General features: G+C 44.2%; 97 protein-coding genes and 3 pseudogenes. 52 read left to right on the top strand and 48 right to left on the bottom strand.

Annotated features, from left to right (window positions below; all coding sequences use genetic code 11):
- Positions 1-92 precede the first annotated feature (92 nt).
- From AB4507_RS06510 to yegD, 4 genes are all read right to left on the bottom strand, one after another.
- A complete protein-coding gene (locus AB4507_RS06510) occupies positions 93-725 on the bottom strand; it encodes a LysE family translocator (RefSeq protein WP_017068640.1) in 633 nt (210 codons plus the stop codon).
- Positions 726-875: 150 nt separating this feature from the next.
- A complete protein-coding gene (locus tag AB4507_RS06505) occupies positions 876-1,508 on the bottom strand; it encodes a fumarylacetoacetate hydrolase family protein (protein WP_017061760.1) in 633 nt (210 codons plus the stop codon).
- 289 nt (positions 1,509-1,797) lie between these two features.
- Positions 1,798-2,835: a porin gene (locus tag AB4507_RS06500; protein ID WP_017061761.1), complete on the bottom strand. Its 1,038-nt coding sequence runs from the start codon at positions 2,833-2,835 to the stop codon at positions 1,798-1,800.
- A 491-nt stretch (positions 2,836-3,326) separates the two neighbouring features.
- Entirely contained in the window at positions 3,327-4,679 is a 1,353-nt protein-coding gene (yegD, locus tag AB4507_RS06495; RefSeq protein WP_372182425.1) for a molecular chaperone, read from the bottom strand.
- A 159-nt stretch (positions 4,680-4,838) separates the two neighbouring features.
- On the opposite strand from yegD, the gene AB4507_RS06490 reads away from it, so the two are divergent.
- A complete protein-coding gene (locus AB4507_RS06490; RefSeq protein ID WP_080582242.1) occupies positions 4,839-5,147 on the top strand; it encodes a DUF1289 domain-containing protein in 309 nt (102 codons plus the stop codon).
- A gap of 134 nt (positions 5,148-5,281) precedes the next feature.
- On the opposite strand, the gene AB4507_RS06485 is transcribed toward AB4507_RS06490, so the two are convergent.
- Positions 5,282-5,632 carry a HopJ type III effector protein gene (locus tag AB4507_RS06485; protein WP_372182423.1) on the bottom strand — a complete coding sequence of 117 codons (351 nt, stop codon included), beginning with the start codon at positions 5,630-5,632 and terminating at the stop codon, positions 5,282-5,284.
- Between the two features lie 194 nt (positions 5,633-5,826).
- Here AB4507_RS06485 and AB4507_RS06480 point away from each other — a divergent pair, with 194 nt between their 5' ends.
- Positions 5,827-6,486, top strand: coding sequence for a PilZ domain-containing protein (locus AB4507_RS06480; RefSeq protein ID WP_017066093.1), 660 nt, complete (start codon positions 5,827-5,829; stop codon positions 6,484-6,486).
- A gap of 59 nt (positions 6,487-6,545) precedes the next feature.
- On the opposite strand, the gene luxQ is transcribed toward AB4507_RS06480, so the two are convergent.
- From luxQ to AB4507_RS06455, 5 genes are all read right to left on the bottom strand, one after another.
- Positions 6,546-9,119, bottom strand: a complete 2,574-nt coding sequence (luxQ, locus tag AB4507_RS06475) for a quorum-sensing autoinducer 2 sensor kinase/phosphatase LuxQ (protein WP_372182422.1) — start codon at positions 9,117-9,119, stop codon at positions 6,546-6,548.
- Positions 9,119-10,213 (bottom strand): autoinducer 2-binding periplasmic protein LuxP, encoded by a 1,095-nt coding sequence (locus AB4507_RS06470; RefSeq protein WP_017064849.1) that lies wholly within the window; start codon positions 10,211-10,213, stop codon positions 9,119-9,121. The genes luxQ and AB4507_RS06470 overlap by 1 nt, the downstream gene beginning before the upstream one ends.
- Before the next feature lie 308 nt (positions 10,214-10,521).
- A complete protein-coding gene (locus AB4507_RS06465; RefSeq protein WP_017061768.1) occupies positions 10,522-10,836 on the bottom strand; it encodes a GIY-YIG nuclease family protein in 315 nt (104 codons plus the stop codon).
- Positions 10,837-11,493 (bottom strand): YceH family protein, encoded by a 657-nt coding sequence (locus AB4507_RS06460; RefSeq protein ID WP_017061769.1) that lies wholly within the window; start codon positions 11,491-11,493, stop codon positions 10,837-10,839.
- Between the two features lie 56 nt (positions 11,494-11,549).
- Positions 11,550-11,750, bottom strand: coding sequence for a hypothetical protein (locus tag AB4507_RS06455; protein WP_017068647.1), 201 nt, complete (start codon positions 11,748-11,750; stop codon positions 11,550-11,552).
- Positions 11,751-11,945: 195 nt separating this feature from the next.
- Between AB4507_RS06455 and AB4507_RS06450 the strand changes: the two genes are divergently transcribed.
- From AB4507_RS06450 to AB4507_RS06440, 3 genes are all read left to right on the top strand, one after another.
- Positions 11,946-12,260 (top strand): DUF496 family protein, encoded by a 315-nt coding sequence (locus AB4507_RS06450; protein ID WP_004730049.1) that lies wholly within the window; start codon positions 11,946-11,948, stop codon positions 12,258-12,260.
- A 170-nt stretch (positions 12,261-12,430) separates the two neighbouring features.
- Positions 12,431-13,057 carry a D-Ala-D-Ala carboxypeptidase family metallohydrolase gene (locus AB4507_RS06445; protein WP_372154994.1) on the top strand — a complete coding sequence of 209 codons (627 nt, stop codon included), beginning with the start codon at positions 12,431-12,433 and terminating at the stop codon, positions 13,055-13,057.
- A gap of 166 nt (positions 13,058-13,223) precedes the next feature.
- Positions 13,224-13,460 (top strand): hypothetical protein, encoded by a 237-nt coding sequence (locus AB4507_RS06440; RefSeq protein ID WP_017061772.1) that lies wholly within the window; start codon positions 13,224-13,226, stop codon positions 13,458-13,460.
- A gap of 31 nt (positions 13,461-13,491) precedes the next feature.
- Here the strand turns inward: AB4507_RS06440 and AB4507_RS06435 are convergent, their stop codons facing one another.
- A complete protein-coding gene (locus AB4507_RS06435; protein ID WP_372111666.1) occupies positions 13,492-16,056 on the bottom strand; it encodes an ATP-binding protein in 2,565 nt (854 codons plus the stop codon).
- Positions 16,057-17,022: 966 nt separating this feature from the next.
- Here AB4507_RS06435 and AB4507_RS06430 point away from each other — a divergent pair.
- A complete protein-coding gene (locus AB4507_RS06430) occupies positions 17,023-18,459 on the top strand; it encodes a glyceraldehyde-3-phosphate dehydrogenase (RefSeq protein ID WP_017061774.1) in 1,437 nt (478 codons plus the stop codon).
- A gap of 239 nt (positions 18,460-18,698) precedes the next feature.
- On the opposite strand, the gene AB4507_RS06425 is transcribed toward AB4507_RS06430, so the two are convergent.
- Positions 18,699-19,760, bottom strand: coding sequence for a hybrid-cluster NAD(P)-dependent oxidoreductase (locus AB4507_RS06425; RefSeq protein ID WP_136982710.1), 1,062 nt, complete (start codon positions 19,758-19,760; stop codon positions 18,699-18,701).
- A gap of 101 nt (positions 19,761-19,861) precedes the next feature.
- Entirely contained in the window at positions 19,862-21,523 is a 1,662-nt protein-coding gene (gene hcp, locus AB4507_RS06420; RefSeq protein WP_372182421.1) for a hydroxylamine reductase, read from the bottom strand.
- A 273-nt stretch (positions 21,524-21,796) separates the two neighbouring features.
- Here hcp and AB4507_RS06415 point away from each other — a divergent pair, with 273 nt between their 5' ends.
- Positions 21,797-22,027 (top strand): hypothetical protein, encoded by a 231-nt coding sequence (locus tag AB4507_RS06415; protein ID WP_017061777.1) that lies wholly within the window; start codon positions 21,797-21,799, stop codon positions 22,025-22,027.
- A 53-nt stretch (positions 22,028-22,080) separates the two neighbouring features.
- A complete protein-coding gene (locus AB4507_RS06410; protein ID WP_372182420.1) occupies positions 22,081-23,244 on the top strand; it encodes an alpha/beta hydrolase in 1,164 nt (387 codons plus the stop codon).
- A 391-nt stretch (positions 23,245-23,635) separates the two neighbouring features.
- On the opposite strand, the gene AB4507_RS06405 is transcribed toward AB4507_RS06410, so the two are convergent.
- The 3 genes from AB4507_RS06405 to AB4507_RS06395 all read right to left on the bottom strand — a co-directional run bounded on the left by AB4507_RS06405 (position 23,636) and on the right by AB4507_RS06395 (position 25,753).
- A complete protein-coding gene (locus tag AB4507_RS06405; protein WP_017061779.1) occupies positions 23,636-24,250 on the bottom strand; it encodes a LysE family translocator in 615 nt (204 codons plus the stop codon).
- A gap of 127 nt (positions 24,251-24,377) precedes the next feature.
- Positions 24,378-25,298: a LysR family transcriptional regulator gene (locus tag AB4507_RS06400; RefSeq protein WP_372182419.1), complete on the bottom strand. Its 921-nt coding sequence runs from the start codon at positions 25,296-25,298 to the stop codon at positions 24,378-24,380.
- A complete protein-coding gene (locus AB4507_RS06395; protein ID WP_017061781.1) occupies positions 25,292-25,753 on the bottom strand; it encodes an Lrp/AsnC family transcriptional regulator in 462 nt (153 codons plus the stop codon). Before AB4507_RS06395 ends, AB4507_RS06400 begins: the two co-directional genes overlap by 7 nt.
- Positions 25,754-26,007: 254 nt before the next feature.
- On the opposite strand from AB4507_RS06395, the gene yjeH reads away from it, so the two are divergent.
- A complete protein-coding gene (yjeH, locus tag AB4507_RS06390) occupies positions 26,008-27,273 on the top strand; it encodes an L-methionine/branched-chain amino acid transporter (protein ID WP_372182418.1) in 1,266 nt (421 codons plus the stop codon).
- 16 nt (positions 27,274-27,289) lie between these two features.
- Here yjeH and AB4507_RS06385 read toward each other — a convergent pair whose 3' ends face one another.
- Complete coding sequence (locus AB4507_RS06385; protein WP_372182417.1) at positions 27,290-28,747, bottom strand: PLP-dependent aminotransferase family protein; 1,458 nt, start codon at positions 28,745-28,747, stop codon at positions 27,290-27,292.
- Between the two features lie 90 nt (positions 28,748-28,837).
- Between AB4507_RS06385 and AB4507_RS06380 the strand changes: the two genes are divergently transcribed.
- Both AB4507_RS06380 and AB4507_RS06375 read left to right on the top strand, forming a co-directional pair.
- On the top strand, positions 28,838-29,497 hold the full coding sequence (locus tag AB4507_RS06380; protein ID WP_017061784.1) for a pyridoxamine 5'-phosphate oxidase family protein: 660 nt from the start codon (positions 28,838-28,840) through the stop codon (positions 29,495-29,497).
- Between the two features lie 82 nt (positions 29,498-29,579).
- Positions 29,580-30,512, top strand: a complete 933-nt coding sequence (locus AB4507_RS06375; RefSeq protein WP_017064860.1) for an urea transporter — start codon at positions 29,580-29,582, stop codon at positions 30,510-30,512.
- A 10-nt stretch (positions 30,513-30,522) separates the two neighbouring features.
- Here the strand turns inward: AB4507_RS06375 and AB4507_RS06370 are convergent, their stop codons facing one another.
- Positions 30,523-31,530 carry an AraC family transcriptional regulator ligand-binding domain-containing protein gene (locus AB4507_RS06370; RefSeq protein WP_372182416.1) on the bottom strand — a complete coding sequence of 336 codons (1,008 nt, stop codon included), beginning with the start codon at positions 31,528-31,530 and terminating at the stop codon, positions 30,523-30,525.
- A gap of 133 nt (positions 31,531-31,663) precedes the next feature.
- Between AB4507_RS06370 and AB4507_RS06365 the strand changes: the two genes are divergently transcribed.
- The 6 genes from AB4507_RS06365 (at position 31,664) to AB4507_RS06340 (ending at position 38,483) form a co-directional block, all read left to right on the top strand.
- On the top strand, positions 31,664-32,014 hold the full coding sequence (locus AB4507_RS06365) for an MFS transporter (RefSeq protein WP_017066493.1): 351 nt from the start codon (positions 31,664-31,666) through the stop codon (positions 32,012-32,014).
- Complete coding sequence (locus AB4507_RS06360) at positions 32,008-33,231, top strand: HlyD family secretion protein (RefSeq protein WP_372182415.1); 1,224 nt, start codon at positions 32,008-32,010, stop codon at positions 33,229-33,231. Before AB4507_RS06365 ends, AB4507_RS06360 begins: the two co-directional genes overlap by 7 nt.
- Positions 33,232-33,911: 680 nt before the next feature.
- Complete coding sequence (codB, locus tag AB4507_RS06355; RefSeq protein ID WP_032545811.1) at positions 33,912-35,150, top strand: cytosine permease; 1,239 nt, start codon at positions 33,912-33,914, stop codon at positions 35,148-35,150.
- A 9-nt stretch (positions 35,151-35,159) separates the two neighbouring features.
- The gene (locus tag AB4507_RS06350) at positions 35,160-36,437 is read left to right on the top strand and encodes a cytosine deaminase (protein WP_017068656.1); all 1,278 of its coding nucleotides are present in this window, start codon (positions 35,160-35,162) and stop codon (positions 36,435-36,437) included.
- A gap of 358 nt (positions 36,438-36,795) precedes the next feature.
- The gene (locus AB4507_RS06345) at positions 36,796-37,008 is read left to right on the top strand and encodes a cold-shock protein (protein WP_004740083.1); all 213 of its coding nucleotides are present in this window, start codon (positions 36,796-36,798) and stop codon (positions 37,006-37,008) included.
- 458 nt (positions 37,009-37,466) lie between these two features.
- Positions 37,467-38,483, top strand: coding sequence for a GGDEF domain-containing protein (locus tag AB4507_RS06340; RefSeq protein WP_017060611.1), 1,017 nt, complete (start codon positions 37,467-37,469; stop codon positions 38,481-38,483).
- Positions 38,484-38,610: 127 nt separating this feature from the next.
- Here AB4507_RS06340 and AB4507_RS06335 read toward each other — a convergent pair whose 3' ends face one another.
- Positions 38,611-39,207 (bottom strand): malate synthase, encoded by a 597-nt coding sequence (locus tag AB4507_RS06335; RefSeq protein WP_017060610.1) that lies wholly within the window; start codon positions 39,205-39,207, stop codon positions 38,611-38,613.
- 169 nt (positions 39,208-39,376) lie between these two features.
- Between AB4507_RS06335 and AB4507_RS06330 the strand changes: the two genes are divergently transcribed.
- Positions 39,377-40,906 carry a DUF3612 domain-containing protein gene (locus AB4507_RS06330; RefSeq protein ID WP_081090203.1) on the top strand — a complete coding sequence of 510 codons (1,530 nt, stop codon included), beginning with the start codon at positions 39,377-39,379 and terminating at the stop codon, positions 40,904-40,906.
- A gap of 567 nt (positions 40,907-41,473) precedes the next feature.
- Here the strand turns inward: AB4507_RS06330 and AB4507_RS06325 are convergent.
- On the bottom strand, positions 41,474-43,123 hold the full coding sequence (locus tag AB4507_RS06325) for a DEAD/DEAH box helicase (protein WP_017060608.1): 1,650 nt from the start codon (positions 43,121-43,123) through the stop codon (positions 41,474-41,476).
- Positions 43,124-43,286: 163 nt separating this feature from the next.
- Positions 43,287-44,642, bottom strand: coding sequence for a diguanylate cyclase (locus tag AB4507_RS06320; RefSeq protein ID WP_372182414.1), 1,356 nt, complete (start codon positions 44,640-44,642; stop codon positions 43,287-43,289).
- A 283-nt stretch (positions 44,643-44,925) separates the two neighbouring features.
- Here AB4507_RS06320 and AB4507_RS06315 point away from each other — a divergent pair, with 283 nt between their 5' ends.
- On the top strand, positions 44,926-46,068 hold the full coding sequence (locus AB4507_RS06315) for a DUF3541 domain-containing protein (protein WP_372182412.1): 1,143 nt from the start codon (positions 44,926-44,928) through the stop codon (positions 46,066-46,068).
- A gap of 119 nt (positions 46,069-46,187) precedes the next feature.
- Here the strand turns inward: AB4507_RS06315 and AB4507_RS06310 are convergent, their stop codons facing one another.
- The 9 genes from AB4507_RS06310 to AB4507_RS06270 all read right to left on the bottom strand — a co-directional run bounded on the left by AB4507_RS06310 (position 46,188) and on the right by AB4507_RS06270 (position 57,746).
- Positions 46,188-46,799: a class I SAM-dependent methyltransferase gene (locus AB4507_RS06310; RefSeq protein WP_372182411.1), complete on the bottom strand. Its 612-nt coding sequence runs from the start codon at positions 46,797-46,799 to the stop codon at positions 46,188-46,190.
- A complete protein-coding gene (locus AB4507_RS06305) occupies positions 46,799-48,052 on the bottom strand; it encodes a sensor histidine kinase (protein ID WP_372182410.1) in 1,254 nt (417 codons plus the stop codon). Before AB4507_RS06305 ends, AB4507_RS06310 begins: the two co-directional genes overlap by 1 nt.
- Positions 48,049-48,759, bottom strand: coding sequence for a response regulator transcription factor (locus AB4507_RS06300; RefSeq protein WP_372182408.1), 711 nt, complete (start codon positions 48,757-48,759; stop codon positions 48,049-48,051). The genes AB4507_RS06305 and AB4507_RS06300 overlap by 4 nt, the downstream gene beginning before the upstream one ends.
- A 135-nt stretch (positions 48,760-48,894) precedes the next feature.
- Entirely contained in the window at positions 48,895-52,083 is a 3,189-nt protein-coding gene (locus AB4507_RS06295) for an efflux RND transporter permease subunit (RefSeq protein WP_372182407.1), read from the bottom strand.
- A 2-nt stretch (positions 52,084-52,085) separates the two neighbouring features.
- On the bottom strand, positions 52,086-53,315 hold the full coding sequence (locus AB4507_RS06290) for an efflux RND transporter periplasmic adaptor subunit (protein ID WP_372182405.1): 1,230 nt from the start codon (positions 53,313-53,315) through the stop codon (positions 52,086-52,088).
- On the bottom strand, positions 53,312-54,745 hold the full coding sequence (locus AB4507_RS06285) for a TolC family protein (RefSeq protein ID WP_102320598.1): 1,434 nt from the start codon (positions 54,743-54,745) through the stop codon (positions 53,312-53,314). Before AB4507_RS06285 ends, AB4507_RS06290 begins: the two co-directional genes overlap by 4 nt.
- Before the next feature lie 114 nt (positions 54,746-54,859).
- Positions 54,860-55,129: a hypothetical protein gene (locus AB4507_RS06280; protein WP_372182404.1), complete on the bottom strand. Its 270-nt coding sequence runs from the start codon at positions 55,127-55,129 to the stop codon at positions 54,860-54,862.
- A 341-nt stretch (positions 55,130-55,470) separates the two neighbouring features.
- Positions 55,471-56,679 (bottom strand): NupC/NupG family nucleoside CNT transporter, encoded by a 1,209-nt coding sequence (locus AB4507_RS06275; RefSeq protein WP_102320600.1) that lies wholly within the window; start codon positions 56,677-56,679, stop codon positions 55,471-55,473.
- Positions 56,680-57,125: 446 nt separating this feature from the next.
- The gene (locus tag AB4507_RS06270; RefSeq protein WP_372182400.1) at positions 57,126-57,746 is read right to left on the bottom strand and encodes a hypothetical protein; all 621 of its coding nucleotides are present in this window, start codon (positions 57,744-57,746) and stop codon (positions 57,126-57,128) included.
- Between the two features lie 187 nt (positions 57,747-57,933).
- Here AB4507_RS06270 and AB4507_RS06265 point away from each other — a divergent pair.
- Positions 57,934-58,257, top strand: a pseudogene (locus AB4507_RS06265) (PTS sugar transporter subunit IIA); the annotation flags it as partial.
- Positions 58,258-58,392: 135 nt separating this feature from the next.
- On the opposite strand, the gene AB4507_RS06260 reads toward AB4507_RS06265, so the two are convergent.
- A complete protein-coding gene (locus tag AB4507_RS06260) occupies positions 58,393-59,658 on the bottom strand; it encodes an HD-GYP domain-containing protein (RefSeq protein ID WP_050644072.1) in 1,266 nt (421 codons plus the stop codon).
- Positions 59,659-59,884: 226 nt separating this feature from the next.
- Between AB4507_RS06260 and AB4507_RS06255 the strand changes: the two genes are divergently transcribed.
- Positions 59,885-60,421, top strand: a complete 537-nt coding sequence (locus AB4507_RS06255; protein ID WP_102394164.1) for a GNAT family N-acetyltransferase — start codon at positions 59,885-59,887, stop codon at positions 60,419-60,421.
- Between the two features lie 130 nt (positions 60,422-60,551).
- Here the strand turns inward: AB4507_RS06255 and AB4507_RS06250 are convergent, their stop codons facing one another.
- The gene (locus tag AB4507_RS06250; RefSeq protein WP_372182399.1) at positions 60,552-61,901 is read right to left on the bottom strand and encodes a sensor histidine kinase; all 1,350 of its coding nucleotides are present in this window, start codon (positions 61,899-61,901) and stop codon (positions 60,552-60,554) included.
- Entirely contained in the window at positions 61,894-62,583 is a 690-nt protein-coding gene (locus AB4507_RS06245) for a response regulator transcription factor (RefSeq protein ID WP_102394166.1), read from the bottom strand. The genes AB4507_RS06250 and AB4507_RS06245 overlap by 8 nt, the downstream gene beginning before the upstream one ends.
- Before the next feature lie 182 nt (positions 62,584-62,765).
- On the opposite strand from AB4507_RS06245, the pseudogene AB4507_RS06240 reads away from it, so the two are divergent.
- From AB4507_RS06240 to AB4507_RS06200, 9 genes and pseudogenes are all read left to right on the top strand, one after another.
- Positions 62,766-64,154 (top strand): annotated as a pseudogene (locus AB4507_RS06240) (putative bifunctional diguanylate cyclase/phosphodiesterase); the annotation flags it as partial.
- Positions 64,155-64,404: 250 nt separating this feature from the next.
- Positions 64,405-64,884, top strand: coding sequence for a type II secretion system protein (locus tag AB4507_RS06235; RefSeq protein ID WP_372182398.1), 480 nt, complete (start codon positions 64,405-64,407; stop codon positions 64,882-64,884).
- Positions 64,885-65,719: 835 nt separating this feature from the next.
- Positions 65,720-67,453 (top strand): EAL domain-containing protein, encoded by a 1,734-nt coding sequence (locus AB4507_RS06230; protein WP_372182396.1) that lies wholly within the window; start codon positions 65,720-65,722, stop codon positions 67,451-67,453.
- Positions 67,454-67,676: 223 nt separating this feature from the next.
- A complete protein-coding gene (locus AB4507_RS06225; protein WP_017060587.1) occupies positions 67,677-68,048 on the top strand; it encodes a GntR family transcriptional regulator in 372 nt (123 codons plus the stop codon).
- Positions 68,045-68,899: an ABC transporter ATP-binding protein gene (locus tag AB4507_RS06220; protein ID WP_050621756.1), complete on the top strand. Its 855-nt coding sequence runs from the start codon at positions 68,045-68,047 to the stop codon at positions 68,897-68,899. The genes AB4507_RS06225 and AB4507_RS06220 overlap by 4 nt, the downstream gene beginning before the upstream one ends.
- Positions 68,899-69,756, top strand: coding sequence for a hypothetical protein (locus AB4507_RS06215; RefSeq protein WP_372182395.1), 858 nt, complete (start codon positions 68,899-68,901; stop codon positions 69,754-69,756). Before AB4507_RS06220 ends, AB4507_RS06215 begins: the two co-directional genes overlap by 1 nt.
- A gap of 929 nt (positions 69,757-70,685) precedes the next feature.
- Positions 70,686-70,973, top strand: a complete 288-nt coding sequence (locus tag AB4507_RS06210; protein ID WP_372182394.1) for a putative quinol monooxygenase — start codon at positions 70,686-70,688, stop codon at positions 70,971-70,973.
- Entirely contained in the window at positions 70,973-71,527 is a 555-nt protein-coding gene (locus AB4507_RS06205; RefSeq protein WP_372182393.1) for a nucleotidyltransferase family protein, read from the top strand. Before AB4507_RS06210 ends, AB4507_RS06205 begins: the two co-directional genes overlap by 1 nt.
- Before the next feature lie 219 nt (positions 71,528-71,746).
- On the top strand, positions 71,747-72,184 hold the full coding sequence (locus AB4507_RS06200) for a bifunctional diaminohydroxyphosphoribosylaminopyrimidine deaminase/5-amino-6-(5-phosphoribosylamino)uracil reductase RibD (RefSeq protein WP_372182392.1): 438 nt from the start codon (positions 71,747-71,749) through the stop codon (positions 72,182-72,184).
- A 17-nt stretch (positions 72,185-72,201) separates the two neighbouring features.
- On the opposite strand, the gene AB4507_RS06195 is transcribed toward AB4507_RS06200, so the two are convergent.
- Positions 72,202-72,654, bottom strand: a complete 453-nt coding sequence (locus AB4507_RS06195) for an NUDIX pyrophosphatase (protein WP_372182391.1) — start codon at positions 72,652-72,654, stop codon at positions 72,202-72,204.
- Positions 72,655-72,945: 291 nt separating this feature from the next.
- On the opposite strand from AB4507_RS06195, the gene AB4507_RS06190 reads away from it, so the two are divergent.
- The 5 genes from AB4507_RS06190 to AB4507_RS06170 all read left to right on the top strand — a co-directional run bounded on the left by AB4507_RS06190 (position 72,946) and on the right by AB4507_RS06170 (position 79,125).
- Positions 72,946-74,658 (top strand): pseudouridine synthase, encoded by a 1,713-nt coding sequence (locus tag AB4507_RS06190; RefSeq protein ID WP_372182390.1) that lies wholly within the window; start codon positions 72,946-72,948, stop codon positions 74,656-74,658.
- A 153-nt stretch (positions 74,659-74,811) separates the two neighbouring features.
- Entirely contained in the window at positions 74,812-75,192 is a 381-nt protein-coding gene (locus tag AB4507_RS06185) for a hypothetical protein (protein ID WP_372182388.1), read from the top strand.
- Positions 75,193-75,413: 221 nt separating this feature from the next.
- Complete coding sequence (locus tag AB4507_RS06180) at positions 75,414-76,271, top strand: ABC transporter substrate-binding protein (protein WP_017066686.1); 858 nt, start codon at positions 75,414-75,416, stop codon at positions 76,269-76,271.
- Positions 76,261-77,754, top strand: a complete 1,494-nt coding sequence (locus tag AB4507_RS06175; protein WP_372182387.1) for a methyl-accepting chemotaxis protein — start codon at positions 76,261-76,263, stop codon at positions 77,752-77,754. The genes AB4507_RS06180 and AB4507_RS06175 overlap by 11 nt, the downstream gene beginning before the upstream one ends.
- A gap of 210 nt (positions 77,755-77,964) precedes the next feature.
- Positions 77,965-79,125, top strand: coding sequence for a multidrug effflux MFS transporter (locus tag AB4507_RS06170; protein WP_372182426.1), 1,161 nt, complete (start codon positions 77,965-77,967; stop codon positions 79,123-79,125).
- Positions 79,126-79,189: 64 nt separating this feature from the next.
- On the opposite strand, the pseudogene AB4507_RS06165 reads toward AB4507_RS06170, so the two are convergent.
- Positions 79,190-80,145 (bottom strand): annotated as a pseudogene (locus tag AB4507_RS06165) (GlxA family transcriptional regulator).
- Positions 80,146-80,234: 89 nt separating this feature from the next.
- Between AB4507_RS06165 and AB4507_RS06160 the strand changes: the two are divergent.
- A complete protein-coding gene (locus AB4507_RS06160; RefSeq protein WP_372182386.1) occupies positions 80,235-80,795 on the top strand; it encodes a cysteine hydrolase family protein in 561 nt (186 codons plus the stop codon).
- 143 nt (positions 80,796-80,938) lie between these two features.
- Here AB4507_RS06160 and AB4507_RS06155 read toward each other — a convergent pair whose 3' ends face one another.
- The 4 genes from AB4507_RS06155 to AB4507_RS06140 form a co-directional block, all read right to left on the bottom strand.
- Entirely contained in the window at positions 80,939-82,297 is a 1,359-nt protein-coding gene (locus AB4507_RS06155) for a Na+/H+ antiporter NhaC family protein (RefSeq protein WP_372182385.1), read from the bottom strand.
- Between the two features lie 189 nt (positions 82,298-82,486).
- Positions 82,487-83,251 (bottom strand): hydratase, encoded by a 765-nt coding sequence (locus AB4507_RS06150; RefSeq protein WP_017069213.1) that lies wholly within the window; start codon positions 83,249-83,251, stop codon positions 82,487-82,489.
- A 206-nt stretch (positions 83,252-83,457) separates the two neighbouring features.
- Positions 83,458-83,763, bottom strand: a complete 306-nt coding sequence (locus AB4507_RS06145) for a DUF3861 domain-containing protein (RefSeq protein WP_017069212.1) — start codon at positions 83,761-83,763, stop codon at positions 83,458-83,460.
- Between the two features lie 33 nt (positions 83,764-83,796).
- Entirely contained in the window at positions 83,797-84,288 is a 492-nt protein-coding gene (locus AB4507_RS06140) for a DUF2798 domain-containing protein (RefSeq protein ID WP_017069211.1), read from the bottom strand.
- A 97-nt stretch (positions 84,289-84,385) separates the two neighbouring features.
- Here AB4507_RS06140 and AB4507_RS06135 point away from each other — a divergent pair, with 97 nt between their 5' ends.
- Entirely contained in the window at positions 84,386-84,811 is a 426-nt protein-coding gene (locus AB4507_RS06135; RefSeq protein WP_017060573.1) for a MarR family winged helix-turn-helix transcriptional regulator, read from the top strand.
- 111 nt (positions 84,812-84,922) lie between these two features.
- Here the strand turns inward: AB4507_RS06135 and AB4507_RS06130 are convergent, their stop codons facing one another.
- Together AB4507_RS06130 and AB4507_RS06125 are read right to left on the bottom strand one after the other, a co-directional pair.
- Positions 84,923-85,984 (bottom strand): MBL fold metallo-hydrolase, encoded by a 1,062-nt coding sequence (locus tag AB4507_RS06130; RefSeq protein WP_372182383.1) that lies wholly within the window; start codon positions 85,982-85,984, stop codon positions 84,923-84,925.
- A gap of 187 nt (positions 85,985-86,171) precedes the next feature.
- Complete coding sequence (locus AB4507_RS06125; protein WP_372182382.1) at positions 86,172-87,956, bottom strand: SgrR family transcriptional regulator; 1,785 nt, start codon at positions 87,954-87,956, stop codon at positions 86,172-86,174.
- A gap of 602 nt (positions 87,957-88,558) precedes the next feature.
- Between AB4507_RS06125 and rimK the strand changes: the two genes are divergently transcribed.
- Together rimK and AB4507_RS06115 are read left to right on the top strand one after the other, a co-directional pair.
- Positions 88,559-89,464 carry a 30S ribosomal protein S6--L-glutamate ligase gene (gene rimK / locus AB4507_RS06120; protein WP_004740040.1) on the top strand — a complete coding sequence of 302 codons (906 nt, stop codon included), beginning with the start codon at positions 88,559-88,561 and terminating at the stop codon, positions 89,462-89,464.
- A gap of 32 nt (positions 89,465-89,496) precedes the next feature.
- Positions 89,497-89,925 carry a RimK/LysX family protein gene (locus tag AB4507_RS06115; RefSeq protein ID WP_004740039.1) on the top strand — a complete coding sequence of 143 codons (429 nt, stop codon included), beginning with the start codon at positions 89,497-89,499 and terminating at the stop codon, positions 89,923-89,925.
- Between the two features lie 146 nt (positions 89,926-90,071).
- Here the strand turns inward: AB4507_RS06115 and AB4507_RS06110 are convergent, their stop codons facing one another.
- Positions 90,072-90,860, bottom strand: coding sequence for an MBL fold metallo-hydrolase (locus AB4507_RS06110; RefSeq protein ID WP_372182381.1), 789 nt, complete (start codon positions 90,858-90,860; stop codon positions 90,072-90,074).
- A 369-nt stretch (positions 90,861-91,229) separates the two neighbouring features.
- Here AB4507_RS06110 and AB4507_RS06105 point away from each other — a divergent pair, with 369 nt between their 5' ends.
- The 7 genes from AB4507_RS06105 (at position 91,230) to AB4507_RS06075 (ending at position 98,409) form a co-directional block, all read left to right on the top strand.
- Positions 91,230-91,832: a 2OG-Fe(II) oxygenase gene (locus tag AB4507_RS06105; RefSeq protein ID WP_017071587.1), complete on the top strand. Its 603-nt coding sequence runs from the start codon at positions 91,230-91,232 to the stop codon at positions 91,830-91,832.
- Between the two features lie 305 nt (positions 91,833-92,137).
- A complete protein-coding gene (locus AB4507_RS06100) occupies positions 92,138-93,430 on the top strand; it encodes an extracellular solute-binding protein (RefSeq protein ID WP_017064900.1) in 1,293 nt (430 codons plus the stop codon).
- Between the two features lie 242 nt (positions 93,431-93,672).
- On the top strand, positions 93,673-94,554 hold the full coding sequence (locus AB4507_RS06095; protein ID WP_372182380.1) for an ABC transporter permease subunit: 882 nt from the start codon (positions 93,673-93,675) through the stop codon (positions 94,552-94,554).
- 38 nt (positions 94,555-94,592) lie between these two features.
- The gene (gene ugpE / locus AB4507_RS06090; protein WP_017067274.1) at positions 94,593-95,435 is read left to right on the top strand and encodes a sn-glycerol-3-phosphate ABC transporter permease UgpE; all 843 of its coding nucleotides are present in this window, start codon (positions 94,593-94,595) and stop codon (positions 95,433-95,435) included.
- Positions 95,425-96,735, top strand: coding sequence for a sn-glycerol-3-phosphate ABC transporter ATP-binding protein UgpC (gene ugpC / locus AB4507_RS06085; RefSeq protein WP_017071584.1), 1,311 nt, complete (start codon positions 95,425-95,427; stop codon positions 96,733-96,735). Before ugpE ends, ugpC begins: the two co-directional genes overlap by 11 nt.
- A gap of 56 nt (positions 96,736-96,791) precedes the next feature.
- Positions 96,792-97,511, top strand: a complete 720-nt coding sequence (locus AB4507_RS06080; RefSeq protein WP_102398602.1) for a glycerophosphodiester phosphodiesterase family protein — start codon at positions 96,792-96,794, stop codon at positions 97,509-97,511.
- Between the two features lie 160 nt (positions 97,512-97,671).
- Positions 97,672-98,409, top strand: a complete 738-nt coding sequence (locus AB4507_RS06075; protein ID WP_372182378.1) for a sulfite exporter TauE/SafE family protein — start codon at positions 97,672-97,674, stop codon at positions 98,407-98,409.
- Between the two features lie 104 nt (positions 98,410-98,513).
- On the opposite strand, the gene AB4507_RS06070 is transcribed toward AB4507_RS06075, so the two are convergent.
- Together AB4507_RS06070 and AB4507_RS06065 are read right to left on the bottom strand one after the other, a co-directional pair.
- Entirely contained in the window at positions 98,514-99,287 is a 774-nt protein-coding gene (locus tag AB4507_RS06070) for a murein L,D-transpeptidase family protein (RefSeq protein ID WP_017064906.1), read from the bottom strand.
- A 2-nt stretch (positions 99,288-99,289) separates the two neighbouring features.
- Positions 99,290-99,772 (bottom strand): GNAT family N-acetyltransferase, encoded by a 483-nt coding sequence (locus AB4507_RS06065; RefSeq protein ID WP_065584882.1) that lies wholly within the window; start codon positions 99,770-99,772, stop codon positions 99,290-99,292.
- 219 nt (positions 99,773-99,991) lie between these two features.
- Between AB4507_RS06065 and AB4507_RS06060 the strand changes: the two genes are divergently transcribed.
- The 3 genes from AB4507_RS06060 to grxB all read left to right on the top strand — a co-directional run bounded on the left by AB4507_RS06060 (position 99,992) and on the right by grxB (position 102,275).
- A complete protein-coding gene (locus AB4507_RS06060) occupies positions 99,992-100,972 on the top strand; it encodes a Gfo/Idh/MocA family protein (RefSeq protein WP_017060561.1) in 981 nt (326 codons plus the stop codon).
- A 164-nt stretch (positions 100,973-101,136) separates the two neighbouring features.
- A complete protein-coding gene (locus tag AB4507_RS06055) occupies positions 101,137-101,295 on the top strand; it encodes a hypothetical protein (protein ID WP_004733064.1) in 159 nt (52 codons plus the stop codon).
- A gap of 347 nt (positions 101,296-101,642) precedes the next feature.
- A complete protein-coding gene (gene grxB, locus AB4507_RS06050) occupies positions 101,643-102,275 on the top strand; it encodes a glutaredoxin 2 (protein WP_372182376.1) in 633 nt (210 codons plus the stop codon).
- Between the two features lie 140 nt (positions 102,276-102,415).
- Here grxB and AB4507_RS06045 read toward each other — a convergent pair whose 3' ends face one another.
- Positions 102,416-103,249, bottom strand: a complete 834-nt coding sequence (locus AB4507_RS06045; RefSeq protein WP_017060559.1) for a pyruvate, water dikinase regulatory protein — start codon at positions 103,247-103,249, stop codon at positions 102,416-102,418.
- A gap of 178 nt (positions 103,250-103,427) precedes the next feature.
- On the opposite strand from AB4507_RS06045, the gene ppsA reads away from it, so the two are divergent.
- Entirely contained in the window at positions 103,428-105,800 is a 2,373-nt protein-coding gene (gene ppsA / locus AB4507_RS06040) for a phosphoenolpyruvate synthase (RefSeq protein WP_372182375.1), read from the top strand.
- A gap of 103 nt (positions 105,801-105,903) precedes the next feature.
- Here ppsA and AB4507_RS06035 read toward each other — a convergent pair whose 3' ends face one another.
- Both AB4507_RS06035 and AB4507_RS06030 read right to left on the bottom strand, forming a co-directional pair.
- Positions 105,904-106,695 (bottom strand): hypothetical protein, encoded by a 792-nt coding sequence (locus tag AB4507_RS06035; protein WP_065584879.1) that lies wholly within the window; start codon positions 106,693-106,695, stop codon positions 105,904-105,906.
- Positions 106,696-106,761: 66 nt separating this feature from the next.
- Positions 106,762-108,117: a serine hydrolase gene (locus AB4507_RS06030; protein ID WP_017060556.1), complete on the bottom strand. Its 1,356-nt coding sequence runs from the start codon at positions 108,115-108,117 to the stop codon at positions 106,762-106,764.
- 92 nt (positions 108,118-108,209) lie between these two features.
- On the opposite strand from AB4507_RS06030, the gene AB4507_RS06025 reads away from it, so the two are divergent.
- Together AB4507_RS06025 and AB4507_RS06020 are read left to right on the top strand one after the other, a co-directional pair.
- The gene (locus tag AB4507_RS06025) at positions 108,210-109,184 is read left to right on the top strand and encodes an AraC family transcriptional regulator (protein WP_102321070.1); all 975 of its coding nucleotides are present in this window, start codon (positions 108,210-108,212) and stop codon (positions 109,182-109,184) included.
- Between the two features lie 262 nt (positions 109,185-109,446).
- Positions 109,447-110,781: an MATE family efflux transporter gene (locus AB4507_RS06020; protein WP_372182374.1), complete on the top strand. Its 1,335-nt coding sequence runs from the start codon at positions 109,447-109,449 to the stop codon at positions 110,779-110,781.
- 108 nt (positions 110,782-110,889) lie between these two features.
- Here AB4507_RS06020 and AB4507_RS06015 read toward each other — a convergent pair whose 3' ends face one another.
- The gene (locus tag AB4507_RS06015) at positions 110,890-111,123 is read right to left on the bottom strand and encodes a hypothetical protein (protein WP_017071577.1); all 234 of its coding nucleotides are present in this window, start codon (positions 111,121-111,123) and stop codon (positions 110,890-110,892) included.
- Between the last annotated feature and the right edge of the window lie 172 nt (positions 111,124-111,295).

The raw sequence follows: 111,295 nt of genomic DNA, 5'->3' as shown, positions 1-111,295 counted from the left end.
CCATGCTCGGCGCACAATATAAAAAATGGACGCTCGTAGCGTCCATTTTTGTCTCAGCGGCTAACCACGAGAAGATGTCTGATTTGATTCGTCTACGAAGTAAAGAAAGAAGACAACATCCAGATAGCTAACACGATGAAAACTCCGCCCATGACTTTCTGTTGATAGGTACGAAACTTCGCGTTTTCTACGAGAGATTTACCAATCGTACCCACTAACGCCACCAGCAAAAAGTTAAACGTTAAGCCGAGAACATTCAGTAATAAACCCAGAACAAGCATCTGCTGACCGGAAGTCGCTTCAATATTCGTCGACACAAACTGAGGCAGAAACATCACAAAGAAAACCAACGCTTTAGGATTAAGCAGGTTACTGATTAGCGCTCTTTGATAGTAGGCTTTTGCTGCAAAGTTATCGCTTAACTCAGGCGCGTTACCCTGCTCTGTTCGCAGGCAGTCCCATCCCATCTTCAACAAGTACGCGCCGCCTAACAAATGGAGAGCTTTAAGCGCTATTGGGCTCATTGCGATCAACGCTGATACACCCATGGCCGCTAATACTGTCAGAATGATTCCAGAAGTCGCATTACCTAGGCTTGCAAACACGCCGACCTTACGGCCATAGCTCATGCTTGAACTCGCAATCAGTAACATATCAGGGCCAGGTAAAAGAAGAAGTGCAACAACGGCAGTCAGGTAGACAGGTAAAATGGTTAAGTCGATCATGAGGGTCAGCATTGATAAAAACGGAGGCGGATTTTATATCAATTACCAACACCCTTCCAGATGCAATCAGTTGCTCGACGTTTATTTAATCGAATTAAAAACCAACATTAAACGACAAAGCCAATTTATTAACTAAATAGAAAAGACTAATTAACTTGCTACCCATTCGATCTCAATCAATGTCGTATCGCCACACTTTAGGCGACCAAGGAAGATATCGCCTCGATGTACGGCCCCAACACCTTTTGGCGTACCTGTCATCACAACATCGCCGTCTAGTAAGGTGGTATAAGAAGACAGCTCTTCTAGGATAGTTTTTGGAGAGTAAAGCATCTGCTCAACATGTCCTTTCTGAACACGAACACAGTTAATAAACAACTCTAGGTTTAAGTCTGCAAGGTCTAAGTTATCAATTGGAACAAAGCGACTCAAGACAGCGGAACCATCAAACGCCTTGGCGCGCTCCCAAGGTAGGCCTTTCGCTTTTAAGCTACTTTGTAATTCACGTTTGGTGAGATCTAGTCCTAAACCCACAGCGGAGTACTGGCCATTTTCAACAATAAAACAGATTTCTGCTTCGTAGTGCAGCGCTTCTTGATGAAAAGAAGACAGGGATGACGTAACGCTGGTACTTGGTTTATTGAAAACCACCATAGAGTCTGGGATTGCGTTATTGAGTTCTTCGATGTGATCGACATAGTTACGCCCAACACACAGCACCTTAGTTGGGGTTGCTGTTCGTCTCGAATTCATCAGCTGTTCCTGATCGACAACACTGCTCATAGTTTATCCCTGAACTATTTTTTTGAGTGGAGAGTTTAACGCATCATAAAATGAGAGTCTTCGACAAGATGGTTACCAATATCTAAATTCTGATCTTTAGCTCAATTCGATGATTTGAAAGCGTTTATACGAAGGTCGCAATAGTGCGAAATCACCATTCAAGACAAAAGCCCAAAACGAAAAAAGCCCTCTCTAACCAAAAGGTTTGAGAGGGCTTAGCATGGTGTCTAGGACAGTATCCTAAAAGGTAAACCTAAGGAGTAAACACTATGCTAAATCAGTCTGCGACTTATAGGTAGTAACGAGCACCAAGTAGCCATTGGTCGTCAGCTTTCTCTTTGTACTCACCAGAACCTTGTAGGTCGAATTGGTAACCAGCGAAGCCTACGAACTGAGATGTGAAGTTGTATTCAGCTTGTAGAGCTGTTGTAGAGAATACTGTTTCGCTCTTCTTATCGTCTTCTACCGCTTCGTAGTTAACGCTTAGGTTAAGGCTGTTAGAAAGCGCGTAAGATGCAAGCAATTCAACTGCAACTGACTCTTCAAGAATCTGGCCGTTACCTGAGTTCATGTAGTTGTTCATTGCGTATACACCAGCAAGGTATAAACCTTCAGCGCCGTATGAACCGTAAGTTGCACTTACTACATGTGAATCAGCAGTTTGTGAACCAGCAAGAGCGTAAGTTACGTCACCTGTGTTGTATGCGTAGTTTGCAGTGAAATCAGCGATCGCGTAGTTCAACGCGATTTGAGCACGGTTGCCGTATTCGTTCGCACCATCAGCTTTGCGACCTTGCCATGCAACAGCTGCGTTTAGAGAACCAGCGTTACCGAAGTCGATAGCGTTGCCGTAGCTAACCATCTCTTCGCCACGACCAGTACCTAGATTACCGTGATCTTCGTAGATGAAGTCATTCGCAAATGCGATTGGCATATCTGCTACACCAGCAACGTTGTAGTAAGGTGCCCATTGAGTACCTACTGCTGCACGACCGTAATCATCGTGAGAAAGGCCAACGTAACCAAGACGAGTTGTGAATGACTGATCACCACCGTCTAGCATGTTTAGCGCCCATTCACCTTTAGCATCAGCAGTAAAGCCGTTACCAAGTTCATGAGTTGCACCGAAGTTGATACGTGGAGAAACAGTTTCTACACCGATGTCGTCGCTGTTAAGGCGGTCATCGCTGTTTACATCACCAACTGCAACTGAAACGTGGCCGCCAACAGAGAATGTTGTGCCGTCTTCGTTGTAAAGTTCTACTGCAACTGCCTGTGTACCAAATACTGCACCAGAAATTGCTAGCGCTAAAAGTTTCTTATTCATTGTCATATCCATTATGTAACTGGGTGAGTTATTCACTAACAACCTCGTGCTTACGGAGAAGTTGTTACCTGCATTTAACAAGTAGGCAAACCCTAATATACGAATGACAAGAAAGTTGCATTAAAATATATAAAATAAAAAAAATCGCACTATAAAAAACAAAAATACCTTTTAAAACAGTTGATTAACACGACAATTGCTGGGATCTCCTTTCATTCTTTGAGATAAATACTTTGATTATTTTTGATTTTATAATCACTAAAAAAGCATTAAACATCTAAACCCAAGGTAACTCATCAGACCATCGAGAGGCTCGCCTTTGCCTTTGAAACATTTTGTAACACGTAGAGCTCAGCTGAAATATTTAGCTTTGTGAAACAAATCCCAATATGAGCTAGGAAAAATCGTTCAATAGAAAGTTCATTAGAGAAAAACAAAAAAAGGGCAACCAATCAGCGACTGGTTGCCCTTCATAACTCATCATTGAACTCTTATTTGAAGCAAACCTCAGCCCAACGAGCTAAACCTGCAGTTACTGAACCGAAGTAATTACCACTCACAATCGGTACATTCGGCACAGCTTGTTGTACGGCTTCACGAAGTATCGGTGAACGAGCGGAACCACCCGTCATGTAGATTACGTCTGGCTTTTTCTGGCCTTGTTGAATCGCTTCTTTAACCAACTCAATCATCTTAGACTTTGGTGTTTCAATCGCTTCAACCATCTGTTCGACTGAGATATCTACCTCGACCAGTTCAGAGGCAACATTAATCGCAGCACGATATTGAGGGGATTCTGCCAGCGCAATCTTGGCCTCTTCCGCTCTACGCACAATACCGTAACCCAAAGTGTCGTGATAAACCTTCATCAAACGTTCTAGCTTTTGAGGCTCTGACGCTTCTTTACGAAGTAATTTTAATGCCGCTAGGTTTTCTCTTGAATAGAAGTTCTTTTGAGCTTCAACATTATTAATCGCAATTGGGTTCCAGAATTGAGTCAGTGGCATATCAATACCCGAAATGCCTTTGCTGCCCATACCAAAAGGTGACATCAGTTGTTTGAATGCAAGATAGATATCGAGGTCATTCCCCCCTACCCTTTGCCCACTGTGTGCCAACAAGCTCTGGGTACGATCCGCTTTACCAGACCACGTTGGTCCCATTTCTAATAATGAGCAATCGGTGGTACCACCGCCAATATCAACAACCAATACTGTTTGGTTTTCAGTTAATGTGCTTTCGTAATCAAGGCCTGCGGCTACGGGCTCAAATTGAAAAGCGATATCAAGGAAACCGGCACGCTTAGCTGCGCGAGACAGTATGTCTTCAGCTTGTCTGTTCGCCTCTTCACCACCTCGACCGTGGAAGTTAATTGGTCGGCCGATAACAGCTTGCTTGATCTGCTCTTGAGTCGTGAGTTCGGCTTGATTCTTGATATTTGCCATCATGGCGCACACTAAATCTTCGAAAAAGCTCACCTGCACATCATGCAGTCCACTCGCGCCAAGGAAAGATTTAGGGGACTTAACATAATAAACATCGCGAGGGTCTTCTAAATATAAGTCCAACGCAGCCTGACCAAATGCCATGTCTTCTGGCACTAAGTCGATACTCTCTTCTCTGTTCAGCGCAATCGCACGTCGTAGTACTTGCTCACCGATCTCATCACTCGGCTTGATATTCAAGTGGCGGAATAGATGTTCAGAAACACTCTCACGAGTAGGCGCAAACACGGTTGAGGGAATATAGTGGTTGTTACCTTCTAGCGGTAACAGGCTTGGATCTCCATTAACCATCGCCGCGACAGAACAGTTCGCTGTTCCATAATCAAATCCAATAAACATAATATCCCCCACTCAACAAAAGGGGCGAAATGCTACATGAAAAGCCTAAAAATTACGAGGTCATTTCCAAATTTAACTGAGTAATTTCTTAGCCTAACGGCTCTTAATAGGCAAACAAATATGCTACATTTCAGCCCAAATGAATCACAGGTTAGATAAATGAAAACACCTTGCCGAGCGGCTTGTAAAAATAATGGCGGAATGTGTAGTGGCTGCTTTCGAACAATGGATGAAATTATAGGTTGGAAAGGCTTATCTGAAGAAGAGCAAACGTCGGTTATGGATAATCTTAGTGGCGCGAGTTCGACTCACCAATGTCCACAGTGTAATGAGCCAGCTCAATGCGATATCAGTGCGGGCAAAGAGACGTGTTGGTGTTTTGAGTTAGAAAAACGAGATACTAGCGATATTCCAAAGGCTGGAGTTTGTATGTGTCGTAAGTGCTTGTCTGCCCTGCCCGTTCAGTAGTTTAGAGCCCATTTAGTAAGTTACTGGATAGCAAGTTACTAGCCAGTTCAACATAGACAAAAAAAGCGAGAGGTTGTTTTCTCGCTTCAAAATACTGAGATTAAATTTCGACCTAATCGTTACCTGGTTAGTGTCTACTTCACTTTTGCAACCAGCGCAGGCTGAGAAAACTGGATACCATTCCAGCCATGAACCATAAAGTTACGAATATTTTGATGGTCGCTGTTCTCAGGAAAACCTAGCACGTCGTTACGATAAAATTGACCAAAACAAGCAAGTGTTTGCTCTGCTGATAGGCCTTGCTCTAAACCAAAAGCAAAAATCTTACACGAACCATTATTCTGCCCTGCAGCGTTCACTACCTCACCATTGCGAAATTCGCGCTCAGAAAAATTATAGTGAGCTTCGATCACTTGCATTGTATCTTCAAATTGCACGGCCTCTGGGGTTTCAGCCAGAGTATTCAATAAGGTTTCCAGTTCCATTTACTATTTCTCCATCAAGTATATATCTGTCAGCAGTGTATCTTGTTTTACGACAAGAGTAAGCCGTTGTTTACTTGAGATAGCGATTCACTTTTTTGTTGTACGCTGCTAATTACTTCAATGAAACTAATGACATAGTTTTATCAGGGCGTTATATTATTTTATCAAACGATTAACATTGTTCAGTAACGAATATGCATAAAGATAAAAACTTAGAACTGTTCAGATACCTAAAGCCAGGTACAAAAACAGCAGGTGTATTGGAATTTGGCCCAGACGACTCAATCCAGATCAGTACACTTTATATCGGACACAAAGAAGATCAGTACCTCATCCTAGAGCTTACGCAAAAAGCGACAGAAGCACTGACGCTGAGAAAGCTCACAAACGTTGATATTATTGTTCGTGCGATTACCGACACCGAACTTGGGCACATTGTCGCGTTCAAAACCAATGTACTTGCTCATATCACCTCTCCAGCACATCTAATCTTCCTTCGCCCACCCTCAAACTTTGCAACCAAGCCTATTCGTGAACACGAAAGGTATAAAGTACGTCTCAGCTGTGAAGTCACTTTTGATACCTTGTCGCTGGATGCCACACTAGTCGACTTTTCAGCGTCAGGGTGCGGTATCTATCTTACCCAGCAATCAGATATTGATGTCGGCTGGAAGATAAAAGTTAATTCTGACTTAAATGAGTACTTAGATGACGATCTTGTCTACAAGGTGGTAAGTAAGAAAAGGCAAAGACAAGGCTGGCTGCTAGGTATCCAATTCCCTGAACACCTAGATATGAGTGATGAGTTGAAAACGCTGCTATTGGAACAAGCCTTTGTCGCTGGCTCGATATAAAGGCAGAAAATTAGTTACTTCTCTTCAACAGACTCCATTAAAGAGCACTAAGTTAAAGCCTAGTGCTCTGTGTCATTCCAGTATGAGTTTTTGAAATGAACAAACGCTTGGTGGAGCGACTCTTCTTTAATCGGCTTTACAATCACGTAATTCGCCCCTGCGGCCATAAAGCTGTCTCTAGTTGACTCTTGAGCATCAGCGGTACACGCATAAATAGGGGCTGACACACCAATCTCACCTCTTAGCTGCTGAGTGGTTTCAACACCACCGAGATTAGGGAGTTGGTTATCCATCAAGATCAAGTCATAGGTAATCGTCTTAGCCATCTCAATCGCTTCTAAGCCATCTTTTACCCAGGTGACGACCATGCCATATTTCTTACAGAAAGCCTGAGCAATAAAGGCGTTGGTGTGATTGTCTTCCACCAGCAACACATTCAAAGGTCGACTAAACAACGCCTCTGGCTCAACCTCAGCTTGTTGCTTAGCATCGACTAATAGCGGCTTGGCGTGTACGACTACAGGAATTTCTATCGTGAACTCTGAGCCTTGACCTATCACGCTGCGGACTTGAATGTCCCCTTCCAGCATATCGACCAGATTTTTTACAATTGTAAGTCCTAAACCAGTGCCACCATATTCACGAGTGGTGGTCTCTTCGGCTTGAACAAAGGGTTCAAAAACAGCATCAATTTTGCTTTCATCAATACCAATGCCAGAATCTTTCACTCGAACGATCAAGCTGGCGTGATCGGAGTTAAAGATACTCTCGAGCTCAAAGCTGACGGAGATACCGCCTTGATGAGTGAATTTAAAAGCATTACTCAACAGATTAAACATGATCTGATTGAGGCGTACTTGGTCGGTATTGATTTCAATGTCATCAACCAAGTGATTCACAATGGTAAATTCGACGGATTTATCTTCACACAGCGGTCGATAGATGCTGTCTAAGGTATTAACTAACTCCCCTAAACGGAAGTCTTTCTTTTGAATATTAAAATGCCCTTGCTCAATCTTTGAGAAGTCCAAGATATCGTTAAGTACCGCCAGTAAATGTTCCGCACTATTACACAGTACATCCACCTGCTCGCGATTATCTTCATTGTGCATAGAGCGCTTGAGCAGCTGAGACACACCGAGAATACCGTTGAGCGGCGTGCGAATCTCATGACTCATCTTAGCTAAGAAGTCTGCTCGCACATTCGCAAGATGCTCAGCTTCTTCTCTTGCTCGATCAGCCTGTCTTTCCGCCTCGATAAGCTTAGTAATATCTTGCCCTTGTACCACCACTCCTGTGATGCCGTGTTCCACGCGAATAGCAGACATGTTCCAACGAAACACCTTTTCACCAATGGGTACGTTAATACCCGTCAGTTTAGAACCCTTAACCACCATTTGAATATTAGGCAGCATTCGCTGCTCAAACTCTTGGGCAATTGGACCATAATTGTCATCAGCATCGAACAACGCCATGCGAGCGGCGGGGTTCATCTGAATCAAATCGCCTTTTTCAGACCAAACTAAGATAGGCGAATGAGCAAAGTTAAAGAGATCTTGGAATTTTTGATTCTGTTCAGATAAGCGCTCAAAGGTGTCTTCAAGAGTACAACCAATATGATGAAATTCGAAAATGTTAGAGCCATCGAACTTGTTGTACTCTTCGCTAGCACTTGCCGAACGAGTAAAGTCCATTAGCTTATCAAGCTCGGCTGAGACTCTCTTTTGAATCCAAGTTCGAGCAAAAAAAGACATCAATATGATCACCACAATCACCACGATGATCGCACGCTGATAATTCTCTTCTAACGCAATGAAATTATTATTTTTTTGAACAGCTCGAATGATTAAAGGAGTTTCAACAGCACTAATCTTAATGGTTGCGATGGTAACGAAATGACGCGGCAACTGTTCGTACATTTGGTAATTGAGGATGTCAGTAATGGTGTAGCTTTCATCACCACTGAATGTCGATGTCACCGGTGTACCGTGCGCTTCAATCACGATATTTTCGCTATTACTGCCCTGTTGGATTGACTCAGCCAAAGAGAAGTTATTGTCAAGCACAATGGCGATATAGAGTTGACCAAGGACTTCCCCAGTAGCGTTATCAACAATAGGGGTACGGCGAGCCAACAAGTGACGCTTACCTATATCTGTCCTCAGTTTAATAAAATGCCAATTACTGCTGAACGAAACCTCATCAGAAATATGCTTTAAGTTGGACTCATCCAAACCATAAAATTGACTGTTGCCGTCTTCCCAAGCCAAACCATCGTGGGTTGAGACAAAGCGTAAATCTGGTGCATGATCCGGTTCACGTTGGTCAACACCAAAGAAAAAGTAGCTCAGAGTCTCGTCATTACCCGTATCAAAGTGCTCTCTGAGAGTTTCACTGTGTGAGCTACTGTCTTGATGGATTTGCAGCACCGACAAACGATAATCAAACATGTTTTGGATCAGGCTTGAGGTTTGCTGTACCGTTCGATTCGTCTCTTGCTGTACGATATTACTGCTGGTTTCATAATTATGAATAAGCACGCCAAGTGCCATCACGCCTATCACCAAAATAACGATACGCGTAATGAGTCTAGCTAAAGTGTTTCTAGGTGTACTGGCGTAACTTTTCTTCATTAGTGACCTGAGTACCTAAATGCTCGCTGTTTAAGTTCTGAAATACGTTCTGGGGAATCTTCCTTGGTGACAATTTCAAATTCACCAGAGTAAACGGTAGGCACTTCCAAACCGGCTAGATCCCACTTGATCGCCTCTGCCATTGCAATGCCTGTATCGTCGTTCATACGCATGACAGTAACATCTAGGTCGCCCCTTGCAATGGCTTCAAGTTCAGCAGAGCCGCCTCCCCAACCATTCACTAAGATGTCTTGGCCCGATTCACGAATCGCTTCCATTGCACCGAGAGCGACATCCGTTGAACATGCATAGATAAAGTCTAGATCCTTATCGTTCTCTATGCTGATTTTAGCCGCTTGGTAGCCACTGTCTTTGTTTGATTTTGTGTAAAACGAAGACTTAAGGGTAAAGTTGGTATCCGTATTCACTTCATGGATAAAAGTATCTCCACGCGCATCACTGATATAGCCTTGTGAGTAATACAAAACAGAATACTTACTGTCTGGCGGACTTACTTGTTTAAAATAGTCCGCCAGTTTTAAACTGCCTGTCGCATGGTCAAAACCCACATACATAAATGGCTGTCTATCTGCCCAAGCTCGCACTGGCGTCGTGATATTTTGAAGAATCAGTTTGGTGTCTGTAGAGGTCAACACGTGCTCGATAAACTTGCGGTGGCGCGTGGTATCTAGCGTGAAAATCAAATAATCCGTCTTGTTTTCAATCGCTTCTTGCAACGAAATACTCTGCTGCGCGAGATCGGCATTAATACGGGTAAATACTTGATTTATTTGGTAGCGGATCTTCAGCCTATCGAGACGCTTCTCAAAAGCTTGAATATTACGAACCCAGTAATCCGAGATCTGTTGGCCCGGATACACAACCGAGATCGTGATAGGTCGATCTTGAGGTCGCCTCAATGGCACAGGATGGTTTTGCACTGCTTCGACCATTTTATCGGTCAATATTTTTTGTTCTGGAAACTTGGAAAGATAATCTTGGTATTCCCAGTACCCATTGAGGACATGAGTACCATGGGAGAGAGCGGACGCAGAAAATACGGCAAGTCCAAACAACATCAGTAAACGTTTCATATTTTTCTCGTTTTATATGAGCTACTTTGGCTCATTTTTTAACCTAGCATGACACCATCTCTTTGTATGGCTAATGGATATTATGTAGGACAACGATGATAAATGATAGCGTCTAACACTAATTAGAACGACATTCTAAATGAGCAATATGTTAATTTGGAATGGAGATTAAGAACATCGAGTTAAATTATGATTTCAGCCCATTCACGGTAAGAGTAATTACCATTTAAATTCATAAGCTTAGCTAGAGCTATTATAGCCCCTTACACTATTAAGATTTAATCAATAACAAACATTTTAGCTATGAATTATGAGACTTCGATATATTGAATTTTGTCTTTTTGCCACTCAATAATCAGTTTGAGTGATACCAGTTTTTCTTTGCGGGATTTGGGCAACTGCTTGATCGCGTATTCGGTTTTCAACGCCTCACTTTTTGAGCCAACACCAAAGCTCCAAACCAGCTTAAGTGGGCCTTTACCTTTTAAAGCTTTGGCGCCTTTACCGGTTTGATGTTGTTCAAATCGACGTTCTAGATTGTTCGTCACGCCACAATAAAGGGCATTGTGACGATTGCGGATCAAGTACACGACCCAATCCGCATTTTTATCAGCATCTGACATTTAAAGCAGTGATTCAACCAGAGCCTTAAGCTCTGCCACTTCTGCTCGTAGGCTTGCAACTTCAGACTCAAGCTCTTCAAACTTTTCACTCGTTGCAGAGGGGGCAGCCGCGCTTACTGATGCCATCGCAAACGCTTCAACGTCCACTTCACCGCTCAACAAATGCTGGTAGCGTGATTCACGTTTACCCGCTTCGCGTGGCAGCTTCACAACCAAGGCACCTGCTTCTCTTGCAGCGAGTTTGTCTAATGTTGCTTCTACTTCTTTCACATCACTAAAGTTTGCAAGGCGACCCGTTCGAGTACGAAGTTCACCGGGTGTTTGCGCACCGCGCAGTAACATACAGCAGATGATTGCACGCTCTTGCTCTGTAAATTGCAGATCGCCGAACTCAGTGTTGCAGAAACGATGCTGATACTTATTAACACGGCTATTGAAGCTGCTCTCATCACTCACCATGCGACGTCCGATTAAACCATCAACTGCATCTAAAACATCTGACTCAGAAAGAGAGAGAACAGGTTCACGGTTACTCTTTTGATTGCATGCCGTGGTTAAACTGTTCAGTGTCAGTGGGTAATGATCGGGAGTAGTGACTTCTTTCTCGATCAAACAACCAATAATTCTCGCTTCAATTGGGGAAAGTACTGTGTTCATCGTTTTTCCTTTTTATTATTTTGATAATTCCATCTCAACACCTAACAATGCAGTAACTAGTGTTCAGACAAAATTGGTACTCGTTTCTTTCTGCCCTGTTCATCAATCATTATGATCTTAGAACGGTTTAGCTCTATTTCCACGACTTCCAAATAAGTACGCTCTTGTACATACGCATCACGAAGCTTGTTTTGTTCTGCTGAAGATTCAGTGACATTGTCGTCCAATTCTTCGTTTTCCAATTGTTGTTGATTCATTTCACATTTCGTATCAATGCAGTATCTACATGGGATACTAACTTGAACGGTAAGATAAAAACAATCACACATCAGCGAGAGTGACGAATAATTAAACAACCTTACTTTTGCTTTGATCTAAAGACTGTTACATCATCAATTGATGTGCTTTAATCAGAAGCAGACAACGTATTTGACGAATAGGAAAAGGAATCTATGAGCAGCGTATTTGAAATTGTTAACCAAGCACGACGTAAGAACAAACTTAAGCGTGAACTTTTAGACAACGAAAAGAAAGTTCGTGACAACCGTAAGCGTGTCGACCTTCTTGATAACCTACTTGATTACATCAAGCCAGAAATGACTCATGACGAAATCTTAGGCATTATCAAAAACATGAAAGCAGACTACGAAGACCGTGTTGATGACCACATCATTAAGAGCGCAGAGATTTCTAAAGCGCGTCGCGATATCAGCCGTCGTATTCGTGAACTAACAGAAGAAGACAAGCAAACCCAAGGTAAGAAGTAATCTAACCGAGTAAATTGACTTGCAATAATGTTAGCAACCCACTCTTTGTAGTGGGTTTTTTTGTACGTAAATTCTATCGTCTATACTTAATTGAACGTAAATGATTTGGTGACAGCAAGTTATCAAGTGAAGGTAAGTTACTAAGTAAACGCAAGCAATGGAGTGACCCTATGTACGCAAGTATTCTGATTACCTTAGCGCTATCATCAACTCAGCCCTACCCCGAAGAATTTGAGAGACTTTACACTGAAGAGACAGAAATCACTTACGACGACCTCGTAGTAGATGTTCATGGTTACAAGGTTCCGACTCGATCGGCATTTCGAGGTTGGATGCTTCTTAATCATGCAGAAGATAAAGTAAAGGAAGTTGGGCAACAGCTCAAAGATGCTGGTGTGACCAAAAGTATGCCATTGCATTTAGTGCTACTTCAAGGAACAGACTGGGCAATGAGTAACACCACTTTGTTTACCCTTCCCAATAAGAAAAACGTGCCTAACATGATCAATACCTTGAAATACATACAACAATATATTGAGCCTGAAATCGGTGTTGTTATACCAGTATCTGGAGAGCGAACCGATATCTACAATCAACAAGCTGGTGGTGCACTGCGAAGTAAGCACTTAGAGTTTTGTGCCTTAGACCTAGTGCCTGCAAATGACATTACTCGCGAAGATCTACACGTGAAACTTAAAAATATTCATTCGGAATTCGGGCAAAAAAATAATGTTGGGCTTGGTTTATATTCAGGTGTTCGATTCCACATCGATACTTGTGGGTTTAGACAATGGTAAAGAAACACGATTAAGTCATAAAGACCTGTAATTCGCACGTGTCACTTAGACTCTAAAAACAAGCGAAATTACATAAGATTATGATTTTAAATGTAAATTAAAACTGGAACGCTAATTGATATTAATAACAAGTATCATAATTATTAATAGCAATTAGGAATTCAATATGAAGACGATGACTCAACGCTTTCAAACTCTGCTTTCTGTTTCAAACTTCAGTCTAGCTATCACAACCTTGCTTATGCTTCTCAGTATTATTGTTGCTTATCCAATGGCCGATCACTTCTCACTGCCAATTCAAATCGTCGCCCACATCAGCACCATCTTAGTCGCAGCCTTGCTGAACATCAGCTATGTCGGTCGTTGCCTTGCACAATACAACCTTGGATTGGAAGTTCGTTAAGTAGCGCCGCGCTAGCCTTGATACGGGAGCCCTAGACAATATCAAGGCTACTGAAAAGATCGTACAGCTGGTGAGATTTATAGGGTTTAGGTAAGTAGGCGTTCATACCGGCTTCAAAACAATCTTTGATGTCTTCTTCTAGAACACTGGCGGTTAAAGCTATGATGGGTAATGGTGTGACTTGTTGATCGGCTTCCCACTGACGTATCGCACGAGTCGCCGTTATGCCATCCATAACAGGCATCATGCAGTCCATTAAGACTGCATCAAACTGAGCACCCTGGGTGATGACATCCACCGCTTCTTGGCCATTACTGGCAATCAAATATTCATAACCCGCTTGCTCAAGGAAGAAGCTCGCTATTTTTTGATTCATCAGATTGTCTTCAACGATCAAAATGCGTCGATTCAGAGAGCGAACTTCTTCATCTTTTGCTTCCACTTGAGGCGTTTGCTCTTCGCCCACATCGAGAGATTGTAAGCTGGTTAAGAAACGTCGGCCCAAGAATGGCAAGGTATGAGTCGAGTGGACCGTTTCTCTGATTAGGTTGGTTTTAAATAGGTGATGCTGACAAACGATGACGCGAGCAAGAGGATATATCACCTTCAACGTCGCAAGATCTTTTTCCATAGAGTGGTGCAAGGTATGACAATAAAGTATGAAGTCACTTTCTTTTACACTTTCACTAAGGGCAGCAATGGATGACACCACATTGGCTCGAACATTCAAACGCTCACACTCTTTAACGAGCTGATCGAGGTAATTGAAAGAGTTCGAGATGATGGTCGCTCGGCTCAGGTTATCGAAAGTTTGAACAGGCGCTTCTACAACATCGACATACAAACAAAAAGTGAATGTAGAGCCCTCTCCTTTCACTGAACGCGCGGTAATGTAACCACCCATCAAATCAACAAGCTGTCGACAAATCGCAAGCCCTAACCCCGTACCGCCAAATTGACGGGTAATGCTGCCATCTTCTTGAGTGAAAGGTTCAAATATGGACTCTAACTTCTCGGGCTCAATCCCAATCCCGGTATCAGACACGCTGCATTCAAGCTTGCCCCTGCCCATAGACATAGGTGTATAAGCAATGTCAGTTGTAATTGTGCCCTTAGACGTAAATTTGATGGCATTAGAAAGCAGATTGGTCAGCACCTGTCTCACGCGGTACTCATCGAAAAACAGTTGTGACGGCGTTTGATAATCGATATTGATGTCGAGCTCAATATCCTTACTTATCGCTTTCGACTGAATCACACTCACAGAGTCATAAACCGCTTCTCGCAAATCAGCATTGTGTGGTGACAACATCAAGTTACCCGACTCGATTTTAGACAGGTCGAGTATGTCATTCAGCAGCACCAGTAAAGAGTGAGAGGACGATTCGATATCCCCCAGTACTTCTTGTTGATTTGGGCTCAGTTGGCTTTGAGATAAGATCTCAGCCATGCCAATGATCCCGTTAAGTGGCGTGCGTATTTCATGTGACATATTTGCTAAGAATGCGCTTTTGGCTTTGTTAGCCGAAATCGCGTCTTCTTTTGCTGTTATCAACTCTTTGTTGTGCAGATAGTTGCGTTCCATCACTCGATTTAGGGTTTCAGTGAACTCGGCAAGCTCATCGTTCCCTTGGATACGAATCACCTTTGGCTGGCCGTAGCTATCAGCGCATTCCGACACACCTTTCAAAATAATCGACAGGTTTTTGTTTAAGCGCAGAGATGTCGCAACCCCAAGCCACATCAAAACACCAGAAGCGATGAGTATAAGCAACGTCATGACCAAGGTTTGCCTTTTCTGCAACGCGATATTCTTGGTCAGTTCAAACTGTATTTGATTGGTGTAAGCGCCAATCGCGTTTGAAATAGCCCGTTTTTTAACCTCTAAGCTTTTCAAGTGTTGATATATTTCGGGTGATGAAAAGTCCCCTTTGAGGATTCGAGATGTAAATTTGTCTTGGAATTCATCTTTGGCGACAGCGTTTAGCAACTGTCTAATGTTTGGAGAACGCGTATCCGAACGGAAAAATGTATCTAATAGCTGTTGCTGCCTCTCTAGAGCAGAGACATAGCTAAGCAAGTATTGGTTTTTAAACTCTGGGGAGCGATTCAAACTGAAGCTTAACCACGCTTCTCTCTGAGTCCAAAACACATAATGCGTAAGATTGATAAACATCGCTTCAGCTTGACCGATATTTTCATCGACTAAGGCCATACGATATTCAGACAGCTCCATCAGCACGTCTTTTAACAAGTCGAAAGCACGCTCTGTCAATTGTCTGCTGTCTCTGGTTTCAGATGTACTAGCTAGGGTCATCAACAGCTTTTTCAATTCAGCTAACTGAGGATCAATACTCCAATTGCTGTCGAACTGTTGAAGTCGCGTTCCATACTGAGTCAGTCTATCCAGTTCTGATTGCAGTGTTAAAAGCAACTGACCTTTCTCAGGGGAGTCATTAGACAGCACCAACCATCGATAAGCATCACTTGAAACCGTATTAAAAGATTGAAGCGCTTCGACCTTAATACGCGTTGTTTCAAGGTGATTCATCTTCTCATCGTTCTTAAGCACTTCATTCACTGTAAACCCGAACATAATGAGTACAGAAACCGTGGAAAGAAAAATAAGACGCCATCTAATTGACATATTTATCATTTTTATAACGACTCCCTTCCCGAAAGTAATTTACCTAGCCCAAATTAAGAATAGGACATTAACAGGGGGTTATTGATCAAATTGGATATGAACAAATGATACTCTGAGCCCAGAACGAAAAATTAGAATCAACAGGCATCCAAAACAGGGCTTTAAAGCGGAGGAGTCTGCTTTACTAAGTGAGATTGAGACAAGCCGATTTTAGACAAGTGAACGTTACGTGAGAGAGGTCTACTCGAGGAGGTTTCTACAAATGAGATGTAAGCAAGCGAGGTTTTAGTGAGCAAAATGTAAACAAAAGACGTTTTCTCCAGTTATTATCACCGGCATAACAAGTACACATCCACATTCTGCGGCTCAACTAGACTGTGAATAATGACTCTGCGTGCTAACAAAGTGGATAGTTAGGTTAAAATTGTGACATCCAATCGTTTGCGTGATGCACTTTTCACACTCAAGCTAGGCTTATTCAAAGGTCAAACATCAATACTCGTTAATTCCCTTATTTATCGTTTACTGTTTACGTGTAACTTGAGTTAGCGATCACACCTTTAATGTTCAATATGACCTGTATTACATATTATCCTTTGAATTGAGTATTTTTTGACGAAAAATAAGTGCTACAGATTATTAAAGTCAATAGTCTTTATCGACGTTCAAATCTTGATTTATGGCTAATATAAAGCCAATTTACAGATATTTTGTCTGCATTTATTTTTCCTAGCAGAATAACCCGTCGTACCTTACAATCCTGCCACATAAAAATTACAAGTTACACACAAGGTATATCAGCACATTTAAGTGGCAATAAAGACCACAGACTGATGCCTCAAATCCCCTATGCTGATTGGCTTCCCTACAACCGCCATGAATGCAGAAACTTAACGTGAAAGGTCCCGAGTAAAGATGAGTCCCGAAAAGCACCTCCTAGATTGGCAAACTAGTCAAACCATTGCTGAATCCATCGCTCCAACTTTAGGTCAGTTATACCGTCAAAAAGGCGTAGAAGTTATCCTCTTTGGTAAGACCTTAGTTAACGCGACAACTATCGACATCATCAAAGCTCACCGCATCGCAAAACGTTACACTGGTTCTCCTCTTACAGCAGAACAGACTCAACCTATTATTCAACACCTTCTCTCTATGGACTTATCTCCATGTCGTATTGATGTTGGTCGCCTTGCGCATTCATTCTGGCAAGATCGCGAACACACACATGGGTTGGATGATTTCCTACAAACTGCACTTATCGAATCGCTTGAAGGCGATGCAATGACAGAACCTCGTGACGTTGTATTGTACGGTTTTGGTCGTATTGGCCGACTGCTAACTCGTCTGTTGATCGAGAAAAGTGGCCCGGGGTACCCACTGCGTTTACGTGCAATCGTTGTACGCGGCGGCAAAGATGGCGACCTAGAAAAACGTGCAAGCCTGCTTCGTCGTGACTCTGTACACGGCCAATTCAACGGCAGCATTGTTGTAGACCAAGAACGCAAAGCGATCATCGTTAACGGTAACTTCATCCAAGTTATCTACGCAAACAAACCAGAAGAAGTGGATTACACGGCTTACGGTGTTGAAAATGCACTTGTGGTTGATAACACAGGCGTATGGCGTGACGCGGAAGGCCTGAGCCAACACGTTGCGTGTAACGGTGCGAAGAAAGTGCTACTGACTGCACCTGGTAAAGGCGACATCAAGAACGTGGTATTTGGTGTGAATGAAAATGTTATTCAGCCAGAAGACACCATCATCTCTGCAGCAAGCTGTACTACTAACGCAATCACGCCAGTATTGAAAGCGGTTCACGACAAGTTTGGCGTGCTGTCTGGTCACATCGAAACGGTGCACTCATTTACCAATGATCAAAACCTAATCGATAACTTCCACTCGGGTGATCGTCGTGGTCGTGCTGCATCATTGAACATGGTACTGACATCGACTGGCGCTGCTAAAGCAGTATCAAAAGCGATGCCGGAAATGGAAGGTAAGCTAACAGGTAATGCGATTCGCGTTCCTACGCCAAACGTTTCAATGGCAGTTGCGAACCTAAACCTTGAGAAAGGCACAAACAAAGAAGAGTTGAACGAGTACCTGCGTGAAATGGCGCTGTCTTCTGCTTTGTCTGCACAAATTGATTACACAGACTCGACTGAGATTGTATCTACCGACTTGGTTGGCTCTCGTCACCCAGGTGTGGTTGACGGTGTGGCGACTATCGCACAAGACAACCGTGCCGTGCTGTACATTTGGTACGATAACGAGTTTGGCTACAGCTGCCAAGTTGTTCACTGTATGGAACAGATGATGGGTGTACGCTACAAGACATACCCAGAAGTTTAATTAACTTCGCTCTTGTAGATACGTCCATCGCAACAAGCTCCACAACATAATAACTATATCTGCGAAGTCTGTATGGACTTCGCAACCCCTTTTGTTTTACTCCCCCGTATAAACAAGAGGGTTGCCACTTAGATCTGCTCTCTCTAACTGATCTAGGTGGCCTTTTTACATCTAGCGCCCTAACTTTTATCGCTATAATAAGATCTTGTCTTCATCACTCTTGCACAGCTTTACGTCTGTTATAACTCAACCTCAACATCTGACTGAATCGAGCTTGAACATGCAAGCACGTAGCCCTGTTCAATCTGCTCTGGCGTCAATGTTTCTTGGCTGCTTGATTCCACAGATCCTTTGGTCACTTTGCATTTACACGAACCACAAATCCCACTACGACAAGCGATAATAATTGGAACGCCTGCTTTTTCTAATGAATCCGCCAATGGTGTGCCAGTTTCCGCTTCAACTTCAGCGCCGAACGCAGGCACAAATACCTTAACAGCACTATTCGTATCGTCAGCAATTTCGGCGTTTGACGCTTCTGATTGAGCATCCTGAGTAGCAGGAGTAAAGCTTTCTTGATAGAAGTTATCCATGTTGAACTCAAGCTCTTTCAGATAACTCTCAATATCTTGCATGAAGCCGACAGGCCCACACAGGTAAACCGTTCTATCTAAGATATCTGGGCTCAGTTTCACCAACCAGTTTTTATCTAAACGACCTTGAGGGGCGGTTGTTCCTTCGTTGTCTTTTAACAGCAGTTTTAAGTTGAAATTCGCATGTGATTCATCGAGCTGATGAAGTTCTTGAAAGTAGATAGTCTCAAGCTTGTTGCGTGCCATGTGGACGAAATCAATCTCAATGTCACTGTCACTGTCTTGAGACAGCCAATATTTTACCATCGCCATTACGGGTGTAATGCCACAGCCCGCACTCACTAGCGTTACTTTCTTTGTTGCCGTTGGCATGCAATCAATACAGTTAAACGAGCCTGCCGGCTTCAACACAGAAACCTCGTCACCTTCATCAAGCTCATCAACAATAAAGTTCGAAACCAAGCCACCTTCCACACGCTTGACCGTCAACTTCAGGCGGTTATCTTCGGGGCAAGAAGCCACGGAATAAGCACGGTAATCCGTTTTCGTCGGCATATCTAAACCCAAGGTGATGAACTGACCGGGCTTAAAATTGAAATGTAAATCTTGTGGAATACTGCCAAGCTCAAAGCTGACCGTATCTGGCGTCTCGTGCCATTTCTTTAAACACACTAAATTGATTGAATCGCTATCCGACCATGCATACATAGTTCACACACCTCACTGATACTAAAGAATTAAATCTAAAAAGCCCCGCCGCTGCACGTTCCTAGAGAACAGCAACAACGGGGCTTGGGAGTGGGCTTAGATTAAGCCGCTAAGATTGTTTTAAGATCTTGCTCTGGCGTTGAGATAGAACGCATGTCGAACTCGTCTTGAATAATCTTTAGTAGGTTCTCTGTTAGGAAAGCAGGTGCTGTTGGCCCTGTGTAAATGCCTTTCACACCAAGAGCAAACAGAGTAAGCAGGATAACGATCGCTTTTTGCTCGAACCAAGAAAGAACCAGTGTTAGCGGTAGTTCGTTGATGCCACAATCAAACTCTTGCGACAGCGCAAGAGCAAGCTGAATCGCTGAGTAAGCATCGTTACATTGACCAACATCGAGCAGACGTGGAATACCGTTAATGTCACCGAATTGGTTTTTGTTGAAACGGAATTTACCACACGCCAATGTCAGGATTACTGAATCTTCTGGTGCTTGAGCTGTGAAATCTGTGTAGTAGCTACGTTCAGATTTGTCGCCATCACAACCACCCACAAGGAAGAAGTGCTTGATGTTGCCTTCTTTCACTTGTTCAACAACCGCAGGCGCAGCTTCCATCAAAGCATTACGACCAAAGCCGACAGTGATCATTTGCTCGATCTCGTCATGCTTAAAGCCTTCTTGCGCAAGAGCACAATCAATTACTGCACTGAAATCGTCACCTTCAAGGTGAGCAACACCCGGCCAGCCTACAATGCTACGCGTAAATAGGCGGTCAGCGTATGAGCCCACATCAGGATTAAGCAGACAGTTCGATGTCATTACGATCGCACCTGGGAAGTTCGCAAATTCTTTTTGCTGGTTCTGCCAAGCACTACCGTAGTTACCCGCAAGGTGTGGATATTTGTTTAGTTCAGGGTAGCCGTGTGCAGGTAGCATCTCACCGTTGGTGTAAACGTTAATGCCCTTGCCTTCCGTTTGTTGAAGGATCTTTTTTAGATCATGCAGGTCGTGACCAGAAACAAGGATACAGTGACCTTGCTTCGTCTTCACATTCACAGTTGTTGGTTGAGGGTGACCAAATGTATCTGTCTCGCCTTTATCCAGCATTTCCATGACTTTGTAGTTCATCAAGCCAATCTGCATAGACGTATCTAACAGTTGTTTTAGGTCTGATGGATCCGTACCTAGGAAAGCCATGATTTCATGGTATTCAGCAAAGATAGCATTGTCAGTTTGACCAAGAACACGTGCGTGCTCCATGTAAGCTGCTGCACCTTTTAACCCGTAAAGACAAAGAAGGCGAAGACCAATCACATCTTCGTGTTGAGAGTCGTGACCACGGTTTACCGCCGCTTGAGGGGCAAGCGCCAATAGCTCTGAAGAGTCCGTTGGAAGGTCGAATTGAGCAGCAGCAGAAAGCGCTGGGATCTCAAAACCAATCAATGTCGCTGCCGCGCGAACCTGTTGTTCTAAGCGCTGCTTAAATTCATGAGATTGCTGTGCAAATTCAATGATACGAGCAGGGTCGAAGTTAACGTTGGTTAATGTTGCGAAAAACGCTTTTGGCGCCCACTCGTCGATTTCAGTATCAATAACATCACACGCACGGCCCAAATTGGCCCAAAAAGAAACACCTTGAAGAGAATGCACCAACACGTCTTGAAGGTCGGATACTTCAGACGTTTTTCCACACATGCCTTGTGCGAAAGAACAGCCTTTTACGGTTGGGGTTTGAATTGTTTGTTCACATTGAATACAAAACATATAAGGGCTCCAGTAATTTTTATTAACTGTAAGTACTTTGCTTACAGTGACTTATTCCAAACCCTATAGAGCATTAAGCGTGCCAACCTTTAAGTTATTGATTTTATTTAACTTAGTTTTATTCCATATTTTTAGTGCGTGATTATGACTACATATAAACTCCCTAACAGCACACATCCGTGTCATAGTGACTCTCTGAGATTTATTAACGACGTTCATGTTTCGTTCAGAATAGAAGCGATAAAGTAACAACATAGAAAAAGAGGAATGAATATGAAAAATATATTAGTTACGATTGTTGCATTGTTTACTGGCCTTTTGGCGTTATTCACAAGCTTGATCCTTGCTATTCCTTTAGCTATTGCAGCTTTAATTACTGGCAAGCGCATTCAGAATCAAATGAAGAAACAAGGTTTCGCAGCACATATGAACACTCGTCAGTCATCAACCAATGATGCCGGTGTTATTGAAGGTGAATACGAAGATCTTTCAAGCAAAAAGTAACCTAAACTTTAGTTTCAGACATAGTGAAAGCACAACAGAGACAAAATTACATAATGCAAAGAAAGCCCCTGCTAGCACTGCTGGCCTTAACGACTTTAAGTCTCGTTGGTTGTTCCAACGAGACACCGATACCCGCTTACGAAACATCTCCAGACTTACCTAGCTATCAGCAAGACAGCTTCGATGCCTACGTTAATGACACCCAAGATTGGTTATTGAAAAACCGTGTGTTCATGACGGAAGACAAGCAACTCGAGATCCAACTCAATTCACCAACCGAGTATCAACCAACCTCGCCAAACGGTAAGGCGGTGTTATTGGTTCATGGATTAGGCGACTCACCTTATTCATTTAAAGACATCGCTACGCATTTGGCAGAGCAAGGTTACTTAGTGAGAACCGTATTACTTCCGGGTCACGGCAGTCGCGTGGGTGATTTAATGCAGCCGAGCCTAGAAGATTGGCAAGGTGTGGTAGCTCATCATACGAAGTTACTTGAGCAAGAGTATGATTCTGTTTGGCTAGGCGGCTATTCAACCGGCGCGAACCTCGTGACTTCAGAGGCGATGAACGATCCTAAGATCTCTGGGTTACTGTTGTTCTCTCCTGCGTTTCAACCAAGCTCGTCTGCTGTTCAATACGCAGGGCTAGCAAGCTACTTTGTCACTTGGGCTGATCAAGATCCTGAAGACAATGTGTTGCGTTACAACTCGTTGCCAATGAACGGAGCCTCGGTTTACTACGAGACATCAGAAGTCGTACGTGATGACTTACAAGATAAACACTTCGACAAACCAGTGTTTATTATGATGAGTGAAGGCGACAGCGTGATTGATACCAACTACGTTCAGCAAGCCTTTACTGAATCAATGCCGAATCCAAACAATGTGTTGGTTTGGCAAGGAGAGACGACTCTCGAGGATCCTCGCGCTGTTCAGTACAGCATGAAAATTCCAGAGCAACGTATCTCGAACGGCTCTCACATGGGCTTACTGTTCTCACCAAATAACCCTTATTACGGAATCAATGGTAGCGAGAAGATTTGCTCCAATGGTCAGGCAGAAGGCTTTGAAGAACAATGTAACGCAACCAGTGAGGTTTGGTATTCAGCTTGGGGCTATCGTGAAGAAGGGAAGAACCATGCGCGTTTGACCTACAACCCCTACTTCTCAGACTCGATGGCGAAGTTAGATGCCGTGCTGAACTCTGAAGGCTAATACGCTCAAGCCTTTCGAAACCAATCCATAGAACTCAAAAAGGCTCACTAGATAACCTCTAGTGAGCCTTTTTAATGAGTGTCGTTTCTGGTGAACGTCTAAGGTCTGTTGACCTTTAGAGCTGATTTTTGCAGCACTTTGTGGGAAATTTCTACAAGGCAGAGGCTTTGAAGTGTAGCTAGCCTATATGAGAAGCCGATAACGCAGTAGAAATGAACCACAAAGGCTGCCCGAAGGGTTCGGCTAGAATCGTTTTATGCTTTGTTAAGAAGTATTAACTTAGAATGACTAGGCTACATACTCCTTGCCGCGCCTAAAACGATTCTATCTCGAACAAAATTTAACCACTAAAAGTTAACAGACCCTAGTTACTTATTCTTATCACGCACTGCTATATCGTCCACACCACGCGAACAGCAAGCAAGATCAACACCACGCCAGATAGTCGATCAATCAACTGAGCTTTCGAGCGAATACGTTCAACAATCAACGGGCTAGACAGTACCAAGGTGATAAAGGTGTACCAAAGACCGTCGACAATCAGCGGTGTTGAGACAATGATAACCTGATTGGTCAGTTCATTACCTAGCGCAACAAATTGGCTAAACAGAGCGATGAAGAACAACGCGATCTTTGGGCTCAAGATAGAGATCAAGAAAGCCTCACGAGCAGACTGCATGTAACTCATCTTCTCACCTGCTTCTAATTTCGCGGCAACACCACCTTTCGAACGCAACGCGTTTACGCCGAGATAAAGCAGATAAGCAGCACCCGCTAAACTAATACCTTTAAACAACATTGGGGATTGCTCAAGCACAACAGCTAAACCAACAATGGTTGCGAACGCATAAATACCGATGCCAGCAGCGTGTGACCAAGCTGCGATAAGCCCGTTCATACGGCCACCAGCCAAACTGTGTTTAGCGATCATCGCCAAGCTTGGGCCCGGAGACATTGCACCCAACAAGCAAATCGCTAATAAAGAAAACCAAATTGTTACTGTCATCATTCCATTCCTAATAAAATAAAGCGTTCCAGCTGCACGCTCTACGCTTAATACTCAATACTTGGCACTTACCATAATTCGCAGGAGGTATTATTTGAAATCAAAGATTATCATCACACCTATGATTTCAAGTCATACTGATATTGTAACTCGACTTTTGCATGGCTTGGAGTGCTTTTTCTCGCGCCCATTTGTGGGCAGAGTCGTTGTCATATTTAGGGTGCCACATTAACCAATAGGTATGCATTTCCGTATCAAATGGCAACGAAAAGTAGGTAGTATCGAGGTGTCGACCTAGGTTATAGGCGATATGTTCTGGCACGATCATCAAGTAGTCGTCTTGCATTAACACAGTACCTGCGGATGAAAAGAACGGGACCTGCAAAGCTACTCTTCGCTTCAGCCCTTGCTTCTTCAATGCTATGTCCGCGTAGCTGTCTTTATCTCCACCACCCGTCACTTTGATGTGAGAATAGTGAACAATATCTTCTGCACTTAAAACCGCTTGCTGAGCCAATGGGTGCGACTTGCGCATCAAACACACCGACTTATCTTCGCCAAGTTTGATGCTTGAAACATGTTCAGGCTTTGTGGGAAACATACTGGAAGCCAAGTGAATACCCGACTCGTTCAGTGCTTCAAGGTAGTTTGGCTGCCACAGGCGATAAGCCAAATTGATGTTCGGCGCTTCAGCAGACACCTCTGCCACAATCACAGGAAGAATATACTGAGCGACATAATCACTCGAGGACAACACCAATTCACCTTGCCAGTCTTGCGGCTCGAAGGGTTTATCATCTAACAGGTGGTCAAACTCGCCAAGCAGGTCGTCGAGTTTGCCTTTGAGTAGCAATGCACGGTTGGTCGGCACCAGTTTGTTGCCGTCACGGACCAGTAAAGGGTCACCACACAAATCTCGTAACTGGCTGAGCTGGCGGCTCACCGCGGATTGTGTGATATGCAAACGTTGGGCGGCACGGCTCACATGACACTCTTCAAGAAGTACATGCAGTGAACGCAGCAGGTTTAAGTTGATATTGCCTAACATGAATGCACCGTCGCATTCTGTTTGTTGAAAAACTCGGTCAAAACCGTATGAGTCATTAAGTGGCGAAGATCCGGGTAACTTTGCAGCTGATCGCGAACTCGGTTCAGGCTCTCCATGCTTTCCACTTCCACGTACAGCATCATGTCGGTCTCACCGCTAATAGAGTGGCACCATTGCACCTCATCGATACTCTGAATTTGTTTCGCGTAAGACTCACAACTATGGTCACTACTCGACATGTCGAACTTCAACAAGATATAAGCGCACACATTCTTCGTTTGGTTGGGTTCTGCCACTTGAGCGCAGTAGCCCGTAATCACTTTGTCGCTTTCCAGTTTCTTGATTCTGGCGTTCACTGCCGAGCGCGAGAGACTGACATCTCGGGCGATATCGCTCACTGAGCATCGTGCATTGGTTTTGAGAATATCCAAAATCTGGCGATCAAATTTATCCATGCTTCTGATTCTTTCCATTTATTGTTCTATTTATAACGCCTAATTTGACACAACTTTCCTACTTATAACAGCCATTCTGACAGCCGACACTTTCACGCTGAATCGGATTAATACCGTTAAAATGACGGTGTCTTACGACGTTTCGCTAGCTGTATTATTGATGTCAACAATGTATGCTCTCAATCATAACTTCTCACACACCAGAAGAAAGTTACTGGAAGACCGTGACCAGAATCAAATAGCTAGGAGAGCGAATGACACAACTCAAACAAGAAATCACGCTTATTTCAGGAATCGGACAACTCTCGACGACCTTGCTAGGCACGGGATTATTTATGATCCCTGCGATCGCAGCAGGCATTGCAGGACAGTTGTCTCTTCTTGCTTGGTTAATCCTGTTTATCGCTATTTGCCCGATTGCACTGACCTTTGCAGCATTAGGAAAACGCTACCCGAATGCAGGTGGTACTGCTTACTTTGTGCGTCAGGCATTTAGCGAGCGATTAGAAACCAGCGTGGCGTGGTTGTTTGTGAGTGTTATTCCTGTCGGTATTCCAGCGGCCATTGCACTAGCAGGTGGGTTTGCTCAACAATTGTTACCCGCCCCCCTCGACACACCACTTGGCGCTCAATCCTTTACCGTCGCCCTGCTTATTGCCGTCAATTTGATGGGCAGTAAATCTTCTGGCCGACTACAAACCGTGATCGCATTGTCGATTTTTGCCTTAGTCAGCGCTTTTGTTTGGAAAGCCGACATCACGGCAGCCGATGTTTCTCTTCCAACCATCTCGTCCGATTCGGTGTGGTCTATCGGCGCTGCGTTGGCTGTCATGTTTTGGTGCTTTGTCGGAATAGAAGCTTTTGCTCACATGGGAGAGGAATTCAAAAATCCACAACGTGACTTCCCAATCGCCATCATTGCAGGCTGTTTTGTTGCGGGGTTAGTGTACTGGGCTTGTTCAGTGGTGATTCTTAAACTGGGGGCTTACGGTTCACCTGAATTCGATGCCGCATCCATCCCTTGGGTAACAGAACAACTGTTTGGTAATGGCTTCAAAACCGTCATCAGTGTGCTAGGTTTCTTTGCTTGCTTTGCCAGTCTCAACCTTTACACACAAAGCCTATCACGAATGATCTGGGCTCAAGCTCGCCAACACACTCCTACAAGTAGAATGGCTCAACTGAACAGCCGCGGCGTACCACTTTACCCAACATTAGCTATTGGATTTATCGCGCTTATCTCGTGTGTGATTGGTGAACTGTCTAATTTGGACCTTGAGTTCTTTCTCAAGCTCGCCAATGGTATTTTTGTTCTGGTTTATTTGCTTGCTATGTTAGCGGCTTGCCGATTACTGACAGGTGCATCTAGATACACAGCCATGCTCTCATTGGTCATATGTACCTTAGTGTTTATCTGTTTAAGTTGGTCGATGCTCTATGCCATGACTATTTTTGTGACATTGTCACTCCCTTGGCGAAAATGGTTGGGTAAGCCCACTGTTTCTACCGACAAGTTGTAAGCAAACTCTACCAATATCACTGATAAAATAGCCGAGCGATCTGTTTGATCTTCGGCTTTATCTCAGCCAAACGTATATTTCCAAAACCCAGCACCGCCCCACTCCAATCACGAGCATCACTCGAACCGTATTCATAAAAATCAAACGGACGAATGATGATATTTTCAAGCTCTGCTCTGCGGCTCCACTCATGTTCAGATATTCCTTTGTACCACTTCACCGTTACATGTAGTCCTGCCGCCTGACTGATCACTTCAAGATCACCGTTAAACTCGCTTTCAATCGCTTCTATCATCGCTTCATACTTGAGTTTGTATGACCGACGCATCTTTCTAATATGACGCAGCAAGTCGCCTTCTCGAACAAAATCCGCCAAAGCTTCCTGTGTGTGGGACGCCGTGTCTCCAGTAAGCGCGTCTTTGATCTCAAGACACTTCGCCACCAGACTTTCTGGTACCACTAAGTACCCTAATCGAAGGCCATTGAACATAACCTTACTCAGAGAGCCGACATAGATGATGCGATCATCGAACCCCAACTTTCCCGCCAACCCTTGCATGCAGGTATAAGGGCGATGAGCAAACTGGAACTCACTGTCATAGTCATCTTCAATGATCCATGACTGATGTTGATTGGCCCAATCGATCAGTTTAAGGCGCTGCTCAGTATTTAAAGTCGTGCCCATTGGGTATTGGTTACTCGGTGTGACATACAGAGCCTTAGCATTACTGGCCAACACTTTCTCAATATCCAACCCCACCTTTTCACGCACACTTACACCTTCTAACTCTAGTCTCAACAGATCGATAATTTTATGTACTTGTCGATAACCGGGTTCCTCCACGAGGATTTTGTCGCCCATCGCTAACGTTGCCATTAATCCGATTGAGATGGCTTGCTGCGCACCTGCGGTGATGATGATTCTGTCGGCATTACAATGAACGGAACGACTGCTTGCAAGATACCCACTCAACGCTCCCCTCAAGGCTGAGCTTCCCTGAACCTCTTGATTGCCCGCAATGTTCTGACGTGTAGAGTGACGTTGCAGCAACCTCTGCCATTTCGCAAAAGGGAACGCATCTAAGTCAGGAACTCCTGGGGCAAAGCTGCGGTTAATGTCGTTAGGTGTCGCTATGTTTGTACTCGGTTTACTGACTGTTTGTTTGACCTTCGGATCCTGAACACTGTTTGGCTTAGACAAACTTAGAAAGTGTTCTGGTTGTTCAACCGAGACATAAAACCCTGAGCCTTGCTTACTCTCGATATAGCCTTCAGTAACCAGTTGTTCGTACGCATAAATCACCGTATTTCGACTCACCGATAACTCGACAGCCAACTTACGTGTTGAAGGTAACTTACTGCCCTTGCTCCATAAATCTTGAACGATCTTCTCTCTTATCGCGTGGAACAAGGCGGTTTGACGCGTGCCGTGTTGTTCGTCTAACTGTAGATCACCGACATCGATAGGCTGCACAACTGGATCCAAATAGTGTTTAAAAGTGGCTCTATTTAATAGACCAGTTAATCGCTACATTAATCAAAAGGCAATGATTAAGGAGCGATTATGTTATCTAACACGAAAAGAACCACGATTAAAAAAGGGGCTCACAAAGCCGTATTTGAACAAGAGAAACTGCACCAAATTATTGATGAGAGCTTAATCGCACACATTGCATTGCAGGGCGAACAAGGACCAATGGTCATCCCGATGCTCGCGTGGCGAGTGGGTGATATAGTCTACATTCATGGAGCTAAAAACAGTCGCCTACTAAAAGGACTAAAAAAGGGAGAACCAACCTGTTTAACGTTCACCTTGTTCGATGGTTGGGTGCTGGCTCGTTCGGCATTTCATCATAGTGCGCATTATCGTTCTGCTGTGGTATTGGGGTCATTTTCAGTCATCGATGACAATCAAGAAAAGGATCGCTTGTTGAATATCTTTATTGAGCAAATCGCACCGGGCAGAACCGATGAAGTGAGGCTCAGTAATGAAAAAGAACTCACTGCGACCGAGTTGTTGGCGATACCTTTAACAGAAGCTTCCGTGAAGATTGGTAAACATGGAGTGAATGATGATAAAGCCGATATGGACATTCCAGTTTGGGCTGGCGTATTACCCTATAGAACTGTTGTTGGGCCGTTAGAAACCGTTCCAGAACAAGAAGGCATCATTGAAACACCAGATTACCAACAAGCTTATGGTGAACGCTGGTATCAGAATTAACACTCGAAGATGGTGAACTTGATAAAATTGTATACAATCTGAATTACAAAAATTTAACATGACTCAATAATGTAATCAGACGATGAAAACGAACAAGGATATTCTGCCGTTTCAAGGCTTGCTCAATGGCATTGGGCAAGTCTATTTCACACCGTCTATCATGACGTCGACTTTGCTGTTGCTTGCCATTTCTATTGAGTCACTGGCGCTGGCTTTTCTTACCTTACTTGGCGCCAGTTGCAGCTATGCATTAGCTTTCTATGGCTATATGTACACCAACACCAACACCAACACCAACAAGTCAGTTGACGACATTGATAGTGGAATGTACGCGCTAAATGGCGCTTTGATTGGTTTATTTATCGGTAACTTTTTTGGTGTGACACCATTATTGGCTTTAGTGACTGCGTTAGGTGCATTACTCACGGTGCCGATTGCCCACATCGTATTCAGTTTTGAGAAATATCGCGGTTACACTAGCGCCTTTATCCTCACCACTTGGCTGATTTATATTATCCAATCAACCTTTGAGCTGTCAGCGTTTTCTGCACCTGATTCCGCACTGATGCCACTCATCAGTATTGAGGCTAACTCGTGGTTCAACCTGCCGACAGTGGTGATCCCGTTGTTAAAAGGGATAAGCCAAGTCAGCTTCATCGAAAATGCGTTGTCGGGGCTCGTTATCTTAGTCGCCATCGCACTCAACAATATCAAGCATGCCATTTGGGTTATGCTCGCAGTAATAATTAGCACCGTATTTAGCGGGTTGATTGGCGCTTCTAACGAACTGGTAGCCCAAGGTCTTTACGGGTACAACGCCATTCTTGCCACTTTAGCACTTGTGCCCTATCCGCGAATCCGTTGGCCGTTAATCCTATTAGGCATGCTGTTAAGCTGTCTCATCACACTTGGTTTTCATGAACTGTCACTGTTACCACTCACCGCCCCTTTCATTTTGAGTACTTGGGGGATGGTTTACTTGTCCAGCCTGATCCATAAACGAACCATAAGTTAGCTCTGAATAGTTACAGGCCAGTTTTTAGGCGCTCAACATATTGCTTGGGTGTCAAACCTCGATGTTTCTTAAACATCCGATTAAAGCTCGCGACATTGGTATAGCCGAGCCTCGTCGCGACTTTATCTATTGGCACTGAATACATCAACAACTCCACCGCCACATTACTTAACGCATAGCCCATAATGGTAGAAAAGTTGATGCCTAAGTTATGCAATCGACGTTGAAATTGCTGTTCAGATAACCCAAGCAAACTCGACACTTTATGCAGTGTTGGCAGGCCGAAATGGCGACTGTAATTGATCATCTCATAGGTCACCTTATGCTCATCCGCGGCATCAGGCATGTTGAGGTAATTATCTAAGTCATGAAAGTTCATTGCCAAGCTCATCTTGTCGCTAGAAGGGGCTTGATTGCTCGATAACCTCGACTGGCTTGGTATCCAGATTTCAGTTCGTGGCTGGCCCCACTGAATATTGCACCCAAAATACTCTTGATAGAGTTGAGTGTTCTCGCGATAACCTGCGATAGAGACGGCTGCGGGAGTAAAGTCGTCTCCCAAGTAACGCCTTAATATCTTCATCATAAAGATGGCAACTCGAATTGAGTCATGAACTTTACCCACCTCAGTATAAGCAGGATTGTCGTAGCACCATTTGATGAAATTACCGACTTGAGCGCCATATAGAAAAGCCCCGGACTGCAAACAGTGCAACCCGATGTTAACTCGGCGTATAGACGACGCCAGATCGTGCCCCGAGAAAAACCAGTTAGAGAGAGGACCTAGCCTTTCAATATCCACTCTATCAGCCAGCTTCAAGATAATATCGGAATCACCGGTTTGTTGTTCAAGTAAGCCATACCATTTGTCCACTTCACTTACGGGGATAAGGTTCATCGGGTTATTAAACACCGATTTAGGAATACCTAATTGCTCAGTATTCACAGCCTTATTAGTCGTTGCGTATTGGTAAATACCCAAAATACCCAATGCTCTTAAGAAGTTACAATTGTTCATTAGCCACCATACTTAGAAGTCACTATTACAGATCAAATCATAATGACATCATTATTAAAGTAATTGGTAAATTATTAACTTCTAAATCTGATATCAATAACACTCGGTGCTCAATTTAACCTAGGGTATATCAATGAGTTTAGTTAGTGTCCCATTTGTCGGAACAGGCGCAGATACCGCACTACACGTAGTTGCAGGCGTAGTGTTAGTCGCAACCATCGCTGCTGCATGTTACGGCTTCTGGCGTGTGCATGAATTACCAATCAACAAGGCTCACAGTAAAGAGCATCAACAACTCGGTTTGATCACCGCATTAACATGGATTGGTTTTGTATGGCACTGGGTATGGGTACTAGCAGTAATTTTGGCCTTCGTTGATATGGAAAAAGCCATCATCAATCTAAGAGACACATGGAAGTCACCGACCACAACCAAGGAGCAAACAACTTCCGACAAGCAAGATGAGGAGAGCCAAACATGTTAGAAGGCTTGGCAATTTGGGCACTGTTCATTTACTTACTCAGACTTGTTGGTATGCCTTGGAACAAAGGCACCAAGGCGTTTGCGTACCTAGGGGGTACATCTTGGTTGCTGTTTGTATGGGTTGGCCTACTCAATTTTACTCCGATGGATCTATCGGGAGGCTCAGTGGTTCAGTCTCCACATATTCAGCTGCGTCCCGATTCAACTAATGTGTCGGGAAAAACTTCCAAAGTCCACATCGACCCAAACCAGGATGTGACTGAAGGACAGCTAATTTACGAAATTGATGACACTAAATATGTCATCGCAAGAGACAAAGCCAGCGTTCAACTTGAGTCTGCAGAGGTCGCTTTAGACACAGCTCGTCAAGAAGTGAGCATTGCAAAAGTCAGCTATCAATCGGCGCTTGAAGACATCAAAGCTTCAGTCGCACAAATAGATTCGGCTAAAACAGACTTAGTACTGCAGTCAAAGACGCTTGATCGTTACCAGAAGCAAAACAAAGTGGTAGAACATACGATCACTGAAACTGACATCGACCAACAAACAGCAAAGGTAGACTTAGCGACGTATAACGTTACGACATTGGAATCTCAGCTTAGCAAGAAAGAAGTCGATGCAGAGAATGCGAAGTTGAACATCCACAAAGCTGAAACCAATGTGAGCAAGAAGCAAACTGAGGTCGATTCAGCAAAGGCAACACTGGCACAAGCACAATGGGACTTGAACAGCACCAAATTCACGGCACCGACTGACGGCTTTGTAACGAACTTTATTCTTCGTGAAGGTCAGCGTGTTTCAATGATGCCTCGTATCCAGATGTATACCGAAGAGAAGTACGTGCTGATGCGAGTTAACCACCAAGCGATTCGTAATATTAAGGTCGGTCAACCTGCGGAATTTGCGACAGCGGTATACCCAGGAAAAGTGTTCTCTGCAACCGTAGAAGGCATTGTAGAAGCCACTGGTGAAGCGCAAGCAAGTTTGCTGGGTATCGATGAGCAGGTTCGTGTTACCACAGGCAAAAACCTTCAGAACAAGCACCACTTTGTTCGTTTAAAAATTGATGAGGCAGAGGGTTACGATATTCCTGTTGGCTCTGTCGGATTAGCGTGGGTAAGCGGTGAGAAGCCTATCAGCTTTATGGCGTTCCTAGACGTAATACGCGGGATCATCATTAGAATGAAGTCTCAACTGTACTTCTTCTACTCCATCTAATACTTCCTATTGGTGAAACAATACCCAAGCCCGTGCGCTCTTAGATCGCACGGGCTTTTTGTTTATTTCACCATTCGTCGCCAGAAAGAACACAAACCCGAAAAACGAATAAACACTCTAAAGTTGCAAATCGCAATTGCATTTTGCAATTGGGTATTTCAAAAACGCAAATTAAACGCTCAAATACGCACCAGATTGCTATAAAACTGCCGTTTTACGTGGTTTTAAAAGTTGGCACACTAACTGCAATGTATATATTGACCCTTCTTAAGCCGAGGGTCACCTAGCCAACTGACGTTGTTAGTGAACCTATTCTTGTTCACAAAATATATAGGCCAATTGCGATTATTGCGATTGGCTATTTTTTTGCCTGCAGTTTGGCCAACCGCCCTCTTTTTCGATACAGACACCCATTCAGACGTATAATAATAAGCATTCATAGCCAACCAAGAACAGCAGATAACCAACGCATTATAGAAAACGTTTTCTATTTGTTTTTTTTAAATAAAGACAGAAAATAACCCTATGTTTTACAAGATAATTACTGCAATAACTGGTTTTTATGGGCAATTATTGACAAAATTAGCATTGACTATGTGATTTATATCACCATAATGCGCAAGTTTGCCTGCAATACGGCGACCGTTAATTTTAATTTTGATCATTTGCGGAGGTAAAAAATGGCTGCTGATAATAACTACAGTCTAGGGCCGGTTCCTACATCGGCTAGGAAAGGAGTCGCTTCACTCACCATGGTAATGCTTGGACTCACTTTCTTCTCTGCAAGTATGTGGACAGGTGGTTCACTCGGGACAGGTCTTTCATTCAACGATTTCTTCCTCGCCGTTCTCATCGGTAACCTAATCCTCGGTATTTACACTTCTTTTCTTGGCTACATCGGCTCATCTACTGGCCTCTCTACCCACCTCCTTGCTCGTTTCTCTTTCGGTACTAAAGGCTCATGGCTTCCTTCTGCTTTACTTGGTGGTACACAAGTCGGTTGGTTTGGTGTGGGTGTTGCGATGTTTGCTATTCCAGTACAAAAAGCAACGGGCATTGATACCAACACCTTGATTATCGTATCTGGCTTATTGATGACGGGTACAGTGTACTTCGGCATTCAAGCGCTAATGGTGCTTTCAGCGATTGCAGTGCCTGCGATTGCGATTCTGGGTGGTTACTCAGTACTGACTGCGGTAGACAGTGTTGGTGGACTAGAGCAATTGCAACTTATTAAACCAGAGACGCCAATGGACTTTTCAATGGCTCTTGCAATGGTTGTAGGTTCGTTCGTAAGTGCGGGTACGTTAACGGCCGATTTCGTTCGCTTTGGTAAAAAGCCAGCAAGCGCAGTATTAATTACTATGGTTGCGTTCTTCATCGGTAACTCGCTGATGTTTATCTTCGGCGCAGCAGGAGCAGCAGCAACCGGTCAGGCTGATATTTCAGATGTGATGATCGCGCAAGGTCTGCTGCTTCCAGCCATCATCGTGCTTGGCTTGAATATCTGGACAACCAATGAAAATGCACTTTATGCATCCGGTTTGGGTTTATCTAACATCACTGGTCGCTCAAGTACTACAATGTCTATCATTAACGGCATTATCGGTACGATTTTCGCACTTTGGTTATACAACAACTTCGTTGGTTGGTTAACCTTCCTTTCGCTGGCGATTCCACCAATTGGTGGCGTAATCATCGCCGACTTCTTCGCGAACCGTAAACGTTACAAAGATTTTGCAAATGCAGAGTTCCAAACCGTTAACTGGGCTGGCATTATCGCGGTAGCAACAGGCGTAGCCGCTGGTCACTTCCTACCTGGCGTTGTTCCTTTGAACGCAGTGTTAGGTGGTGCAATCAGTTACCTCGTGCTTAATCCTCTATTGAACAAAAAAGCTCTGAAATCTCAGGCCGCTTAAGGACACACTATGACAACCTTATTAATCAAGAACGCGAAACTTCAAGACCAAGAAGGCTTGAAACAGATTCTGATTGAAAATGGTCAATTTTCTCGCATTCTCGATAATGGCGCGCAAATCAATCATCAAGGCGACATCCTTGATGCTGAAGGTGGCATTGCAGTTACTCCTTTCTGTGAACCGCACATCCACCTAGATACTACTCAAACTGCTGGTGAGCCTAACTGGAACATCTCTGGCACTTTGTTTGAAGGTATTGAGCGTTGGGCTGAGCGCAAAGAACTGCTATCAATCGAAGACGTAAAGTCTCGTGCCAAGCAAACACTGAAATGGCAGATAGCTAACGGTGTTCAACACGTTCGTACACACGTTGATGTGTCTGACCCAACACTCGTTGCGTTAAGAGCGATGGTTGAAGTTCGTGAAGAGATGAAAGAGTGGGTCGACATCCAGATCGTTGCATTCCCTCAAGAAGGTATTCTTTCATACCCTAACGGCAAAGAGTTGCTTGAAGAAGCAGTGAAGATCGGCGCTGACGTTATCGGTGCTATCCCTCACTTCGAATTCACTCGTGAATACGGGGTTGAATCTTTGCATTATGTGTTCGAGCTTGCACGCAAGTACGACTGTCTAATCGACGTTCACTGTGATGAAATCGACGACGAACAGTCTCGCTTTGTGGAAACATTAGCAGCCCTTGCTCATAAGTTTGAAATGGGCGAGAAAGTAACTGCTAGCCACACCACTGCAATGGGTTCGTACAACGGTGCTTACACATCTCGCCTGTTCCGTCTATTGAAGATGTCAGGTATCAACTTCGTGGCAAACCCGCTAGTGAACATTCACTTACAGGGCCGTTTCGACGATTACCCGAAACGCCGCGGTGTAACGCGCGTTAAAGAGATGCTAGCAGCAGACATCAACGTTTGTTTTGGCCACGATGATGTGTTTGACCCATGGTACCCACTGGGCACAGCGAACATGCTTCAAGTTCTGCACATGGGACTGCATGTAACACAGGTTATGGGCTACGACCAAATCAACAACTCACTTGATTTGATCAGCAAGAACTCTGCTCGCACATTGAACATTCAAGACAACTTCGGTATCGAAGAAGGTAAGCCAGGTAGCTTGCTGATTCTTCCTGCTGACAATGGCTTTGATGCAGTACGCCGCCAAGTACCAGTGCAGTACTCAATACGCCACGGTAAGGTGATTGCAGAGACTCAACCAGCGAAAACAAAAATAAATTTAGATCAAACTGAAGATATCAACTTTAAGCGTTAATATCGTCTATACTAATGATCAAAAGGAAGCTGAGATGCTTCCTTTTGTTGTGTTGGACGAAGCGACAAAACTATCACTAAATCAGTGTAAATCTTGTACATTCGCACGGTATGACAAAAAAAGCACAAATTTCTTAAGCAATGCGTGTACATCTCAAAAGACTGTGTTAAGATGCTCTCGCTCTGTTAGCCGGAGTTATTTAAGTTAGATGAATAGTAAAAAATTGACATGTAAAATCGTTACCCGTTTTTGTAAGTAGTTTTTCCTTATTTCTTAGCAATATTAAATAATTCAATTATCAGCGCATTGCATTAAATGCAATCAACAACTTAGAAAATTTATGAATAAGGGACAAATTATGTCTAACACAAATACTGGCACTGTAAAATGGTTTAACGAAGAGAAAGGTTTCGGCTTCATTTCTCAAGACAACGGCGGCGCTGACGTATTCGTACACTTCCGTGCAATCGTTTCTGAAGGCTTCAAAACTCTGAAAGAAGGCCAAAAGGTTTCTTTCGAAGTTGAAAACGGTCAAAAAGGCCTACAAGCAGCAAACGTTGTTGCTCAATAATTAGCTCTTATAGCTAAAAAGAATTTTAAAGCGCTGATTTTTATCGGCGCTTTTTTATGCCTGCTCATAAACATTTCCCCTCTTGATGCAAGCTTCACCCGTTAACTCTGAACAAATACAAATCACCAGCCAAGCCTCCCAATCTAACCACTCTCAGTTAAAGCTCGACGCCCAAATAACTTCACTTTTTGTATGCACTTCCAGAGACAACAACACTCATTTCTCAGCAATCTTTTGATACTAACTCACGCTACGCCGAAAGTTTGATAAGCCCAAATATGGTTAAAGAACAATCCATTAGATTGTACTTATGAATACGCAATCGATATTCATAATAAAAATGAGTTATTTATCCAATCCTCATCCACTAATTATATAATTTTTAAAGCAAAGACCTTCGAAATCCGCTAACCTTGTTCGCAAGTGGCTTAGTTGTTTTGGTATCTGCAGTAAAAATAATGAACAAAGACGAATTTCAGAAATCCACCGCAAATCTAAAAAAAGCGGTGCCTCTTATGATGAAGAACAGGGTGTCAACGACACCTGCAAATTACGCACTTTGGTACACCTATGTCGATAACGCTATTCCCCAGCTGACTCAAGACATGGATGGTGTTTTAGAACACTACGGTATTTGTCCTCCTGCCGTTGGTGAGCAGCTATACAACAATTATGTTGCCAGCAAATCCGAAACCAATATCAATGACCTTCGCGCTAATTTGGAACTGTTAGTTTCTGAAGTTTCCAATTCAATGAATGACACCCTGACCGACACCTCCGCTTTTTCTGACATGATCGATAAAAGCTTCGAGGACTTGGCTCGTGTTGATAATGAAAGCCTATCTATTGATGAAGTCATGTCCTTAGTTCGACAGCTGGTGTCTGAATCCCGTCATATTCGTCACTCTACTCAGTTTTTAAACTCTCAGCTAAACTCTGCAACCTCAGAGATCACCAAGCTAAAAACCCAGTTAGTAGAAGTTCAGAAAGATGCGCTTTTCGATAGTACAACCACACTCTATAACCGTCGCTCTTTCGACCGTGACATAGAAACCCTGTGTGAAGCACAACAATCTTTGTGTCTGATTCTTCTCGATATCGACCACTTTAAAAATTTCAACGACACCTATGGCCACTTGTTTGGCGATATGGTGCTTAAAGCGATCGCTCGCAAGCTGAAGTTAAGTTGCCGTGAAGGTATTTCTGCCTATCGATTTGGTGGTGAAGAGTTCGCGCTGATTGTGCCTAACAAGTCTTTGCGTATTGCTCGTCAACTCGCTGATACCAATCGTCGCTCTCTAGAAAAGCTGTCGATTAAAGATCGCCGCAGTGGTCAACAAGTCGGCAGTATCACTGCATCGTTTGGTGTCGCTGAACTTGAACCCGGCGAATCAGCTCAATCGCTGATTGAACGTGCTGATAAGCTACTTTATGAAGCGAAATCACTTGGCCGTAACCGAGTCATGCCTTTGTAAAACACACCAACAATGCTCTTATCGACATATTAGTCGGCTCGTATTGAGACTAGAAAGCCCCAAAGACATTATCTTCGGGGCTTTTTCTTTAGTTGTATAAATTACTTTAGCTAACTAGGATTCACCGTTAGATCTGGAAGCAATAATTCAAGCAGTAGTCTTCACCACTCTTTGCTCTGAACTCTTTATCTTCACTGCATGCCTTTGGTTTACCCTTTGCGTCACCTTGAATCAAACTGATCCAGTGGCGCATCGCTGCAATGGTCTCTTCACGCATTGTGGTTGTTGCTTCCATTGGTGATTGGCCAAACGTGGTGCATGATTCCAACTGAATATCATCAATTTCTACTAGCTCAATACAACCTGTCCCTTTGTGGCAACCAAACATCACCTCTAGGTGGCTGCCACTGCCATCTCGAAACAAGATAGAGTCTGGGTCGTTCTTTTCACCCATGTACGCTACAAACTGCTTAGGGTGCTTCAGACCGCTGTGCTGACCGTCTTTAAAGTAAGCCATAATATGGCGGTAATCGACTACGTAGCTGGTTACGTCTTGATGTGAGCCATTCTCTAGTGGGAATAGTCGATCAAGCAGCTGCTTTGCTTTCACTTGCTTTTCAGTTTGCTGATTAGCATTGATTGTCTCCACGGCAAAGACAGCTTCAGCGATAAATGGCTTTGATTGTTTTTGGATTTCTGTTTTATCGAATGTAAGCATATTCATAGTCTTTCCCTCTTGACCAGTCCGGTGATAACCACCGATTTCTACAGCAAAAATGTGTCCTAGAGCAATTATTCCAAACTAACGTTTAATTTATTTGTCATTTTGTGAATTGCTTAGTTTGTAGATTAGCGCTTTTTTACATACAATTTCACAACAAAAATTTTACAATGTGAATTTTACAAATATGGCCTTGTCAAAAAGTTTAGTTCGTCAGTCACATTTCCTAGGTACGAAAATACGTAACCTAAGAAAACGTAACCATTTAACGATGGAAGACCTGTCTGCGCGTTGTATTAGAATCGACCCAGAATGTGCTCCTTCCGTTTCTTACCTTTCAATGATTGAACGTGGAAAGCGGGTTCCGAGCATCGATATGCTGGAAGTGATTGCACAGGTCTTTCAGAAGAATCCGACGTGGTTCCTCGACGACGAATCTGAACAACAAGCCATTGCTCCTGATAAGGGGAATCGCGGTGGGATAAGTGGCATGGCGCTCGAGCCGAGCTTCCTATTCTCAAACGACATCCTGCAAATTGCGATTCCTGAGATGCTGTCACAAACGGGCATTTCAGGCCGCCAGTTTGCGCACCTCTTGATTCGAGCACACCAAGAGAGCAACCAGAACCACTTCCCTGACCTTGAGCGCGCTGCGGAAGAGGTAGGCTTAAAACGTCTTAACCTCAGCGTAGAAGACCTGATAGACATCGCTAGAAGCCTAGGAATCAACATCCGCTGGGTGACGCGCACGCCGCAAGACGTCGTCGATGAGCTCGGAATTAACGCTAAGCAGTTAGTGACCTCCTTCTTTGAGCCTCCCGGTACTATCTTCTTAAACGAGATTCTTAAAGAGTATCCAACTCGTCTGAAATACGACCTTTCGGTTTATATCGGTCATTGCATTCTGCACAGCAAAGAAGGCCTAAAGAGTGTGTTGTCGGTCGGTAACAACAACACGTGGGACGACAACCAGGTATCAGGCTCTTCACAGCTCAACTCCCAAGATATTCTTCAAGCATGGCGAGACTTTGAATCCAGCTTCTTTGCTGGCGCACTTCTGTGCCCGAAAGTCCCGTTTAGGCAGCTACTTGACCGCACTGGTTACGAAATCGACGTTCACAAAAGAGCAGGGGTTTCCCCCTCTGTTGCGATGCGTCGAATGACTGTAGTATCGCCCTACCCTCACTGGCACTACTTTGATGCTTATGGGCCGGGGAAACTCAAGGCGGTATATCGCGGGAACGGGATTCCGCTACCTTGGGGAAATATGAGAACGGTCGCTGACCCATGTCAACATTGGGCTGTGTTCCGTCGATTATCAGAACCTCGAGCGGGAAGCTCGGCTCAAATCTCCATTTTGAACGTGGGTGATGAGCCAAGAATCTACTGCTGTGAATCCATCAATATGACGGATCCTGCGGGTAACAATCGTGTGTTGTGTGCTGGTATAGATCTCAACCCTGCGATTGATGCTCAAGGCGGTAATTCAAGAGACATAGCAGAGCAGCTTAAAGCGTCATGCGTTAACAATGGTGGCTCTGTGGCAATTCCGCGTAACATCAAAAAAGATCTCACGACAATAGCCAAGATTCTAAATATAAATTGGATTGAACGTGGGATTGAGACAGAGGCGAGGCTTATCTGCTCCAGAGGTGGAGAATGCCCACGCCAACCAAGCTGTTACTCTAAGTGTGGTGAGTAAAAAAGTAATAACAAAAAATAGAACCTAAATTTCAGGCAAAAAAAAACCAATCACAATAAGGGTGATTGGTCATATATTTTGTGTGAACAAAAAAGGTTCACTAACAACGTCAGTTGGCTAGGTGACCCTCGGCTTAAGAAGGGTCACCATTACTAATGCAGCATGCGTGCCAACTTTTAAAACACGTATTTACTACGCATCTGGACACGTATTGGCCGGATATCCTTGTTTGTTTTGCAAACTGGAATTGCAAATTGCAAAATCCAACAAAAACGCTAGTGATTATGTTATTATTAATGAATAATTAAAGATTCATTACCCTTCCCAAAAATGTCATATTTCCCTTAGATTCAATCACTTTAAACAGCAATAAACCTCCCCTAGCTTACTCAAGCTATACGGTTACTCAACATAAACAACACCCTAAACAACGCCCATAAAAAAACGCGAACATTGAGATTCAATATTCGCGCTTATTCGATTTCTATGACAGAAAGAACTTAACCCACGAGACGCCTTTTTATAAAGCGACTCATGTTCGTTGCTCTTTCAATATCTCAGAAAAGATTACTTCTGAGGAGCTGGCTTAGAACGGCTTCGAGACGGTTTGTTTGTAGAAGGTTTGTTGCTTGTCGGCTTATTTGACGACTTGCTTGGGCCGTAGCTACCGCCGTAACCAGACTTCTTAGGTTTGCCTGCAGGTTTACCCGCGTTGTTTGGCTTACCAGTACCGTTAGATTTACCCGCACCGCTTGGTTTGCTCAGAGTGTTCTGAGCACCTGCGTTATTTGCAGCAGGTTTATTGCCCGCACTACCGCGTTTAAAGTTGCTGCCGTTGTTTCTTACTGATTTATCTTCAGTTGTCGCAGCTGAGTTGTTTTCAGCAGGTTTCTTACCAGATGTCGGCTTACGCTTTGGAGCCGAACCATTACCAGCTACATGACGCTTGTTCTTACCTGCTGGCTTGTGCCCGCGAGCGTTATCACCAGAGCGTTGACCATCAGCATGTTCACGTGGCTGTTTTGCTTTCTTCGGTTTCTTAGGCTTGATTGGACGTGAATCCAACCGAGACTCAGGTAACTTATTTACTGGAGAGAAACCTTCCAGTTCACGACGCTCTAGCACTTGTTGAATCAGGCGTTCAATACCGAACAGCTCACCCACTTCATCAGCACAAACCAATGAAATCGCTTTACCTACTTCACCTGCACGGCCAGTACGACCGATACGGTGTACATAGTCTTCTGATACATGAGGAAGATCGAAGTTAACTACTTGAGGCAGTTGCGGGATATCGATACCACGAGCGGCGATATCAGTTGCAACAAGTACTCGTACCTTACCTGTTTTGAAGTTCTCTAAGGCTTTAGTACGTGCACCTTGGCTCTTGTTACCATGGATAGGTGCAGCAGTGATGTCTTGCTCTTCAAGGAAGCGAGCAAGCTTGTTCGCACCGTGTTTCGTCTTGCTGAACACCAACACTTGTTGCCAATCGTTATCTTTGATTAGCTTCGCTAGCATTGCGCTCTTTTTCTTTTTGTCTACTGGGTAGATGCTTTGCTCAACCGTTTTTGCCGTTGAGTTTGCAGGGCTTACTGAAATCTCAACAGGATTGTTCACCAAGCCTTTCGCTAAGCTGCGGATATCATCAGAGAACGTCGCTGAGAACAGTAGGTTCTGACGCTTCTTAGGCAAGAAAGCTAAGATCTTACGAATATCGCGGATGAAACCCATGTCTAGCATGCGGTCCGCTTCATCTAGCACTAGGATTTCTAGTTGGTCAAAACGCACTGCATTTTGGTTGTATAGGTCAAGTAGACGACCAGGTGTTGCCACCAACACGTCACTACCTTTACGCAGTTTTTGCATCTGAGGGTTAATCTTCACACCACCAAACACTACCGTCGAAGTCAGCGGTAAGTTAATACCGTACTTCACTACGCTGCCATTCACTTGCGCAGCAAGCTCACGAGTTGGCGTTAGCACGAGCGCACGAACTTGGTTCTGACGTACGCGAGTACCTTTCGATAACATTTCAAGAATAGGTAGCGTGAAGCCTGCAGTTTTACCTGTACCTGTTTGAGCAGCGGCCATAACATCTTTGCCCGTTAGGACAGCTGGCACGGCTTTCTCTTGTATTGGTGATGGCTTATCGTAACCTTGTGCTTCAATAGCTTTAAGGATCGGTTCAGAAAGGCCAAGGGAGGTAAAACTCATAGATTATTTTCTCAGTTGAATAACATTTAGTATGAGCAACACGTTAAAAAGTGCGTTGCTTCAGCTTTTGCTCATCAAATACATTGATACGGAGCAAAGCGCGGTATTCTGAGGCTTTTCCCCCCATTCAGCAACTAAATTCTAATCGCAGCTAAAATTCAACCTAGATAACTTGTCGCTTCTGTTCGTACATTTTTTCATCAGCGGCTTTCAAGAGCGCATCGACATCATTGTAGTTACTATTGTGAATAACCCAACCCACACTGATTCTGAGATAAATAGAGTGCGCTTCGTACACAACTGGCGCCGAGCATATCGCCTTTCGTAGTTTAGTCACGATTGAAGATACGTGTTGATCATCGATGATGCGCGGCAACAAGACCAAGAACTCATCACCGCCTATCCTTGCAACGATATCTGAAACACGCAGCTCACTTCTTATGCGGTTAGCACACTCAATCAATACCTGATCGCCTGCCGCGTGACCATAAGTGTCGTTGATTGCTTTAAACCCATCGAGGTCGATATTTACAACGGCAAAGGTTCTCGCTCTCTGTTTTTGAGTGGTTTTGAAGGCCTGTTTGAGGCTATACATGAAGTATCGACGATTCGGTAACATCGTTAGCTCATCATGCATAGAGCGGCTATCTGCAATCCGGTACAGACGATAAATAGTAAAGAAGGCAAACGCCAACACTAATATAATGGAGTAGCCTACCAGCCTTACCGCTTGGATTCGATACCAAGGCTCATCCATCAATACATGTTCGTTACCGGAGAGAGCAAGGTACCAACCCCCGTATGGAAAACTCACCTGTTCAGTGGCAAACGCATTATCAAACACATCCTGAGTACCATAAAAGACAGCGCCATCTTTCCCTGAACTGTTTGCACCACGAATTGCTAATTCATACTTTTTCTCGATCTTGCCGATTCCAACATCTTCAAACAGCTCATCTAAACCGATAACAGCACTGGAGACACCCCAATAATCTTGATTAAAAGGCGGATCTCGGAAGATCGGAGTACGCGTAATGAGGGCTTGCCCACCTTGAAACAACTCAAAGGGACCAGCAATAAAGGTGTTGCCAAGATTACGGGCTATCTCAACAGACTCCCATTGATTTGGGTGATCACGATAATTAATACCGAGAATCTGCTCATTACCTTCCAGCGGGTAAACAAAATTTAGAATGTCGTCTTTGGCGAGTCCGATAAGTCGAATATGGAAGCCATCTTGAATGATATTCTCAGCAATCTTATCCCAATTTTTCACCTCACCATCGGGGTTGATGGTCACTAAGGTCGAGAAATTATTGAGGATATACATATCTGACACGATCGCGGCTTCAATCCGAGAACGAATAATGGATAGTTGCTTTTTTGCCTGTGAATACGATTCGTTTTTAAGAAAAGTTAATTGCTTGGCATGAAAGAACTCAATTGCGCTTACTATCGCAAGGAAAAAAAGAAAAGCTACTACTCTGGCAGACCACTGCTTGCTAGAACCACTTGGCATTTACGAACCTCTAACACTATTGTTCTATATACTGCCTTATAACGGCTCATTTCTGGCTTATTGCTCCAGTATGCCGCTAAGTCATTAAAAATCCATACTAACGTCGACTATCTATCAAATATTGAGTGATCCATCACTTCAAAATTCTTTACTAAACGAATGGTTTAATCAAAAAGGGTTAGTGAACCTTATAAAGCTTACATTGTATTGACTCAACGCTTACATTGAAGGATTCATCAATGTTATTTTACATAGACTAATAATCAGCTTGGTACCTCACGACATGAAGTTAAAAACTATCACACTGTGTACATTGCTATCAGCCTCGGTTGCCGTTCACGCACAAGAAAACGTTCAAGCGCCAACCGCAGTGAACGTTCAATCCCAAGCAGATTCGCTCAATTCTCAAGAACAATCTTTCAAGCAATCTGCAGACCTAATTCGCACCACCTACGAAAGCCAGCTTTACACCCTGCCTGCATTCAAAGAAGGTCACTACGGGCTGCGCATGTATCGTCAAACATTAGACGATAAGTATTCGGCGGCAGTTTGGAGTGACATGGCTCGAGTAGCAAGCAAGCTCAGTACCCTGTCGAATGACGTTCAAACCATGGAACAAATCGTACTCTACTCAGAGAAGCGAGTTGCATCTTATATTGGTGATAACGATGAGCGCAGTATTCGACGCTACAACATCACCAAGCACATGCCTGAATACCTTTACCTTGGTGTTGACCTTCTAGGCTCTATGGCTCGTGCTAACGAATACGGTTTAGAACACAAGAACGATGCCAAGCTACGCGAAATCATTCGTCGCTATGACTTCTCACGATACGTGACCAATGAAGACATGGTGAAAGCGTGGGCTGCTCAATTAGCGAATCAGGTTTACTGGTTGCGCCAACTGGGTGAACAAGATGTCGTTGATGAGTTCGTCGATACCTTCAAAAAAGCATACCCAAACGATAAAGACAGAAAGCTTTCAAGCCAGCAATACGGTAATAAGATCTATGGTATGACACACGTCATCTTTGGCGACTCAGAATATTACCAACATCAAGTCCGCGAACAAGATCATCAATGGATCTACGATTACTTCAGAGAAAACATCGATACGATTCTGCTGCGTGCGAAAGAAGATGTGATTGCTGAGGTTGGATTAACCTTCTTGTTGGCAGGTTTAGAAGATGACCCAGTTGTAGAGAAAACTCGACTCGCGATTCAAGCTTCAATCGATGAGAAACAAGGCATGATCCCTTCAATTACTGGCGATTTTGACCTTGAGTACGGTGAACACCGCAACGTGCTAGCAATCATGCTACTCGATTGGCAGCAAGTGAATGAAGCGCCGACTTATGAGGGCAACCCTAAAGTGTTTACTAACATCCCTTACGGACTCATTAAAAACCAGCCGCAGAAGAACTAGCAACATACCTAGCCGAGGTTAATCTAAGAACCTAAAAAGCCGCACACCTTTCGAGGCCTGCGGCTTTTTTTATTCTTTCCACACCATCGCTTCGCTCTGGCTTAGGTTTGAGTTTGAGTTTAGAGGCAGACTTTGTTCATCACTATCGTGAAATCCCCTTCTGCGTAACCTTCTATTAAAGAAACATCCTCACAAAGCGTTTTACAGAAGCGATACACGCCCTGAGGGTGATAACTCATCAAGGTATTACGTGAAGGATATTGGCTTGAGTTGAGAAGATTAAAAATCACCGTCTGATTCGCTAATTCAAACATACGAGTGATCATATTTGTTAGGTAATCAGAATCACGAGAGATATAGTTCAGTGAACCACTCGCGATGACAATGTCGTGCGCCTCAAGGTTCATTTTACTCATATCACCCGACAAAAACCGACAACGATCTTCTGTATAGTTTTGCTTCGCCTTCTTAAGAAAGCCTGCGTGTTGGTCAACACCAGTGTAATAGCGAATACGGTAGATACTGTCGAGCAGCTCAAACAGCTCGCCATAGCCGCAACCCAAATCTAACACACTCTTATTTTCGAAGTCCGCCGCACGAGCGATCACTTCAAAGCGACACAACTGGCTCTCTTCGCTAGTCCAACCTAAAGCTTTAGCCTTGTCGCCATTCGAGCGGTTAGTCTGCTTTCGATGATAGCGATACACCTTCCAACGATCGAGCCAGTGCATTACGAGAAATCCACCCACACTTCACGACCACCAGCCAGCTCTTGGTTATGGTACTGCCATTGATATTGCACGAGCAGCTTTTCGGTAAGCTCTAACCCTAGACCAAAGCCCAAATGATTGTCTTCTATCGTGCCGTCAGTATTGTGATTAACAATGGTGACTTTCGAGTCTACCTGAACGATGCCCACAGTACCGCTCCCTGTGTGTTGGAAAGCATTGCGAATCAAATTGGTCAGCACAATTCGAGTGAGTCCGACTGGCAACTGGCATTGTGTATCGTCGCTTTCAAGGTTCACAGCCACGGCTTTGCCATTCAATAGATAGCTTAAATCGTGGTTTATTTGTTGCAGCAGTTCGCCGAGATGTACGTTTTCCAGAGGCAGATCTTTGTCTTGTTGTCGGGTAAGCCACAACAAGGTTTCTGTCAGGTCTGTCATGGTGAAACCCGCGCGCTTGATTCGATCTATGACTTCAAGCTGCTTTTCTGGGCTCTTACCCTTTTGAATCAGCTTCTCTAGCAGTTCACTATTTGTTCTTGTGACCGCAATAGGAGTACGTAATTCGTGGCTCGCGTAACCCAAAAATTTCTGCTCTCGTTCTAAGCTGTTTTGAACCGAACTCAAACTATCACGAATGATGTTAGCCAAGGTGTTCAGTTCACTGAAGTGAAAATCAGGTGTCGGTTCATTGAGATTATCTTTATCTAGCGATTTGGCCCAGTTCTTTAGCTGCTCAACAGGCGATGCCACCTTACGTAACACCAAAACCAAAATAACGAAAAACAATACAATCGCACCCAGTGCGGTCAAAAGAATCGTGATAAAGTGCGGAAGCCCTTCATCATTAATGAAAGGGTCATGTTTTTGAGCAAACACCGCAGATACATAACGAACCTCATTACCTTTCATCACCTTCATGGCGAAATAGCCTTTCTCGGGAGGTGAGAATATAGATTTACCAATGATTATTTTGGTCATGCGGTTGAATTGCAGTTCGTTCTGGTTGAGGTTGTTCTGAATACTTTGTGGCAAGTCGCTCCATTGGGTCGCCACCGTAAATTCTTGATTGGTCATAGGCTTGCCCGCCTTCACCGCATCTTGCTGAGCTTGGGCAATCATAGAGCCACGCATCGCGATATCCAAACCCGAGACAAAGTAGTTTACGCTCAATGCAGATAGAACCAGAATCATCGTCACACCAGTGACCAGAATCGCCAATAAAACGTAGATCCTTAAACTAGGTCTGATCTTCATGCTTGTCGTAACTCCTTAATCGCAAACCCTTTACCCGCTATAGTATGCAGCAGCTTATTGTCTTGATCCGCATCCACTTGTTTACGCAGGTTGAAGATATGCACTTTCAAGCTGTTACTGTCTGGTTGATCGTCACCCCACACGCCCTGCATGATGGTCTCGCGAGAAACAGGGTTAGGGCTAGAGCGCATCAGGATTTCTAATATTTTCAGAGCTGTAGGTGAAAGTTTTAGGGGAGAATTATCGCGATAGGCTTGATGCTGTTTGAGATCGATTTCCAAATCGCTTACCGACAAGCGGCGAACCTGACCACTGCGTCGCTTCGCCAACACTTGCACTCGAACAATCAACTCTTCCATTGCAAAAGGTTTCACCAGGTAATCATCGGCCCCTTTTGAAAAGCCTGTCAGCTTATCATCAAGCGTATCACGTGCAGTGAGCATCAAAACGGGTGTATCAATGCCCTGCGCTCTGAGATTCTCACATACCTGCAAGCCGTTCATTTTAGGCAAATTGAGATCGAGAATTACCGCGTCATATCGGTTTGCTTCGATGAGGTTGAGTCCAGCTAAACCATTCGCTGCATGATCGCACTGGATATCTTCTAAATCGAGGTAATCAATAACCGCAGTGGCTAAATCGAGGTCGTCTTCAACCAAAAGCAATTGAAGCTTATCTGTGAATTTATTAGTGACGGATTCTGCCATCGTGACGACCTCTATTGTTAGTTGTAGTGTAGCTTTATAGTGATCTTTAATATCTTGTTCGGTAATGAACCTAGACCGAAGTTGCTGAGCCTCGCTCGGCAATCATCAGCCTAGATATCATTAGCTTAGCCATTGTTAAGCTGTTTGTTCAATGCCTTTGACGCGATTTGTGATTTTAAGAATCAGAGACTTAATCTCACACTGAATCATTAACAATGCTGGCGTTAGAATCAGTGTAATAAACGTCGCAAACAAAATACCGTAGCCTAGCGCCGCTGCCGCAGGGATCAGGAACTGAGCCTGCAGAGACGTTTCACTTAATAGTGGCGTCAAACCTGCGAACGTGGTGACCGATGTGAGTAACACGGCTCTTAGTCGACCAGAACACGCTTCAACAATCGCATCGTGAACCGACTTACCTTTCTCTTTGATTAGCTCGTTAAAACGAGAAACCAACAACAAGCTGTCGTTCACCACCACACCGCTCAACGCAAGGATACCGTTTAACGATAGGATACTGATTGTTAAGTCATTCCACCAGTGCCCTAAGATTGCCCCAACAATGCCAAATGGAATCGCTGTCATGATGATCAAAGGTTGAATGTAAGACTTCAGCGGGATAGCAAGCAGCGTATAAATCGCTATCATGGCAAGTATGAACATACTCATCATTGAACTAGCCGTCTCTTCTTGTTCTTCCGTTTCGCCAGCAAAGTCGACCGTTAATCCCGGGTATTGCGCTTCTAAATCGGGTACTAATGTGTCTTGCAACTGATGAACAAGCTCAGCAGGTGCAACCACGTCTTTATCTAATACTGCACTGATGTACACCGCTCGTTGGCTATCAATACGTGTGATCTCTGATACTTGGTAATCAGAATATACTTCAGCAACGGTGCTCAAAGGCACCACGGTACCGTCGTTGGTTCTCACGCTCGATTGCTTGATATCCGCAATGGTTTGGCGATCCGATTCTGGGTAGCGCACACGGACTTTTACCTCATCCTTACCACGTTGGAACTGCTGAACAATATCACCACCAAACGCTTGCAATACTTGCTGTGAAAGACTTGCAGTATCAAAGCCTAACGCACGGCCTTGCTGTGTTAATTCAAAACGATACTGAGGCTCACCAAGATCCAAGTTATGGTCAATACCACTCACACCTTCAATCGCTTGCAGCTTGGTTAAGAACTCATTACCCGCCGCAGTCACTGATTCTTCGTTCCACGCTTTCAATTCTACTTTGAAGTTGTCGACCATCTCCATTTTAGACAAGACTTTGAGCTTCTTAACCCCTTCCATCTGGCCCACAGTCTCTTGCCAAGCATCAGCAAACTCATTCGATGTGTAGACACTGTCGCTGTCCAATTCAATTGTAACTTGACCAGAGTCATCAGCATCCGCGATAACTTGAAGACTCAGCAGTTCAGATGCTTCATCTTGAGCACCGTATTGCGCTCTCAGAGTTTCATCCGTTTGGGTTGCCGCCGCTTCAAGCACCAACAAGTTTTGTTGTGTTTGACCAAAGCTCGCATCGTTTTGCATCGACATATCGGCAGTTACCGTATCGCCCGGCATATCAGGGAAGAACGCTACACGAACCGCCCCCGTCATTGGTAACCCAGCAACTAAAATAAGCAATGACAAGAAAACCATCACTACCGCATAACGCAGTTTCAACGCCCATTCAATTACGGGGCAGTAGATACGCTTATTAAACCAACCTAGCCCAGTATCGGCAGCATGTTGAACGCGAGCCCACAGCCCCTTCTTCTCACTACGCTTAGTATTAATATGAGCAAGGTGCGATGGCAGAATGAACTTAGACTCAACTAAAGACAGCAACAAACAGATAATCACGACCGTGCCGAATTGAGCGTAAATTTGCCCCATTTTACCGTCAACATTCGCTAACGCTAAGAAGGCAACAACTGTCGTTAACACACCAAATATAGTTGGTGATGCCACCTTCATGGTGCCTCGTATAGTACTGCCTATCGAATCGCCTTCTTCTTTGCGCGTGGAATAGATACTTTCCCCAACCACCACCGCATCATCGACTACTATCCCGAGCGCCATAATGAAACCAAAGGTGGTCATTTCATTGATGGTTAACCCCATGAAGGTATCTGTCATGAAGAACATGGTGCCAAAAAAGACAAACGGTAAGCCAGCTGCTACCCAGAAAGCGACACGCACGTTTAAGAATACCGCTAACACCATGAACACCAATGCAATACCGGTGAGCGCGTTCTTCATCAATAGGCTTAAGCGGTCTTTGATCATGGTACTTTTGTCGTACCAAGTTTCGATTTCGACATCGCTCGGCAGCATGTTGCTGTTTTCCCAGCGTTCTACCACTTTCTCTGCTTGTTCAACAATGCTGACGACGTCTCCGTATTCATCCATCACGATCTGAATTGCCATCGCATTCTGTTGGTTATAGCGAGACAGCATGAAAGTGTCGTCGGCAAACATGTCTTCTACATTGGCAATATCACCCAAGGTAATTTGCGTACCGTCAGTCGTCGTCATCACCGGAATCGCATTGAAATCTTGGATCTCATACGCCTGTTCAGAAACCTTCAAACGAACCGTTTTTTCGCCATTGCGAAGGCTAGTCGAGATAGCCGCAGAAGATTCCGCATTGATCGCTTCAGAAACGTCAGTCAGAGTTAAGCCGTAAGCCTGTAGCTTGTTCTCATCAACCTCAACCGAGATCATAGGATCGGCTTTGGCTTTGATTTCCAAATCACGAATGGATGACTGGCTCAGTAGATCTGATTTCAATTGCTCGGCTAAGCTCTGCAGCGTTGCTCTGTCTGCATCCCCATAAAGCTGTACCCATAAGGCATGATCTTGCATGCGAGCTTTATCAATCACAGGATTATCAGCGCCAGAAGGCAGGTTATTGATCGCATCTACCTTGGTTTTTACGTCGGCTAATAGGGTATCAAGATCGTAAGTGCTGGTTTTTTCGATCGAAACATGGCTGCCATTCGCATCAGACGTTGACGTAATACGCTTAATGCCCGGTACGGTTTCTAACGCATCTTCAATCTTAATCGCTAGGCCTTCTTCCGCCTGAATAGGGTCACCACTGTCATAAGTCACAGATACAGTTACCACATCGGGTTCAAGGCTTGGAAATGCTTCTTTACGTAGCGTGTTAAGCGATAAAAGACCGATGATGATCACGCCCACTAACAACAAATTCGCCGCTACAGAGTTATTCGCGAACCATGCGATTGCGCCAGTGTGTGGTTTAGTTGGCTTCTGGTTACTGTCCGCTTGGTTATTCGGTTTCAACTCATGAGACATGACTAACCCTCCGCCTTAGCCAGAACGACCATGCCCGCTTTAAAGCTGCTTAACGGACGCTTAACCACTTGTACACTGTCACCAATTTCCACGCCCAGTTTGGTAGGGTCGATATAAATCAAACCACCCTTTTCAAATTCAACATTCGCGTTTGATTTCGAAAGTTGACCGCTATCATCCACAAACCACAGGTCACCTTGTTGCGAAAGTGCAGAAGCCGGAAGCTCCCACAATTGAGTTAGTTGCTTACCCGAGATCGTTGCTTGCACGAACGTGCCTGGATAAAGATCTTTCTCTTGATCCAAAGGATTATCGACTTTAACGATCAATGAACGTTGACGCGTGTCTTGTTGTAAATGCTGCTCTACTCGCTCAACATAACCTTGCCATTGGAATTGACCATCAGAACTCGATAGAGTCACTGGCCACGGCTGCTCTTTCAGTTGGGTGTTATCGCTGTTGGGTAGGCTCAACCATTGGCTTTCAGAAAGGGGGACAGAAACTTCAACCTCATCAACGCTGTATAACGTGGCTATCTGAGCGCCCGTTTGTGCGTAGCTTCCCGGTTGAACATCACGGCTCACGACCAACGAATCAAAAGGGGCAACCAAGGTTGTTTTTTCGAGGTCTTGCTCAGCCTTTACCAACTCTAGCTTGGCGTTCTCCAAGGCTGCTGTTACTTGTGCCAGTTGTGGCTCACGTAATACTAAAGGTGAATCCGGCTCGCCAGACAAACCAGAACGTTGCCATTCAGACTTAGCTTGTTCGCCTTGCCTCTGTTCTTCCAATAAATCCAGTTGAGCTTGAGCAACATTCGCCTTCGCTTGGGTTACCGCTTGTTGGTAACTGGTCGAATCGATATTAGCGATCACTTCACCTTGGCCAATCACTTGCCCAGTTTCAAACTGCGAGCTGATTGTCTCTACTCGACCACCAACTTCCGTCGAAAACATCAGCTCATAACGCGACTTCGCTTCTCCGTACCCCACCACTTCTGCTTGGTAGTCACCGAGAGTGACAAGTACCACAGACACTTGCTGTTGTTGTGAAGCTGGCAAGGTCGTCGTATCAATAGACTTGGTTTGAATAGGCGTAGCTTGAGGCTCTGAAACCGTTAGTTCATTCGTCTTTTTAGGAGCAGGAGCCACTTGTGAACCATTGTAAGCAAGGGCAGCAAAAATGCTTGAACCAGCAACTAAGGTGATTGCAATTGTGATGGTGTTCAGTTTCATGAAGATACTCCCAAGCCCAGAGCTAGGCCTAAATCAATTCGGTTTACGAGACGGTTATAAATGGTTTGTGTTAACTGCGCTTCAAGGTCATAGGTTTGCTGCTGAACAGTAAGTAGATCAAAAATGTCGACCAAGCCCTGACGGTATTTCTCTTCATAGCTAGTGAAGCTGCGTTGTGCGCTTACCAAGGCGTTCGTTAGGTGTTGCTGTTGAAGCGTTAATGAGGACTCTTGCCCCATTGCGTTTTCCACTTCATTCACCGCATTGAGCAGTGTTTCTTGGTAAGCCCAGTAGCTGGTTTCTGTGGTTAGGTCAGCAATTTCTGCCTGTGCTTTTAGCTTGCCACCTTGAAACAGTGGTGCTGACACTTGGCCAAGCGCACTCCACAAAGGCCCGGTAAGCAGAGCTTCGCTCGGAGAATCCGCCATATCGGTTAGGCTGGCAGATAAGCTGATAGATGGCAGCATCGCTTTGTACGCCGCGTCAGCACGCAATGTTTCTGCTTCGATATTAAAGAAAGCGGCTTGAAGATCGGGACGACCTGCTAGATCTTGTGTCGGCATGTTTTCTAGCGGATTAATGATGGTTGGGAATGAACCGAGCTCAGCAAGGGATAGCTCATCAGACTCACCACTCCATTGCCCTGTTAACAAAACCAACTCACGTCGACTTTGTGCAAGCTGCTCACGGTAATCAGCTAAGGTTGCTTGAGTCGATGCGCTGCTGGTTTTTGCATTATCTAGATCTTCAAGGCTACCTAGCCCTGCTCGATAACGTTCTAAAACAAGTTCTTCATTGTTTTCTAGAATCACCAAACGCTGCGTTTCAATATCAACAAGCTGTTGCTTCAAACTGATATCAAGCCAACCTCTCATCACACTCGCGACCAAAAGATCTTGAGCGCCCTGAAGGTTAGCCTGAGACGTCGCAATGTCTTTCAAAGCGGCGTTGTTTGTGTCTGCAAGCTTCTGCCATAGATCGAGCTCCCAACCAACCGTGACATCAGTGGTGTAGGTTTCAGTAGTGCTTGAGCCGTTAGTGCCTTCGTCAGCTTGACCAGAAAAGCTCGCATCGACGGTTGGTAAGCGATCACCTGAAGTTACACCTTGCTGCGCATAAGCTATTTTGAGTGCTGTAATGCTTTGTTGGAGGCTTGGGCTGTTCTGCAGAGCGCGCTCGATATAGAGATCGAGCTCCGGTGCATTCACTAAATCGGTCAGTTGTAGGTTTTCAGCGTCTCGATCTTGTTGAGTCGACGCTTGATCACTAGAAGCCTGTTGAATCAGCTCTGCGAGTAAGCTTTGTTGTGTCTGATTAGTGCTTTGCTCAGCGAGTGAAACATAGTCGGCCTGACTGGTTGTCGTGCATCCCATCAATCCGATTAGAGCAAGTGAAATAAGGGAATGTTTTAAAGGAAGATTCAATTTCATCTTCTTGTCTCCTGTAAGAATGGAGACAAGATAACGAGCTGGGGGTTAAGAGAGGGTTAAGGCGAACGTTAACCCCAAAAGAAAATACAAAAAGCGTACGTTTAAACTTCAGCTTTACGCTTCTGACTTGCTTGAAAAGAGCCCACCGATTTTATAACCGATCGCATAGCAAACCACGGCGACAGTAACAAACACCAATGCCGAGAAGAAATACGCTACAGACGCTGCGACACCAGCCCCCCACACCACGCTGAACACTAAACCGAGATAAGCCTCTTTTGGCCACTTGTAGATAGGAAACTGAGCGCCGCCAGCAATTAGGTAAACCATCGCAAACAAGCCAATGAAGGTAACAATAAGACCGATGAGAACGCGAATGTTCATGGAGAGACCCTTGATTAATTTAGCTTGGTTGCCATTGTTCCTAATCGAAAGCGGATATGCTTAGTCGGAACCGAATATTCTCAATCGAAATCGAATATTCTCAATCGAAATCGAATGTTCTTAATCGAAGCCGAATATTATTAATCGCAACCTGATGATATTCAAGTATATCGGATAAAAGGAACTGGCTCTATTACTCTTCCGAGTGAGCTTTTACTCACGATAGACAAATCACAGTCGACGGCCAAAACCTGATTTCGCCTGATTAACAGGCACAAAAAAGCGGACACCCTCCTTACGTTAACTCCGTAAGTAAAGTGTCCGCTTTAACTGAATATAGCTTAAAGCAGGATGAAAATACCCGCTAAGCATGCACTCATTAGGTTTGCTAGCGTACCAGCAGCTACAGCCTTCAAACCTAAGTTTGCAACTTCAGCACGGCGCTCTGGTGCCATAACACCGATTGAACCTAACTGAATCGCGATAGAACCAATGTTAGCAAAGCCACATAGAGCAAAAGTCACGATCACTTGGCTGTGTTCAGATAACAGAGCTTTGTTCTCAACGAAGTCGATAAAAGCAACAAACTCGTTCATAACGATCTTCTGACCGATGTAAGAACCTGCCATCAATACTTCATCACTCGGGATACCGATCAGCCATGCAAGAGGCGAGAACAGGTAACCGAAGATAGCTTGCAGCGTAATGCCCGCAAAACCGAACGTTTCACCTAGGCTTTCTAGGCCAGTGTTGACCATCGCAATCACACTCACGAATGCAACCAACATAGTACCAACCGCTACCGCAACCTTCATACCGTTCATCGCGCCGCTTGCCAATGCATCAATCACGTTGCTTTGGTCAGCTTTATCTAGCTCAATGTGGTCGTAATCACTTGGTGTGCTGCGCTCAGGAACAATGATCTTCGCCATTAACAGACTGCCCGGAGCCGCCATAAAGCTTGCAGCGATAAGGTATTTAAGCTCAACACCAAGGCCAGCATAACCACCAAGTACACTACCCGCTACCGACGCCATACCACCTGCCATTACAGCAAACAGTTCCGAACGAGTCATAGACTTTAAAAAGGGACGAATAAGAAGAGGAGACTCACCCTGAGAAAGGAAGATATTACCTGTAGCAACCAGAGATTCAGCTTTACTTGTACCCAGCAGTTTTTGCACCGCTCCGCCCAAGATTTGAATCACTTTCTGCATAACGCCTAAATAATAGAGCGCAGAGATCAAAGCACTGAAGAAGATAATGATTGGAAGTACGCGAATCGCGAAAATGAAACCTTCAGTAGCCAGATCACCAAATAGGAAAGCGATACCAACGTCTGCAAAACCAAGCAAACTCGAAACGCCATTGCTTAGGCTTGTTAACGCCAGTTGTCCCCAAGGGAAATACAATACTAAGGCTGCAAAACCGATTTGAAGTAATAGTGCACGAGAGACCGTTTTCCAGTTAATTGAAGAACGACTTTCAGATAACAGGTACGCGCAAGCAATCAGTGCAAGAACACCGACAAAACCAAATAGAATATTCATAATGTGTCCTAGTAATCCTTAAAGAGTGAACATGAGCCAAGCAAATGACATCAAAGGAACAGGACAAAGAACCGCAAGCAAAACGCTACGCGATGAAGGAGCTAACAGGGTTAGCGAATGTAACAACGAGTTGTTCATGTAAAAAATCACCTTATACAAGCAGTGGAACGTAGCTGGTCCGGTCCGTGGGGTCATTCACATATCCATGTGACGGCTTGTATTGGCTAAGCACCGGCTTAAAACCGGAAGAGAAGTATAAACAGTTAAGTGAGACTTTCATCACATTTTTTGACGCAAACGATCGCGCGGTCATAAAGCGTACAAATCGAACTACTTCTCGCAATAATTAATTTTTCCAGCAAGAAATAATGCAAAAAAAAACCATCATTAAAATAAAAAGCCACAGAGTGTGGCTTTTTCAAAATATGAGATCAAAGTGGGAATAACTAGTTTAGCAGGGCACTTTTCACTTCAGCATCTCGGAATATCTCTTCAAAACGCTGTTTGTAGATCAGTTGCATCTCATTGATGATTGCACCACCATCAGGTACATCATTCTCGCCTTGGAAATTTTTGCTGAGTAGCTTATTACCAGCTTCATCATAGATAATCACATTAACGTTGTACCAAGAGTTATCCGTAAATGCGTGGAAGTCATACTTCCACTCATTCAAGACAAACATCATCGATTTGTTGTCGAATGCTTTCATCTGCTCAGCAACCTTGGTGATATTCTCTTCAGGCGTCGTCTCAACCGACTCAACAGCTACTTGCTGTTTTTTCAAGCCTGCGACCAATCTGTCAGTCAAAAATTGAGACATTGGCTGCTGTGTCGCCGTGTTGTAGGTATAAGGAATACCTAACGAACTGCGAATAATTCCCTCAAATTTTGGCTCTTTATCATGATCGAGAACGTATGGTCTCTTATCGATTACAGCGACGGTCAACGCTTTTTCCTGTGGAACTTCATTGAGTTGAGGCGCACTTTGTTCTGCTGTTAATACCGTTGCACAACCAGAAAGCCCTAACGATACTGCAGCGAGCAGTAAACTGACGAGTTTTTTCATAGATTTACCTATCTTATTGTTTTGAATAGGCTGTTCTAACAAAAATCGACTTAATGAGTAAACATTCATAAAATAAATATTTTACATAATTGTTATTTATATAAATTCGCTCACACATCGGGTTAAACTTATTGAGTCATAAGTCAATAACAAGGGTTTGTAACGGAACGTTATGAAATGAACAGATTATGTTCAAGCTATCAAGCAAAAGCACAAGGACATCGGCGCGTACTATGTTCTGGCACCAAAAATTGCGATGCCTCATGCTCGCCCTGAAGATGGTGTGAACGAAGCATCACTGCAAGTAACGGTATTCAAAAAGGGTGTTGATTTAGAGTCAGAAGACAACGGTGACGTTTACCTTTCGATTACTCTGGCGGCGATGGACTCAGATAGCCACATCCATACGATTATGGCGCTATCAGAGTTGTTCCAAAATGATAATGACATTGATGCCATCATCGCAGCGGAAACTGAGCAAGCGATCATCGAGATCTTAAAGCGATACTAATCTCGATCTAAAAATCCTGATAAGCCCCCATTAAAAAAAGCGATAGCCTCGGCTATCGCTTTTCTGTTTCTGGTGCTTGGTCATTTCTCATCGAATATGAGTTAGGGCATCACACCTCGAAAGCATCCAGTGGCTTTAAAACGCGTACATTCTTTTATCGGTCGATAATTCAAAGCAATATTGCGCGTGTTTATTAAGGCACTCAAACACTTCTCGATCCAACTTAAAGTTATCAACGTAGTCCGTCAAAATAGCGAGAGTCTCTTCTAATGTCATACCTGCACGATAAGGGCGAGACTGAGTTAGCGCTTGAAACACATCCACCACAGCAACAATTCGACTGGGTTGATCCAACTCTTCCGCCGTTTTACCCATTGGGTAACCCGAACCATCTAACCTTTCATGATGATTAGATGCCCACTGACAAACCTGAGGTGAACTGAACAACTCCTGCAGTGCGAATCGAGTATCCGTTGCATGGCGTTTAATACAGCAATACTCTTCTTCAGTAAGTAAATCCGGCTTATGCAGAATGTCATTAGGGGTTTGCAGTTTACCGATATCATGAACCAACCCAGCCAGATAGAGTTTACGCTGAGTGGTGTAGGAATAACCCAGCTGTTTGGCGAGGTATTCAGAGAGCTGCCCAACCTTCAACGAGTGCTTAAAGGTAAACGAACTTTTGGTATCAACAACGTTGGCAATAAATTCGGCAAAGGCCACCGTCTCATCCAACGACATCTGTTGGGAGAAGAATGGCACAGGCTCAAAATTATCCCTCATGTTCTCGATGTAAGGGATCTCCATAGAAAACCAGAAATCATCCAGGTCGACCAACTCACACATGTGTTGGACAAGGTTGGTTTCGAACATCTCATCAGCTTGTTCAGTCAAACGTTCAATGATGCTCGCTTTGCCATCGGGTGTTAGGTTTCCATAACGATCAGAAGAGGTTATGCCGTATAGATAATCGACTCTATCGGCAAGCATCACGATGGCAGCCAGCTCTTTTTCTAACTCGCTGATATGAATAGCCTTTAGCTCAGACCACGGAGTATGATGATAAAGTACCGGCTTAGCGAATATAGAAAGAACTGGGCACTCTTTTAAGATTTGGTAGCCCTTTTGACAATGGTGATAGCTCGAGTCAGGTACAAACCCAGACGTTAAACTGAGCTGTTCATCAATTTGCGAGACACCGCAGTCGTGAATCAAGCCTAACGAAAACGCGAGCTGCGCTTGCTCTTCTTCCCACCCCACACTCAGAGCACATCGATACGCAATGTAGCCCACTCTCTGTCCATGATTTTTACTTTCGAAACCGACGTTATCAAGCGCCTTAGCAATACCGAATAGAGCCTTTCTTAGGTCCACGGTCACGTCCTGGCAATGTTGATTCATTATTTAAGCCTAGCATTTTTATAGTTTTTATATATTTAGGCCGCTAATACTAATGCATAGCTAATGATTATATACACAACTATTGTAAGGTTTAATGAGTTTCGTGATAGAACTAACGTCTCACGAAAAATCCGTGCTACAAGTGGTTGCATATTAAAAATCATGCGACATTATAGCCTGCCGACTAAGATTCGCTTAAATTAGCAGCCATAAGAAAAGGAAAGACATGTTTAAAACGGTTATCGACAACGAACTCTCCATCGCATTGGTTGAAGAGAGCTTCGCTTCTCACTACGCGGACATCTCACAAAGCCAGAATGAGTACCTAAGTCAATGGCTCGTGTGGCCACCACATTGTAAAACCGAGCAAGACTTTAGGATCTTCATCCAACGCTCGCTACACGATTATGCGGAAGGGAAAAGCATGACTTGTGCAATCGTGTATCAAGACAAGGTCGTTGGTAACTGCAGTTTCAATACCATTGATCATGATAAGCAAAAGGTGACGATAGGTTATTGGTTATCTGAGACATACCAAGGAAAGGGGATTGTGACGCGCGTTGTCCAGAAGCTGATTGATATTGCTTTCAATGAGTTAGATATGGAAAAGGTAGAGATATCAGCCGCAACCGGTAACCAAAGCAGCCGTAAGGTTTGTGAGCGCTTACATTTCACGTTAGAAGGTATCATCACGCGTAACGAGAACTTGAATGGTCGCATCGTTGACCACGCTATTTATGGCCTTCATCGCTCTAAGCTCTAAGCTCTAAGCTCTAAGCTCTAAGCAGTAGTACTAAGCAGTCACTCGCTTGTAAATCGGAATATGAAAAAGCCACGGTATTAGTTCGTGGCTTTGTTATTTGACGAGCCTGAAGAGCTCTAAAAGCTCCATCTTATGCGATCTTAGGAATCACGATACTGAACTTGGCACCACCATAGTTGCTGTCGTCGATTTTGATATCCCAAGAAAGCTTTTTAGCCGCAGATAGAGCAATCGCGAGGCCTAACCCCAATCCACCTGTGGTCGACGTTCTGCTTGAATCTAATCGAGAGAACGGTAGAAATACCTCATCACGCTTATTCTCCGGTATTCCAGAACCATTATCTTCAATCACCACCAGCCAGTTTTCTGAGTTCTCATCTAACGTCATCCACACTTTGTCTTGTGTGTAATTGCCAGCATTCTTGAGAACGTTATCGAACACCAAGCGCGCCATTGAGCAGTCACACTTAATCTTGCACTCTAGCTGTACCTTAGATTCAAAGGTGGCATTCTCTAGTTTCGAGTAACGAATTCGGTCTAGGCAATACTCACGAAGATCGGAGGTCACTTTAACGAGTTCAAAGAAAGAGTTATCCATGACATTCAACTTCGAAAGCATGATGATTTCTGACGTGAGCTCGTTGATATCCTCAATGTAGGTATCAATGTCATCGAAAAGAACCTGATGATTATCGGGTGCTCCCCTTCTTAATATATCGGTCGCCAGCTGAATACGACTTAGCGGAGTTCGTACTTCGTGTGGGATAGCTTGAGCGAAGATATGACTTTGTTTTACTTTGCTCTCAATCTCTTCAGCCATGAAGTTAAAACTGCTGGCCAAATCAGACACAGGATGGATGTCGTCCATGTCAGATCGAGTACTAAGCTTGCCCTTACCAAACTGCTTCTGCTTCTCGACGAGCAACTCTATTCTTTCTTGAAAACGCCTCACAGGTAAGTAAACACTCGCTCCAATCGCCACGATTACAGCCAATAACAGCCCTAACAAAAAGTGTCGTTCTGAGTCTTCATACCATTCAATGTCAGGAGAGAAAAAGTCCCCTACCTCACTGAACCCAAAACTAAATTTAGAGTTTGGTAACTGAAACACGGCCGAATAGAGGTTGTCAGCACTTAGATATATCGGCACACCGTTTAAGGTTGTGTATAACTCACATTGCAGGCAAGGCGCCTCGCCCGACCAATTCTCCAACAGGCGTAAATTGAAGATATAAAATTGTTGGTAGCCTGTTCTATCGAGCTCTTTATAGAGTGAGTTTTCTTGATTGTGTTGACGAACATACTGCTCCACAAAGTAGATGCCATCATTGAGGAAGGTTTCGATCTCGGTGCGTCGCATGTGCCCTTCACCAAGGTTCAAAAACAAAAATATCGTTGCCGACATCCCAGTCACTATCCCAAGGTATAAGCGAGCAAACATCGAAACCGAGCGAAGTTTCGTAGCAATGAACTTACGCAACCAGCATGTACCCCTTGTTGCGAACCGTACGAATCAACTGTTTGTCTTTTGCGTGGATGCGAAGCTTTCGGCGTAACCCAGACACGCGCATATCAATCGAGCGATCATTAAACGCGTAATCAATCCCTCTAAATAGCTGACAGCACTGGTCTCGAGTCACGACCTGACAGATGTTATTAACGAGAAGGTTTAAGATTTCAAATTCAGCAGAAGTAAGCTTGAGGTTTTGGCCATAGAGCGTGGCACTTTGAGCAGAGCTGTTGATTACAATATCGCACTGTTTTTCAGCCGCAGTTTCTTGCGTAGTTGTTATGGGAGTGGCTCGGCGCAATAACGCTTCAATTCGCGCTAACAAGGCATGGCCACGAATCGGCTTGGCAACGTAATCGTCCGCGCCAAATTTAAATAAGCTGACCTCACTCATTTCATCGGCAGAGGCCGTTAGCACTAAGATCATTCCATTGTAAAACTCACGGGCTTGACGGCAAATCTGCGCGCCGCTCATCCCTGGGAGCATCAAGTCCAACAGCACTAAATCAGGTTCAATACTTCGGATCGCTTCAAGTGCCAAGTTCCCTTCATGAACAACGCTAACATTGTAACCTTCGGCTTCGAGGTAAAGCGTCGTTAAACGAGCTATCTCTTGGTCATCTTCAACAATGAGCACTTTGGTTTTCGACATTCCTATCACCAGTATTTATTAAAAGCGAGGGCAGTATATATACTGGTCATAGATCATCAATATTGGAATCAGAGCCCTACATTTACCGTACGAAAAACATAGTAATCACTTTTGTACATACACGTTTACAGAATAGAGAACCAACAACCGGTGCGCCTTGGTTTATCAAGGTTTCCTCCTTCAGAGCACACCATTTTGATGTGCAAGGAAAGTGGCTCTTTGATAAAAGCGAACTGCTGCTAAACCTAACCTGTACAACAAAGCAAAAAGAGAAGCTGATAAAAGCCAGATACAACGCAGAACACGACTGTTTAACGGAGCTTTATAATCGCCGTGGGATCAGCAACCTTCTAGAAACCAGCATTGCCTATCGCTCACCGTTTGAATTGATGTTTGTCGACCTTGATGGCTTCAAATTAGTTAATGACACTTATGGGCACACTGTCGGAGACCAACGACTCAAACAGGTTGGTGAACGCCTTAAACAGTTGGTTGATGAGAAATGCATGATAGGGCGATTTGGTGGCGACGAATTCATTGTGATTGCCCACACCTGCCGAAATCAAAATATCCCACTACTTTGCTCTCGCATCATTGATGCCTTAAACCGAAGTTTCCATATCAGAGGCATCGGCAGTTTATCTGTCGGTTGCAGCATAGGTACCGCGCATTTCCCTGATAACGCGGTTGACCAAGAAACATTGCTAAAGCAAGCGGGTATGGCGATGCATCTTGCAAAAGCGAATGGTCGAAACCGCTTCCAAACGTTTACCCCAGACTTAGCACAAACCCTGCATCGCAAAGTAGAGATCCGCCATCGACTGGCACGCGCCATAGAAAACGACGATCTCAACCTTCACTATCAACCGATCATGAACACCAACAGCGACAAGGTGAAAGGGTTTGAAGCCTTGCTTCGATGGTCAGACAAAGAGCTAGGTAACATAGGCCCTGATGAGTTTATTAGCTTAGCGGAGGAGACGGGGCAGATTGTACCGCTCGGGAAATGGGTTCTGAACTCTGCACTCAAACAGCTATCGATATGGCAACGTGAGTTTGATAGTGAGTTGATGATGAGTATCAATATTTCGAGTATTCAGATGCACGCGACCTTTGCCGAGCAGCTATTAGCAATGTTGAACTTCTACAATATCCAACCTCAAAGCATCGCCCTTGAGATCACCGAATCTTCCATGATCTTCAAGCATGGTGAAGTCAGGCAAGCGTTAAGCGATATTTCTAAATTGGGCGTAGAGCTTCACCTTGATGACTTTGGTACAGGCTACTCATCACTGTCGATGTTGCATGACTTACCGATTAGCACCGTGAAACTCGATAAAAGCTTTGTCCACGGTTCACACAAAGGGAGCAAAGCGATTGTCCAAGCCACCCACGCTATCTGTGAAAAATTGGGATTAAAAGTGGTTGCTGAAGGTGTCGAAACCGAAACGCAAAAAGCGTTCTTAATCGATTGTGGATACCAGTATCTTCAGGGATTTTTATTTAGTAAGCCAATTCCCTCAAATGAAGTCGAAAGTCAGTTTTTGAATCGTCGACAACCCTACAATTAAAGACTTATTTATCAATAAATTAAGTCGTTTAAATGTTTCGTAAACAATCGGCTGCTGTGGGTGTATACGCTTACGTATGCTTACATAGCGTTTAACAGTAAGAGGAAATAGTTAAGCTATTGTTTATAAAGAAAATCAGTTAGAAATCAACACAATAAAACACCAAACCATTATACCCACTAACTGTAATGACTTTGGTATTTAGATTACCCTCATTCCGTCCCTTTAGCAGAGCAAATAATCGGTAACCATGAACAGACAAAACGGCTTCACTCTCTTAGAGCTCATCATCTCTGTATTAATTTTAGCGGTCGTTTCGGCGACAGCTATGGTCAAGTTCTTAGACGTTCAAGGAAGTGCTCGCGCGAGCAAAATACACGATGTGGCTGGCAACCTTCGCACGGGTATCGACATGATCTATGCAAAGTCTGCGATTGCTGGTGTGGAGGGGGAATGTGACTACGTTGAAAAAACCGAGATTGAAACCTACTACGTCTGCCATGGTTACCCAATCGCTTATGTCGATTCCTTAAGACGCCTGCTTAATATTGACCAAGCTGAACTTTACGTAAACAACAAAGAAGTCGAGGAAGGCAGTAATGCAGAAAGAGTCGCCGCCATCTCTTTCGACACCGAAAACTACACCTATTCGCCAGAAGGAGACTTTTGTCAGGTGCTTTATCAGCCAGAAAAAGAACCACAAATCGTGGTGCTTGATGGTGCATGTTAAATACTCAACGATTGCACGCTTTCATAGTTAACACAAAGCCACCGCAGCAGATCTTTGAATATCATGTGGTTACGCTAACATTTGTTCAAAAATAACACTAATGGTTCTAACTTGTTACTGCTTACACTTTTAGGCAGTGCTCATGGTATAACACCAACCTCATTCATATCTTATTTTCATCACTAGCCGATGAATATTTACATGGGCACATATTTGATAAACATGTCAATAATAATCCCATTAAAATTCTTTAATCAACACATCATGATAAACATCATCCTTTCCCTATTTTAAATATCCCACCTTAAAGTGTCATTATTTAAATTTCGTAACAGAATAAATTAAAGTCAATTATTCAAAAAATATAATTAATTCTATCATTGATTACTTTAATTAAATCACCAAAACAATACGCCACATAAATTATATTAATATCACATAAAATGACATAATTTAATTTTATCCTGAAAAATTCTGATAAATCTCACACATCAATAAGCCGAATGAATACCATCAGAAGCTACATTAGAAACCTCTAAATCCAGTCGCTAAACCTACCGCGTAGAAGCTGTGAAATGGATAAATACCAAAACAAATGGATAAATCCTCCTTACCCCTTGTAAATCATTGGCTTTCATTTATAAATTCAACTTTTGGGTGAACATCTCCATAACCTTTCATTAAAGCCCAAATTCTGCGATTAGTATCAACATCTTAAGAGAGAATGGTGACATTTTGGTTATATTATTTAGATCGAACTCTTGTGTTGAATGACAATCCCAGCCATCACATATCCATCACACAAATATAATAACTATCGCTTAGGAGTTGAGCTATGCACTGTTCTTTCAATATAAATAACAATAATGAGAGCTTGCAACTGATCTACAATGAAGAAAAAATATACATAAAAAGAGACAGTAATAAGATATCAGAGGAAACTCTTAATAGTAAAGAGAGTTTTGTTTTCAAATACCTTATTGAACACTCGTCAATATCAAACCCTCAATCTGCACGAGATGTTGAAGAATCTTTAAAATTACACTTTGACGAAGAGTTTAGCTTATACGCGTTAAAAAATATTATTGCTTCTATAAGAAAGAAATATCGAAGCTTATGCAAAAAAGCGAAGGTAGATAATAATAGCGAACTTATCTCTAACCTTTATAAGGTAGGTTACTTTATCGATCTCGATAAAAGCTCAACCAACCGTATCGCACCTAAGTACGACATCAACCAGTTCAAGCCCAGCCAGTTCGAGATGTTGAAACTGATGTTCAACACCTATCATCGAGAACTGATCAAGGCTCTGATAGCCGTGTTCACCATCTCTTCCTTTTTCCTATTCGTTGTCTACTTTTTCCAAATCCTTTATACGACGAAGATTGCTAATGAATACAGTGAGAACACCAAACATATTGCAGCAGAACTCATGGACTACGGTTGCGATAGTCACGGGGCTGTGCACTCGCTCAACCTTGATTCTGTCGTCATGACAACACCTTATGGCTCTTGCTATATCTCGAAAACACGTTCTAAGATGATAGATCTCAATCAAGTAGACGACTTCTACGATAGTGCTGACTTTGCCTATTCACGCTTCATAGATACCGAGCACGACATTGAGATGGTTGCTCGAATATCTAAGCGCTCTATCGAAGCTCGATACAACAACTCACTATTGCCTCTGTTAGTCGATTCTATCTCCATCCAGAAGAATGGTTACTACATCTTAAACCTTGGCGAAGAGAGTAAATCGATCTATCAAACCTCCCTACCAACGGGTGCAACCATCACCTTCTACAGTGACGACATTGTTGCGCTGTGGACTGCGCTTTCTCTGATACTCGCCACCCTGCTTTATCGATCCTATATTCTGGGCTTTGTGATCTACCTGTTTCGTTGGAAACACATCTCCTTTGAAGAAGAACCGATCATCAACACCGAAGACAACAGCGTTCTCTACTACGAGTTGTTATCTCGTGTGCGTAACGTTGGCGTTTTAAGCTTCATCAACACCATGAGACGCACCAATTTACTCACCTTTCATACCATTTTACTCATCGAGACGGTTAGAAAAGCGAAGTTAAACAACAGCCATGAGATCTATGGTGTCAACGTGTGTCCGAGTGCTTTGGTAGGGTCGAACTTCGCCAGGCTCAGAGAGCATTTAGCCGCGATGGAAGCAAATGAGTTTGTCGTAGAGATTACTGAATATTCGAACATTGGCTATGGGTATGAGGTTATCGATAACATTAAGGATATCAAAAAGCTTGGTATCACCATCGCTCTAGATGACTTCGGTACAGGCAATAACAACATCGAAATCATCAATGTCATCTCTCCTACCTATCTAAAACTGGATCGCTGTTTTGTTAAGGATATCGAGTCAGGAGAGCACCATCAGGGTGTATTGCTCAATATATCGGAGATTGGACGCTTATCAAATATCACGATGATTTATGAAGGTGTCGAGACGCGTAGGCAGCAATATATCTTGTGTCAATTAGGCTACAACTTACATCAAGGTTATCTGTATAGCAGGCCTAATGATTCAAAGGAGCAATAGGCCCAGCCTAATAAAAATCTTGATCAGCAACCATTCCCTATTCAAATAATCGTCGCTTATACAACTGCTTGAGAGCCCACAAGGATGTAGGCTTCAAGTGCCCTCCCCACCAAACATGCTTTATCCAAACATAAAAATACCCAATGCATTTTCATAAAATTCTTGCCAACTCGAATAAATAGGTTAGTGTTATACACATGTATATCACCATGCAGTTTTAATTATGACCGAATGGAAAGACGACCAGCCGATCTTTAGGCAGCTTGCCGCCAAGATCAGTGACCAAATTCTTCAGGGTGTTTGGCTAGAGCTACAAGCATTGCCCTCTGTGCGTGCGGTTGCCGCCGATCTCAAGATCAACCACCTTACTGTCATGAAAAGCTACCAGTTACTGGTGGATGAAGGCTTGGTAGAAAAAAAACGCGGCCAAGGCATGTATGTGGCCGAAGGGGCACTTCAAAAATTGAAAGAGTCGGCACACCAATCATTCATCAACACACAGATCCCAGCCATCGCTGAGACGCTAAGCATCATTGATATGAGTGTCGAAGAACTCGTGAAACAACTAGCACAACATATAAAGGACAAGTCATGAGTACTTTACTTTCCGTGAAAAACGTAACCAAAACCTATTCAAATCAAGTGGGTGTCGAGAACATCAGCTTTGAGTTAAAACCGGGGCAAGTGCTTGGACTGCTGGGCCATAATGGCGCAGGGAAATCGACACTGATCAAATCACTGCTTGGTGGACATAACTATCAAGGTGAAATTGAAGTTAACGGCTACCACCCTATCCACCAGCATGCAGAACTCATGCTGCACTTGTCGTACATCTCAGATGTTAACGTGTTACCCGAGTGGATGACCGTTAAGCAACTGCTTCGATACACCCAAGGTGTACACCCTAGCTTCAATAAACAAAAAGCAGAGCAGACGCTAAGCAGCACCAACATCAAGCTCTCTTCGACTATCAAGCAACTTTCTAAGGGAATGAAGGTACAACTTCACCTTGCGATCATCATCGCGACTGACACTCAAGTGTTGATCTTAGATGAGCCTACACTTGGCCTAGATTTGCTGTACCGCGATACTTTTTATCGCCATCTACTTGAGTGGTTCCACGACGGCGAACGCGCCATGATCATTGCAAGCCATGAGGTTTCAGAGATTGAACACTTATTAACGGATGTTCTGATTTTAAAACAAGGCCATTGTGTGCTGCAAAAGAGCATGGAAGACATCGAAAACGACTATTTCATTATCGAAGTCGCAAACAACCATTCAAGCGAGATACAGAAGCTCAACCCACTGACCTCACAATCCGGCCTAGGCACCACTAAGTGGTTATTGGAAGGCCAATACAAAGCGCAGGTTGAATCACTGGGTAACATCTATAACGTTGGTCTCGCAGATCTATTCCTCGCAACACAGACGGAGAAGGCATAATGCATCCAAGTTTTTACATGCTAGAAAAAGAACTCATCGAGCACAAAATTAACACTCGATTGCCTCTGTTTGTCGCGTTGTGTGGTTTCTTACTGTTCGTTAGTCTGTTCTTCAATGGCGCAGCGCAGCATGAGTTTTTCTTCGAAATGCAAGTGAACGGTGACGTGAGCGACATCCACAGAGAGTTCGCACAAGACCTCAATTCAGTGATCTACTTTGGCGCGGGTCTTATTTCACTGATCCTATCGACGCTTTACATCCCTAAAACGCTGCGTAAAGAGCGCCAAGAAGGCAGTTCGATGTTTTGGAGAAGTATGCCGGTATCAAACGCAATGACTCACGGTGTGAAACTCGGCTTCGGTTTAGTGGTTATTCCCGCAATCTGTGCGTTGCTCGTGCTGTTCGCCGATTTCCTATTCTGGATATTGAACGTCTCTAGCGAGCAGCAACTGGCGCTACTGGTTGAGCAGCAATCCCTACTGTACGTGCTGAGCAACTGGCTCGTGTTCTTTGGGAGAATGTTGTTAGTTGCACTGGTTTTACTACCACTGGCAACCGTGACCCTAGCGATTTCGCAGTTGGTGAACTCTCCATTGCTTGTCATTTTTATCTCAAGCTATGCGATTAAGTTCCTCTCTGTCGCGGTATTTAGCTTCTATGGCATCAACGATTTCCTATCTCTCATCGCATCACTGCCAATGAAGGTACTGACAGCAAGGAACCCATTCAGCGCGATTGCTGAAGCGCCGATTTTATCGTTAAGTCTTTACGTACTGATTGGCGTTGGCGGTTATCTGCTGAGCCTAAAACTAAATAGAACGGACGATGTGAGCTTAAAGACGCTGTTCCAACGCTAGAGTCTATCCTAAGCACGAGCCTTTATCGGGCAGTCACATCAGATATCAAAATCTAAATCAAAGCTTCTGAGAGATCGGGAGCTTTTTTATTATCAGGGCTTTGACGAATACAGGGGTGCGAAACCCAGGAATAAGGAACAAACAGTTTTAGTTTAGGGGAATAGATTTAACGAACGAAGATAAACTTAGAGGAGGTATTAATGAGCTGACATTGAATTGCATTGTTGTTAATGCCTGCCAGCTCTTTGGGGATGATTTCGTTAGTCGCCGACCAGATGAAGGTCCTTGAGAGTGCTAATGAAATCGGTTTGTAGCGTTTTACATTTTATCAAGCTTTTAAGCTTTACGATTTAAAGCTTATTTCTTTGATGCTTCTTTTGACGTGTCTTTCCAGTATTGGATACGAACGCGATGAAGCTGTGCTCTTCTCATTTTTTTCATAAGGGATATTTCCTTTTCTTTAACTGCTCTTCATGAGCTATTTTTATTGCCAACCATTCGAATCTAACGGTGTTTGATGCCCAGATCAATGATACAAATCACAAAATATATAGAGTTTTGAGTACCATTTACATCAAAGTATGACCTAGATATCAACTATGGCTCAATTCAATCCTATGAGCCGCTGTTCAAAATTAAGGTTAGTTCTCTCAGATGACAAATTCATTTCAGTATCAATACAGTTCAATGATACTAATTTAATAGACCGGACCAACGCGGATTTAGTTCCAGTGTCTTATCATTTATTGATTACATCGCCCCTAAAGTTACGGCGTAACCAAAAATGCATTCAATGTGAGCAAATAATCGCCACATTAGCCTATACGTCACAACATCAAAATGGGATTATGTTTGTAACGGATAGAGCTTTTGATAGAAAAAAACCGTAATGGACCAAATTAAATAGACGTAATTAAATGGACGTAATTATGAGTAAAGTAATTCTGCAAGGGCATATTCTAGTGCCAGACAACGATCTAGAAGCCGTCACACAAGCCTTGGTTGTACACAAAGAACTGACCCTGGAAGAACCTGGTTGTCTTGTTTTTCGAGTCAGTCAAAGCACCCTTCAACCTAATCGCTTTGAAGTGTATGAAGAATTCACTAGCCGAGAAGCATTCGAAGCCCACCAACAGCGAGTAAAAGCGTCTGAATGGGGTGAAATCTCCCAGAACGTGACACGTCATTACCAAGTCACTGATGTTCCGACATCATAATGATACATCCGCTAGCCAACCGCATCGTCACATTGATCAAACAAGATCCATTGCGAATGCAGGTTTTAGACTGTATCTCTCAGTTGGATTTACCGCAGTGTTATGTCGCAGCGGGCTTTGTGAGAAACCTCGTTTGGGATCACCTTCATGGTTATGCCTCCCCGCCCCCACTCAATGATATTGATGTGATCTACTTTGATCCCATTGATACCTCTTACGAGTCGGATCCTAGATACGAGGCTCAGCTTAAACAACGGTTACCCGAACTGAATTGGCAAGTTCGCAATCAAGCCTGCATGCACATTAGAAATGGGGATGAACCTTACCAAGGCTCATTGAACGCGATGAGTTACTGGCCAGAGAAAGAAACCGCCGTCGCCGTAAAGCAAAGCCTCAATGGAGACGTCGAGTGTATTTCGTCTTTTGGTTTAGAGAGTTTGTTTGATTTGCAAATCACACCCAATCCAAAGCGTAGCCGAGATATCTTTGATCAAAGAGTGCAATCCAAAGGTTGGCTAACCCAGTGGCCTAAGCTAACGATTAGTCACCGTTAACTAGAAGTCGAATTCAAACGCTAAAACCATTGACTAAAAGTCCAATCAGATCGAACATGCCCCACTTGTTAGCTTGTTAGCTTGTTAGCTTGTTAGCTTATTAGCTTATTAGCTTATTAGCTTATTAGCTTATTAGCTTAGTAAATTAGTAATTAACCAACTCATCAACCCCACGTGGCGACTAGCTGCTACGCTCTCTCGTCATACTGAGTAACGACCATGAACCCACAATATATGCTGCAAGCACTTGAAGCTTCGCGCCAAGCCTTACCCGATTGCCAACCAAACCCGCCAGTAGGCTGCGTTTTGGTGAAGAACGATAAGGTGGTGTCTGTTGGGTACACGCAAAAAGTCGGCGGAAACCACGCCGAGGTTGAAGCACTGAATAGCTATGACGACGGAATGGAAGGAGAAATGGAAGGGGTTACTGCTTACGTAACTTTAGAGCCATGTTCATTTGTCGGCAGAACACCCGCTTGCGCCAATACATTGGTTAAAGCAGGTGTAAAACACGTGGTAGTGGCGATGCTAGACCCAGACCCTCGTAATAATGGTCGTGGAGTTGCGATCCTTGAATCGCACGGCGTGAAGGTGGATGTGGGGTTATGCCAAGCGCAAGTGAGCGCCTTTTTAACCCCTTACCTTGGTAAGTCCTAGATCTTAAACAGCCAGTATTAGTTCAATTTCACTCGGTAAAGCGGATTGACTGGCTTATCGACAAAATACGACCAGATATGATCGTAGACCGCATGTTGATTAGGGAACGGCGCTAACGCTTTTGCTTCTTCTAAATTGCACCAACGGTATTCGGTATGTTCGTCATTCAGTTCAATCGCTTGGTTGGGCGGGCATAGCACTGCAAACACGGGGATTAGCTCAATCACATTCACGTGCGCCTCGTAAAACTGCTCCAGAAACTGCGCGTTATACAAAGCTTCCACTTTAATTTGGGTCTCTTCTTCAAACTCGCGCACGATAGCCTGCCAGCCTGTTTCTCCCGCTTCAATCGAGCCTGCAACATGGCACCAAAACTCACCTTTAACACGCTTCATTAATAGCATTTTCATTTGTCCGTCGATCTCTGAAATAGCGACACCGGAGACAATCGAAGTATTGAGTGGAATCATAACGTTACCTTAGGTTGAACAAGAGGGTGGCAAGGCTACCACCCTTGGTTTGTTAAATTGTCTTCTATGATTAAAAACGAGAAGTTACTCATCAATTAATGGTGTTCAAGCTATAACTCATGGGTTCAGTATTAACCGTCTCGCTTAGCTATCCAGTAATAGAACCATTTCTTATTTGAGGCGCTTTTCGATAAAGAGTAGAATCGCCGCCTTGTACTGTGTTTAACGTCTCTAAACATACACAGTAGACTCACAACCATTTATCACCACGATATAAGTATTAATACGACTATGCACTCATCAAAACCAACGCACGACTCAGAAAACAGCCACACACCTGAGCATTGCTTCACTCGTTTTCAACAGCCGATCGAGTCATATTCGTTGCCTGAGCGTTTCACATTCCCGTTCTACTACGAACCGCACCCACTGTGTGAAATCGCTTCTCATCAGCTTCAACAATATCTAGAAACTCAAACCGACTGGCAGCATGACTTCGGACTGGATTCTGACGCTGGTCGCGGCAAAATGTTTGGTGTGTTATTGGTGAAAAGCCCTGAAGGTGAATTGGGGTACTTCTCTGCTTTTTCAGGGAAAATCGCCGACCAAAACCTACTGCCTCACTTTGTACCGCCCGTGTTCGACATGCTCAGCAGCGACAGCTTTTTCCATCAAGACACAGCCGACATGATGGCTGTCAACGCTGAGTTTAAAGCGCTGCAAGCAAATACTGAATACCTTGAATTGTGTGAGCAACTGGCACAGCAAAAAGCGCAAGCCGAGCAAGAGATTGAAGCTCAACGTCTATTGATTATTGAAGGCCGAAAAACGCGTAAAGAACAACGTGAACAAGGTAAAGAAAACCTTGATGAGCAAGCTTTCGAACAGCTAAATAATGAGCTAAACAAAGCCAGTGTTGCCGACAAGAACCAGCAGAAGTACCTAAAACTTAACTGGGAACAGACCCTGCAAGTGTTGCAAGCTAAAGTTGATGTGTTCAACACTCAACTGGCTGAGCTAAAAGAGCAAAGAGCACACATTTCTCATCAGCTTCAACACAAGTTGTTTTCACAATACGCTTTCCAAAATGCGGAAGGAAACGTTGAAGACCTTAACCAAATCTTTGAAAACACGCCAAACAAGATACCACCAGCTGGCTCTGGTGAATGCGCTGCGCCTAAATTGCTGCAATACGCGTACTTACATGGTTACACGCCACTGGCATTGGCTGAATTTTGGTGGGGCCGCTCTCCAAAGTCGGAAATCCGCAAGCACAAGAAATACTACGCTTCTTGTCAGAGTAAATGTGTGCCGATTTTAGGCCATATGATGAAAGGCCTAGAAGTCGATCCAAACCCATTGCTAGAGAACCCAGCAGAAGGCAAAGAGCTGGATATTCTGTTCCAAGATGAGCACATCGTGGTAGTACACAAGCCAGCAGGTTTTCTATCCGTGCCGGGTAAAACCATCAAAGATTCCGCCTACACACGTGTTCAAGAAATGCATCCCGATGTTGAAGGCCCATTTGTGATTCATCGCTTAGACATGGCGACCTCTGGCATTCTAATCTTCGCTCTCACACGACGTGCGAACAAGAGCTTACAGAAGCAGTTCATTACTCGTGAAGTCGAAAAGCGTTACGTGGCAATGATTGAAGGCGTTCTAACAGAAAATGAAGGCTATGTTCGACTGCCATTGCGTGGTGATTTGTATGACCGCCCTCGTCAAATTGTCTGCTTCGAACACGGCAAGCCTGCAGAAACCAAATGGGAAGTGATTGAGCGAAACGAGCAAACCACTAAGGTTTACCTGCACCCTAAAACAGGCCGTACACACCAGTTACGTGTTCACTGTTCACACCAAGAAGGGCTTAACATGCCTATCGTGGGTGATGGCCTATATGGAAATAAAGCCGACCGACTGCACCTACACGCAGAAAGACTTGCACTGCACCACCCAGTCACCAAAGAGTGGATGGAATTCCAGTTCGACGCTGAATTCTAAAATCTCTCATTAGTACCGAGCTTTAAAAGGAGTCACACCGCTTGTGGCTCCTACCTCTTTTGGGTATATCTCTACGCTTATTGCACTACATCAAGATTCACTTTGTTGTGAAGAGTAGCATGCCCTCCTTCTTCTCTCCTTGAGGCCTTTGATATGTCATCAGCTGCTTTGAATTTACACCACAACACACAAACTTCTTCTTTGATAACTGCGCAAGCACCAAGCTTGAAGCCACTCACAGACAAAAAGCCAGACTTAAATTCAGCAATGCTGAGCCTAATTGAAGAAGTTAAAAATGAACTCCCTCTTTATGAGTCGGAGACGTTTATCTGTGGGCCAAAAGGAAACTGCTCGGGTTGCTCTAAGAAGCTACTAGAGATGGTCGACAGTGAGTTGATGTACTGGGAGCACAGTATTTCCATTGGCCAAGGCCCCAACTTCGAAGAACTGCGCCGTTTTGGTAAGCTATGCAGTAGCGTTAGACGCGGTTTAGAGCGTAATGGTTTAGTCGAAAAGCGCCCAAAGAGTAGATAACAAGCCAAGCCGATAACCACTACAATGTGTCGTTGGCGATTACAAGCTACCCTGATTGGGCTGGAAACCTATATTTACATGCTTATATTTCAGATCCGACCTTGCATTAAATTACCCATACAAAACGAGAGGAAAGTCACAATGTGGCGTTAATTTCGTATCAAAATAGCACACGGTAACCGATATTACCGCCACTTAATCACACGCCTATAGAACCAAGAATGTTTCGCTCCATTTTTACTTTTTTGATACTTATTTTTAGTACTTGCCAAATAACTTACGCTGAACCTTTAAGATTGCCAGGTAAACCGAATGACAAAAAACTGCACCTTACTTTGGTTCAAGAAATTGTTAATCGCTCGAGCCGATTCGATGAAATCGAGTTTGTCTATCAAGCAACAGGGGAACCTGCTCAATCAAGAGTTATGGCGGATTTAGAGTCGGGAGAGATTGACCTTTATTGGTCAGCGACCAGTCTCGACATGGAAAAACGCTTTGCTCCAATATTGTTCCCTATATATCGAGGAATGCTTGGTATGCGAATCGGATTAATTCATGAAAAAGATAAACAATTACTCGCAAACGTAAGATCTAAAGCGGATTTCACGCGCTTTAAAGTTTGTTCAGGGAAAACATGGCCAGACACATTCATTCTTGATGCCAATGGTATAAAAACCGCTAAATCGCTTAAATATCCAAATATTTTTGAGATGATGCTTGCTGGTAATCGGTGCCACTTGTTTGCTCGTGGTGTCATGGAACCATTTGCAGAAATGCAATCATACCCAGAACTACCTTTAGCTGTTGATAGTCATGTCATGCTCCGCTATCGCATGCCATATATGCTCTTTGTCCAAAAAGAAAACACAGAACTTCAGCAACACATCACAGAAGTGGTTGAAGAAATTTTCGCTGATGGCACCTATGAGAAACTCTTTTTCGAAGACTCCGAAGTAAGAATGGCGCTCTCACGGGCCAACCTTTCAGAGCGAACTATTATCGATCTTGAAAATCCATATCTGACCGAAGACACCCGCTCTATCCCAGAAAAATATTTCTTTGATCCGCTTGCCAACTGAGTACATTTTTATGAACCAAATAACAAAAAAAATGGTTTTACTGATCGCTGCAGTGATGCTTATTGTTGCTGCTATCGCTTTGCCAATCCAATTTATGATTAACCAATCAAACGTTACTGATAAATCTTCACAAGAAATCCAGCGTATAACCTCTGAATTAAGTGTGATATTGCAAGAACCTGTTTATGCATACGATAAGACACTGATACTTAATATCATTGAAGCGTATTCAAATAATGACGTAATCGCAAACATTCAAGTGCTCGATCAAAATAACAACATATTAGGTAATGTTAATCCACGTGACATTGATGAATCCTCATCGATGGCTATTTCATGGGATTCATTGCCTATCGGTAAAGTTAATGTTGGTTTTAACCATGATGTGACGAATGCTAATTTAATGAACTCTATGCAACTTGCGATTAGTATTTTGCTTTGCATATTTATTGCTAGCCTGATTCTGATTTCCATAGTCCTCGATAGAAAAGTCGTCAGGCCCATCAAAAACATGGCTGATTCAATGAATGAAATTGCTTCTGGTGGAGGAGACCTCACTTCACGTGTTGCGGAAGTAGGCAATGATGAAGTCACATCACTTGCGAAAGCATTCAACCAATTCGTTGCTACTATTCAATCTATCATTCTCGAAACATCGAACACGACCAAACTGTTGGATAAGAGTGGCCACGGTATATCGCAACTACGTGATGAAATGAACCAACAAAGCCAACGACAATCTTTGTTAACTCAAGAAAGTTTGCACAGCATTGAGCAATTTGATTTAGCAACCAAAGAAATTGCTGTTCATACGGAAAATACGCTGTATCAATCAAATGATGCACTCGAGCTTTGTCAGCAAAGTGGTCACACAATCGATATCAATGAACGTAATATTGATGACTTGGTCGTAAGTCTGGAAAGTGCAGCGGAATGTGCGAATTCACTAAAAGTAAGCAGTGATGATATAGGTCGAGTGATTGTAGTCATCAAAGCGATTGCGGAACAAACTAATTTATTGGCATTGAATGCAGCTATTGAAGCGGCACGGGCCGGTGAGTCTGGCCGTGGTTTTGCGGTTGTTGCGGATGAAGTGCGCTCATTAGCGTCTAAAACCCATGATTCAACCAATGAAATTGAATCTATTATTGAACGCCTACAAAAAGAAGCAAACGAGTCATTTGTTGCAACACAGAGCTCGAAAGCTTTAGTGGAGCAAACAAAAACCAGCGCAGATAAAATACAGCAAGCACTATCGAGCATTATCTCTTCCGTAACGTCCATCAATGGCATGGTAGATTCTGTTGCATCCGCCTGCGAAGAGCAGTCAAACGTTAGTTCAAAAGTCGCAAATGACATGCAGTCTCTTGATAGTAGTGCAAAAGAACTAGTTAACGTGAATGACGATTTGGCAAACGTATCCAATGATATCTTGACGCAAACTACTGTCCTCTCCACTCAGATTGCTAAATTTAAGTTCTAAGTATACCCTCAAGCCAGCATAGGTACTTGCTGGCTTGAACCTTTCAACTCGATGTTAAACATTTAGAGGTCACAAATCCTTGCTGATTTTAGAGCTTTGAGATAACTAATCATACAAAACCTAAAGATACTATCACACCAATTAAAAACCTATTTTGGACAACGGAGAGCCACCTTGAAGAGACCACAACCAGTACTGGGAAAGACCGGTATGCTATTTTTTCTCGTCATAATAAGTGCTTTCCCTCCATTGACTATCGACCTTTACTTACCTGCGCTTCCGCAGATGGTCGAGGTGTTTAATACTTACCGATCCATGGTCAACCTAACCCTGAGCAGCTACTTCGTTACTTACGCCATCGGTCTTTTGTTCTGGGGGCCGCTCAGCGAAAAATTCGGTCGTAAGCCGATCCTATTAATTGGATTAGCGGGTTATATGGTCGCGAGCATATTGTGCGCGATGACCAATAGCATCGAACAGTTAATTGGTGCTCGTGTATTCCAAGCCTTTGCTGGTAGTGCTATCACCGTTATCGCTACCGCCATTGTCAAAGATCTTTATGATGGCAGAGAACGTGAAAAGATCATGGCGACTATCATGTCACTGGTGATCATCGCGCCAATGGTTGCGCCTGTATTTGGTGCCTTTCTACTGAAAATTGCGTCTTGGCGAATGATGTTCGTCACCCTCGCCATTTTTGGTGCATTTGCGTCAGTATTAGCTTGCTGCTATCGAGAAACGCTCGAAACCAAATACCAAGGTTCCATGTTCCGTTCATGGGGAAGAATGGGCGTGGTCATGAAAAACCGCTCGTTCCTCAAGCTACTGGTCATTTTCTCTATCATACCGATGGCGTTGATGGGCTTTCTTGCGGCGGGTTCTTATATCTACATCGATCACTTTGGATTGACCGAACAACAGTTTAGCTACGCGTTCGCATTCAATGCATTATGCGCCTCATTTGGTCCAACAATTTACATGAAGTTGTCCTACCGAATGCCGGTTCAAAAGGTCATCTCAGGATGTTTTGCTTTATTGGCGCTTGCGGGCATCTTCACCCTAACCATTGGCGACCTGTCCCCTTGGTTCTTTATGTTCATCGCTGCTCCAGCAACATTAATGGCGATCATCATGCGAGTACCGGGCACCAACTTAATGTTGAATCAACAAGATCATGACACGGGCTCTGCCGTCGCACTGATTCAGTTCTTCAGCATGATTTGTGGTTCGCTTGGTATGGTATTAGTTTCAATACGCCCAGAGTCACTGATTGAAAACCTAGGCTTTATTCAATTATCCATCGGTACGCTAGGCGGCCTGATGTGGTTAATGGTTAGAAACAAAGAGTTCGTGACGACGAAGCTGAATTAAGCCCCTCCAAGATAATCACTGACAGTACCAGTCGATAAGCCTGAGGAATGGTGACTAATAAAAATCATTCCTCAGATAGAAATCTAGAGCGAAACCTTGACGGTGTTAAACCTATGATTTCATAAAGATTTTTCGGAAGCTGTTTACGTCCTCATAGCCAACTAGATAACTAATCTGCTCAACTGGTTTATGGGAGCTTTCCAATAACTCGCATGCGCTTTGAATACGCACGTGTTGGATATAATTGATAGGCGTAAAACTGGTCGCCTTGGTAAATTGACGGATAAAGGTTCTTCGTGTCATGAAGGCTTCTTCCGCCAATTGATCGAGCGACAAAGGGAGATGATGATGCTTCTGAATAAAACGCTGCACCGACACAATCTTGTCATTGCCGTGAGCATAATTCGGCACAAAACTCTGATAGTAGCGCTGCTCTCTCAATCCCGTATCAAGCACTAGGTATTTACCGAGATTACGAGTATTGGTCGGCGTCGTATATTTAGTCAGGATAAACAGAGCCAGATCCATCCACGACATCAAACCACCCGCAGTGATAATGTCAGCGTCATCGATCAAGATTTTGTCGACATCAACATCGACCTCAGCATACTGCTCCGAAAACTGTTGCTGCGCTTTCCAATGCGTTGTCACGGTTCGTCCTTGCAACAAACCCGTTCCCGCCAAAATAAACACGCCTGCGCAAGCAGAACACAAGATCGCCCCACGTTGATGAGACTGCACAAGGTAGTCCAATAGCCCTTCATCTGGCTCTAAGTAGTAGCTGCCATCTAAGTTTGGCGGCACTAGAATAATGTCGGTCTTTGAGTTCTCAAGTGATTCGTTGGTCGACATAGACAAGTCGTCGTGAGGCTTAATTTCAACATGAAACTGAACCTGCTCATTGGAAGACTCAATGCTATTCGCCAACTGAAGAAACTCTTTCACTCCAAACACGGCACTTTGCAAAGAGCCTGGGTAGTCGATGATTTCGACCACAATTGATTTTGTCACTATTGCCATAAAGTCTGTCATTTTTGACGTGCGATAAAAACTACAGAGTATTCATAATATCCCTACACCGCAACACACCAAATACAAAGGTATAGACTATGAAGAACACTGCATTACTACTTATCGACTTTCAAAATGACTATTTCCCTTCATACGAGGGTGCAAAGTGGGCACTGTCTGAAACAGAAAAGGCAGCCGAAAAAGGTGCTCAGTTATTACAGGCTTTCAGAGACAAGCAACTTCCTGTGGTTCATGTACGCCATGAATTTCCGACCAACGAAGCACCCTTCTTCTTGCCAGATTCAGACGGTGCTCAAATCCACAACAGCGTGACTCCGCTAGAAGGTGAAACTGTTATCGTAAAGCATCAAATCAATAGCTTTAGAGATACTGAACTGAACAAGGTGCTAAAAGATCAAGGCATTGAGAAACTGATCATCGTTGGCGCAATGAGCCACATGTGTATTGATGCGGTGACTCGTGCAGCAACCGATTTAGGCTACGAATGTCACGTAGCGCATGATGCTTGCACAACCTTAGACATGGAATTCAACGGTATTAAGGTTCCAGCTGCGCATGTCCATGCAGCATTCATGGCAGCATTGAGCTTTGGCTACGGTAATGTTGCGACAGCCAGCGAGCTTGAAAGCCAACTTTAATAAAGCTCAAAACCGTCCACAATGGCGGTTTTGTCTATATTCAAATCAGAATTAGCTTCCAAACAATTCGTTCAGGCGCAAAAAAGGCCCCTGTCGGAGCCTTCTTATCAAAATCAGTGATCACTCAGTTTGGTCAATTACTACTAAGCGTTAGCCACTTTACGCGCTGGGTGTTTAATAAACACAGCGACTACAGCCACGATTGCAAGCGCGAAACAGTAGTAAGAGTTAGACACGATCTCTAGCGGCGATAGGTTAAACACAGAGCCTAATAGCAATACCTGAGCACCGTAAGGCAGTACGCCTTGAATCACACACGAGAAGATATCCAATAAGCTTGCAGAGCGGCGTGGAGATACATCGTTCTCTTCAGCTAATTGGCGAGCCACACTACCAGAGACAATGATCGCTACTGTATTGTTTGCCGTGCACATGTTCACCATAGACACCAAACCAGCAATACCCAACTCACTTGCGCGGCCATTCGCTTGCTTAGAGTGAGAAGAACCAAATGCACGAATCAAACCGCTCACTAAGTTAGTCAGAAACGCTAACCCACCTTGGCGACGCATCAGCTCACTCAAACCACCAATCAGCATCGACAGTAAGAAGATCTCTTGCATGTTGCCAAAGCCAGCGTAAATGTCTTGAGCGTAATCCGTCATACCGTAGTTCTCAACAGAACCTAGGCTCACCCCACCCGCTAGCAAGATACCGATCGTCAACACAACGAATACATTCATGCCCGATACCGCAAGGATTAGGATAGTGATGTACGGAAGGACTTTCAGCCATTCAATTGGGCCTGTTTCAGGAACTTGAGTTGCTGTGCTGTTGAAAGCAAAGATAACAATCGCGATAAGTGCAGCAGGAAGTGCAATACGGATGTTCTCTTTAAACTTGTCTCTCATCTCACAGCCTTGCGAGCGAGTCGCGGCAATCGTGGTATCAGAGATGATTGAAAGGTTATCACCAAACATAGCGCCACTTAGCACCACGCCAGCAGTCAGAGGAATGCTCATGCCTGCAGAGTCAGCAATGCCGAGTGCAACAGGAGCAACCGCAGCGATAGTACCCATAGATGTGCCCATTGCGGTCGCAATGAACGCCGAAATAAGGAAGATGCCCGGCAGGATCATGCTCGTTGGGATAGCAGATAGACCAAGGTTTACCGTCGCGTCCACGCCACCAGAAGCTTTAGCCACAGCAGCAAAAGCACCCGCCAATAGGTAGATCATACACATTGCAATAATGTCTTTGTGACCCACACCACCTAAGAAATGCTCGATCGCACGGTTCAATTTATCTTTGCTCAATAGCAGCGCTAACATCACGGCAGGAAGAGCCGCAATCGGAGCTGGAAGCTGATAGAAAGCAAAATCGACGCCTTGTAGCGACAGGTATGTACCCACGCCAATAAACAGCGCAAGGAAAACGATCAGAGGGATAAGCGCCACTGCTGAAGGGGCAATTACCGCGTTAGAATTTTTTGAATTGGACATGGAACGACAACACAATAGAACAGGAAGGAGAGCAGACTAATGTCACACTTAGAACTTGTCAACGTCTAGACGTCTAAACGCCTAATTTAATGCAAAGTAATAAGAACCCTATTGAGCATCACGTAATAAAAAAGGCTATTTACTCATCAGTAAACAGCCTTTCGATAACAGATAGTGCGCCGCTAGAAGTTAGCGTTTCTGCTTGAACGTCACTTGGTATTCGCCAATGCCTTCGTAGTGGAAGGTCGTTGGCTTATCGAATTCCATTTCCACGATACCGCAGTAAGAGCCCGTGATAATAGCTTCACCCGCTTGGAAATCGACACCACGACGCGTCATGTAGTTAATCAGCCAGTAAATTGGGCTTGGTGGCAGTGTATTCGGGTGCTTACCGTCGAATGCTTGAACTTGCTCGCCTTGAGTCACTTCAATACTGATCTCTGCAGAAGTGAACGCTTTTTCGCGATCAATCTCAGGGCCAATGAATAGACCTTGGTTTACTAGGCCATCGGCCAGTTTTTCATAGAACTCAGCGCCGCTGTCATCCGCAAAACGAGACTGCATTAACTCAAGTGCCATGTGACAAGAACCAATAGCTTCGTTGATTTGCTCTTCGCTGTAGCCTTCTTGGTTTGCAGGCAGACTCTTAGCAAGAGTAAATGCAATTTCAGGCTCAACACGCACTACATCGTTGTCTGCAAACAGTTCACAAACTTCGCCTTGTTGAACGCTGCCCGAGAAGATTGGCGCAACAACAAACTTGTCTTCAGCCAGAGGAAGTAAGCACTTCCAACCGCCGACTTTATCGCTTTTCAAATCGATCATTGAAGATTGGATCTTTAGCGCATCTTCCAAGTTATTCGGACGGTACTGTTCGTCCAATCTTGGTGCTTTGGTGCCAGCAACGCGACGACTCAACAGTTCTTCAGCTGCTTGTTTAAATACATTTGTCATATAATACCACCTTTAGTTTTATGACCAGTATAATATCGGATTTCTTAAAGCTTGAATAGACAATTCAACAACGGTGCTACACCGAAAATTCAGCCATCAATTTTCGCATATTCTAGACGCAAACAACTGAAATTATTTTGATTTAAAGACAACAAAAGCCAGTAAGTTCGTTACTGGCTTTTCGATGTGTTGCTGATGGTTAGGCTTTACTGCCCTTTCAAGGTCTTCTTAAGGTTTTGCATGAAGTCTCTGAAGTGAGGCATAAAATTAACAAACAGAGGATGCTTTCTATCTTGCATCATCAATGGGCCGAGTAAGCGGATACTCACGCCTAGTCGTGCTGCTGATTGCTCATCTAAGCCGCTGTCTTGTTTGATCTTCTCAACAATCGCGAACATGTTTTCTCTGTCTTCAATTTCAAACTGCATGGTTTGAAGTTCGCGGTCTTCTTTAACGCTCACTTCTTCAATAGTGATGCGGTAGTTATTGTGTTTGCCTGTAAATGCTTTCATGTGGATCTCCTACAATGCTGTGAAATGTTTTGGCTAGCTCTTCATGAATCGTTCTAGCTTAGGTTTAACCGTCATCGACATTACGACCATGATCGTAAGGCCAACAGGAAGCGCGGCAATAAATCCATTAAACCATCCACTGGTAAACGCCGATGTATCCGAAAATCCAATGTTATTTGCCGCTGTTACAAATGCCATCATGGACTCCATTATGAATGCCATGATCAGTCCTACGATCAGGTTGCGAACTTTCTCGCTATAAGTTGTGAACACTCTAGCAACGGCTTTGGTGACTAAAGCCATCATCACCGTGCCCATTGGCATCATGATCACGACAACAAGGGCTAACGAAGAAAGCCAGTTGCCAATAAATTCCTCGCCGAATCCGACATTCATGTAAGTCATCACAGCCGTTAAACTGCCGCCAATCGTCAGCATTAAGCTCATCATGACCAAAACTTTGTATAAAACCGGTGTGCCTTTTTGCTCAGGAAGAGTTGGCGTTAGAGTTGCTTGAATCGTCATATCTATTTCCTGTCTTGAATTTACGAACAATTAAGTTGATAATGTCAACTATAAATACAGTAGTTGATAATGTCAACTATATTTCTAAGGATCGTTTATGTCTGATAACACATCGCTAGAATCAATCTTTCGTCTAGTGCACTCTTTGAAACGTCAAATGAGCGAACAGATTGAGAGCTTAGACTCAGAGATCGCACCTATGAACATTCGTGTCATGAAGATCATTACTAAGAAGTCTCCATGTACCGCTATCGATATCGCACACTTCCTAGATCGTGATAAAGCACAGGTCACTCGGCTCATTAATGCCTTGATCAATCAGGAACTTGTGAAGAAGTCTCCGAACCCGGAAGACAAGCGCAGCCAGTTATTGGTTCTGACTGATAAGGGTCAAGAGATCATGAGTAAGGTCTCGGATATCGATCGAGACATGCTGAAGAGAATGACCAAAGGCATGGCCGAAGACGAGTTAGAACAATTCAGAAAAATTGCGAAGAAAATGGCGCAGAACTTAGAAAGCTGATCTTAAAAATAAAACTAAAATACGCCACCGAATCGTAAGATCGGTGGCGTTTCGTGTATAAGTTGGGTTGTACAGCTTAGTGGTTTAGCTATGTCTATTTGGATGACAGCTCTAATTCGATGCTAGTTTCCACCATGCCTGAACAGGTACAGGCTCTGAGATCACCAAACGTTCACCCATCACCGGGCTTACCATTTGTACATCTCGCTCTTTGCTAATCGCCAGTGCTTGTTCCATTGGGTCTTGCCAATCATGCATAGAAAGGTCGAAGGTACTGTTGTGGATTGGCATCATCACCTTACCTTGCAGATCAATGTGTGCCTGAACACTCTGTTCTGGAAACATATGAATATCGGCCCAAAGTGAGTTGTACGCACCCGTTTCTACCATGGTCAAATCAAACGGCCCGAAACGTTCACCAATCTCTTTGAAGCCATTGAAGTAACCAGAGTCACCACTAAAGAATACTTTCTTACCTGAAGCGTTAATCACCCAACTACCCCATAGGGTTTGGTCACGGTCAAGCAAGCCACGACCAGAGAAATGTTGGGTTGGAGTCAAAGTAAACTCGATGTCGGCAGCTATTGCTGATTCCCACCAGTTCAACTCAATGATCTTTGCTTTATCCACGCCCCACTTTTCCAACAGTGCGCCCACTCTTAATGGCACTAAGAATATCCCTACTTTGTCGGCTAATACCTTCACGGCACCTTTATCTAAATGGTCGTAATGATCATGGCTGATCACTACCACATCAATATCAGGTAATTCTTGTAGTGAAATTGGTGTTGGGTGGAAACGCTTTGGTCCCATCCATTGCACTGGTGATGCACGATCACTGAACACAGGATCGGTCATCACTAACTTGCCATCCAGCTTCATCATCACGCTTGAGTGACCTAAACGGTACGCAACATCTTGTTGTTCTTCGATCAATTGCTCGGCTGTCATTGGAATCAAAGGCAATTCAGCGCGCGGTACTGGCTCATTTCTTTCCACGGTTACGTAAGCTTTCAATATTGAAAAAATATCAGACATACCCGATTTGTATTCCAGTTCACTGTTAACAAACTTCTTCGGAAGCTTATCTAGATTGTCATTTGATTGTGAACCTGTGCTTACGATAGCGACCACGGCAAGTACTCCTAAAATCGGTAATAGATATTTTTTCATTAGTATCTCTTCATCGGTTGGGATAGACCCAACACATAAACTACACCGACTAGTTTACAAACCAAAACCAAAAAGTAAACCACAGAGTGTAATTTTTAATTTATCTAGACGTAAGCGTGTCAAAGTCGATTTTGGAAAAACCAACTTTGGCAACGAGTTAACTTAGTTATTTAGCTAGTAAGAAAGGTTAATCAGCAGACCATACATTCTTGAAATCTGGCCATCCCCAGTTGGTGATGGCTACGTTTTTAAGAATCCCTTGGAAACGAACGGTCTGTAAGTGATGGAACATAGGCACTAACCAATAATCTGAGATCAGAGTAGACGCTATAGGTTCTAGCTCTGCCAAGTAATTAGGCAGTTCCACGGATGCTTTATGACTATCCAAGCGCTGCTTGAGCCAATCGCTGTTCATCTCTCCCAAAGCAGAGTGCAAAACAGGATCGTTCATCATCCACGAGAACAGCGAAGACGGGGCATTATCATCGAGGTTGAGGTTACACAACACCAGATCCTCCTTTAACTCGCCACTCTGAGAGAGCTGCGCCAACTCTCGAAAACTGTAGGTGTTCACCTCAACGTCCACACCATATCGTTTGAGTATATCGGATACGCAAATCGCACATCGATACAACGCATAATAGTCGTAAACCGCAATACTCATCTTTTCCGGCAGTTGTGCTTCTTTCGAAGGCGTTCGATACAATTTCTTCCAACTTGGCAGTATATTTAGAGCTAAAGAGACACTAAACAAACCCTTGTTGTGTTCCAGCTGAGACAAAATCGCTTGTGGGTTGGTCAGTTCTGAAAGGTATTTGCGCTGCTCATTATTTAGTGGGCTAGCCGCTGAGTTCTGATTGAATAGGATAAACAGACACCCATCCTCGACTCGGCTACGAAGGCCGTCTGTGTCTGCTGAAACAAGTTCCGCATCGCTTTTGCCTAATTGATGGAAGCAAGAAGAATCTTCATAGGGCGATACGTGCATTTGGCTATCATCGAATCGAGCAGTGCCCGTCATTGATTCCTCAAACTGCCAGATGGTCACCTCATCGGTTAACGAGCGGCAACCATAATAGTGTTCAAATGCGGCGAGTTTGATTCGTTCATTGTTGGTCTCAACCACTTTAAATGGGCCGGTACCAATAACAGCATGGGACACAGAACTTAATGGAGACGGTTCACGGGTGACTTGCGCTGCGGGTTGAATCGAATATTTAACGCCAGCAAGTAAACCAGCAAAGCCGGTATCTGCTTTGGTGAGTTGAAAGCTAATCCTCAATGGCTGCTCACTGTAAACTGAAGCGACATGGGCGAGCTCTGTCTGATAGAAAGGTAAGGTTTGCAAAGCAGAAAACATCGAAACTAATTGCTTAGCATCCACAGGTTGCCCGTCATGGAAAGTAAGTCCCGGGCGTAGATAGAAAGTCCAAACGAGCTTTTCAGCATCATATTGCCAATGATGCGCCAGTTCAGGCTTTAACTCACCTTTACCATTACACGTCACTAGGCAGCTAAAAACCTGTCTGATCAAAAATCGTTCGCTACTGCGGTGTATATGGTGCGGAAACAAATCCTCAAACTTACGCTTATAGGTTAATTGAACGTGCAGCAGCCCTTCACGCATGGTCGCGCCGGAAGTTTCTTGCAGTAAAGAACCAAACACAGCGCGGTCATTATCCAATATGGAAAGTGCTTTTCCGTACTTGCCCTGCTCTATCAGTTTACTCGCAACATGCTGCGCCAACTCTGAATTGCTAAAACGCAGTGTTAAGTTAGAGCGTTGATTCCTGCCAACTTTTGGCTCCCACACCACCCATTCAGCTTGATGCATCTTACCAAGTAAGGTTCGAGCGTGACGCAAGCTTGTAAACAGCATATCCGCTACTTCGCCTAGGGTGACTGAATGAGAAATGTTTGGCTCGAACGACTCTAGCCGCGTGTAGTAACGCATCATGTTTAGATCAGACAAATAATGAACCTTTTAAAGATAGCTCTTCCTAATTAAGCCCATTATAAAACACATTAATCAAAAAGTAGTGTAATGCGACCAAAACAGGAACAACCAATAAAAATAACATCTGTTTTTTAGTTCCTCTTAATTGTCCATAATGAACGGGTCAGCAACAAACCATAGGTTGTAAATAAAGCCTAACCAGAGAGAGTAATGACCATGAGAAAATACTATCTTAACAAGCTAAAAAGCACCTGCAGTAAGCTCGAAAGAGAAGCACTACGAACACTTTTAGATCTATGTAACTGGCGTTATTAGTACACTTTTTAGCACCGAGTAAACGCGAGTTGGGTACAACCTAATATGCTCCTACCCCCAATATGAGTTAGGTCTCAACTCGCTTTTCCATTCCAATTCCCCTCTCAAGCCTGCTGTACCAATAGCTCACACAATCGATAAATTTCCGTTGTCGACTCGACAAATTTAATTCGTTTTCTTAGTTGAACGAAAAGCCTTAAGGTTCGCCCCGAAGCAAGCAAGGAGCCTCAGAAAAAACTGAAAGCTCAGCTAACAACTAATTTATTTGCAGTTACCAATCAGGTATTAACTAAGGAAACGCCATGCGTATCGCAATTCTTTCTCGCAACGAAAATCTATACTCTACCGCTCGTCTAAAGCAGGCTGGAGAAGCACGTGGTCATCAGGTCGATGTTATCGACACGTTGCACTGTGATATAGATATCGCGAGTAACAATCCGAAGATTCGCTACATGGGTGAAGAGCTACCTCAATACGATGCTGTTATTCCACGTATTGGCGCTTCCATTACCTTTTACGGAACTGCGGTTGTTCGCCAATTTGAAATGATGGGCACTTTTTGTATCAATGAGTCAGTAGCAATCAGTCGCTCTCGCGACAAACTGCGCTCACTACAACTGTTGTCTCGTAAAGGTATTGGCTTACCAAAAACAGGTTTCGCTAGCCGCCCAGACAAGATTCAAGACCTGATCAAAAACGTAGGCGGCGCGCCACTTGTGATCAAGCTTCTTGAAGGCACTCAAGGTATCGGCGTTGTACTAGCAGAAACAAACAAAGCAGCAGAAAGCGTTATCGAAGCGTTCATGGGCCTAAAAGCGAACATCTTGGTTCAAGAGTTCATTGAAGAAGCAAATGGCGCAGACATCCGTTGTTTTGTTGTTGGCAACAAAGTAATTGCTGCAATGAAACGCCAAGCTGGTGAGGGTGAATTCCGCTCTAACCTGCACCGTGGCGGTACTGCTCAACTGGTTAAACTAACCAAAGAAGAGCGCGCAACAGCAATCAATGCAGCGAAAATCATGGGACTAAACCTATGTGGTGTAGATATTCTACAATCTAAGAACGGCCCAGTGGTAATGGAAGTAAACTCTTCTCCAGGCCTAGAAGGCATCGAGAAAGCAACGGGTAAAGATGTAGCAGACATGATTTTCGAATTCATCGAGAAGAATGCAAAACCAAACGCTAACCGTACTCGTGGCAAGGGCTGATTGAATACCGATAACTCATGATTGGAAAGAAAATGAACAATAAAATGATCATAGGGAATACCGAAGCACTTTGCTTACCAGAGTTAGGGATAACTGGACTACATACACGTGTTGATACAGGGGCTAAAACCTCTTCTCTACACGTAGACAATCTACTATGTGTTAAATCAAATGGTGAGAAATTCGTAGAGTTCGACCTTCACCCAGACGTTTATCACCTAGAAGAGACGGTGCGCTGCAAGGCGAAACTGAAAACAAGTAAGAAAATTAAATCATCTAACGGCGAAGTTGAACACCGTTGCGTGATTGAAACCATGCTAAGAATCGGTGGCCAACAATGGCCGATCGATATCACGCTAAGCAACCGTCAAGACATGACTTACATGATGTTGCTTGGACGTCAAGGCATGAGTGACAAAGTGATTGTTGACCCTGCGGGTGAATTCCTGCTGACTCACTAATCCGAGTCATCGTAACCGCTCCACAGGTTATAACTAAAGCTACTCACAACGATATAAGGCCAGTCTCATGACTGGCCTTATTGCTATCTATTTTTCTATTTCTACTTTCAGCTCTGAATACACGACTTTGCATTCAAGCTTCTGATCTATTTCTTCGATTTACCATGAGATTGAAAACCAAATCGCCCAATCGATAAAAGTAATTTCTTGGTTTTGATTTTCGTCACTCGCCAATGTGTAACAGGCCTTCTTGGGGCACTCATCAGCAGGTGTTCAAAAGCCTTCTGACTGAAATCGACTTGCCCACCGTGCGCCACCAGCAAGGTATCGAGCTGCATGTCATAAATGCGCGATACAGACGCTCGATACTTATTAGGGTGAAAGATAGGAAACGGCGGAATCAGCTTCTTCTTAACCTCGACCATTAAATCGGCCACATAAGCCACGCTGTGTGATGGGCAATAGACCGAGAGATCACGGTCGGTATGGCCCGGTGTTTCAAGAACCAACCAATCATCAAACCCTGGAATACTATCCCCATCAGACAGCTTGTAGTCCGGCTTTAACTTTCTTGAATACCATAGGTTTGCTTTAGGCTTGCCTGAGCGGTTCGCCATCCACCTAGCAAGCGCTAAGTCGGTCAGGTGCATCAAAATGCCATCGATGCCGTGATACCAATCTTTGTCTCTGTTTGCTGCCACCAAATGACAATTAGTCAGCTTTCTGAGCGTATGCGCTGCCCCTGCGTGGTCCGGATGCATGTGTGTAACAACCACAGTATGTAGGTCGCTAAATTCACGGCCAAGCTCATCTTCAATGAAAGCCCTAAGATGAGGAATATCCGCACGGCACGCACCATCAAGTAACAGCAACCTATCTGGGTACTCTACGAGATACATGTCTTGGATATAGCCTTTGATGGTATGCAGCTGCAAAACCGCTCCTTGTGATAAAACAACTGGTCAGACCTATACAATAGCAAATTCAACTTCAATTGTGATCATTTTGTTAAAGACAACAATCTAAAACCGGATAGAGAACCCGAATCAAGATTTCTATTGGTATTGACTCAATTACTCAATTCCAATTCAACTCAGTGCACAGGAACAAATTCCAAAGATTGCCATCAATTTCATCCGATATTTTTCAGCATTATCGAATGCCCGCATTGCCGTAAACCTTACTCTATAGGCCTTGCTACTCTAGCCTCCACATGTTTTATCGTGACGACAAAACATGTGATTTGTTGGCCTGAGTTATTAGGACTATATATGCGCCTCTAATTTATTGTCTGAGTGCTATACATGAACCAATTAATCGATGCTCTTTCTACCCAAGGTTATTTCGTTTGGGATGACTTCTTAACTCAAGAAGAAGTGGTGGCATTGAGGGATTGCATTCCAGAGAACTGGAAAAAGGCTAGGATTGGCCGTAACGATGAAGTAACGCGAGAGTCGACCATTCGTAGTGACAAGATTCAATGGGTGCGCCGCGATATGGGTCAGCCAGCATCTCTGTTCCTAGACAAAATGGAACAAATTCGTTTAGCGGCAAACCAAGCGTTCTTTTTGGGTCTGTTCGAGTACGAAGCGCACTTTGCTAAATACGAAAAAGGCGACTTCTACCAGAAGCACTTAGACTGTTTCAAGGGCAATGAAAACCGCCGCCTAACCACTGTGTTCTATATGAATGATGAGTGGACAGAAGAAGACGCTGGTGAACTTGTGGTTTACGACCTAAAAGACAACCACATCGCGACCATTCCACCAAAGTCAGGCCGCTTATTTGTGTTCTTATCTGAACAGTTCCCACACGAGGTACTGCCGACAAACACAGAGCGATTCAGTATTGCAGGTTGGTTCCGTATTAACGGCGTGAAAGACAACCAACTCGATATCGCACACTAGAACAAAGCCGATTATAACAAGCTCTAGCTTATTCAAAGCCTCTCCTTCGAGAGGCTTTTTTATGGAACAAATATTGAGCGAGTATTGAACAACATACCTCTTAAAAACCGCACGCAATAAATATTAAAACCATCAATAACTTTTCTCTTAAATGAAATCGAAATGAATCTTTCATATCAGTGAAACGGTTTAGCCACTTAAGTGAAATACGCCCTGTTCAAGATAGCTTCAAACGACACCCCTACCGTCTCGTTAACACTCTAATCCAATACCTCGACATCGATTTCATCCAAAAGGAAATGAAGATGAATAAGCTAATTTTGGCAGGCGTTCTTTCTGCGACAGCGGCAATGCCAGCGTTCGCAACGACTCAAGTCACTTGGTGGCACGCAATGGGCGGCCAGCTTGGAGAAACAGTAAACAAAATTGCGACCGACTTTAATGCGTCACAAGATGATTACGAGATCACGCCAATCTACAAAGGTTCATACACAGAGACCTTAACAGCCGGTATCGCGGCATACCGAGCAGGTGAAGCACCCAATATTCTGCAAGTCTTCGATGCAGGCGCAGCAACCATCATGAACGCGAAAGACGTCGCGAAACCGGTACAGGATATTCTGGTTGAGTCGGGTTACAACTTTAATTCAAACGACTACCTAGCGGGCGTTCGTAACTTCTATGCCGACAACCAAGGCAAGATGGTTGGTATGCCTTTCAACAGTTCGACACCGGTTCTTTACTACAACAAAGATCTTCTCGCGGAAGTGGGTGCAGACGCGCCTAAAACTTATGAAGAACTAGAAGTGGTCGCTAAGAAACTGAAGGCTGAAGGACACATCGCGTTTTCTCAATCTCTGACGCCGTGGATCATGTTTGAGAACTTTAAGTCTCGCCACAACCTGCCAGTCGCAGATCAAAACAACGGCTACGATGGCTTGTCCACTAAGATCATGTTCAACACCAAAGACATGATGATGCACGTTAGCAAGATGAAAGAGTGGTCAGATCTAGGTTACTACAAGTATTACGGCAGCGACTGGGATGCAAACCAAACCCCTTTCGAGCGCCAAGAAGTGGCGATGTGGATGGGTTCTTCAGGCTCATTCGGTGGCTTACGTAACCGCGTACCTTTCGAACTCGGCACCACATACCTTCCATACTGGAAATCGGTTAACCCAGACGCAGGCTTAACCTTCATTGGCGGCGCAGCTCTGTTTGCACTCAATGGCCATGACCAACAACAAGACAAAGGTGTCGCAGCGTTCTTTGATTACCTGACTAAGCCTGAAACTCAAGTCTACTGGCACAAAACCACTGGTTATGTACCTGTAACAACGGCTGCCTATGAGCTAGCGAAAGAGTCTGGCTACTACAACGAACAACCAGATGCAGAAGTGGGCGTTAAGCAGCTAAGCCTAAAATCGGGCGAATGGACTAAGGGCTACCGCTTAGGTTACTACCCTCAAATTCGTGAAGTGATGCATCGTGAGTTCGACAATATCTTCGCTGACCGCTCTAGCGTCGAGAATAGCCTAGATAAAGTCGAAGATGAGAGCAGCAAACTGCTGAAACGCTTCGCTCGTACGATGAACTAATTTGGCTTTTTAACCAAAGCAGATTACTGAGCTAAAGGCTTAACAAACCAAAGCCGTTCATTGCTCCTCACCACTTGTCACTGCGTCATTAAAAACGTAATGGCAAGGAGTGAGGAGATTCTTCACTAGCGCCATTTCTTGCTCCAAAAACTACAACTCAACTGGATGCATTCCTTTGCTATAGCGCTAGTGCTCACCGTAACTAACAGTGATAACAGTCACTAATTTTTGGGGATTACCCTGTGGAACGACGTCAGCAATTCTTTCACTCTCCGCTGCCTTACCTATTTTTGGCGCCTCAGATACTCATCATTGCGGTTTTCTTTATCTACCCAGCGGCAAAGGCAGTTTACCTGTCCTTCATGCTAGAAGACCCTTGGGGCACCTCTTCCATCTTCGTGTGGTTCGAAAACTATCAGATGCTATTCGAATCGAGCGAGTATCTGAACTCGATTGGCTTCACATTAATGTTCGCAATCGTGGTCTCTTTCTTATCGCTTGCCTTAGCGCTGCTGCTCGCGGTTAAAGCCGACAACATCATTCACGGACAAGGCGCTTACAAGGTCACTCTTACTTGGGTTTACGCGGTTGCTCCTGCGATTGCAGGCGTAATCGGTGCTTTCTTGTTTAACCCACACATTGGCGTGTTTACCGAGATATTTGCGGTTATAGGCTGGGACTTTAGCTTCCAAACCGACCCTTTAGATGCCACGTTTGCTCTGGTTTTGGTTTCGGTTTGGAAACAGGTTTCGGTGAATTTCATCTACTTTCTGGCTGGGCTTCAATCGATCTCTTACGCCGTAAAAGAAGCGGCGATGCTCGATTGCGTCAGCGACTCAAAACGTTTCTGGACCATTACTTTCCCGCTACTCGCACCTACAGGCTTCTTTCTTCTGGTCATCAACCTCACCTACTCGTTCTTTGAAACCTTTGGCGTGATCGACACCATGACCAATGGCGGCCCAGGTGGCGGCACAACGTCGTTGGTGTACAAGGTGTATCGAGACGGGGTTGTTGGCGCAGATTTAGGCGGCAGCTCTGCGCAGTCAGTTGTGTTGTTGCTACTGGTACTCACTCTTACATTTATCCAGTTTCGCGTTGTAGAAAAGCGTGTTCACTACTAGCCCACCACAGCTAGGTTTTAACGCGACAGGAGTTATTTATGAAAAGTAATAAGGTCTATGACCACCTAATTCTAATTGCTGGGATGCTGTTCATGTTGGTCCCTATCTGGCTAATCTTCGCCAGCTCGACGCATAACCCGAACACCATTGTCAGCGAAGGCCTGCAATGGGTACCAGGCGATAACTTTACGGCCATTTATAGCGAAGCTTGGAACAAAAGCATGGGCTTCAGTGGCGAAGTCACCGCCAGCAAAATGATCGCCAACTCGATGATCATGGGGCTAGGTTTTGCGATCGGTAAGATCATCATTTCGATGATGGCCGCGTATGCTTTGGTCTACTTCAGACTGCCTTATGCTACAGCTTGGTTCTGGTTGATCTTCGTGACGCTTTTGCTGCCATTAGAAGTGCGCATTATCCCTTCCTATGAAGTTGTCGCAAGGCTTGGGCTGCTTAATAGCTACACAGGTTTAATTCTGCCTTTGATCGCCTCAGCCACCGCGACGTTCTTTTTTAGGCAGTTCTTCAAAACCATCCCCGATGAATTGTTAGAAGCCGCTCAGCTAGATAACGCAGGTCCGTTTCGATTCTTTGTCGACATCTTATTGCCACTGTCTAAAACCATGATTGCCGCAATCTTCATCATCATGTTTGTGGTGGGTTGGAACCAATATCTGTGGCCAATCATGATGACCACGGACGAAGGCTACAACACCATCGTGATGGGCATCAAACAAGTACTCAACAACATCAATGAAACCAGTTTACCGCGCTACGACTATGTTTTTGCCATGGTGATTTTAGCTATGTTGCCACCCGTTTTAGTAGTGGTTGTATTTCAGCGTTGGTTTGTAAAAGGGCTAGTAGAAAGTGAAAAATAATAACGACACAACTCAAATGAACGATAACCGCATTCAATCACTCGCTGAGTACAAGATATCTCACCTGCCTTCTCACCAAGCTATCCACAAAAATACAGAGGACACCCCGATGCCAAAGTTAAAACAAACGTTAGGGCACACCCAAGCCACTCACAACCATACGCACAAAGCACCTACCATGTTAGGCATCAAAAACTTGGTAAAGACTTATGAGAATGGTCATCGTGCAGTGAAAGATGTCTCGCTTGAGATCGAAAAGGGTGAATTTCTTGTATTGGTTGGCCCATCGGGCTGCGGCAAGTCTTCTATCCTACGTTCAATTGCGGGGTTGGAAAGCATCTCTGGCGGAGAGATTCACTTAGGTGGCCGCCGTGTTGATAACGAAAAGCCAGCTCAACGAGATATCGCAATGGTCTTTCAAAATTACGCACTCTACCCTCACATGACGGTATACAAAAACCTCGCTTATGGTTTAAAGAACCGAGGTGTCAGCCAACACGTAATTGAAGAGAAGATTGAGAAAGTCGCCAAGACACTAAAGATCGAAGAGTACCTAGACCGCAAGCCAGCCAAGCTTTCGGGTGGTCAGCGCCAGCGCGTTGCTATGGGACGAGCGATTGTACGCGACCCTCAACTGTTCCTGTTTGACGAGCCTTTGTCTAACCTAGATGCCTCATTGCGCGCTCACATGAGGTTAGAAATCAAAAAGCTACAACGCGAGCTAGGCGTAACCAGTATTTACGTGACTCATGACCAAGTCGAAGCCATGACACTGGCAGATAGAATCGTGGTTCTCAACAAAGGTCAGATAGAACAAGTCGGCACACCAAGAGAAGTTTACCACCAGCCTGCCAGTACCTTTGTGGCAAGCTTTATTGGCAGCCCCGCGATGAACTTCCTAACTGCCACGCTCGATGATGGCTATCTTGAAATCGGTGATCAACAAATGTACCTGCCAGAGTACGCGCACGTTAAGAACGCGACTATCACGCTTGGCATTCGCCCTGAACACTCTGAGGTTTGTTCCGAATTAAAAATGAACACCTTGCCTCTCGAACTGCGTATCAGTGTGGTTGAGCCATTGGGGCCGAATCAATTGGTTCATGGCCTGGTGAACGACCAACCCTTTATCGCCGTCACGCCAGAAACGACACTATGCCAAGTACTGCCGCTCGGATTAAGCATTGATAAATCTAACCTGCATATTTTTGACAGTCGTGGAAAGCGTATTCAGCCGAATAACTTTACTTCACAAGAGTCACGCGAAGAGACGACAAGCATAACGACGGCCCTCGCTTAATCGAGTACACTGATATTTCATGCGTTTTTACGGTGCGTCTTTAAGAAGGATTAATTATGTCGTCTATCATCGTAGGTCATCGGGGTGTAGCAGGTACTCACCCAGAAAATACCAAAGCAAGCATTGAACAAGCCGCTAAACTCGGCTTGAAATGGATTGAAGTAGATATTCAGCCAACTCAGGATGATCAACTTGTGGTTTGTCACGACCACACCCTTGAGCGCTGCAGCGATGGCAAGGGGCGTGTCGACGAACACACCCTTGCAGAACTGCGTCAGCTTGATTTTGGCAGTTGGAAGTCTGAGCAGTTCGCAGGTGAAAGAATATTAACGTTGGAAGAGTTGCTCGCGCTTGCTGAACAGCATGATCTCAGCGTGAATTTAGAGATCAAAGTCGACAGTCGACATCAAGCGCCTCATGTCGTTGATTTGCTGCATACCGAGTTGATTCGTTCAAATCTAGACACCGACAGAGTGCTGCTTTCAAGTTTCAGCCATCAAGTCGTTTCTGAAATGGCTCGTCACCTGCCGAGATACCGCGTAGGTCTGATCACCGAGCAACTGACTCAAGCCGACTTGATGTTGATTGACGAGGTTAAAGTGTTCAGCTGTCACATGAACTACGAGCATGTGAATCAGAGCGATCTTGATACACTGAGTGAAGCAAACATTCAAACTTGGTGCTACACAGTAAACGATCCGTCTCACTTCAAATTCATCTCAAAAGTAGATGCCGTATTCACTGATTTTCCGAATCAATTTACCTCTATAAATTGACCAAACAAATACCGCAAAAACAACCCCGAGAGACTTTAAAATTAACTCTCGGGAAACCTTAAAATTAGGTAGCAAACACAAGTGAGTAGGAGTACATTCCGCTACTCACTTGGTTTCATTAGCTCGCTCTATACAGACAGCTTCATTGGTTACTTAATTTATGGATCTCATTTTTAGTCCAACCTTCCCAATTTTGGGTGCAATCTTCATTTTCGCCGCTATTGTTCGTGGCTTCTCAGGTTTCGGTTTCACCTTAGTGGCATTGCCATTAAGTGCGTTATTCGAGCCTGTTATCGAACTGGTTCCCGTCTTCATGTTGATCGATCTCCTAGGCAATGTTCAATTACTGCCTAAAGTTCGAAAGCATGTTAACTGGCGCTGGGTTTTAAAGGTATTTATCCCTTGTTTTGCCTTCACACCAGTCGGCTTACTTCTGCTTAAATCCGTTAGCCAAGACACGATCATCTTGATCATCAGTGCCTTCATTTTTGCGTCTGCACTTATGATCTACAAAGGTTTCCAGTACAAAAGCGAACCTACATTTACTCCCTATATTCTAGGAAGCCTTGCGGGTGTAATGAACGGCGCGGCTTCGATGTCAGGGCCTCCAATTGGCACTCATGCATTAGCAAGCCCAGTCGCTCCGCACATTGCCAGAGCAGGCCTGATAGCCTTCTTTGTATTGGCTGATTCCACTGCGTTTGTTTCGGCATCTATCGCTGGGTTAGTCGACCGCGATGTAGTTTGGCTGACTCTCGCGCTTCTACCAAGCAGCATGTTTGGCGGTTATGTGGGTTCTAAACTGTTCGAAAGATTTGGTGGAGCGAAGTTTAAGCCAGTCACCATTGCATTGCTGATTGTGATTGCAATATTCAGTGCAGGTCGAGTCTTACTGTAACGGCTTTAGCGTTTAATTTTGGACGTTGCTTTTACGAATTGGTTTCGCGAATTGATTGCGCTAATTGACTGCGGAAAGTGATTAAGAAAACTGGGTACCAATGACTACCATTCGATATGGATAGGGGTACCCATTTTTACAAGTTGGAGAAACTCATCCATATCTTGATTGGTTAACGCGATACAGCCATCCGTCCAATCAAAACTTTGAATAAAGCTCGGCGAACGACGCTCGCCGTTTTTGATGCCATGGATTTTGATGTTTCCTCCAGGATCTACATCATTTTGCTCTGCCCATTGCATATCCGAAGGTTGCGGATAGTTAATATGTACTGAGCGATAAAAGTCCGACTCTTCCATCACATAATCGAGCTGGTATTCCCCTTCCGGCGTTCGGTTGTCCCCTTCAAAGCGTTTATGCCCTTTCGGTTGTTTGCCTAGCGCAATACGAAACTCCTGAATCACCTCTTCACCTTTTAGCAGATACATCCTACGTTTCGATTTATCGACTTTAACTAACGTAACCACTTGCGACAGCGAATCTATCTCAGATGCGCTATCCGGTACGTTGTAAAACTGTCGAGAGGAACTTTGAGGTGGACGTTTCGATGACCCTTGAGAAAACTGAGCTACCTTTTCATCAGGGCTACTGTTAAGAACATCATCCACAATAATCACATGCTCGGAGTTTGAGCTCGTGGAAGAGGTTGAGTTAGATGAAGACGTTGAGACACGTTGAGAATGAGCCGGTGCAGACTCGAATACGATGGTTTCGATAGCGGTCGCGTCAGAGACTATTTTCTCGACCACGACTTGCTCAGCATTCGCGTTCGAAGCCACAAACAGTAAACACAGTGATAAAGGCAGAAACAGACGCACCTTTAGATCTCCTCAAAACGCATGGACATGGTTCGTGACTGAGTTTCCATTCCTAACGACTCATAGAAACCCTGAGCTTGTTGGTTAAACTCCATTACCTCCAACCTAAGTTCTATCGCTCCTCTCGCCTGCGCCCATTGATTAAAAGACTTCATTAACGCTCGACCAGCACCTTGGCTCTGAACCTGATCGTTCACCACAATCGTATTGACCCTTGCCACCTTGTGCGGCTGAATAAAACTGACCCCTTTGTTCTGCGTTACCTTACCCGCTAAAAAACCAACGACTTGCTTGTCATCGACTGCAACCAAGAAAGCGCCAAGTGGGTCAAGCATCAAACCTAACCAATACTCTTCACTGTCGGCCAAGCCTTGTGACGCTGGTGCAAATACCATAGGCGCACCAAGATGATGTTGACGGTTTATCTGCTCAGAGAGCGCTAAGATCGCGTTAATATCAGTTACCTTGGCCGTCCGGATTTGCATATCATCACCTTGTTTGAATTCAATAACACCTTAGCAAAAATGGCTTAGTTGTGCACCGTTACACTGGTCAACTCAGACGCTCTGTGAAGGCTGAACATTAATATTAGGCACTATGTTTAGGGAAATTGTTCCGTAAATCTCAGGCACATTGCCAGCCGTTGAGTGCTACTATCTCTGCAGAATCAATATACTAACGACGACTAACGACTGGATACCTATATGATTAAGTTTGCTGTAATTGGAACCAATTGGATTACACAAAAGTTTGTTCAAGCTGCGCACGAATCTCAATCGATGCAACTTGCTGCGGTTTACTCTCGAAATCTAGACAGCGCGGCACAGTTCGCCCAAGAATTTGACGTTGAAACCACGTATGACTCACTCGACGCATTGGCCAATGACAACACTGTAGAAGCCGTGTACATCGCTTCCCCTAACTCACTGCATTGCGAGCAATCTATCTTCATGATGGAACACGGCAAGCATGTTATCTGTGAAAAGCCGGTTGCATCAAATATTGATGAAGCAACACGCATGTTCGAAGTCGCTGAGAAAAACGGTGTGGTGCTGTTTGAGGCGTATAAATCTCAATTCCTACCGAACTTTAAGCAAGTTCAACTTGGGTTAGAAAAGATTGGCAAGGTACATAAAGCACACATCAACTACTGCCAGTATTCATCGCGCTACCAAAAATACCTAAACGGCGAGAACCCAAATACCTTCAACCCAGCTTTTTCTAACGGCTCATTGGTCGATATTGGCTTTTACTGTGTTGCCGCGACAGTCGCGCTATTTGGCAAACCTGAAAACGCACAGGCTTCTGCAAAGCTACTTGATTCAGGTGTCGATGCTCATGGCTGTGCGATCTTCCAATACCCTGAGTTTGATGTGACCCTTGCGCACTCCAAAGTCAGCGACTCTTATGCGCCAAGCGAGATCCAAGGTGAATTAGGGGCGATCATCATCGATCACATCGCTGAATGTACTGACGTTAAGATCCGCTACCGCGATGGCACGGTAGAAAACCTTACTCAAGCACAAAGCGAAAACTCCATGAGTTACGAAGCGCAGGCCTTTGCTAGCTGCATTGCTGGCGACAACGCAACACAAGCGCAGGCCCAACTGCGCGCTTTAACGGTTGCGAAGTTAATTACAGAGATGCGCCAACAAGTTGGTGTAGTGTATCCAGCGGATAAATAACGTCACAGCGTAAGTTAACAAACTGATTTTTAATACATAATTATTTATACATAACTGAATTTAATCTTTACGACAAATAACCGGATTAGTTGATTGAGGTCCCATCTGTTTAAATCCGCGTTCGATATCTATCGTATTTATTTAATTTATTGAAGGTGTGTAAAGTGTTTTCAGTTGATGATCGCGTTGTAGCAACAAAAGGTGTTGAACTAGGTGAAATGGTAGTAACTGGCCTAAGTGCTGGTGGCGGCTACGTTCACGTTACAACGGTAGAAGGCGCAATGACGCTTACTTACCCAGCGCAAGATCTTAAAAAAGCATAGTTTAACCACTCTGCCCTTTTAGTAGTCACTCTACTAAAGGTAACAAAATTGAGGCTTTGGCTGACTTCACTCTTCTGCATTAGAGTAAGCAGCCAGAGCCTTTTTTATGCCTGTAATTTACCCACTAGCTTTCTCATTCGCTTACTCGTTACAATAAAACCGCACTCAACTGACAATAGAATTAGGCAACGAGTTTCTACACTAAGTGCTTATTCCCATCGTTCTCTTGATATCCCCGAGCACTTAATCGCAGTGAATAGTTCTTGTTAACAAAGGCTTATTGTCTGCGAAAGTTTCTGGTACATTAGCATCATCTTATACTAAGAAAGACCCGAATGAGGGAAGCTATGAAGCTTTACATTTACGACCACTGCCCTTTCTGTGCAAGAGTCTCCTACATTGCTCAATCGCTAGGCTTGAACATTGAGCTTGTTTCTGTCGATTATGATGATGCCCAAACCCTTATCGATCTGATCGGTAAAAAGATGGTGCCCGTCTTACAAAAAGACGATGGCTCTATCATGGCAGAGAGCCTAGATATCATCGCGTACTTCATGGACTTGAAATCAAGCGATGAGCAGCGTGTGCCATCAGAGCAAGTGACTGTGTTCCAAACTCGCGCATTCCCTCTTACTCAACAAATTGGACGTCCACGTTGGTGGAACCTCGACTTGGCTGAATATCGCTCTGCTGGAGCCAAAGAAGCTTGGCGTGCCAGTAAAGAGACCGAAGGTTTTAACTTTGAAGAACTCTTAGAAAAGACACCTCAGTTCGTTCAGCTGATTAACCCATTACTGAAAGATGCCGAACTCTTACTGGATCTAGAGCATGGTGAGTCATCACTGCCTCTAGTCGATCAAGCGGTGTATTTCTCGATGCTTCGTGGCTTTTGCGTAGAACCAAGCATCAGTTGGCCACCAGCACTTGAACGCTGGTTAGAAAAGAAAAGCGAAACGCTAAAGCTGTCTTTACTTCGCTAGAAAGCTATCTAGATTAAGAAAGCAAGCTCTGATTCGCAAGTGACTACAACGAGCACAAACAAAAAATCGAAGCTCTCAGGTGTAAACTGCGAGCTTCGATTTTCTTTTATCTGGCCATTCTATTTCTCTAAGGCTTTGTCTTACAGCAGACGCCTTCTCAAACCTGTTCGCTCCAAGATTCGTGTCGAAATTTCTTCAACCGATAGTGAAGAGGTGTTGATGTAAGGTATCGCTTCTCGACGGAACATCGCCTCTACCGTTTGCAATTCATACAAACATTGTGAGTCACTGGCGTATTCGCTGCCTGCTAAGCGGTTCTCACGAATTTCAGTGAGCCTTTCTGCGTCAATGGTTAAACCAAACAGCTTATGTCGGTAGATCTCAAACTCGGGCAACAACTTTAAGCGCGCTAAGTCATCGTGGATAAATGGGTAGTTTGCTACGCGTAAGCCAAACTGCATCGCCATATACAAACTTGTTGGTGTTTTGCCACTTCGAGAAACACCCAACAAGATGATGTCGGCTTCTTCCAGCCCTTTTAGCGTGATGCCATCATCATGCGCGAGCGTGTACTCAATCGCAGCAATACGGTCGAAATACTTCACCGAGTCCTTGTTTACACTGCGTGAGCGCTGCAACTTAGGAACAGGCGCCATCTGAATGTCATCCTGTACTTTCTGCACGATGCTCTCTAACACGTCATAACAGTGCGCGGGCGCTTCTAGCAATTTGGTTTTGATATCAGGTATCACAATCGAAAAGAACACCAGCGGTTCTAACCCAGTATCACGATACGAAATTTCAATCTCTTTTAATAAATCAGAAAGTTTGTCCTCACTTTCCACAAACGGAAAGGTTTTTTCATTGGCTTTGAAAGGGAATTGACCTAGAACAACATGCCCTAAAGTCTCACATGTTATGGCCGTTCCATCAGAAACATAGAATACATCACGACTTTGGATATCAATTTGCATTTTTTATTTAATGTTTAAAATTATTTTGAGTAGGATGGGAACCATAATATATATAACGAAACCCTGCTGACTATTACGTCCCCCACAGCTTTAGAAAATAATTTACATTTTTTTAAACTGACACGTAATCGTTTGCCTTTAAATCCCTACAATGCTTGCTATGTTTCTGGAGAAATAAATGCAAAATAATACCCTATGGTTCAATGGCCTATCCATGGAAGATGTCGACAAAGTCGGCGGTAAGAACGCCTCACTGGGCGAGATGGTTTCTAACCTGTCCAATGCTGGTGTTTCTGTACCTAATGGTTTTGCTACCACCTCTTATGCGTTTAACGACTTTCTTGACTACAAAGGTCTTGATGAGCGCATCCACCAACTACTTGATGAACTTGATGTTGAAGACGTTGACGCACTGCGTAAGACAGGTGCAACGATTCGACAATGGGTTCTAGACGCACCCTTCCCAGAATCACTAGAGCAAGACATCCGTGATAACTACCGCGAGCTAATCGAAGACAACGAAGAATTGTCTGTAGCTGTGCGTTCATCTGCAACCGCAGAAGACCTTCCAGATGCTTCATTCGCAGGCCAGCAAGAAACCTTCCTTAACGTGAAAGGCATCGACGCGGTACTCGAAGCAACCAAGCACGTTTACGCGTCACTGTTTAACGACCGCGCTATCTCTTACCGTGTACACCAAGGCTTTGACCACCGTGGCATTTCATTGTCTGCGGGTATCCAGCGCATGGTTCGCTCAGACAAAGCCTCTTCAGGTGTGATGTTCACGCTTGATACTGAGTCTGGCTTCGACCAAGTGGTATTCATCACCTCTTCTTGGGGCTTGGGTGAAATGGTTGTACAGGGCGCAGTGAACCCAGACGAGTTCTACGTTCACAAGCCAATGTTAGAAGCGGGTCACTACCCAATCGTTAAAAAGACGTTTGGTTCTAAGTTGATCAAGATGATCTACTCGACCAATCAAGAAATCGGCAAGCAAGTCGACATCATCGACACCGACACTCAAGAGCGTAACGAGTTCTCACTCAACGATGAAGAGATCAAAGAGCTAGCAAAACAAGCGATGATCATCGAGAAGCACTACCAACGTCCAATGGACATTGAGTGGGCGAAAGATGGCATCGACGGCAAGCTTTACATCGTTCAGGCTCGCCCAGAAACCGTATGTTCTCAAAGCGATCAAAACGTTATCGAGCGTTACGAGCTAAACAATAAGGCGGATGTCTTGGTTGAAGGCCGCGCTATCGGTCAGCGTATCGGCTCTGGCCCTGTTCGCTTGGTTGATTCTCTAGACCAAATGTCACTGGTTCAAGAAGGCAACGTGCTGGTAACTGACATGACAGACCCAGACTGGGAACCTGTGATGAAGAAAGCGTCTGCGATTGTGACTAACCGTGGTGGCCGTACTTGTCACGCTGCGATCATTGCTCGTGAGCTAGGCATTCCAGCAATCGTTGGTTGTGGCAGCGCAACAAGCAGCCTAAACGATGGCGATACCGTGACAGTGTCATGTTCAGAAGGCGAAACAGGTTACGTTTACAACGGCGAACTCGACTTTGAAATCAAACGTTCTGAGGTTGATGAGCTACCAATGCTACCGACTAAAGTGATGATGAACGTGGGTAACCCAGATCGTGCTTTCGATTTCGCGCAGATTCCAAACGAAGGCGTCGGCCTTGCTCGTCTAGAGTTCATCATCAACAAGATGATCGGTATTCACCCGAAAGCACTGCTCAACTTTGACGCACAGTCTGATGAGCTTAAAGCTGAAATCACACAGCGTATTCGTGGTTACAAAGATCCTATCGATTTCTACGTAGGCAAACTAACAGAGGGCATCGCGACCATCGCTTCTGCATTCTGGCCTAAGCGTGTGATCGTACGTATGTCTGACTTTAAGTCGAATGAGTACAGCAACCTTGTAGGCGGCAAAACATTTGAACCACATGAAGAGAACCCAATGCTGGGCTTCCGTGGTGCATCTCGTTACATCTCACCAGTATTCGAAGACTGTTTCGAGCTAGAAACTCAAGCGATCAAACGTGTTCGTAACGAGATGGGTCTTAAGAACATTGAAATCATGATTCCATTCGTTCGCACGCCAAGCGAAGCAGCATCGGTTATCGACATTCTGGCTAAGTTCGACCTTCGCCGTGGCGACCAAGGTCTGAAAGTGATCATGATGTGTGAGCTACCATCGAACGCAATTTTGGCTGATGAGTTCTTGAAGTACTTCGATGGCTTCTCTATCGGTTCAAACGACATGACACAGCTGACGCTTGGCCTAGACCGAGATTCAGGTGACGTGGCACACCTATTCGATGAGCGTAACCCAGCCGTGAAAGCAATGCTGAAAATGGCGATCGATGCAGCAACCAAAGCGGGTAAATACGTGGGCATTTGTGGCCAAGGCCCATCTGACCATGACGACCTAGCAGAGTGGTTAATGGAGCAAGGCATCAGCTCTGTTTCACTAAACCCGGATACGGTTATCGATACGTGGTTGAAGCTAGGTAACGTTGCTAATAAATAAGTAAATAAGTAAATAAGTAACGCTTCACGCGGTACCTTAACGACAAAAGCCAGTCACGTTGACTGGCTTTTCTAGGTTCTTTGCAAATTAGCTGGCTAGAGCGCTAGAAGTAGTATCTCACACCAACCCAAGCTTCGGTTTGCCAACCATTCGGCATTGGCACACCTTTCACATCAACATCCGCTTTGGTAATGTCATAGCGCGTATTCAACCACCAAGTTCTTGCAGTGTTCATCGGCACATTTAACGATGTTTTAAATGAGAAGTTTTGCATGTCGATATCATCACCAGAAAGATCTTGCCACTCAGGAACCAAAGACACATAAGCGCCAGAGTCACCGAGATGCTTCGCGGTAATCAAACCAAGCGAGTATCCCGTTAAATCATCTTTAGATGAAGTGACGCCAGGGATCTCCATACTACCAGTCATCAGTCCTGCTCTTGGAAATACCAGGAATCCACCGGTATAAGCTGGATTAATCGCAACAACACCGCCAACCGACAATAAGTCATTTTTAATACTGTTGCGCGTATTAATATAATCTAATGAAAGACCCACTTTAGGCGTAGCTTTCGTCCCCGTTTCAAAGACGTGGAAGTACTGAATTCTAGAGTTGCTGTACTCTGTACCGAATTTGTCTGGATCGCGAAGCGCTGTGTTGCTTTCATCGACAAACGTCCCTTCGGCCAGTAGGGCAAACTGCTGACCGTTTTCTAAACCGCCAGAAACTTGCCCTTGAAATTGGATATCTGAACTACCATTCAGCATCAATGCAGCTTGAGTATAAACTTTAGTGACATCAGCAGGATCGATAACACGTTCGGAATCTGAATCAGCATGTGCAGGAAGGGCTAGACCTAAACTCAACGGGATTAATAGAGCAAAATTTTTCATTATATCTCTCGAAAGTCGTTTGCTTCCTCCTTGAAGCCTGGAACATCCTGTTAGGTAATAAATAGATTACTTGTCAGCAAGTAGTTTTGCTGCCGAACGCATTAGTGCAGGGCCTTTATTCTCACCAAAACCTGAGTGGTATGGGTTGGTTGAGAACATCACACCCACAAAGTCACGTGCAGGATCGATGTAAATAAATTGGCCTAGGTTGCCACTTTTCGACATTGCACCGTCATTGAAAATGAAATCAAATTGGTATGCGTTGTAGTCTGCTTTTTCGTTGTATGCGTGCAGTGAACTGCTCTCTTTGCTAGTACCTACGAATGCTTTTGGATCACCGCCGTTGCGGATACGATCAATCACAGCTTGTGACACCACTGGCTCATCAGCCACCGCTTTCCAGCTAGGTGTAAATAGTGTTCCCCAGCGAGCCATGTCTTCTACCGTTGATGAAACCAAGCCAACCGCGATCGCCATGCCATCTGGCGTCAAGTTGAATTGCATTGGTTGACGTGCGTGCACTTTTGACCAAACACGATCTTCGAATACTTGAGTCCAAGTTTTGTTCTCAACGTTTTCAACTAACTTAGTCAGCACCATGGTGTTGATAGATGCGTAACGGAAATGGTCACCGGCTTTTTCACCTTCCAGTTTCTGTGCACCTTGAGCCACTTCCATCCAAGTTTCCATTTCACCCGTTTTTGCACGAGGTGAGTTAAACGATGCCGCAAAGAAACGCACCACATCAGAGTCTGGGTTCAAGATAGACTCTAATGTCTCTTCATTGTCTAGCGCGGTCGACATGTTCAGAACTTGGTGTACTGTGATGCCATCCCAGTTCGTTCCTTTCAATTCAGAAACATACTCAGCGATCTCTTTTTCAGGGTCGACTTTGCCCTCTTCCACTAACATTGCGATCACTGTGCCAACCGTCGTTTTTGCTGTAGATGCCCAAACGTGCGTATCTGTCGGCTTCATACCTGGGTAAGCTTCGTAAACGATCTCCCCTTTGTGAATCAACATAAAGCCTTGGGTACGGAACTGTTCATCCGCCAAGTACTCATCCATTGTCAACTGACCTTTGCTTTCAGTATCAACTTTCAGTGCAGCGAGTCGTGGGTCGATATTTTTGACTAAAGGCTTGTACTCTTCGTTTGGAGCCGCCAGTGCCGTTGGTAGAAACTCACTCATGTGCATGTTGTAGTAAACGCTGTGGTCGCCGCCCATCTGCCAATGAAAGTTATTGAATAACTCACGAGCTGAGTCAGTAAAACTTGGGGTAAATGCTGTGCTCGCCTCTTTCACGGTCAAGGTAACTTGAGCACCTTCAACTTTCAGAGCTTCTTCAACTGGGTTTGCTGCAAGAGCAAATGATGATGGGGTCGCTAACGATACTAGAACGGCAATGTGTTTAAGTTTCATAATTGTTCTCCTGTTTAGGTTAGGAAAAGTATAGGGAGATGCGCTACACTTAATTAGGTCACTTGATGACATTTAATGGTAGGCACAAAACAATGAAAGCATCATCGAACACCACCAGCATACTGCTCACTTCGACCAGTAACATTGCTCCATATATTCAGTATTGTGACAAACATAGACTGGATTGGCGCACCGTCGCCGTTGCGTGCGGTCTACCCATTGAACTGACACAATCCAATCAATGGCTTCCTACACAAGACGTGATTCGCTTCATTCATGGCCTTGAGCGTAAGTTTGGCTATTCGATAGGGATTGAGGTTGGACGTAAGGCCTCTCTAGAGCAATTGTCACCTGAGCTAGACCGAAAAATTGAACAATGCACTTCTCTCGAGCAAGCGGTACGCTGCTTGATTACTGAAATATCGACCTTAAGTAATCACGTCACCATATGGACGGAAAAAAGCGATGGATTGTGGTGGCTGTGTCATCGAAGTTGCTATGACCCATCGACCTCAGGTTTTGAACAAGCAGAATGGTTTCGCGCCCTGACCGTGATTAGCCTATGCCGTAAGTTCATTGACAGTCGCTGGCAACCATCACACGCCAAGTTGGTCTCTAAGAACAACAGCGCACGTAAATTACCTAAGCATTTCTTTGATTCTGATATTCAGTTTGAAGAGCAATACGGTGCGTTCTCGATTCCGCTGCCCGATGATTATCGTGCCATTTCAGAACGAAATAGTACCCAAGATTGGCATCACGCTGTCGAGATATTAATAGACACCTATGCGACTCTACCTTGGTTCAATATTGAGTGGTTTGCGACCATGCTCGGCATGACAAAACGAACGCTGCAGAGAAACCTGAAGAGCAAAAACATTCTCTTTAAACAAGCCAAAGAACAAGTTCGGGAAGCTAAAGCAAAACAGCTACTTGAAGAGACCAACCTTTCTGTTCAAGACATCAGTTGGCAAGTGGGTTACAGCGACTTGAGTAATTTCAATCGTGCATTCAAAGGTTGGGTTGGAGTCACGCCACCAAGTTATCGGGATAAAGCGAAACATTAGAAATAGTCGAATGGAAAACCTTTAGACCCAATCCGCTAATATAAAACTCAGAAACAAGATACGACACCTTAAATTTCAATAAGCGAACGCATAAAGTTGCATTGCACAATGCTCACATACCGATGAAACTGTGCAAAGGTAATATCGATAGATTTAATGACATTTATTGGTATCGAGCTAACGTTACGTTATCCTTTACGCAATTCTTCATTGAATGGATTGTCACTACGACAAACCTACCTTCAAGACTGATAAGAGTGTTATGAATTCTACGACCGCAACTCCCTCGCCTTCTCTTGGCCGACAACTCTATACAATGACATGGCCAATGCTGTTTGGGGTGCTCTCCCTGATGAGCTTCCAACTTGTAGACAGTGCTTTTATTGGCCAGTTAGGCGTACTGCCGCTCGCGGTTCAAGGCTTCACGCTACCAATTCAGATGATCATTATCGGGATTCAAGTCGGACTAGGCATCGCGACAACGGCTGTGATCGCGAGAGCTATTGGGGCTAACGAGATACGCTATGCCAAACAGCTCGGCGGATTAGTCGTTGCGATGGGCAGTGTGAGTGTCGCGCTGTTCTCGGTCATCATCTATCTGTTGCGTGGTCCTATTTTACAACTCCTCGATGCACCACCGACGGTACTGCCGATCATTGATTATTACTGGATCTATTGGCTGGTAAGCTCTTGGACAGGCGCACTGCTCTACTTTTTCTACAGTGTGTGTCGTGCCAATGGTAATACCATGCTGCCCGGTTCGATGATGATCGCGACCAGCATCATCAACTTGATATTGGACCCGATTTTCATATTCACGCTCGACATGGGCATCAACGGAGCCGCGATTGCGACCATCTTGGCGTTCGGTGCGGGTATCTTTATCGTTGCTCCTAAGGTAACTAAGAAGCATTGGATGACATTCGACTGGCACGATCTTGATATCGGCAAGAGTATTCGTTCTATAGGAAACATCATGGGGCCTGCGATGATCAGTCAGCTACTGCCACCAGTCTCTTCGATGCTCGCCACCAAACTGCTTGCAGGCTACGGCACAGCAGCCGTTGCAGCTTGGGCGCTAGGTTCACGTTTTGAGTTCTTTTCGATTGTTGCAGTGCTTGCTCTGACTATGTCGATGCCACCTATGATTGGCCGAATGTTGGGAGAAAAGAACCTAGGGAACATACGTAGTCTTGTGAAGATTGCCGTGATGTTTGTATTAGGATTCCAATTGGTGATCGCACTGGTAACTTGGATGTTCTCTGGCGGGTTGGCAAATCTCATGACCAGCGAAGACGAAGTCTCGACCATTTTGAACTACCACTTACTTATCGTTCCTATCAGTTTAGGGCCGTTGGGTATCTGTATGCTGATGGTTTCTCTCTCGAACGCGCTTGGTAAGTCTTATACTGCCTTAACGATATCAGCACTGCGCCTGTTCGCCTTCTTCTTGCCTTGCTTATGGATTGGTTCGCAGCTTGCTGGTATTGAAGGCCTGTTCTGGGGTGCCATGGTGGGTAATGTGCTTGCCGGTACATGTGCTTGGTTTATGTACCAACGCGCACTTGGGCAAGTCGAGGCTAAGCTTTCTAATTAATCAGTTAGCGAACTAAACGGCTTGCCAGCTAAACCGCTATAAAGTTATTAAACGAAAAAGCAGCCACTTAGGCTGCTTTTTTAGTTTCAGACTTAAAATATATTGGGGTTAGACTTGCTCAAAGTAAGCCAAAAACTCACCGCAATCTTTTTGGAATGGTGGCAATATTTCTGCTAGTGTTTCATCATCCCAATGCCACCATTCAAAGCTTTCTAATCGCCCGGCATAGCTAGGAGCATCAAACCGAGGACGCAGTTGCCAAACGCAATCGAGTATGGCGGTACGCCTTAAGCAGCGGTTACCAACGAAAACAATCAAGCAGTTCAGGCCCTGCATCAACATAAATGAGTTAATCATTCCATTGTATCAAAGTACTTCACCAGCCTAAAACTGCAGTACTTCAGTTTCATTCGGGACCATTTTAAAAGGAAGCTATACCAATTAAAGTAAAAATGTGATCTAATTAAGATTGATGAATTATTGTGAAATTTAGCCATGGATAGCCTTAATAACA

It is taken from the genome of Vibrio sp. 10N.222.54.A3 (genome assembly GCF_041474095.1).
GTDB lineage: Bacteria > Pseudomonadota > Gammaproteobacteria > Enterobacterales > Vibrionaceae > Vibrio > Vibrio crassostreae_C.
The sequence above is the reverse complement of the archived record's forward strand: the minus strand, read 5'-3'. Positions and strand labels throughout refer to the sequence as shown.

What these genes read in the sequence shown, in the direction of transcription:
- AB4507_RS06270 (WP_372182400.1), bottom strand. Translation starts at nt 57,746, where the DNA reads ATGAAAAAACTCGTCAGTTTACTGCTCGCTGCAGTATCGTTAGGGCTT.
- AB4507_RS06365 (WP_017066493.1), top strand. Translation starts at nt 31,664, where the DNA reads ATGAGTTTAGTTAGTGTCCCATTTGTCGGAACAGGCGCAGATACCGCA.
- AB4507_RS06205 (WP_372182393.1), top strand. Translation starts at nt 70,973, where the DNA reads ATGATACATCCGCTAGCCAACCGCATCGTCACATTGATCAAACAAGAT.
- yegD (WP_372182425.1), bottom strand. Translation starts at nt 4,679, where the DNA reads ATGTTTATTGGATTTGATTATGGAACAGCGAACTGTTCTGTCGCGGCG.
- AB4507_RS06490 (WP_080582242.1), top strand. Translation starts at nt 4,839, where the DNA reads ATGAAAACACCTTGCCGAGCGGCTTGTAAAAATAATGGCGGAATGTGT.
- AB4507_RS06310 (WP_372182411.1), bottom strand. Translation starts at nt 46,799, where the DNA reads ATGCACTGGCTCGATCGTTGGAAGGTGTATCGCTATCATCGAAAGCAG.
- AB4507_RS06195 (WP_372182391.1), bottom strand. Translation starts at nt 72,654, where the DNA reads ATGATTCCACTCAATACTTCGATTGTCTCCGGTGTCGCTATTTCAGAG.
- AB4507_RS06395 (WP_017061781.1), bottom strand. Translation starts at nt 25,753, where the DNA reads ATGGATAAATTTGATCGCCAGATTTTGGATATTCTCAAAACCAATGCA.
- AB4507_RS06200 (WP_372182392.1), top strand. Translation starts at nt 71,747, where the DNA reads ATGAACCCACAATATATGCTGCAAGCACTTGAAGCTTCGCGCCAAGCC.
- AB4507_RS06100 (WP_017064900.1), top strand. Translation starts at nt 92,138, where the DNA reads ATGAATAAGCTAATTTTGGCAGGCGTTCTTTCTGCGACAGCGGCAATG.
- AB4507_RS06045 (WP_017060559.1), bottom strand. Translation starts at nt 103,249, where the DNA reads ATGCAAATTGATATCCAAAGTCGTGATGTATTCTATGTTTCTGATGGA.
- AB4507_RS06030 (WP_017060556.1), bottom strand. Translation starts at nt 108,117, where the DNA reads ATGAAACTTAAACACATTGCCGTTCTAGTATCGTTAGCGACCCCATCA.
- AB4507_RS06185 (WP_372182388.1), top strand. Translation starts at nt 74,812, where the DNA reads ATGTCATCAGCTGCTTTGAATTTACACCACAACACACAAACTTCTTCT.
- AB4507_RS06035 (WP_065584879.1), bottom strand. Translation starts at nt 106,695, where the DNA reads ATGAAAAATTTTGCTCTATTAATCCCGTTGAGTTTAGGTCTAGCCCTT.
- AB4507_RS06290 (WP_372182405.1), bottom strand. Translation starts at nt 53,315, where the DNA reads ATGAAACTGAACACCATCACAATTGCAATCACCTTAGTTGCTGGTTCA.
- AB4507_RS06345 (WP_004740083.1), top strand. Translation starts at nt 36,796, where the DNA reads ATGTCTAACACAAATACTGGCACTGTAAAATGGTTTAACGAAGAGAAA.
- AB4507_RS06425 (WP_136982710.1), bottom strand. Translation starts at nt 19,760, where the DNA reads ATGTATGCATGGTCGGATAGCGATTCAATCAATTTAGTGTGTTTAAAG.
- rimK (WP_004740040.1), top strand. Translation starts at nt 88,559, where the DNA reads ATGCGTATCGCAATTCTTTCTCGCAACGAAAATCTATACTCTACCGCT.
- AB4507_RS06505 (WP_017061760.1), bottom strand. Translation starts at nt 1,508, where the DNA reads ATGAGCAGTGTTGTCGATCAGGAACAGCTGATGAATTCGAGACGAACA.
- AB4507_RS06220 (WP_050621756.1), top strand. Translation starts at nt 68,045, where the DNA reads ATGAGTACTTTACTTTCCGTGAAAAACGTAACCAAAACCTATTCAAAT.
- AB4507_RS06235 (WP_372182398.1), top strand. Translation starts at nt 64,405, where the DNA reads ATGAACAGACAAAACGGCTTCACTCTCTTAGAGCTCATCATCTCTGTA.
- AB4507_RS06255 (WP_102394164.1), top strand. Translation starts at nt 59,885, where the DNA reads ATGTTTAAAACGGTTATCGACAACGAACTCTCCATCGCATTGGTTGAA.
- AB4507_RS06230 (WP_372182396.1), top strand. Translation starts at nt 65,720, where the DNA reads ATGCACTGTTCTTTCAATATAAATAACAATAATGAGAGCTTGCAACTG.
- AB4507_RS06405 (WP_017061779.1), bottom strand. Translation starts at nt 24,250, where the DNA reads ATGACAGTAACAATTTGGTTTTCTTTATTAGCGATTTGCTTGTTGGGT.
- AB4507_RS06410 (WP_372182420.1), top strand. Translation starts at nt 22,081, where the DNA reads ATGCAAAGAAAGCCCCTGCTAGCACTGCTGGCCTTAACGACTTTAAGT.
- AB4507_RS06060 (WP_017060561.1), top strand. Translation starts at nt 99,992, where the DNA reads ATGATTAAGTTTGCTGTAATTGGAACCAATTGGATTACACAAAAGTTT.
- AB4507_RS06135 (WP_017060573.1), top strand. Translation starts at nt 84,386, where the DNA reads ATGTCTGATAACACATCGCTAGAATCAATCTTTCGTCTAGTGCACTCT.
- AB4507_RS06215 (WP_372182395.1), top strand. Translation starts at nt 68,899, where the DNA reads ATGCATCCAAGTTTTTACATGCTAGAAAAAGAACTCATCGAGCACAAA.
- hcp (WP_372182421.1), bottom strand. Translation starts at nt 21,523, where the DNA reads ATGTTTTGTATTCAATGTGAACAAACAATTCAAACCCCAACCGTAAAA.
- AB4507_RS06375 (WP_017064860.1), top strand. Translation starts at nt 29,580, where the DNA reads ATGAAAACGAACAAGGATATTCTGCCGTTTCAAGGCTTGCTCAATGGC.
- AB4507_RS06170 (WP_372182426.1), top strand. Translation starts at nt 77,965, where the DNA reads ATGCTATTTTTTCTCGTCATAATAAGTGCTTTCCCTCCATTGACTATC.
- AB4507_RS06295 (WP_372182407.1), bottom strand. Translation starts at nt 52,083, where the DNA reads ATGTCTCATGAGTTGAAACCGAATAACCAAGCGGACAGTAACCAGAAG.
- AB4507_RS06325 (WP_017060608.1), bottom strand. Translation starts at nt 43,123, where the DNA reads ATGAGTTTTACCTCCCTTGGCCTTTCTGAACCGATCCTTAAAGCTATT.
- AB4507_RS06130 (WP_372182383.1), bottom strand. Translation starts at nt 85,984, where the DNA reads ATGAAAAAATATCTATTACCGATTTTAGGAGTACTTGCCGTGGTCGCT.
- AB4507_RS06025 (WP_102321070.1), top strand. Translation starts at nt 108,210, where the DNA reads ATGAAAGCATCATCGAACACCACCAGCATACTGCTCACTTCGACCAGT.
- AB4507_RS06160 (WP_372182386.1), top strand. Translation starts at nt 80,235, where the DNA reads ATGAAGAACACTGCATTACTACTTATCGACTTTCAAAATGACTATTTC.
- AB4507_RS06140 (WP_017069211.1), bottom strand. Translation starts at nt 84,288, where the DNA reads ATGACGATTCAAGCAACTCTAACGCCAACTCTTCCTGAGCAAAAAGGC.
- AB4507_RS06465 (WP_017061768.1), bottom strand. Translation starts at nt 10,836, where the DNA reads ATGTCAGATGCTGATAAAAATGCGGATTGGGTCGTGTACTTGATCCGC.
- AB4507_RS06245 (WP_102394166.1), bottom strand. Translation starts at nt 62,583, where the DNA reads ATGTCGAAAACCAAAGTGCTCATTGTTGAAGATGACCAAGAGATAGCT.
- AB4507_RS06020 (WP_372182374.1), top strand. Translation starts at nt 109,447, where the DNA reads ATGAATTCTACGACCGCAACTCCCTCGCCTTCTCTTGGCCGACAACTC.
- AB4507_RS06180 (WP_017066686.1), top strand. Translation starts at nt 75,414, where the DNA reads ATGTTTCGCTCCATTTTTACTTTTTTGATACTTATTTTTAGTACTTGC.
- codB (WP_032545811.1), top strand. Translation starts at nt 33,912, where the DNA reads ATGGCTGCTGATAATAACTACAGTCTAGGGCCGGTTCCTACATCGGCT.
- AB4507_RS06370 (WP_372182416.1), bottom strand. Translation starts at nt 31,530, where the DNA reads ATGAACAATTGTAACTTCTTAAGAGCATTGGGTATTTTGGGTATTTAC.
- AB4507_RS06210 (WP_372182394.1), top strand. Translation starts at nt 70,686, where the DNA reads ATGAGTAAAGTAATTCTGCAAGGGCATATTCTAGTGCCAGACAACGAT.
- AB4507_RS06460 (WP_017061769.1), bottom strand. Translation starts at nt 11,493, where the DNA reads ATGAACACAGTACTTTCCCCAATTGAAGCGAGAATTATTGGTTGTTTG.
- AB4507_RS06500 (WP_017061761.1), bottom strand. Translation starts at nt 2,835, where the DNA reads ATGAATAAGAAACTTTTAGCGCTAGCAATTTCTGGTGCAGTATTTGGT.
- luxQ (WP_372182422.1), bottom strand. Translation starts at nt 9,119, where the DNA reads ATGAAGAAAAGTTACGCCAGTACACCTAGAAACACTTTAGCTAGACTC.
- AB4507_RS06305 (WP_372182410.1), bottom strand. Translation starts at nt 48,052, where the DNA reads ATGAAGATCAGACCTAGTTTAAGGATCTACGTTTTATTGGCGATTCTG.
- AB4507_RS06275 (WP_102320600.1), bottom strand. Translation starts at nt 56,679, where the DNA reads ATGAATATTCTATTTGGTTTTGTCGGTGTTCTTGCACTGATTGCTTGC.
- AB4507_RS06315 (WP_372182412.1), top strand. Translation starts at nt 44,926, where the DNA reads ATGAAGTTAAAAACTATCACACTGTGTACATTGCTATCAGCCTCGGTT.
- AB4507_RS06455 (WP_017068647.1), bottom strand. Translation starts at nt 11,750, where the DNA reads ATGAATCAACAACAATTGGAAAACGAAGAATTGGACGACAATGTCACT.
- AB4507_RS06335 (WP_017060610.1), bottom strand. Translation starts at nt 39,207, where the DNA reads ATGAATATGCTTACATTCGATAAAACAGAAATCCAAAAACAATCAAAG.
- AB4507_RS06360 (WP_372182415.1), top strand. Translation starts at nt 32,008, where the DNA reads ATGTTAGAAGGCTTGGCAATTTGGGCACTGTTCATTTACTTACTCAGA.
- yjeH (WP_372182418.1), top strand. Translation starts at nt 26,008, where the DNA reads ATGACACAACTCAAACAAGAAATCACGCTTATTTCAGGAATCGGACAA.
- AB4507_RS06225 (WP_017060587.1), top strand. Translation starts at nt 67,677, where the DNA reads ATGACCGAATGGAAAGACGACCAGCCGATCTTTAGGCAGCTTGCCGCC.
- grxB (WP_372182376.1), top strand. Translation starts at nt 101,643, where the DNA reads ATGAAGCTTTACATTTACGACCACTGCCCTTTCTGTGCAAGAGTCTCC.
- AB4507_RS06470 (WP_017064849.1), bottom strand. Translation starts at nt 10,213, where the DNA reads ATGAAACGTTTACTGATGTTGTTTGGACTTGCCGTATTTTCTGCGTCC.
- AB4507_RS06485 (WP_372182423.1), bottom strand. Translation starts at nt 5,632, where the DNA reads ATGGAACTGGAAACCTTATTGAATACTCTGGCTGAAACCCCAGAGGCC.
- AB4507_RS06075 (WP_372182378.1), top strand. Translation starts at nt 97,672, where the DNA reads ATGGATCTCATTTTTAGTCCAACCTTCCCAATTTTGGGTGCAATCTTC.
- AB4507_RS06340 (WP_017060611.1), top strand. Translation starts at nt 37,467, where the DNA reads ATGAACAAAGACGAATTTCAGAAATCCACCGCAAATCTAAAAAAAGCG.
- AB4507_RS06115 (WP_004740039.1), top strand. Translation starts at nt 89,497, where the DNA reads ATGAACAATAAAATGATCATAGGGAATACCGAAGCACTTTGCTTACCA.
- AB4507_RS06015 (WP_017071577.1), bottom strand. Translation starts at nt 111,123, where the DNA reads ATGTTGATGCAGGGCCTGAACTGCTTGATTGTTTTCGTTGGTAACCGC.
- AB4507_RS06380 (WP_017061784.1), top strand. Translation starts at nt 28,838, where the DNA reads ATGTTATCTAACACGAAAAGAACCACGATTAAAAAAGGGGCTCACAAA.
- AB4507_RS06300 (WP_372182408.1), bottom strand. Translation starts at nt 48,759, where the DNA reads ATGGCAGAATCCGTCACTAATAAATTCACAGATAAGCTTCAATTGCTT.
- AB4507_RS06350 (WP_017068656.1), top strand. Translation starts at nt 35,160, where the DNA reads ATGACAACCTTATTAATCAAGAACGCGAAACTTCAAGACCAAGAAGGC.
- AB4507_RS06440 (WP_017061772.1), top strand. Translation starts at nt 13,224, where the DNA reads ATGAAGACGATGACTCAACGCTTTCAAACTCTGCTTTCTGTTTCAAAC.
- ppsA (WP_372182375.1), top strand. Translation starts at nt 103,428, where the DNA reads ATGCAAAATAATACCCTATGGTTCAATGGCCTATCCATGGAAGATGTC.
- ugpE (WP_017067274.1), top strand. Translation starts at nt 94,593, where the DNA reads ATGAAAAGTAATAAGGTCTATGACCACCTAATTCTAATTGCTGGGATG.
- AB4507_RS06105 (WP_017071587.1), top strand. Translation starts at nt 91,230, where the DNA reads ATGAACCAATTAATCGATGCTCTTTCTACCCAAGGTTATTTCGTTTGG.
- AB4507_RS06150 (WP_017069213.1), bottom strand. Translation starts at nt 83,251, where the DNA reads ATGACAAATGTATTTAAACAAGCAGCTGAAGAACTGTTGAGTCGTCGC.
- AB4507_RS06400 (WP_372182419.1), bottom strand. Translation starts at nt 25,298, where the DNA reads ATGTTAGGCAATATCAACTTAAACCTGCTGCGTTCACTGCATGTACTT.
- AB4507_RS06430 (WP_017061774.1), top strand. Translation starts at nt 17,023, where the DNA reads ATGAGTCCCGAAAAGCACCTCCTAGATTGGCAAACTAGTCAAACCATT.
- AB4507_RS06280 (WP_372182404.1), bottom strand. Translation starts at nt 55,129, where the DNA reads ATGAACATTCGCGTTCTCATCGGTCTTATTGTTACCTTCATTGGCTTG.
- AB4507_RS06445 (WP_372154994.1), top strand. Translation starts at nt 12,431, where the DNA reads ATGTACGCAAGTATTCTGATTACCTTAGCGCTATCATCAACTCAGCCC.
- AB4507_RS06065 (WP_065584882.1), bottom strand. Translation starts at nt 99,772, where the DNA reads ATGCAAATCCGGACGGCCAAGGTAACTGATATTAACGCGATCTTAGCG.
- AB4507_RS06285 (WP_102320598.1), bottom strand. Translation starts at nt 54,745, where the DNA reads ATGAAATTGAATCTTCCTTTAAAACATTCCCTTATTTCACTTGCTCTA.
- AB4507_RS06190 (WP_372182390.1), top strand. Translation starts at nt 72,946, where the DNA reads ATGCACTCATCAAAACCAACGCACGACTCAGAAAACAGCCACACACCT.
- AB4507_RS06145 (WP_017069212.1), bottom strand. Translation starts at nt 83,763, where the DNA reads ATGAAAGCATTTACAGGCAAACACAATAACTACCGCATCACTATTGAA.
- AB4507_RS06450 (WP_004730049.1), top strand. Translation starts at nt 11,946, where the DNA reads ATGAGCAGCGTATTTGAAATTGTTAACCAAGCACGACGTAAGAACAAA.
- AB4507_RS06510 (WP_017068640.1), bottom strand. Translation starts at nt 725, where the DNA reads ATGATCGACTTAACCATTTTACCTGTCTACCTGACTGCCGTTGTTGCA.
- AB4507_RS06260 (WP_050644072.1), bottom strand. Translation starts at nt 59,658, where the DNA reads ATGAATCAACATTGCCAGGACGTGACCGTGGACCTAAGAAAGGCTCTA.
- AB4507_RS06480 (WP_017066093.1), top strand. Translation starts at nt 5,827, where the DNA reads ATGCATAAAGATAAAAACTTAGAACTGTTCAGATACCTAAAGCCAGGT.
- AB4507_RS06080 (WP_102398602.1), top strand. Translation starts at nt 96,792, where the DNA reads ATGTCGTCTATCATCGTAGGTCATCGGGGTGTAGCAGGTACTCACCCA.
- AB4507_RS06155 (WP_372182385.1), bottom strand. Translation starts at nt 82,297, where the DNA reads ATGTCCAATTCAAAAAATTCTAACGCGGTAATTGCCCCTTCAGCAGTG.
- AB4507_RS06435 (WP_372111666.1), bottom strand. Translation starts at nt 16,056, where the DNA reads ATGTTCGGGTTTACAGTGAATGAAGTGCTTAAGAACGATGAGAAGATG.
- AB4507_RS06320 (WP_372182414.1), bottom strand. Translation starts at nt 44,642, where the DNA reads ATGCCAAGTGGTTCTAGCAAGCAGTGGTCTGCCAGAGTAGTAGCTTTT.
- AB4507_RS06415 (WP_017061777.1), top strand. Translation starts at nt 21,797, where the DNA reads ATGAAAAATATATTAGTTACGATTGTTGCATTGTTTACTGGCCTTTTG.